The following is a 115343-nucleotide window of genomic DNA, read 5'->3' on the forward strand; positions in this document are numbered from 1 at the left end:
GTCGAGACCCACAGCCCGCGAACGGTGGAGGTCGTCGCCGACAAGGGGATTCGCGGCGACAGGTTCTTCGGCGTGCGAGCCCACACCGAGGCCGCGGTCTCCTTCTTGGCGCTCGAGGCCTGGACGGCTGCGGCCGGTGACGCCGATCCGGTGCTCGCCCGACGCAACATCCTGGTGCGAGGCCTCGAACTGGACCCGCTACGGGGACGGGAGTTCTCGCTCGACACCGGCTCCGGACCCGTCCGGTTCCGCGGCGGTCGGCCCGCGCACCCGTGCGCGTGGATGGACACCGTCGCGGGCGAGGGGGTTCGCAAGGCGCTGATCGGACGCGGCGGCCTGCGTGCGCAACCGCTCACGTCCGGGACGTTGAGCGTCGGACCCGCGACCCTCCTCGCCGACGTCGAGCTGGATCCCGCCCGCGCCGCCGACCCGGTTCGGCGTCCGCAGCCGTTGTAGGACAACCGAACTCCCGTCGCACGCCATCTGACCGGCTTCGTTGCCGCTGATTCGATCCGATGAGCGGAAGGGCAACGGTCCAGGCGGGGTCCAGGCGGTGGTGCCCGCGGCCGACGGATGGCGCATCACCCGGCCAGCGCCCGCAGGAAGAACCCCACGTTGGCCGGTCGTTCGGCCAGCCGCCGCACGAAGTAGCCGTACCACTCGGTGCCGTAGGGGATGTACACCCGCACTCGGGCCCCGGACCGGGCCAGCCGACGCTGTTCGTCGGTGCGGATGCCGTAGAGCATCTGGTGCTCCCAGCCGTCCGGTGCGCGGTCGAATTCGTCGGCCAGCACGGATGCGGCCTCGATCATCGTCGGATCGTGGCTCGCGACCATCGGATATCCGTCGCCCTTCATCAGGATCCGAAGGCACCGTAGGTACGACTCGTCGACGAGGCGCCGATCAGGGTAGGCGACCGACGGCGGTTCGGCGTAGGCGCCCTTGCACAGCCGGATGCGCGCTCCGGAGGCGGCGAACTCCGCGCAATCGTCCTCGGTCCGACGCAGATACGCCTGCAGGACGGTTCCGACGTCAGGGAAGTCGCGACGCAGCGACCGCACGATGGCGAGCCGTTCGTCGACGGTGGTGTGGTCCTCGGCGTCGACGGTGACCAGCGCGCCGACCCGACGGGCGGCCGCGGTGATGGTCCGTGCGTTCTCCTCGGCGATCTTCGACCCGTGCTCGGGCAGGCGCAGCCCGAGCGCGGTCAGCTTGAGCGATACCTCGAGCGAACCGGGCGGGCGATCGCCGAGCGTCGGCATCGCCTCCAGCAGCGTGACGTACGCGGCGACCGCCGCCTCGGCGCGCGCCTCGTCGGTGGTGTCCTCGCCGAGGTGGTCCACCGTGACCGACAGGCCGTCGTCGAGTTCGCGCCGCATCGCGGCGAGCACGTCGTCGAGCGTCTCGCCCGCCACGAACCGCCGGACCACCCTCTCGGTGGCCGCCCACCGCTGCGACATCTGTTTCATCCGGTCGCTGCGGGCGGCAGCGAGAATCCCCGGCCGGAGCAGCGTGTCGAAGGCGCCCACGTCAGATCCCCGTGAGGTCGGTGCCCATGTGCGGATAGCGCCAGCTCGTCGGCGGGGTGAACGTCTCCTTGATCGTGCGCGTCGACGTCCAGCGCAGCAGGTTCTGCTTTGACCCGGCCTTGTCGTTCGTGCCCGACGCGCGGCCGCCGCCGAACGGCTGCTGTCCGACGACGGCGCCCGTGGGCTTGTCGTTGATGTAGAAGTTGCCCGCCGCGTTGCGCAACCGGTCGGAGGCGAGCGCGACCGCGGCGACGTCGGTGGCGAAGACCGCTCCGGTGAGGGCGTAGCCCGCGGTCGAGTCGACCAGTCCGAGAACGGATTCGTAGTCGGAGTCGTCGTAGACGTACACCGACAGGATCGGGCCGAAGTACTCGACGGAGAACGCCTCGTCGGTCGGGTCGTCGGCCAGCAGGACGGTGGGCTGCACGAACCATCCGACCGAGTCGTCGACCTGGCCTCCGACCGCGACGGTGATCCGCGGCGACGACTTGGCCCGCCGCAGCGCCGTGATCTGCTTGTCGAAGGCCTTCTGGCCGATCAGCGCGCCGCCGAAGTTCGACAGGTCGCGCACGTCGCCGTAGGTGATCTGCGTCGTCTCGCTCAGGAGGTCGTCGCCCATCTTCTCCCACATGGACCGGGCGATGTAGGCGCGGGAGGCCGCCGAACATTTCTGACCCTGGTACTCGAACGCGCCGCGGATCAACGCGGTCCGCAACGCGGCGGGATCGGCCGACGGGTGCGCGACGATGAAGTCCTTGCCGCCGGTCTCGCCGACGAGGCGCGGGTAGTTGCGGTAGCGGTCGATGTTGGCGCCGACCTGCCGCCACAGGTATTTGAACGTCGTCGTCGACCCGGTGAAGTGGATGCCGGCCAGGTTCTCGTCCGCGAGAACCACATCCGAGACGGCTTTGCCGTCGCCGTGGACCAGGTTGATCACCCCGGGCGGCAGGCCGGCGGCCTCGAGCAGCGCCATCGTGTACTGCGCCGAATATGCCTGGGCGGGAGACGGTTTCCAGACCACCGTGTTGCCCATCAGCATGGGCGCGGTCGGCAGGTTCGCGGCGATGGCCGTGAAGTTGAAGGGCGTCACGGCGTACACGAAGCCGTCGAGCGGCCGGTACTCGAGGCGATTCCACACGCCCGGGGACGACATCGGCTGCTCGGCGAGGATCTCCCGGGCGAAGTGGACGTTGAACCGCCAGAAGTCGGCGAGCTCGCACGGCGCGTCGATCTCGGCCTGCTGCACCGACTTCGACTGCCCGAGCATGGTCGCCGCGGCGATCCGTTCGCGCCACGGACCGCACAACAGCTCCGCCGCGCGCAGGAGCACGGCGGCGCGGTCGTCGAAACCCGTGTGCGCCCAGTCGTCGGCGGCGGCCATCGCGGCGTCGACCGCGGCCCGCGCGTCGTCGTGCGTGGCGTTGGTGATGAAGCCGAGCACCTCGCGGTGTGCGTGCGGCTGGACGACGTCGATGTGCTCGCCGTGCCCGAGCCGCAGTCGTCCGCCGATGATGTGCGGCAGCTCGCGTTTACCCCTTTCGGACTGGGTGGTGAGCTCGTTGAGAAGCCGGGTGCGCTCCGGCGAACCGGGTGCATAGCTGTGGACCGGCTCGTTGGCCGGCCGCGGGGGAGAGGTGATGGCGTCCATATCGAGAGTTCACCTGAGGTCGCCTTCTGTCGATATGGCCGATCGGCAAAGCCGTACTCCGTAGAATTGTCCATATGGACAAATCGTCGGGGGTGGCGCTCGGACGACTCGTCCTGGCGCTCGACCGGACCGTCGCGACCCTGGTCACCGCACCCCGAGGACTCGACGTCCCGGTGCGGTCGGTGGCGCTGATCGACGCCGACGACGTCCGGTTCGGTCTCGACCACGCCGCGCGCACCGCCGATGTCCACCTCCTGGTCGGGCTCTCCGACGAGGAGAGCGCGGTCCTGCTGGGCGGCCTCGGCAGCCATCGCCCGGTGGCCGTACTCGGCAAGGCTCCGTCGGAACTGCTGACCGAGGTCGCCGCCCGTCTCGGGACCGCCGTCGTCGGGATAGATCGCCACGCCCGTTGGGAACGCGTCTACAATCTCGTCGCCCACGTCCTCGACGCCGCGCGCGCCGACGCGGCCGCCGGCGAGTCCATGGAGTCGGGGGCGACGGGCGACCTGTTCGAACTCGCCGCCGAGCTCGCGCGCCGGACCAACGGCCTGGTCAGCATCGAGGACGAGCGATCCCACGTGCTCGCCTACAGCTCCGCCGGAGACGAGGCCGACGAGCTGCGGCGCCTGTCGATCCTCGGGCGGGAGGGTCCACCCGACATGCTCGCGTGGCTGCGGCAGTGGGGTGTGATGGACGCGCTGCGCACGTCGAGCGGTGTGGTGGCGGTGTCCGAGCGTGCGGACCTCGGCCTGCGTCCACGGCGTGCCGCCGCCATCCGTGCGCCCGGGAGCGGGGAGTTCCTGGGCGTCGTGTGGCTGCAACAGGCCGCCCGACCGTTCGCGCCCGACACCGACGAGGTGCTCGTCGGCGCCGCGGCGGTCGCGGCCCGCGTGATCGCCCGCCGCCGAACGGCGGGAACCGGGCACGACGAACTCGTCCGGCGACTCCTCGGTGCGCGTGGCGAGGTCATCGACGTCGACGACCTCGCAGCGCAGTTGCACCTGAGGACGACGGAACCGGTGACGGTCGTCGGTTTCGCCGGCCGGAGCAACCCGGACGGACCGCCGGCGCCACTGGCCGCCGACCGCAGCCGCCTGTCGGCACTCACGCTGCATGCCAGCGCATTCAGCCCGTCGTCGGTGACGGCGACGATCGGGGACCGCGCCTACGCCGTGCTCCCCGGGGTGGCCGGGGAGGCGGCGACGGATTGGGCACGGGTCTCGGTCGACGCCACGGCCCGCCAGTTCGACGCCCGCATCCGGGCCGTGGTGGCCGGCCCGGACGTGCTCGCGTCGGTGCCGCGCCTACGCGCGCAGATCGACCGCGTCCTCGACGCCGCCACCCTGGAAGGGGAGCTGATCGACGAGGTCACGACCGTCGCCGCCTCCCGCACCGGCGTGCTGCTCGGCGAGATCGTGGCGCTGCTCGCCGACAACCCCGACCTCGTCGATCCGCGCGTGACCGAACTCGCCGATCTCGACGAGCGGACCGGCAGCGGGTTCACCGCCTCGCTGCGCGCCTATCTCGACCGGTTCGGCGACGTCCGGGCGGCGGCCGACGACCTGCACGTCCACCCGAACACGTTGCGCTACCGCATCCGTCGCATCGAGACCCTCACCGGTATGGACCTCGCCGATCCGGCCACCCGGCTCGTCGTGGCGTTGTCGTTGCGGGTGCGGTAGCCGCCGACACAGCACTGTGCCCGCCGGAGTGGATCCGACGGGCACAGTGGTCCCTGTCCGACGCCGCTGGTCAGAGAATCGTGAGCATCTCGTTGTAGGTGGGCAGCGGCCACAGGTCGTCGGCAACGATGCCCTCGAGCGTGTCGGCGACCTCGCGCACCGCCGACATCGCCGGGATCAGCACGTCGCGAGCGTACTTCGATTCCTCGTAGGTGCTCTCGCCGTGCATCTCGGCGATCCCGGCGTCGAGGGTCGCGATCGCCTCCTGGAACTTCCCGATGAGTGCCGTGAGGTCCTCGAGAAGCGGTGTGGGGGCGTCGATCCCGGCCATCTTGAGCGATGCGGCGGTCCCGGCGAGCTCGCCCTGGTAGCGGATCGCGGCGGGCATGATGAGCGTCTTGGCGATCTCCGAGGTCTCCTTGGCCTCGACGAGCAGCGTCAACGCGTAGTACTCGAAGATCACGTCCTCGCGGGCCTCGAGTTCGCGCTTGGACAGGACGCCGTACTTCTCGAAGATCTCCACGACCTCCGGCGAGGTGTACTCGACCACCGCGTCGACGGTGGTGCGCAGGTTCTTCAGTCCGCGGGCGGCGGCCTCGTGCTGCCATTCGTCGGAGTAGCCGTTGCCGTTGAAGATCACCGCACCGTGGTCGATCACGATCTGCTGCAGCACCTTCTGCACGGCGTCGTTGAGGTCGACGCCGGCGTCGAGCAGCTTCTCGAGTTCGCTGGAGATGTGGTCGAGCGAGTCGGCCAGGATGGTGTTGATCGCGACCATCGGATCCGAGATGGACTGGTTGGATCCCGGTGCGCGGTACTCGAATCGGTTGCCGGTGAACGCGAACGGGCTGGTGCGGTTGCGATCACCCGGATCGGCCTTGAGCGGCGGCAGGGTGTCGACCCCGAGCTCGATGACGCCGGCGGCCTTCGACCCGGTCGCGCCGCCCTTCGCGATCTGCTCGAAGACGTCCATCAACTGTTCGCCGAGGAAGATCGAGATGATCGCCGGCGGTGCCTCGTTGGCGCCGAGTCGGTGATCGTTCGACGCCGATGCGACGGCTGCGCGCAACAGCCCGCCGTACCTGTGGACGGCACGGATGATGGCGCCGCAGAAGGTCAGGAACTGCATGTTCTCGTGCGGCGTGTCACCGGGGTTGAGCAGGTTGCCCTGGTTGGCGTTGCCCAGCGAGAAGTTCACGTGCTTGCCCGAGCCGTTGACGCCGGAGAACGGCTTCTCGTGCAGCAGGCACTTCATCCCGTACCGCTCGGCGACGTTCTTCATCGTCGTCATCATCAACTGCTGGTGGTCGTGCGCGAGGACCGAACGCTCGAAGACCGGGGCGATCTCGAACTGACCCGGGGCGACCTCGTTGTGGCGTGTCTTGGCCGGGATGCCCTGTTTGAACAGCTCGCGATCGAGCTCGATCATGAACGACAGCACGCGATCCGGGATGGCGCCGAAGTAGTGGTCGTCGAACTCCTGGCCCTTCGACGGCGGTGCGCCGAAGAGGGTGCGGTTGGAGGTCATCAGGTCGGGTCGGGCGTAGAAGAAGTGCTCGTCGATGAGGAAGTACTCCTGCTCGGCGCCGGCGTAGGAGACGACTGTGTCGACATCGTCGTGGCCGAAGAGCTTGAGCAGCCGCATCGCCTGCTTGCTCATCGCCTGCTGGCTGCGCAGCAGCGGGGTCTTCATGTCGAGCGCCTCACCGGTCCAGGAGATGAAGATGGTGGGGATGCACAGGGTGTTGCCGTTCGGGTTCTCGAGGATGTACGCGGGGCTGGTCACGTCCCAGCCGGTGTAGCCGCGGGCCTCGAAGGTGCCGCGCAGGCCGCCGTTGGGGAAGCTCGACGCGTCCGGCTCACCCTGCAGCAGGGTCTTGCCGGCGAACTCGGCCATCGACGTCCCGCTGGAATCGGGTTCCAGGAACGAGTCGTGCTTCTCGGCGGTGAGGCCGGTGAGCGGATAGAAGACGTGTGCGTAGTGGGTGGCGCCCTTCTCGATCGCCCAGTCCTTCATCGCGACCGCGACGTAGTCGGCGAGAGTGGGGTCGAGCGGGCAGCCGGTGTCGATGGTCGCCGCGACCGCCTTGAAGACGTGCCTCGGAAGGCGCTTCTTCATCTCCGACAGACCGAAGACGTTGCGGCCGAACGTGTCTGCCAGAGGTTCGGTGAAGCCGGGGGCCGATACCTCGTAGGAGGTCACGGCCTCGATGGCCTGACGGCGGGACATGCTGCCACTCATGGTTGCTCCTGGTGTTTCACGCCGACCTCCGGTTCCGGTGGGTGCGACGACGACGCTGGGGTGCCGCGGTTGCGAGCGCCTCGACGCTATGAGCTGGGTGTATGCCCGCCGTTGCCCCTGTGTGACGTGGAGGAAAACTACGGTCTCGCGCGCGATGCGGGGCCGGCTCCCGGCCGCGTCCCGGAGCCCCTGGCCCAGTCCGAGTCCGGTCGGCCGCGCACGATCGCGTCTCGAACCGGTGAGTGGGTGTATGGCAACCACAGCGCTTGCACCGGGGCCAGTGGCGGATCGTCGAACGAGACGACGCGAACCGACCCACCGTGCAGGTCACCCGGAGGGTCGGTGACGAACGCGCAGGCTTCGGGGAATCGCGCAACTGCCGTGGCAGGCGGTGTGCCCTGGACCGGATTCACGATCAGAGTTGGTTCGAAACCGCCACGGCGGCAAAACGATACGAGAAAGTCTGTGTAGAAGGACCGTCGCTCGGGTGCCCACACGACAATGGGCGTATCGATGAGGTCGAGAACCGAGACGGAATTGCGGTGCGCGAGGGGATGGTCGGCGACGACCGCGATTCTCAACTCGTGGTAGGCGAACACGGCCGAGACGAGATTCGCCGACGACTCGACGCCGCGACGGAGCGCGACGTCGATCTCGTTGGCGAACAACAGATCACGGAGCTGACCAGGGAAGACCTGCCGCGCTGTGATCGGCTGATGCGGCATCAGATCGATCGCGGGCGTGATGAGACGGTAGACCTCGTCGCCGGAGATGGCGGGCGAGTGCCCCACGACGAAGGGTTTGCTTTCGCCTTTCGCCGTCTCACGCACCTGGGTGAGTAGCGCGTGATTGCCCGCGAGCAGTGACTTGGCGCCGGAAAAGAGCGCGTTGCCGGCATCGGTCAGGTGGAGTTTGCGGCGGCGCCGGTCGAAGAGCGGAACGCCGACGTCGCGCTCGAGCTGGCGTATCGACGCGGACAAGGCCTGTTGTGTGAGGAACAGTCGAGCCGCGGCCGCGGACAACGTATCAGATTCGACCGCCACCACGAACTGATGGAGACGGCGGGTGTCGAGGAGTTCGGTCTCAGGAAGGGGCATGCATGTCCTTATACAAGTCGTGTTTGTGTTAGCACCATAAAACATCGATTGATCTTTGTGTTTGTTCCGCAAAGACTGGGTGCATGACCACACAGGAGAAATCAGCAGAAATCACCCGACTCGACGGGAAGGGTGCGCTCGTGGCCGGCGGCGCAAAGAACCTGGGGAGGCTGGTTGCGCTCGATCTCGCGCGTCGGGGAGCCGATGTGTTGATTCATTACAACAGTGACGCGACGAAGGCTGCTGCCGACGACACCGTCGCCGAGATCCGGGCCATGGGTGGGCAGGCCGCCGCCCACCAGGCAGATCTCACGACTGCGTCTGCGGTCACCGATCTCTTCGACGCCGCAACCGCTGCGTTCGGTCGTCTCGACATCGCGGTCAACACCGTGGGCAAGGTCCTCCGCAAGCCGATCCTCGAGACGACCGAGGCGGACTACGACGTGATGTTCGACGTCAATGCGAAGGCCGCGTACTTCTTCATCAAGGAGGCAGGCGCGCATCTCGAGCGGGGTGGCAAGGTGATCACCATCGTGACGAGCCTGCTCGCCGCGTACACGGACGGTTACTCCACCTACGCGGGTGGCAAGAGTCCGGTCGAACACTTCAACCGCGCGGCGTCGAAGGAATTCGCCGACCGCGGAATATCGGTCAATGCGATCGGCCCCGGTCCGATGGACACGCCGTTCTTCTATCCACAGGAAACCCCCGAGCGTGTCGAGTTCCACAAGTCGCAGGCCATGGGCGGACAGTTGACCAAGATCGAGGACATCGCACCGATCGTCACGTTCCTGTGCACCGAGGGTTGGTGGATCACAGGTCAGACCCTGTTCGCCAACGGCGGCTACACCACACGCTGATTTCATTGCGACGCAAGGAGATGAAGATGGTCGATGTGCCCACACCTGTGCAGCGACTGCTCGATGCCGTCAACAGCGGTGACACGGACGCCTTTCTGGATGCGTTCGCCGTCAACGGTCGTGTTGACGACTGGGGCCGAGTGTTCAGTGGTCGTGACGAGATCCGGCGCTGGAGCGATGCGGAGCTGATCGGCAAGCGCGCGACGCTTGCGCCGCTCGGTGCGGTCGGTGATTCCGAATCGGTCACCCTGACCGCGACAGTGGGCGGCGACGGTTTCAACGGTCCGTCCACATTCACCTTCGCCATCGAGGGCGATCTGGTGACGGGCATGACCATCCGCGAATGAGTCCGCGTCCTACCGCAACAAGGCCTCCTCGTTGCGGTAGGACGCGCGGATTCACCGATGTCTCAGTCCGCGGACGGTCCTGCGGGCCGTACCGACCGCATCGCGATCCCCACGCCGAGCACGGCGAGCCCGGCGAACCCGAAGCACAGCAACCGGGTCGACGACGCCGGATCGGAGCCGAGACTGACGAGCAGGCCGGCGACCGCCGTGCCCACGGTGTTGGCGACCATCTGCACCGAGTTCACCCCGGCCGACGCGCGGGCGGCCTCGGCCTGATCGGTGGTGATGCCCATGGCGGCCGTCGCGACGTGGGGGAACGCCATGCCTATCCCGGTCCCGGCGAGGACGAGGCATGCATACCAACCGAAGACGGCTGCTGCCCCGGACAGCGGTTGCAGCACGCCGTAGCCGCTCAGGCCGACGGCCAGCAACCCGGGGCCGGCAACCCGCGCCGCCGACGCCGCACGACCGTGCGCCCAGGTGCTGCTGGTGATCTGCGCGATCGTCCACCCCGACGACAGCGCCGCGGGCAACAGACCGGCGGCGAACGGCGACAGCCCGCCGACCTGTTGGCCGAACAGTGGGAGGAACGCCTCGGTGGTGGACCCGATGGCCAGGACCGCGACGGACAGATAGATCCACTTGAGCGGGTTGCCGCGGGTGTAGGCGAGGCGGGGGAGCAGGCCCGTGTCCCCACGACGGTCGACGGCGACGAAACCGGTCATCGCGGCGGCGGCGAGCACGCCCAGCAGCACGATCACCGTCGTCGAAGCCGCCACCGACGCCACCGAGACGGCGGCCGCGACCACCGTCACCGCCGCGAGCGACGCCCACGGCAGCGGATGCCGGTCGCCGGACCCGCGACCCCGGGGCAGGGCCCGCGCGGCCAGGACGGCGATCGCGGCGGTGAGCGCCGCGAGGAACCAGAACGATCCCCGCCACAGTCCGAGTTCGGCGAACATGCCGCCGAGCGCCGGTCCCACCAGGTTGCCGACGCCCCACATCGCCGAGATCAGCGCGACCGCACGGGACCAGATGCGTCGCGGCAGCGCGATCTGCACGACCGCGAAGGCCAACCCGGTCAGCAGGCCGCCGCCGAGGCCCTGGACGAGGCGTCCGGCGAGCAGGATTCCCATGGTCGGGGTGAGCGCGCAGATCACCGAGCCGACGGCGAACGCGCTGAACCCGATCAGGTAGGCGCCGCGCGCGCCGAACTGGGCCAGCGAGCGGGTCACCAGCATCGACGAGACGACCGAGGCGATGAGGAAGACGGTGACGACCCAGGCGTAGAACTCCTCGCCGCCGATGTCGGCGACGGTGCTCGGCAACGACGCGGAGGTCAGGAAGGTGTTGATCGCGAAGACGAGGATGCCGCCGGCAAAGACGGAGACCGCGGCCCGGTGCTTGCGGGCGAGTAGCTCGGACCATCCGCCCGTTGTCGTCGACATCGTCTGAAGGGATATCCGACCCGCAGCCGGACTGGCAAATCGCCGTCGTGTCGGACGGGACCTCGGCCGCGTCGAGGACATAGTCTCTAATCTCTCGGACACCGACCCGGACGAGCCGGGTCACCGACACTGCAGGAACGGGGACCAGCGTGGGAGTGGTAAGCCACCAGGTGAAGGTCGATGCGCCGCGTGAGCGCGTCTTCGAGTACGTCGACGGCTATCAGAACGTCCCGGAGTATCTCTTCGGGGTGAAGCGGTTCACCCCGACCACGGAGCAGACCCAGGGACTGGGCTCGACCTTCGAGGTCGCGATCGACGTCGGCCCCAAGACGCTCAAGAGCGTCGTCAAGTGCACCCAGTACATCCCCAACGAACTGATCGAACTCAGGGCCGTCGAGGGGTTCAGCGCCAACTCCACGTGGAAGTTCGCCGACGCCGAGGACGGCGGCACCGAGATGACCGTGGCATTCGACTTCAAGCTGCCCGGCGGCATCGCGGGCAAGCTGCTCGGCGGTCTCATCGGCCCGTTCGCCGACCAGGCCGTCAAGCACAGCGAGGAGACGATCGCGAAGAAGTTCGCCGATCACGGCTGACGGTCACCACCGACTCAGCACATCGAGCCGGGGTCGTCGTCCGCGACGGCCCCGGCTCGTTCGTCTCAGTGGCGCGGTTCGAGCATCGGGACCAGGAACCGGCGCGCGATGTCGGCCAGTTGCGCGTCGTCGGTGATGTCGACGACGCGGCTCGGGACGGTGAGGAACGACGCCGAGATCCGCACGAACATCTCGGCGACGAGTTCGGCGTCGAGGTCCGCGGAGATGTTGCCCGCCGCCTGTTCCCGGCGGAGCTGGGCCGCGACGAACTGCTGCACCACCGACAGCAGGAGTCCGTCGTCGCCGATCATCGACTCGATCAGCATGCTCGACTCGGTGTGCGCCATGCCGCTGATGAGCGGGTTTCCCGCGAAGGCGCGCAGCGAGCCGACGAATCCGAGCACCACGCGGTCGGCGGCGGTCCTCGCCTTCGGGATGTCGGCCCGGAACTGGTCGAAATAGCGCCGGAACTCGCGTAGCACCACCTCGTCGACCAGGGCGTCCTTGGTCGCGAACTTGCGGTAGAGGGTCACGCGGGTCACGCCTGCGGCCTTGGCGACCTTCTCCATCGCCGTGCGCTGGATGCCGAATCTGCAGAAGAGGTCGTAGGCGGCGTCGAGCAGACGCTCGGCGGTCGGGTCGTTCTCCGCGGCGGTCGGGGTCATCGACCCCAGGAACGCCCGCTGGATCACCGAGCTCGACGACGATCCGTGCGGCGGCTTCACGGTGCCGGTCAGCTCGGCGGCGTTGGATGTCATCAGACGAGTCCCTCCTGCGTCTCCGGCGATCCTCCGCCCGGATCAACAATCCCGAATTATCTCGATTCCGGTGTGCCCTCGGTCACACGATGGTACGTAAGGATACAAGGTTACGCAGATTGTCACATTGATACATCGCCGAGGGATGCGCCTCGACGAGGATGGGGACGGGGACGATGGAAGCACTCAACAGGCGCAAGCTGCTGAAGGCGGGCGGGATGGTCGGTGCGGCCGGAGCCGTTGCCGCGGTCGCCCCGGCGACGCCGTGGACCTGGTCGCCGGCGAACTCGTTGCCGGGGCGTGGAACGGGCGCCGACCCGAGGCAGGTCTGGGACGACGAGGCCGACCCGGTGATCGCGAAGGTCATCGAGAGCGGACAGGCCCCGCATGTGAACAGACTCCTGCGCACCTGGCACAAGAACTCGCAGCCCCTGCCCGCCGGACTGCCGAAGGAACTGCGGGACTTCATGGAACACGCACGGCAGCTGCCGCCGTGGACCGACCGGGCGAAGCTCGCCACCGCAGTGAAGTTCAACCAGAAGCGCGGCACCTACCTCGGCGTCATCTACGGCTTCGCCAGCGGCATGATGAGCACGCTCATCCCCCGCGAGGCGCGGTCGGTCTACTACTCGAAGGGCGGCTGGGACCTCAAGGACCGCATCACCAAGACAGCGAAACTCGGCTACGACATCGGCTCGCTCAACGCGTATCAGCCCGGCGGCGAGATGATCGTGACCTGCCTGAAGACCCGGATGGCGCACGCCGGCGTCCGGTATCTGCTGCCGCAGTCGCCCCACTGGGTGCATTCCGCCGACGAGTCGGTGCCGATCAGTCAGGCCGACATCATGGTCACGTGGCACAGCCTGCCGACGACGGTGATGCGGAACTTCCGCACGTGGAAGGTGCCGATCGCACCCGACGAGTCGGAGGGCTTCCTGCACTCGTGGCAGGTCACCGCCCACATGCTGGGCGTGAAGGACGAGTACATCCCCAACTCCTGGGCCACCGCGGAATCGCAGGCCAAGCAGGTGCTCGACCCGATCCTGCAGCCCACCCCCGAGGGGCGCAAGCTCGCGAACATGCTGCTCGACCTCGGCATGAATCTCGACCTCACGCTGCTGTCCCGCGGCGTGCTGGGCGCGTTGACGCGATTCGTGCTGGGCGATCAGTCGGCCGATTGGCTGCAGATCCCGCGCGAGCCCGTCTGGAGCCCACTGCTCGAGACGGCGTGGACGCCGTACGTGCTCGTGCGCGAGGGCCTGCTCGACCTCGGCATGCCGCGCGAGGCCTACTGGGCGATCGACGAGTTCCTGAGGCAGTTCGTCCTCTGGTATGTGTCCGAGCTGCGGATGCCGATCAACATCGAGATCCCGGTGATGAACAACCCGAAGTACAAGTGACCCGGCTGAGGCGCCCGGCGCCGGCTGTCAGTTCCGGGCGGCCGCCACGGGGGCCTCGGTCGGTGTCTTCTGGTCGTCGGTCTTGCGGCCGTCGTCCTTGGTGCGGCGCCCGAGGCGCAGCGGGATGCGGGGCCGGGCCGTCAGGTACTTGCTGAACGGCAGGCGCAGCAAGAGCTCGACGAGCAGCAGCGACAGGGTCAGGACCACGACGACGAGGATCACCGAACGCAGGGTGGCCGAGTTCGGGAACCACTCGAACAGTCCGCTGAGGAAGCCGACGCGCCCGAGGACGTCGAGGATCAGCGGGTGCACGGCGAACACGCCGAACGCGCGCAGGGTCGCCTTGGCGACCACGTTCGCCGCGGCCGGCCGGCCGGACGCGCGGCGGTCGTCCCAGAGCAGGCCGATCAGCCAGAGCAGGACGAAGCCGGCGACGTACCAGGGCAGGCTGGCCGGGTTCCAGGCCGTGTTGGCCTTCCACGGCACGTTGCCCGGGGAGGTCGCGAGCAGGTAGGCGGCCGAGGTGAACGCCGCAGCGCCCACGGCGACCAGGAAGACCGCCGCCATGTGGTCGCGCAGCCACTTGTCGACGGCCTGCTGATGCTGCGCGGCGAGCACGCCCATCGCGATGAACAGCGCGTACATCGGCAGCGTCTTCCACAGGTGCTGGTAGGTGACGTCCCAGAATTGTCCGGAGGGCCGGGGGAGGTACTGGTACACCACGAACATCGCGACCTGGATGACCGCGCCGATGGAGAGAAGCGTCCACGGGTGGTTGCGGCCGCGCTCGAAGATCCACGAGATGAGCGGGAAGAACAGGTAGATCTGCATCGAGATCAGCAGGAAGTACAGCTGGTACTTGCCCTCGCCGACGAGCAGATCGTGGGCGAGCTGGGGGAACAGCTCGTTCATCGGCGGGAACGGGTTGTCCCGGATGATGACGTGATCGGTGATCGTGTAGATCACGGTCCAAGCCAGGTACGGCCAGATCACCAGGCCGAATCGGCGGCGCCAGAACTGCACCGGGGACATGTCCCGGCCCTGGGTGCTGAGGACAAGTACGTACAGGGTCACCGCGACGAAGCCGTAGCGGGTGAGATGGCACAGCGTGCCGATCAGGTTCGCGGCGCGCACCTCGTCGGGGCCGCCGTTGATGGCGTTGACGCTGTGGGCGACGACGACGAAGGCGAACAGCGCGACACGGACGAAGTCTGCGGTGTGCGCGCGGGAGCGGGCCTTCTTGATCGCCGCAGCGTCGACGGCACCCTGTCGGGCGGAGTCACGGCGTGTGGCCTCGTCGCTCCGGTCTGCGTCGGAAGTCGCGGTGGCGGCGGAGCCCGCGTCCGGTGTGCCGGTTGCGGGGGAGGGGTCGGTCTCGGCGGTGGCGGGCGCGGTTTCGGCGACGGAGGTCGAAGAGACCTCGGACGTCGAGACGTCGTCGCCGGCGGTGCGCGCCGAGCTCGCTGCGTGCACCAAGAAAGAACCCTCCCCGGTTGACCAAACTGTTACCGATACGAAGTGTACGGACCGATTCCGGCAACGGCCTCGTCGCCGAGGGCTGTGCGGCGGTCCCGGAACGCAGCCGTGATCGCCCGGTTCCGTGTCGCCGACCACTGTACCCAGCGTCGTAGGCGGCGGCACCCGGACGGCGTCCGCGCAGGTCAAGGGGTATCTGGACGTACGCCGCGCGTGCGCGCCGCCGACCCGTGGAACCGGTGCGCGAGGCTGTCGCGCGCGATCGCCGGAGCGAGACCCATCTCACGCGCGATCTGCTTGCCGCCACTGTCGGGCGTACGCGCCTCGTCGCTGTGCCGGTACTCGGTGACGCGGCGGTGGGCGTAAACGGAAGTGACGGGTGGGTGCGGTGTGCACCCGGGTTGCTGCCGTAGACTCTCCGGTGCCGCCCGCGCGGGCGCGACGCCTTCGTAGCTCAGGGGATAGAGCAACCCTCTCCTAAAGGGTAGGTCGTAGGTTCGAATCCTACCGAGGGCACCGAACCGGCCTTGACCTGAGACTTTTCCGCTCCACTAGTGGCGTGGCGACCGGGCGAACCGTCTCCGGTACACGAGGGGCGAGACCCCGACGGACGCCGCGAAGTGATGTCGCAGCAGCGTCGCCGACGCGAACCCGACGAGGCGCGCCACCTCCTCGACCGGTGCATCGGTCGATTCGAGCAGCTCCTTGGCGGCGAGCACCCGTTGTTCGGTCAGCCATCGCCGCGGTGACACCCCGACCTCGTCGACGAATCGCCGGGCGAACGTCCTGCTCGACATGTGCATGCGTTCGGCCATGGCGTCGACGGTGACGTCGCGGTCGAGATGTTCGAGCAGCCAGCCGAGCAGCTCGCCGAACCCCTCGTCGGAGCAAGCGGGCATCGGCATGTCGACGAACTGGCGCTGGCCGCCGTCGCGGTGCGGCGACACCACCATCCGCCGGGCGATGCGGTTGGCCACGCTCGCTCCCCACGCCTCGCGGACCAGGTGCAGCGACGCGTCGATGCCGGCGGCGGTGCCCGCGCTGGTGGTCACCGGTCCGTCGTCGACGAACAGGACGTCGGTGTCGACCTGCGCCTTCGGGAACTGCCGGGCGAGTTCCTCGCCGTAGCGCCAGTGGGTGGTGCAGCGGCGGCCGTCGAGGAGTCCGGCCGCACCCGCGACGAACGCCCCGGAGCACACGGTCAGGACACGCCCGCCGTTGTCGACGACCGCACGCACGGTGTCGAGGATCTCCTCGGGGTAGTTGCCGTCGGTCTTGCCGCCCGGGATCGCGACGAGGTCGACGTCGCGGCACTCGTCGAGTGTGTGGGACACCTGCACGGAGATGCCGCGACCCACGGTGAGCGGTTGCGACGGTTCGGGCGCAGCCACGCGGAAGTCGAACACCGGGACGCCGTCGTCGGAGCGGTCGAGGCCGAACACCTCGTAGACGACGCCGAACTCGAAGAGCGCGACGTTGCCGTGGAGGAGGACGCCGACGGATTTCAGCATCCCGCCAGTATGGCAGAAGATTTGCGCATATTGACGTTCATGCCACTGTTGGCGAAATTCCTGCGGGCGGAAAATTGCTGCCATGATCATCGCAGCCCTCGTCCTCGCCGCCGCCGTCCTCGTCGCCGTGATCGGACTCGTCGTCCTGACCCGTCGGACCCCGCCCGGCCGCCGCACGCCTCTCCAGCGCCTCGTCGACTGGTGGACGCGCGATCCCCGGCTGCCCTACGGTCCCGACACCGACCGTGTCGCAGCGGAATTGAGCATTCTCACCCGTCGCCACGACCGACTCGTCTGACGCGGGTCCGGTGTGCCCGCCGAGGGCTGCGCTACGGTAGCGGGCGTGAGCTCACAGACCGTTCTCGTCACCGGCGCGACCAGCGGCATCGGCGCCGAGGTCGCCCGTCAGTTCGTCGCCCGCGGGCACCGCGTCTTCGGCACCACCCGCAACCCCGACACCGTGCGCGACCCGATCCCGGGCGTCACCTATGTCCGCCTCGACAACGCCGACTACGACTCGGCCACCGCGTGTGCCGAGACCGTCGGGGCCGTCGACATCCTCGTCAACAACGCCGGCGAGTCGCAGGCCGGCGCCCTCGAGGACACGTCGATGCAGGCGATCGAGGATCTGTTCCGCGTCAACGTCTTCGGGCCGATCGCCCTCACGAAGGCGGTGCTGCCCGGGATGCGGGAGCGGCGTCGCGGAACCGTCGTCATGGTCGGGTCGATGCTGTCGAGCTTCCCGGTCGCATTCCGCTCCAACTACGCGGCCACCAAGTCGGCGCTGAAGGCCTTCGCCTTCGCGACCCGGCGTGAGGTGGCGCCGTACGGGATCCGCATGATCGCGGTCGAGCCGGGGACCATCGCGACCGGTATCGGCGACCGGCGCAGCATCCACATCGGCGAGAACTCGCCCTACCGTGCCGAGTACGAGACCCTGGCCGCGGCGACGCGTCGCAACGAGGACGCCGGCATCAGTGCCGAGTCGATGGCCCGACAGATCGTCGACGCCGCGCTCGCCGACCACCCGAAACCCTTCTATGCCCGGGGCAACAACGCCCCGCTGGTCTTCCTGCTGCGTCGCCTCGCGCCGCGTCAGCTCGTCCTGGACATGACCGCGCGCAAGCACGGCCTGCCGAAGGTGAAGATCTGACCGTGCGGATCACGTTGCGGGTCATCGGGATCGGCCCCGGAGGCCCGCGCCAGATCACCCTTCAGGCCGTCGACGCGATGGCCGACGTCGACGCCTTCCTCGTGCTGGAGAAGGGGGCGGCCAAGAGCGGTCTGCTGCAGGCCCGTCGTGAGATCCTCGACGCCCATGCGCGGCAGGGATATTCGCTCGTCGAGATCCCCGACCCGCCCCGCGACCGCGATCCCGTCGACTACGACGCCGAGGTCCGGCGCTGGCATGCGGCACGTGCGGATCTGATCGCCCGCGCACTGCGCGACGAGGTCGGCGACGGCGGGGTGGCCGCGTTCCTCGTGTGGGGCGACCCGGCGCTCTACGACAGCACGCTCCGCATCGTCGAGGATCTGTCCGCCCACGACGACCTCGACCTCGACGTCGAGGTGATCCCGGGTGTGACCAGCGCGAGTGCGCTCACCGCGGCGCACGGCATCGTGGCCAACCGCGTCGGCGAGCCGATTCACATCACCACCGGCCGTCGGCTTGCCGAGACCCCGGCGGGTGCGGACGCCAACCAGATCGTCATGCTCGACGGGGATCTCGCCTTTCGGCACACCGCCGACCCCGACGACCACATCTGGTGGGGTGCCTACGTCGGCACCGCCGACGAGATCCTGATCAGCGGCCGGGTCGGTGACGTGACCGACCGGATCGTGGCCGCGCGTGCCGAGGCGCGCGAACGGATCGGTTGGATCATGGACATCTACCTGTTGCGCAAGGGGTAGCGGGGGAGGCCTCGATCTGCCGGGCCGAACAGGTGCGAGCCCCCATCAGGACTCACGCGTGCCCGGTCCGTGGTTCTCACATCAGCTCCCGTGCCACCAACTCCACAGTCACCAGTGCTGCGATCGAGCTCACCGCAAGCAGGCCGATCAGCACGAACAACTGCATGGCGGCCGCGGCCCACACGGACGCGCCGCCGAGGACCATGCCGACGAAGGCGCCGGGGATCGTCACCAGCCCGACCGCGCGGGTCTGGTCGAGCCCGGGGATGAGCGACGTCGCCGCGGCGGTCGCGCAGATCTCCAGTCGCGCGTCGCGAGGGAGCAGCCCCAACGACAACGCGGCCTCGACCTCGCCTGCGCGGGTGGTCAATTCGTCGTGCGCCCGGCGCCCCGTCAGCGACGTGGTGACCATGGCGTTACCGAGCAGGATGCCGGCCGTCGGGATCACGGCGATACCGCGGTCGGGGAGCACGCCCACGAGCACCAGTACCACGACCAGGATCAGCGTCGGCACCGCGACCGGTCCCACACACCAGCCGATCGCACGCACGTCGGGGGCCGCCTGCCGTATACGCCTGGCCGACGTGAACGCGGCAGCCGTCGCCATCACGAGCACGAACAACGCCGACGCCCACAGATACTCGACGACCACCGCCAGGACGCCGGCCAACGCGGCCAGTTGGACGACGGCGCGCACCGACGCCACCACGGTGTCGGTCGCGAGGCCGCTGCGCCGGTTGACCAGTACGGCGACGACGGCGAGCAACACGATCGCGACCGCGAGGGCCGGACCGATGTTGACGACGGCGTCGCCGACTCCGTTCACACGGGCCAGTTCACCAGATCTGCTGCAGGGCCGCGAGCATGTCGTCGCGGATCTCGCTGCGGCAGATCACGAAGTCGGGCATGTAAGGGTGGCGGTTGTTGTAGACGATCTCCGAACCGTCGAGGCGACTGCAATGCAGGCCCGCGGCCAGCGCCACTCCCACCGGCGCGGCGTTGTCCCATTCGTACTGGCCGCCGGCGTGCACGTACGCATCGGCGTCGCCGCGGACGACGGCCATCGCCTTCGCTCCGGCCGAACCCACCGGCACCATCTGCAGACCGAGGCGGTTGGCCACGAAACTCGTCTCGTACGAGCCGCCCCAGCGAGAGGTCACCAGGCGCCGGGTCAGCGGGCCGTCGGTCTCGGCGACGGTGTCGGCCCGGAACAGCTCGCCGGTGGCCGGCAGCGAGACGGCGGCCTCGATGACCCTGCCGTTCTCGGTCAGGGCCACGTGTACGGCCCAGTCGGCGGTGCCGTTGGCGAACTCCCTTGTGCCGTCGAGGGGGTCGATGATCCACACGCGCTCGGCGGTCGCCCGGTCGCCGACGTCAGCGGCCTCCTCCGACAACACGGCGTCGTTCGGGCGGTGCCTGCGCAGCACGGTGGAGATCCACGCCTGTGCCAGCGCGTCACCGACGTCGCCGAGCATTCCCCCGCCGAGGAGGTCGCCGGACCGGATCCCGAGCAGGATCTCCCCGGCGCCCTGCGCGATCCGGGCGGCCAGCTCGGCGTCGGAAAGACGGGAACTCATCCCTTTACTAGAGCACACTGGAGGCATGCCCGAGCTTCCTGAGGTCGCCGCCATCGCCGACTATGTCGACGGCCGGGCGGCCGGACTCCCGATCCGGCGCGTCGATGTCGCATCCCTCTCGGTCCTGAAGACCGCCGACCCGCCGTACACCGCCCTGGCCGGCCGGATCGTCGAATCCGTCGGCCGGATCGGTAAATACCTGGTCATCCGCACCGTCCCGGGTTCGGAGGCCACCGCGTCGGAACCGATGATCGCGATGGTCGTCCACCTCTCGCGGGCCGGCTGGGTGCGCTGGAGCGAGGACCTCTCGCCCAAACCGCTGCGGCCCGGCGGGAAGTCGCCGATCGCGCTTCGGGTGCACTGCGGCCTGCCCGGCGAGGGATTCGACGTCACCGAGGCCGGCACCCAGAAGCGGCTCGCGGTGTGGCTGGTCCGCGACCCCGCCGAGATCGATCGCGTCGCCGGACTCGGCCCGGACGCCCTCGAGCTGACCGAGGAGCGCCTCGCGGAGATCCTGGCCTCGACGACCGGCCGCATCAAGAACGTGCTCACCGACCAGCGCGTGATCGCCGGCATCGGCAACGCCTACTCCGACGAGATCCTGCACACCGCGCGGCTGTCGCCGTTCGCGTCGTCGAAAACCCTGAAGCCGGACCAGGTGAGCGCCCTCTACGACGCGATGCGGACCGTGCTCACCGATGCCAGCAGCCGTCTCGAGGGGCAGGAGGTGGCGCGGCTCAAGTCCGAGAAGCGCATCGGCCTGCGCGTGCACGCGCGCACCGGCCTGCCGTGCCCGGTGTGCGGCGACGCCATCCGGGAGGTCTCGTTCGCCGACCGCTCGTTCCAGTACTGCCCGACCTGTCAGACCGGCGGCAAGGTGCTCGCCGACCGCCGCATGTCGCGGCTCCTCAAGTAGCGGCTTCCGGCGCAACTTACCGCCCGGTAGCCTGGGCGTCGTGACCCCACGGCAGAAGATCCTCATCACCGGTGCGAGTTCGGGACTCGGCGAGGGCATGGCCCGTCGGTTCGCGGCGCGGGGGCGCGCGCTCGGACTCGCGGCGCGTCGCCTGGAGCGACTGGAGACCCTGGCGGCCGAACTCCGGCCGTCTGCGGCGCAGGTGGCGGTGACGCCGCTCGACGTCACCGACCTCGACGCGGTGCCGGTCGCCTTCCGGAAGCTCGCCGACGAGCTCGGCGGCCTCGACCGCGTCATCGTCAACGCCGGCCTCGGCAAGGGTGCCCCGCTGGGCACCGGCAAGGCCGCAGCCAACATCGAGACCGTCCAGACCAACCTCGTCGGCGCCCTCGCGCAGGCCGAGGCAGCCCTGGAGATCTTCCGTGAACAGAACGCCGGGCACCTCGTGCTGATCAGTTCGATCTCCGGCGTCCACGGGCTGCCGAAGGCGCAGGCCGCGTACTCGGCGTCGAAGGCCGGACTCACCGCGCTCGGGCAGGGGCTGCAGGCGGAATTCGCCGGCTCGCCCATCACGGTGTCGGTGATCGCGCCCGGTTACATCGAGACCGACATCAACCGGGGTGTGAAGACCTCGCTCATGGTCGACACCGACAAGGGCGTCGACGCGCTGGTGAAGGCGATCGAGGCCGAGAAGAGCTGGGCTCCGGTGCCGGCGTGGCCGTGGACCCCGATCGCCGCGGCGCTGAAGTATCTTCCGCTGTCGCTGAGCCGCCGCCTGGTCTGACCCGTCTCCGGCCGATCCCGCCGCAGCGGGACTCATTCGGCCGACGGATCTTCCGGTCACCCGGCGGCGGAGGAGGTTAGCGTGGCGGAATGTCTCGGGAGCGGGCGTCCTTCCGCCGGGCGGGCGGCGTCCTGACCTGTGTCGGCGTCGCACTTGTCGTCGGCGGTGGTTGCACGCCGGCCGATCCCGCCGGACCGGACAGGACGACCGCGACCATCGTCGACAAGGGCGCGGGCAAGGTCGCGACCGCCGGCCCCGCGCGTGACCTCGACCCGGTGATGCGCCGATTCCCGCTCCTCGCAGACGGAACGGTCGACGGCTGGGTCGCGGGGACGATCGGCGCCGCGCCCGGTTCGTCGGAGCGGGTCCCCGGGCCCACGACGTACTGGTTCGACGCGGTCGTCGACGTGGGGACCGAGCAGGTCGCCGCGTGGGTCCGGGAGTACGACGCGGCTTCGGTGGCGGCGCCGGATTCGGTGGCCGTCGAGCTGCGGGATCTCGTGCTGTCGGGCGAGTTCGTCGGCGGTCGCCGCCTCGACGATGCGTTCTCCTCGGCGCGGTGGCATGCGAGGGTGTACCTGTTGCCGACGACAGGCCGCGTCGTCGTCCTCGGAATCGGGGACTGACCTGCGTAAGGTGACCTCTCGTGGCGAGCAAGCAGGGGCAGACGGTGGCCTGGGGCGCATTCCAGGTGTTCGGCGGCCGACGACGCGATCAGGTCAGTGAGCTCCTCGGTGACGTCTTCGGGCGTGACGACGTGGAGGCCCTGGCCGCCGACTGGCGCGGGGTCGTCTACTTCACCCTCGCCGAGGACGAGACCGTCGATCCCGAGACCGTGATCGGCTTCGACCCGTCGAGCGGCAGTTCGGGTGAGCTGGCCACCGTCGACGAAGTGCTGGCCGCGGTGCGCAGCGGCGAGGTCGCCGACGCGGTCGACGTGGCGAGCTTCGACGCGTGGCGCACCGCCACCGGCACCCGGTCCCTCGACATGGGTTCGTGCGTGCCGCCCGCCCTGTTCGAGTTCCTCGGCGGCGACCCGGCCGAAAGGGTCACCGAGCCGGAGGATCTCGTGACCTACGTGGCGACCGCCGCCGCGATCATGGGCCGGCTCGAGAAGCTCGGCGTCGAGCCCGGCGACGAGATCCCCGACGAGGTGTTCGACGAGAGCTACTGGCAGTAGACGACACCGCACCGAGACCACGCCGAACGAAGCAGCTTCGAACGAAGCAGTACCAATGAAGCAGTGGCAGTGAGGAAACGGCACAGCATGTGACGAATCCTGGCACCGGTCGAACCGATTTTGCGCCGAAATACCCTTGCGTCCGTCCTGTCCGTGTTTTCATACCTGCGATCAGCCGTTTCGAGTTTTTTCGGAGGTGTCGGGGTGAAACGGATGTGGGCAGCTCTGGCTGCCGTGTTCGCTCTCTGTCTCGTTGTCGCGGGGTGCTCGGGTTCGGGTGACTCGACCCACTCCACGTCGTCGAGCTCGTCGGTCAGCAACGTCGCCAAGACCGGGACCTGGGACAAGGAGGGCAAGCCGGTCAACGGGGGTCCCGCGGGCGCCGACGGCTCCAGCGGCAACAACCTGACCAAGGACTACTGCGCTCACAACATCGATCCCAAGTGCCCCAGGGGGAGCTATCTGGGTGCGCATGTCGCCGCGCACGAGAAGAGCGGTTCCTGGGATGCCAACGGAAACCCGGTGAACGGCGGTCCCACCGGCGCGGACGGCTCCACGGGCAACAACCTGACCCAGGAATATTGCGCTCGCAACGAGGATCCCGCGTGCCCCAAGGGCAGCTACGTCGGTCCGAACGCGATCCGCAATCCCGACGGCAGCCACTCCTTCGTCAAGTGCGAGGGCACCGTCTGCACCAATCCCAATCACGGAGGCGGTGAGGGCACCGGCGCCTGGGATGCCAACGGCAAGCCGGTGAACGGCGGACCGACCGGTGCGGACGGTTCGACGGGCAACAATCTGACCCACGAATACTGTGCGCAGAACGAGGACCCGGCCTGCCCGCACGGAACCTACGTGGGACCCAACGCGATCAAGAGCCCCGACGGCGCGAATCGGTACGTCCCCTGTGAGGGCACCGTCTGCACCAATCCGAACCACGGCGCGGGCGCGGCGTCCGACGACCACTCCGACGGCGACCCGGGCGACGACCCCGACCATGCCGATAAGGCTCCGCGGAGCGCGGAGGCGGGTGGCAACTGAGCCGGCCGGAACACGGTCGTGACGAACCGGCCGCGGCGAGTGCGTACTCGCCGCGGCCGGTTCGTGTGAGAGGTCTCTGACGCCGTTGCTCAGACAGCGCGTCCGCGGTGCCTGCGGTACCAGGCGACCAGCTCGTTGGTCGATGCGTCGTCATCGGCGTTCGGCGCCTCGGCCTGGGTGATGGTGCCGAGCAACGCCTTCGCCTGCTTCTTGCCGAGCTCGACGCCCCACTGGTCGAACGGGTTGATCCCCCAGATCGCACCCTCGACGAACACCTGGTGCTCGTAGAGCGCGATCAGCTGGCCCACCACCGACGGGGTCAGCTTGGGCGCGAGGATCGACGTGGTGGGCCGGTTGCCCGGCATCACCTTGTGCGGGACCACGTGCGGCGGAACGCCTTCGGCGGCGATCTCGTCGGCGGTCTTGCCGAACGCAAGGACCTTGGTCTGCGCGAAGAAGTTGCTCATCAACAGGTCGTGCATCGAACCCGATCCGTCGGGGGAGGCCGGCAGGTCGTCGGTCGGTTCGGCGAACCCGATGAAGTCGGCGGGCACGATCCGCGTGCCCTGGTGCAGGAGTTGATAGAACGCGTGCTGGCCGTTGGTTCCCGGTTCGCCCCAGAAGATCTCGCCGGTGTCGGTGGTGACGTGGTGTCCGCCCGCGGTGACGGACTTGCCGTTGGACTCCATGGTCAGCTGCTGGAGGTAGGCGGCGAAACGCGCGAGGTCGTTGCTGTAGGGGAGCACCGCTCGGGTGCCGATGTCCCAGAAGTTGTTGTACCAGAGGCCGATCAGGCCCAGGATCACCGGCGCGTTGCGCTCGAGCGACTGCGTGCGGAAGTGGTCGTCGACGATACGGAAGCCGTCGAGGAACTCCGCGAAGCGCTCCTTTCCGATCGCGGCCATCACCGAGAGTCCGATCGCGGAGTCGACGGAGTAGCGGCCGCCGACCCAGTCCCAGAAGCCGAACATGTGGTCGGTGTCGATGCCGAACTTCGCGACCTCGTCGGCGTTCGTGCTCACCGCCACGAAATGCTTTGCCACAGCGTCCCTGTCGCCGCCGACTGCGTCGAGGAGCCACTGTCGTGCGGCGGCGGCGTTGGTGAGCGTCTCGAGGGTGGTGAAGGTCTTCGAGGCGATGATGAACAGCGTGGTCTCCGGGTCGAGTCCGGCGAGGGTGCCGACCAGATCGGCCGGGTCGACGTTGGAGACGAAATGACAGGTGATCCCGGCGTCGACGTAGTGGCGCAGCGCCCGATACACCATCACGGGGCCGAGGTCGGAGCCGCCGATGCCGATGTTGACGACGTCGGTGATCCGTTTTCCGGTGTGGCCCTTCCACTCTCCACTGCGGAGACGGTCGGTGAACGCGCCCATGCGGTCGAGGACGTCGTGGACGTCGGCCACCACGTCCTGCCCGTCGACGACGAGTTCGGCATCTCTCGGCAGCCGCAGCGCCGTGTGCAGGACCGCGCGGTCCTCCGAGGTGTTGATGTGGGCGCCGGCGAACATGTCGTCGCGCATCTCCTCGAGCCCGACCTCGCGGGCGAGGCCGATCAGCAACTCGAGCGTCTCGCGGAGCACCCGGTGCTTGGAGTAGTCGATGTGGAGATCGCCGACGTCGACGGTCAGGTCGCGCCCCCGGTCGGGATCGATCGCGAACACCTCGCGCAGATGCATCGCGTAGACGTGCGGCTGGTGCGCCGCGAGAGCCTGCCAGGACTGCGTTGCGGTGATGTCCCCCTGATCGGTGCCGGTGAAGTCACTTCCGGTTGCCTGCGTGCTCATGACATCCAACCCTATGTGGTCGCCGTCTCCCACGCGACGCTCGTCACACTCGTGGGCGCAACCTCACAATTCGGGCGCGGCCGCCCGCAGATCAGCGGCCGAGGGGGCCGCGGCCGAGGCGCAGCAGCAGCATCGCCAGGGTGTGCCCCTCCTGGCCGAGGTCGGCGAAACGCTCGAGGACCTTCACCTCGCGGCTGTGCACCAGTCGCGGACCACCCGACGCCATGCGGGCCGCGCCGATCTTCTTCGACACCGCCGAACGTCGTTTGACCGCGGCGAGGATGACGGCGTCGAGACGGTCGATCTCGCGTCGCAACTGGTCGATGTCGTCGGGAAGATCGGCGACATCGGTGGTGAGGTCGTACTTCTCGAGGTCGATCGTGTTCTCGAACGACGTTCCGGTGGGCTGCGGGGAATCGTCGGATCCGGAACTGGGGCTGCGGTCGGTCACGGCCCGATTTTGCCACGTCGCGGACCGGGTACCCGCATCCGCCCGACGGATCTGGACACTGGAGCGCATGCTCAACACGCGCACGATGTCGATGATCGCGGTCGCGCTGATCACGGGGCAGTTGCTCGTCCGGGGGTGGCTCGCGGCGACCGGCGACTTCTACTGGGACGACCTGGTGCTCATCGCGCGCGCCTCGTCGGCCCCCATCCTCTCCTGGGAGTTCCTCGGCCACGCCCACGACGGGCATTTCATGCCCGCGGCCTTCCTCGTGGCCGGGGTGACGACGTGGCTGGCTCCGTTGAACTGGCTGCTGCCCGCGGCCACGCTCGTCGTGCTGCAGCTGATCGCGTCGGTCTGCGTGTGGCGGATGATCCGCACCGTCGCGCCGCGGGCACGCGCGGGGGCGATCGTCGCGCTCGCCTTCTACCTGTTCAGTCCGATGACCGTGCCCGCCTTCGCCTGGTGGTCGGCGGCGCTCAACACTCTGCCCATGCAGGCCGCGATGGCCTGGATCGTCGCCGACGCGGTGACGCTCGTGCGGGGAGAGGTGGACGACTCCCGGCGGCGGATGCTGTGGATCCGCTCGACGGTCGTCTTCCTGGTGGCGCTGGCCTTCTTCGAGAAGTCGCTGTTCATCCTCCCGACAGTTCTCGTCGTCGCCGTGCTCGCCGCCGGCGCCGACCGCCGGGCCGTGGGCCGGGCGCTGCGGTCCGCGCGCGAGCTGTGGGTGTCGATGACCGCGCTGACGGTGGTGTGGGCGGCGGTCTACTTCGCGACGGTCGGCCTGGGCGACGGCCGGCACTCGGTCGCCCAGACCGCCCGGCTCGTCTGGGGATCGGTGAACCAGGCGATCGTGCCGTCTCTCGTCGGCGGGCCGTGGGAGTGGGACCGGTGGACCCCGAGCCCGCCGACGGGCTTCGCGGCGACCTGGATGATCGTGGCCGGGTGGGCCGTCCTGGTCGCGGTGGTCGGCTGGGCCTGCCTGCGGCGCCGCGGCGGCCTGCCGATCGTGGTGTTCGGGCTGGTCTACGCGGTGGCGGCCCAGATCCCGATCATGTGGAACCGGTCGAGCCCCGAGACCGCGCTCGTCCTGGCCCAGCACATGCGCTACCTGCCAGACACGGCTCTGGTGCTGACCATCGTGATCGCGCTGCTCGCCGCCGCCGAGCCCAGGGGCCGGGCCGGCGACCACCGCGCCACCCATCGGGCGGGTCGGGGCGACCCCGACTCCCCTCGGCCGGACCCGGGCCGCCCCGACGCGGCGAGGGAACTGCTCGCGCCGGCGGCCGCGGCCCTGGTGATCGTGTCGGCGGTGGTGTCGCTGGTCTCGTTCTCGGCGTCGTGGCGGGACAATCCCACCGGCGACTACCTCGACACCGCCGTCGTCGCCCTGCGTGAGAACGCCGACGAGACGATGCTCGACCAGTCGGTGCCGCTGGAGATCCTCCAACCGGTCGTCTATCCCGACAACCAGATCAGCCGGATCTTCGGCCGGGTCGAGCCGCGCCCGCGGTTCGGGGCCGGCACCGAACGGCTGCTCGTCCTCGACACCGCCGGCGACGCGGTGCCCGGCGGCGTGACGCGGCGGCGGCTGATCTTCGAGGGGGCGGGCGACTGCGGTCGTCCCGAGGTCGACGGGCCGACGCGCCTGCGGCTCGACGGTCCGCTGTTCCGGTGGCCCTGGACCGTCGCGATCGGCTACTGCGCCACACGCGACGGCGAGATCGAGATATCGCTCGACGAGGGCGAGGCCGTCCGGGTCCCGGTCCGGGCCGGCCTCGGCGCCGTGTACGTGCGGCTCGACGGCGCGGGCGACGCGGTCACCGTCCGGCCCCTGACCCCCGGCCTGCGGATGCACACCGGGGCCGGGCGGGTCGGCGAGGCCGTCGAGGCGCGTTTCGCCGGCTGACCGGCGTCAGCCGGACGGGCCGACTGTGGGGACGACCGGCGTCAGTCGACCTGCGCCACGGCGATCTTGCCGGTGTGGCCCTCCTGGACGACCAGCAACCGCAGGGCGAGGGCCGTCTCCGATTCCTTGGTGAAGTACACGACCTCGACGTCGTCGGCGGCCTTCACCTGCTCCTTCATCTGGTCCTTGAGCACCTTGGTGCCCTCCCAGGACGGGTCGAAGCCGCTGCCGACGATGTGCTCCTTGTAGCCGGGACCGAAGGTCACGTGCAGGCTTCCGTCGGTGCCGATGCCGTCGAACAGGTAGTCGCCGCGCTTGACCGCGTAGTAGCTGGGCAGGCCGGTCACGCTGGAGTTGTACGCGGCCTGCTCGGGGTTCTTGTTCCCGGTGCGGACGTAGACGACCTCGGTGTTGGTCATCTTCTCGTTGTCGTCGATGAGCTTGTTGAGCGCGGCGTCGGTGGTGTCGACGAAGCCGAGGTAGGTGAACGCGGACTGCGGACGGATCGACGAGTTCGCCGGCAGGTTGGTGGCGGTGCACCGGGTGACGGCGGTCTGGCCGAAGTCCACGCGCACGACGGGCTTGCACTCGCCGCCGAGCGCCCCGGCGGGACGGTCGCCGACGGAGAAGTTCAGGGTCAGCCCGAAGTTGAAGTGTCCGCGGGCGTTGTCGGACCAGGTGTTGCCGTTCACCGTGAAGTCGTAGGCGCAGGCCGCGGTGGTGCACTGGCCGACCAGACGCGGGGAGACCGCCGGCGTCTTGGGCCACAGGCCCGGCGCCGGCACCGACAGCAGGTCGCCGACCAGCGCGCGCTGGTTGGCGAACACCTTCTGCGCCCGATCCGCGGGCTGCAGGTCGATCGAGGTGTCGATGTCGTACGTCGCCGACCCGACGGTCAGCTCTCCCTTGACGTGGGTGACGTTCTTCGAGTCCGGCTCGTAGGTGACCTCCCACGAGCCGATCTTGACCTTGTTGTCGCCGATGAACTCGATGGGCGGGTCGCTGGTCGGCCAGCGACGGGCGTCGGGGGTCCCGCGGTTGGGGCTCGGCAGCTCGGCGCCGAGCTGCTGCTCGGAGTTCTCCTCGACGTTGCCGATCTGCGCGGCGAGGTTGTCCGGGCCGAGGACGGTGCCCAGCCGGGGCAGGCCCACGAATCGGGAGGACGCCCACTTGTTGTCGAGCGGGGCCATGTCGAGGTTGAGCTTCTCGTCGGCGACGAGCAGGTCGTTCCAGAACGCGCCGGGCGCGCTGATGAACGGGTTGTTGCCGATCTGGCGGTACTCGGCCTGGTTGGACCCCAGGGTGATGGTGCCCTCGGCGGTGTTCGACGAGGTGGCGATGAGGTCCTCGAACTCGACCGTGCCCTCGCCGCCGGCGTTGTCGTACTTGTAGCCGACCTTGCCGGTGTACTTCGCCGCCGGGCTCATGGCCATCTTGAACAGGACCTCGTCCAGGCTCTTCTGGGCGCGGAAGGCCGCGGTCGGCTCGGCCGAGCCGGAGGCGGTGAAGGGCACGAACGACACGACGAGGGCGGCGACGAGTGCCAGGACACCCACGCCCAGCGCGACGATGGCGGGGGCAAGGGACGGTCGTTTCATTCGGTCGCCTCTTTCGGTCGTCGAGGCACGCGTCCGTGATCTACGGGCGCCCCCGAGAGCCAGTGATACCAGGTCATCGTAGCCATGGGGACTGGTCCGACGAGGGTCAACTCCCCAGGTGGTCCGCCGATCGCAGGACGACGCCCGCCGGGCCGGGCCGACGGGGGCGGTGTCGGTCGGTGCGGGTAGCCTGAACTACCGATGAACAGCTCTTCTCCCGCCCCCCTGCTCGCCGGCCGCACCTCGTCTTCCTCCTCGGGTGCGCCTGCTGCCGACGACCGGGTCGAGCGCCTGCTCGACGGGCTGAATCCGCAGCAGCGTGCAGCGGTGCTGCACGCGGGAGCGCCGCTGCTGATCGTGGCCGGCGCGGGTTCGGGCAAGACGTCGGTCCTGACCCGGCGCATCGCCTACCTGCTCGCCGCGCGGGACGTGACGCCGGGGCAGATCCTGGCCATCACCTTCACCAACAAGGCCGCCGCGGAGATGCGCGAGCGCGTCATCGACCTGGTCGGCCCGCGTGCGGCATACATGTGGGTGTCGACCTTCCACTCCACGTGCGTCCGCATGCTGCGCGCGCAGTCGGGGCTGCTGGAGGGGATGAACTCCAACTTCTCCATCTACGACGCCGACGACTCCAAGCGGTTGCTGGGCATGATCATCCGCGATCTGGACCTCGACCCCAAGAAGTTCAGCCCGCGCGGAGTCGCGGTGGCGATCTCCAACTTCAAGAACGAGCTGGTCACGCCGGAGGGCGCGGCCGCTGCCGCCGGCGAGGACGACCTCGCGGCCAAGACCATCGCCCGCATCTTCGCCGAGTACCAGCGGCGCCTGCGCGCGGCGAACGCCTTCGATTTCGACGATCTGATCGGCGAGACCGTCGCGCTGCTGCACAACCATCCGCAGGTGGCCGAGTACTACCGGCGCCGGTTCCGTCACGTGCTCGTCGACGAGTACCAGGACACCAACCACGCGCAGTACGTCCTCATCCGCGAGTTGGTGGGGGAGCAGACCACCGCGAGCGGCCTCGAGCCGTCGGAGCTGTGCGTGGTCGGTGACGCCGACCAGTCGATCTACGCGTTCCGCGGTGCGACGATCCGCAACATCGAGGAGTTCGAGCGCGACTTCCCGGACGCCGAAACCGTTCTGCTGGAACAGAACTACCGGTCGACGCAGACGATCCTGTCGGCGGCGAACGCGGTCATCGCCCGCAACCCCAACCGCCGCGAGAAGAAGCTGTGGACCGACTCGGGCGACGGCGATCCGATCGTCGGCTACGTCGCCGACTCCGATCGCGACGAGGCCACCTTCATCGCCAAGGAGATCGAGGAGCTCACCGACTACTCGATCGGCGGGTCGTCGAGCTTCAAGTACTCCGACGTCGCGGTCTTCTATCGCACCAACACGGGTTCGCGCGCGATCGAAGAGGTCTTCGTGCGCCACGGCATCCCGTACAAGGTCGTCGGCGGCACCAAGTTCTACGAGCGCAAGGAGGTGCGCGACATCGTCGCGTACCTGCGCGTGGTCGCCAACCCCGACGACTCGGTGAGCCTGCGCCGCATCCTCAACACCCCGCGCCGCGGCATCGGCGACCGGGCCGAGGCGTGCGTCGCCGTGCACGCGGAGAACACCGGCCGCAGTTTCTACGAGTCCCTGATCGACGCGTCCGAGGGCAAGGTCGCACTGCTGAACACGCGCGCGGTCAAGCAGATCGGCATGTTCGTCGAACTCATCGAGGGCCTGCGCACCGACTTCCTCACGCACTTCGGCGATTCCGACACCGCCGACGCCGACACCGTCGTGCTCGACGCTACGGAGGAGGCGGCCGACATCGGCGAGCTCGTCGACGCCATCGTGGAGCGGACCGGCTACCGCGCCGAGCTCGAGGCGTCGAACGACCCCCAGGATGGCGCGCGGCTGGACAACATCAACGAACTCGTCGCCGTCGCACGGGAATTCAGCGCCGACGCGGCACAACTCGACGAGTCCGACGATCCCGAGGTCGATCGCGAGGGCGAACCCGAACCCGGTTCGCTCGCGGCGTTCCTCGAGCGCGTCTCGCTCGTCGCCGACGCCGATCAGGTGCCCGACGAGGGCGAGGGCGTGGTCACGATGATGACGCTGCACACCGCCAAGGGCCTGGAGTTCCCGGTGGTCTTCGTGACCGGTTGGGAGGACGGGCATTTCCCGCACATGCGCGCGCTGGGCGACCCGAACGAGCTGAGCGAGGAGCGTCGCCTGGCCTACGTCGGCATCACCCGCGCCAAGCAGCGTCTGTACCTGACGCGGGCGGTCACCCGCGCGTCGTGGGGGCAGCCGGTGTCGAATCCGGAATCCCGCTTTCTGCAGGAGATCCCGCAGCATCTGATCGACTGGCGGCGCCTGGAACCCCGCCGCGGCATGCGCGGTTTCGGCGGTTCGACCGGTGGCGTCTTCGGCCGGGACGGCGCGTTCTCCGACTCCGGCTCGTCGTTCGGCCGCGGCCGTTCGTCGTACTCGCCGGACCCGGCGCGCGGGCGGAACAAGAAGGTGCAGTTGGAGATCGGCGACCGCCACAACCATCCGAAGTACGGGCTGGGCAAGGTCGTCGCGAAGGAGGGGAGCGGCGCCACCGAGCGGGTCGTCATCGACTACGGCGGCAGCGCGGGACGCGTCACGCTGCTGACGGCGGGCGGGATTCCGGGCGAGAAGCTCTAGGCCGCACCTGCGCTGTGAGGGAAGCGGAGTCGCGCGCGACCTCGCTTCGGGCCGGCGACCTCGATCGAGGTCGCCGCTGCGGAATGATGACGGCGGCGATATGGGGCGATATGGGTTGTGCCTTGCCGACGTAGAGCGGGAAGAGGCGGCGCTCGCGAGGGGGGCCGTTGCGATCGCCCCCGGCAGGGAGCGCGATACGGATGCTTCTAGCCGGTGTAACCGGTCATGCGGACGCCCTTGGACGCCAGCCACGGCACCGGATCGATCTTGGTGGTGCCGTTTTTCCACACCTCGAAGTGCAGGTGCGGGCCGAAGGAGAAGCCCTCGTTGCCGACCAGGGCGATGACGTCGCCGGCGGTGACCTTCTGGCCCTCGCGGACCAGGACGCCCGAACCTGACATGTGGCCGTACATGGTGACGGTGCCGTCGTCGGCGCGGACCTGGACCCAATGGCCGTAGCCGGAGGCCGGCTCGGCCTTGATGACGACGCCGTCGGTCACGGCGTGGATCGGGGTGCCCAGCGGGGCGGCCATGTCGATGCCGCCGTGCATGGAGCCCCAGCGCATCTCGAATGCGGAGGTGAAAGAGTAGGCGCCGAGCGGGATCGGCGAGACGAACAGCGGGCGGCGGGCGAGGGCCTCGCGGCGGGCCTCGTCGGCGGCCATCTTCGCGCCGACGGCCAGCTGCTGGTCGAACACGTCCATCTGGTCGCCGGCAGGCGCGGCTGCCGCGACACCCGGACCGAGGTCGGCCGGTGCGGTCGCGTCGTTGACGGCTGCGGCGTTCACGGGAGCCGTGGCGGGGGCGTCGTCACCGCTGCTGCTCACCTGCGAGACGGCGGCCACGGCTGCGCCTGCGGCCATCGCGATGAGGGCGGCGCGACCGCCCTTGAGGGCATTCGGCGGAGCCGCGACGCGGTGCTTGCCGCCGCGTCGGGCGCGACGGCCGGCGGGATTGGTGCGGAACGGGAGGGGCTCGGCATCGGCATCGCCGGCCTCGTCCTCGGGAAGCATCTCGAGGACGTCGGCCTCGGAGCCCTCGACGTCGAACGGCTCGTCGTGCCGGTACTGGTCGAACTCGTGCTCGGGGATCAGGATGTCCTGGGTGATCTCCGAATGGGTGGGGCGGTAGTAGCCCTTCCAGGTGGACGGAGTCCAGGTGGTCTGCTCGGCGGAGTCGAAGTCGTAGTCGTAGTCGTCGAGATCGGCGTGGACGACCGGGATGATCGTGGTCATCTCCTCGGACCTGACGTCATCGACCAACCCGCCCGATCGGACGCGGCTCGATCCGCCTGAGACACCCGGTCCCGCCAAATCGTCCACCTCATCTCTTCGTTGCCGCGGATTCGACGTTGTCGTCTGTAATCCTTTTGTGACCAATCCCTGGGAGCCGACGGTAACGAAATGATTGCGGCAAGTCCAACGGTGGAATGCCGCGAATCGGAAGTTTGTGAGGCAGGTCACACACTCCGCGAGGTTTCGCCACGGTGTCGAATTCCCGGTTCGGCAGTCTGGATGCACTGCCGGGTTCGGGTCATCGCCGGAAAGTATTGTCCACCCCGCGCGGGCGGCGCGCTCGGGCGGGGTGCGGGACGAGAGGAACGTCGCAGGTGGGGCGTAGTACGACGTACTCGTGAGTAAGTTCGGACCGAGCGAGTGATCTGTTGCACAAGGGCAGGGTGCGTGCGAGGGCGAGATAGGGCACGGGTTTAAAGTCCGTTATGGCCCGCGTTACACCCTTGGGCGGGCAAATCTACGAGATGGTGAGCTGAATGGATCTCTTCGAATACCAGGCGAAGGAACTGTTCGCCAAGCACGGGGTTCCCACCACACCCGGTCGGGTGACCGATGATGCCGCCGATGCGCGGGCGATCGCCGAGGAAATCGGCAAGCCCGTCATGATCAAGGCTCAGGTCAAGACCGGTGGACGTGGCAAGGCCGGTGGCGTGAAGTACGCCGCCACCCCGGACGACGCGCAGTCCCACGCCTCCAACATCCTTGGTCTCGACATCAAGGGCCACATCGTCAAGAAGTTGCTGGTCGCCGAGGCCAGCGACATCGCGGAGGAGTACTACATCTCCTTCCTCCTCGATCGCGCCAACCGCACCTACCTTGCCATGTGCTCGGTCGAGGGCGGCATGGAGATCGAAGAGGTCGCCGCGACCAAGCCGGATCGCCTGGCCAAGGTCCCGGTGGACGCCGTGGACGGTGTCGACCTGGCCTTCGCGCGTGAGATCGCCCAGAAGGGCCACCTCCCCGAAGAGGTTCTCGACGCCGCAGCGGTGACCATTCAGAAGCTGTGGGAGGTCTTCGTCGCCGAAGACGCCCTCCTGGTCGAGGTCAACCCGCTCGTCCGCACCCCGGACAACCAGATCCTCGCCCTCGACGGCAAGGTCACCCTGGACGGCAATGCCGACTTCCGTCAGCCCGGCCACGCCGAGTTCGAGGATCGTGACGCCACCGATCCCCTGGAGCTCAAGGCCAAGGAGCACGACCTCAACTACGTCAAGCTCGACGGCGAGGTCGGTGTCATCGGCAACGGCGCGGGCCTGGTCATGTCGACCCTCGACGTCGTCGCGTACGCCGGCGAGAAGCACGGCGGTGTGAAGCCGGCCAACTTCCTCGACATCGGCGGTGGCGCCTCGGCCGAGGTCATGGCCGCCGGTCTCGACGTCATCCTCGGCGACGAGCAGGTCAAGAGCGTCTTCGTCAACGTCTTCGGCGGCATCACCGCCTGTGACGCGGTCGCCAACGGCATCGTCGGCGCCCTGGAGAAGCTGGGCTCGGAGGCCAACAAGCCGCTCGTCGTCCGCCTCGACGGCAACAAGGTCGACGAAGGTCGCAAGATCCTGGCCGATGCGAACCACCCGCTGGTCACGCTCGCCGAAACCATGGACTCGGGCGCCGACAAGGCCGCCGAGCTGGCGAGCAAGTAAGGGAGCCACGCCAAATGTCGATCTTTCTGAACAAGGACAACAAGGTCATCGTCCAGGGCATCACCGGCGGTGAGGGCACCAAGCACACCGCCCTGATGCTCAAGGCGGGCACCAACATCGTCGGCGGCGTCAACGCCCGCAAGGCCGGCACCACCGTGTCGCATGTGGACGCCGACGGCAACACCGTCGAGCTGCCGGTGTTCGCATCGGTCGCCGAGGCGATGAAGGAGACCGGGGCCGACACCTCGATCGCCTTCGTGCCGCCGAAGTTCTCGAAGGACGCCATCATCGAGGCGATCGACGCGGAGATCCCGCTGCTGGTCGTCATCACCGAGGGCATCCCGGTGCAGGACACCGCCTACGCGTGGGCCTACAACCTCAAGAAGGGTGGCAAGACCCGCATCATCGGTCCGAACTGCCCCGGCATCATCACCCCGGGCGAGTCGCTGGTCGGCATCACGCCGAACAACATCACCGGCAAGGGCCCGATCGGTCTGGTCTCGAAGTCGGGCACCCTGACCTACCAGATGATGTACGAGCTCCGCGACCTCGGCTTCTCGACCGCCATCGGCATCGGCGGCGACCCGGTCATCGGCACCACTCACATCGACGCCATCGAGGCGTTCGAGAAGGACCCGGAGACCAAGCTGATCGTCATGATCGGTGAGATCGGCGGCGACGCCGAGGAGCGTGCGGCCGACTACATCAAGGCCAACGTGACCAAGCCGGTCGTCGGCTACGTCGCAGGCTTCACCGCGCCGGAGGGCAAGACCATGGGTCACGCCGGCGCGATCGTGTCCGGCAGCTCCGGCACCGCGCAGGCCAAGAAGGAGGCCCTCGAGGCCGCCGGCGTCAAGGTCGGCAAGACCCCCTCGGAGACCGCCGCGCTGGCACGTCAGCTCTACGAGGCCCTGTAGGTCGTACCGACACAGGTCATTCGCACACGAGAAAGCCCGAGCGGGTCCGCCCGCTCGGGCTTTCTCGTGTCCTGGACCCGGTCCCGCCGTGCCGGGTCCTGGCGTGCGGTCATTCGCAGGCGACGCCGTCGCCGTCCCGGTCGAGCTTCGCGCGGTACCCGGGTTGACCCTCGTACAGCGGTGCGGCGCCGGCGGCGCGGGCCGCTGCGCAGTTGGGGTAGTACGCCGACGGCGCCTGGACGCCAGGCGTCCCGGCAGGGGCTTCGGTCGTCGGGGCGTAGAGCCGCGGCGGGGTGTAGGCGGGCTCGGACGTCGGCGTCCGGTGTGCGGGGGCCGCGGTGGACGTTGCGGTGTCACGCTGCTCGGCCGGCGTGGTGGCCGGGGCCCCGGTGTCGTCGCAGGTCGACAGGACGCGGATGATGGCGTCCTTCTCCGCCTGGGTGACCCACAGGCCGTATTCGGCCTTCACGTCGACCTGACGGCTCACGTACGCGCAGCGGTAGGCCTTGTTCGGCGGCAGCCAGGTGGCGGCGTCACCCGCGCCCTTCTTCTGGTTGGTCGGGCCGTCGACCGCCTGCAGGTTGCGGGGGTCGTTCGCGAGGTCGGCACGGCGTTCGGGGGAGAGTTGCTGCGCTCCCTTCTGCCACGCATCCGACAGTGCGACGACGTGGTCGATCTGCACCGCCGACGACGTGCCCTGGCCGCGGACGAACGGGATCGTCTTGCCCGTGTAGGCGTCGTGCAGCGTCCCCGAGAGGACGACGCAGCCCCTGGTGCCGGGTTTGACGGTGATGTCGGTCAGATCTCGGCGAAGGATGTCGTTGCGGGTGTCGCAGCCGTTGTGTCCGCCCTCGACGTTCACGTCGTCGGACCACTGCTGGCCGAACAGGGCCCGGTCGTAGCCGGTCTTCGGTGCGCGTCCCTTGACCGGAAGGGCGTCGAGCTTGGCCAGCGTGGCGGCGACGGACGGCGAGGCGGCGGGTGTCGAGGTGGCGGTGGTGATCGCAGAGGGCGTCGAGGGCTCGCCCCGGGCGGACGTGTGTCCGGCGGCGCTGCCTGTCCCGACCGCCGTGGGCGTCGTGGTGGCGGGATCGGCGAGACCGCAACCGGTGCCTCCGATGACGAGCGCGACGACGGCGGCACCGACCGACAGCCATCGGGCCGCCGACGGCAGACATGCGTGTACAGATCCGAGCATCGTTGACCGAACTCCTCATGAAGCGTCTCGGGTCACATCATGCCCGTGGGTGCCGACAAGGAGCCGTGCGGCCGCGTCGGTCAGGAGTCGGTCGTCACCCGTCGATCGGCTGCGCCCGCCATCTCCCGCAGGCGCGGCGTCCCGTAGATGACGACCGCGGCCAGGGCGATGATGCCGGCGACCGCGACGATGTCGAGGATGTAGTGATTGGCCGTGCCCACGACGACGAACGAGGTCACCAGCGGGTAGATCACCCCGAGCGCCCGGACGAGCGGCTTCTTCGCGATCAGGAAGATCATCAGCCCCGACCAGATCGCCCATCCGCAGTGCAGCGACGGCATCGCGGCGAACTCGTTGGTCATCGACTGCGGGCCCGGCGAGCCCGATTCCTCCCACCATCCCCACGACGAGGTGACGCTCATGACGTCGACGAATCCGTCGTACATCCGCGGCGGTGCGGTCGGGTAGGTGTAGAAGCCGACCAGGGCGAGGAGGGTGGTCGCGGCCAGCAACAGCGACGCCTTCCGGTACTCCGTCTGGTGCCGGACGTAGAGCCAGACGGCCACGCCGATGGTCACCCACCAGTGCAGCGTGTGGTACTCCAGCGCAGACACCGCCGACAGCAGGTCGTCACCGGCGACCCACTGGTTGACCCGCTGCTCGATGTCGATGCGCAGGAACGCCTCGAGGCGCATGATCTCCGAACCGTGTTCGAAGGCCGGCGCGACGTCCTTGCCGCCGGCGTTGCGGACGGCCGAGTAGGCGCTGTAGACGCCGAGGACGATCGCGATCTCCATCAGCAGTCGCATGACCGCAGTGGGCGAGGGCATCCACGGGCGGCGCGACCCCGGGGACGGCTGGTCCGACGCCCCGGCGACGTCGTCGCGGGCCGGCCGGACGGTCGCGGAAACGGCGCGCCGGTCCTCGACGGGCCCTCGCGAGGCAACCTCAGTCATGTGTGTACCGTACATACATGCTCAGGGTCGGGATCTCGACCCTCGGCCGGGGGCGTGCAGGATGGCCCGCGTGGGTCCTGATGCTCCTGCGAGGGCGGAGGGGACAGACACTCGCGTACGCCTGCTTCTTCGTCACCGCGCTGGTCATGCGGAGCGTTTCGGACCTGTCCACCCATCGGTTGTGGGCCGACTGTGCGATCGTCGGGTACGGCGTCGCCCTGGCCGTGAGCCTGGTATCCCTGCCGGTGCTGTCCGGTCGACGACGCGCCCGGGTCGCGTTCGGCGCCGCGACGGCCGGAGCGCTGCTGGTGCCGCTGGCACTGCTGCTCACCGGGCGGTACGGCGTGCAGAACGAGGTGACCATCATCGAGCAGTCCGCCGCTGTCCTGTTGTCCACCGGGACACCCTATGTGCACGATGCGTCGACTCTCGATCAGATCAATCCGTACCTGCCCGGAATGGCACTGTTCGGCGTGCCCGCAGTCGTGGCCGGCATGGTCGGGGACGGACTCGGGCAGGTCTGGGTCGCCGCGCTGACCGATCCGCGGATCTGGTGTCTTCTCGTCGCGCTCGTGAGCGCGGGCGCGGCGCTGCGTCTGCACCGGGTGCGGTCCCGGTGGGCGCGGGCGGCGATGTTCCTGTCCCTCCTGTCGCCGACCGTCGCGCTCGAGATGTCCACCAGCGGTGTCGATCTGCCGCTGGCCGGCCTGCTGGTCCTGGGCATCGCGCTCGCCGGGGCCGGACGGGTGAAGTCGGCGGCACTGGCCCTCGCCGGGGCGCTCGCGCTCAAGTGGGTGGCCGTGATCGCCGTGCCGGTGGTCGCGCTGCTCGTCCTCCGGCAGGAGGGCCGACGCCGCGCGGCGGTGTTCCTCGCAGTCTGCACGGCGGCGTTCGGGGTCCTGCTCGTCCCGGCGCTGGTGTCGGTGGTCGACATGCTCGCCCAGGTCGTGCGGTTCCCGGCCGGTGTGGGGGTGGTGGCGACGCCCGCCCGTAGCCCGATGCCCGGCGTCCTGCTCGCGTCGACCGGCAGCGCGGGACGCGCCTGCGCGCTCGTGCTGCTGGCCGTGGCCGCGACGGCGATCGCGGTGCTGGTGATCCGGCGTCCGCCGCGCACCGCCGGGCGGGCCTATGTGTACGCCGGCATCGGTTTCGTCGCCTTCTTCCTGCTGGCCCCCACCGGGCGGTTCGGATACATGGTCATCCCGGTGATGCTCTTCGGCGCCGCGTACGCGACCTCGCGTCTCGTGAACCGACCGGCGGACAGCGGCGAGCATCCGGCCGTGACCCCGGACGTCGCGCCACCGGATCACGCGACATCCGACGCCATGTCGCGGAACGATCACGGCCCATTTCCGCGCCCGTGCAACGAGATGCCGCGTGGGATAATCCGGCGATGTACTCCACTGCGCAGCCGGGCGCGATGTCCCGATTGGCGGGGGAATCGCTCCGTTTCGCAGGGGTGATGCTCGAGGTCGCCGAGGCCGCTCCGCTTCTCGGACCGGCGATCCGGGCGGTCCGCGTCCGCACCGTCGAGGCGGCCGACGCGGCCCGCCTGTGGGCCGGGGACAAGGTGCGAACCGTTCTCGGAGCGGTCATCAGGGAGGTCGTCGACGTCCTCACCGAGGAGGTCGATCTCACCGATCTCGTCCTGCAGAACGTCGATCTCGAACGGTTGATCGCCGCGGTTCTCGAGGTCATCGACCTCGATGCGGTGATCGAGACGGTCGATCTCGATCGCGCTGTCGCACAGGTGGACCTGATGCGGGCCATCGACCTCGTCGACCTGCACGAGGTGATCGGCAAGGTCGACCTCGACGAGGTCGCCAAACGCATCGACCTCGATGCGATCGCCGCGCGCATCGACATCGACGCGATCCTCGGCCGGGTGGACCTGGTCGGGCTCGCCGAGGAGATCATCGACGGCGTCGACCTGCCCGACATCATCCGGGAGGCGAGCACCTCGGTCACCGCCGACGTGATGACCGACGTGCGCAGCAGCAGTGAGCGGGCCGACGACGCGGTCGCCAACGCGGTCAACCGGTTCCTGCGCCGACGCGGTGCCGGCGCCGACGTGTCCACGCGGGACGGGGTCGACGGATGACCGCCGAGCCGAAGCCGAGACCCGCCGAGCCGCATGCGGTTCACCGCGCGCATGCCGTGCAGGATCGCGACAAGACCGCCGGCATCGTGAGCCGCGGCATCGCGGCCTTTCTCGACCTGCTGATCGTGTGGATGATCCTCGGTGCATGCTACGCGGGTCTGTCACTGCTGAAGTTCGCCCTGACGGTCAGCGAGTTCCATTTCCTTCATGTCGACATCCTGTTCACCACAACGGGTTTCGTGGTCACCTCGGTGCTCTACCTGGCTGCGTGCTGGGGCGTGTCCGGTCGCACGCCGGGCTCGGTGGTCATGGGCCTGCGGGTGGTCGATTCCACGGGCGGTCGAGTCCGTCCGCTGGTCGCGGTGCTGCGGGCGGTGCTCTGCACGGTCTTCGCGATCGGGCTGGTCTGGGTCGTGGTCGACCGCCGACGCCGTTCGGTCGCCGACATCCTCCTGCGCACCCGCGTCGTCTACTCCCGCTGACCGCCCGGCCCGCTTCGGCGACCACCGCGCCGGCGGGCGATACGGTGGGGGAATGGGTCAACGGGAGCGTCTGACGGCGGTGCGGTTGCGGGACATGCTCGTCGACGACGGGACCTGGGAGTCCTGGGACACCGTCATCGCCCGTCCGGCCGAGACCTCCGACGGCGAGGACCGGGCCTATGCCGACGACCTCGCACGGGCCAGGCAGCGGGCCGGCACCGACGAGGCGGTGATCACCGGTGCCGGGATGATCGGCGGGAACCGGGCCGCGATCGTGCTGAGCGAGTTCGGGTTCCTCGGCGGGTCGATCGGCCGGGACGCCGGCAAGCGCATCGTCGACGCCGTCGTGCGCGCGACCGCCGAGCGGCTGCCGCTGGTCGCCCTGCCGGCATCCGGTGGGACCAGGATGCAGGAGGGCACGGCCGCGTTCCTGCAGATGGTCGCGATCACCGGTGCCGTCACCGCGCACAAGGCCGCGGGGCTGCCCTACATCGTCTACCTGCGTCACCCGACCACCGGCGGGGTGTTCGCGTCGTGGGGATCGCTGGGCCACGTGACCTGGGCGCAGCCCGGGGCGCTGGTCGGGTTCCTCGGTCCCCGGGTGTACGAGGGCCTGCACGGCGAGCCCTTCCCGGACGGCATCCAGACCGCCGAGAACCTCGTGCGCACAACGGTTGTCGACGACGTGGTGGAACCCGCGGAACTCCCCGACCGGCTCGCCGCCGTGCTGCGCCTGCTCGCTCGGCGGCACGAGATGTCCGGCGGGGAAGCGGACTGCGGACCCGCGTCGGTACCGGTCACCCGCGACGCCGAGGCCTGGGCGAGCGTTCTCGCCACCCGCGAACCGGGACGTGCAGGGCTGGTCGAGTTCCTCGCCCTGGAGGAGTCCGCCGCGCTGTCCGACGCCGGTCCGCTCCGGTTCTCGCTGAGCAGTTTCGGCGGCCGCGTCGCGCTGGTGGTCGGATACGACCGCGTCTCCCAGGAGCGGGGAGAACTGCTCGGTCCGCGGCACCTCCGCGAGGCGCGCCGGGCGATCATGGCGGCCGGCGACCTCGGTATGCCCGTCGTCACGGTGATCGACACGCCGGGCGCGGAGCTGTCCGTGGTGGCCGAGGAAGGCGGCCTGGCCGCCCAGATCGCCCGCTGCACCGTCGAATTGATCAAGGTGCCGGTCCCGACGGTGTCGATCCTGCTCGGCCAGGGTGCCGGCGGCGCGGCACTGGCGCTCTTCCCGGCGGACCTGCGGGTGGCCCGGGCCGACGCGTGGCTGTCGCCGCTCCCGCCGGAGGGTGCGAGCCTGATCGTGTACCGCGACCTCGACCACGCCGCCGAGATGGCCGCGCGCCAGGGGATTCTCGCGCGGCGCCTCGCCGCGCAGCAGGTGGTGGACGTCGTGGTCGACGCCGAGACCGACCGGCAGGCGCTGGCCGGCCTGCGCGCCGCGGTCGCCCGTTTCCTCGCCACGTCGCCGGAGCCGGACATCCCGGCCCGCGTCCGCGTTCCGGTGGCGGAGGAGCGATGACGCGGCGGATCGTCGCCGTCGGCGCCGTGATCACCGATGAGCATGGACGAATCCTGTTGGTCCAGCGGCGGAATCCGCCGGCGGCGGGAAAGTGGTCGATTCCGGGCGGCAAGGTCGAACCGGGGGAGTCGCTCGAGGCCGCGGTCGAGCGGGAGATCCTCGAGGAGACCGGACTCCACGTCGAGGTCGGTGAATTGCTGTGGAGCGTCGACATTCCCGTGACCGGCGTCGGCGCCGCGAACGACGCTGCGGCCGACGACGCGGTGTTCGAGGTGCACGACTTCGCCGCGCGCGTCCGCTCCGGGACGCTGCGCGCCGGTGACGACGCCGCCGACGCAGGCTGGTTCGGGATCGACGAGATGGCCGGGCTGCCGGTCACCAAAGGGCTGCCGGAGTACCTGCGCGCGCACGGGCAGGCCGAGTGACCGCGCCGCGGCCGGGCGGGTGGTGGTGCGGCGGGCGCGACGTGTGGATGATGGGGACATGACCGATCTGCTGCCGCTGGACCCCGACCAACTCCTCACGACCACACGATCGGTGCGCAAGCGCCTCGACTACGACCGCCCGGTTCCGCTCGAGGTCGTGAAGGAGGCCCTCGAGGTCGCCCTCCAGGCGCCCACCGGCAGCAACAGCCAGACCTGGCATTGGATCGTCGTCACCGAACCCGAACTCAAGCAGAAGATCGCCGACTACTACGCGCAGTCCTTCGCCAAGTACTATGCCGGCCAGAAGTTCCGCGACGAGACCGGACGCCGCGTCGCGTCGAGCGCCCAGTACCTCGCCGACACGATGGGGCAGGTCCCGGTGCTGGTCATCGGGGCCATCTTCACCGGCGGCGAGCTGCCCGCGGGCAATCAGGCCGGAGTGTGGGGGTCGCTGTTGCCCGCGGCGTGGAGTCTCCAGCTCGCCCTGCGCGCCCGCGGGCTCGGGTCCGCGTGGACGACGCTGCACCTGGCCTACGAGAAAGAGGTCGCCGAGCTCCTGGGCATCCCCCGGGACAAGGGCATCCACCAGGGCGTCCTGTTGCCGGTGGCCTACACCAAGGGCACCGACTTCAAGCCGGCGCCGCGCAAGCCCCTCGACTCGGTGCTCCACGTCAACGGCTGGTGAGGTTCGGCGGGCGGGGATGCGCGGGCGGTGAGCCGCCGGTCGCGACCACCGGTCGGTAGAGTGCGGATCACCATGTCCGCGACGAGTGACACCCCCGAGGTGGAGGCGGCCAACGCGCCGCGCCCGCCGACGCGCCGAACCCAGGCGAAGGCCGCGCGCCGCGCCGAGCTGCTGACCGCCGCCGCCCGCCAGATGGCCGAGCGCGGGTTCTCCGGGGTGCGGCTGGAGGACATCGGGCGCGCGGTCGGGATCAGCGGACCCGCGATGTACCGGCACTTCTCGTCGAAGTCCGAACTGCTCGACGAGATGCTCGTCGACATCAGCCAGCGGCTGCACGACGGGGGCGTCGAGGTCGTCGGACGGGGCGCGCCGCCGGCCGAGACCCTGTTGGCGCTCATCGGATTCCACATCGACGTGCTGGTCACCAAACCGGACCTGATCGTCGTGCAGGACCGTGACCTGTCATCGACCTCTCCCGAGGCCAACCACCGGGTGCGCTCGCTGCAGCGACGCTACGTCGAGCGCTGGGTGGACGTGCTGATCGCCGTGTCCGAGCAGGACGGCCGTGCCCTCGACCGCGCCGAGGCGCGGGTGCGGGTGCACGCCATGTTCGGCCTGCTCAACTCCTCGCCGCGCCTGCCGGAGTACGACGAGGCGGAACTGCGTCGTCTGCTGACCGCGATGGCGCTGGCCGCGCTGCGGTGCGAGGCCTGAGCCCGACGCGGTTCAGCGCAGCTTGCGGCGGAGCAGTTTGCCGGTGGCCGTCCGCGGCAGTGCGTTCACGAGCTCGATCTCCCGCGGGTACTTGTAGGCGGCCATGCGTTCGCGGCAGTACTCGATGAGCGCGGTCGGGGTGACGTGGGCGCCGGGGCGCAGGGCGACATAGGCCCGCGTCGACTCGCCGCGATAGTCGTCGGGGATCCCGATCACCGCCGCCTCGACGACGTCCGGATGGGAGTGCAGGACCTGCTCGATCTCGAACGGCCAGATCTTGTACCCGGACGCGTTGATGAGGTCGTTGCTGCGGTCGATCACGTAGAACCAGCCGTCGGAGTCCATGAACCCGACGTCGCCGGTGCGCATCCGGCCGTCGCGCAACGCCGAGTCGGGATCGTCCTCCCTGCCCCAGTACCCGGCGGCGATCTGCGGACCGCTGGTGACGATCTCTCCGAAAACCCGCGGGGGAACCGGGTTTCCGGATTCGTCCACGACCTCGGCCATGGTGTCGGAGACGGGCAGGCCCACCGACAGGGCGCCGGTCTCGGGATCGACCGGGGCCCGGACGCCGGGAGGCACCATGTGGGTGGGCGAGGAGGACTCGGTCTGTCCGTAGACGTTGTGGATCATGCCGCCGAGCTGCGCCTCCAACCTGTCGGCGACATCCGGGAGCACCGGTGCGCCGCCGGAGTACCGCAGTCGCAACGACTCGAGCGCCGCCGGTGTCGCGTCGGGGTGGTCGGCGAGCGCGATGTACGCGGTGATGGCCGCCACCGAGAATGCCGGACGCCAGGTGCGGACGGCGTCGAGGACGAGGCCGGCGTCGAACCGGTGGGTCAGGATGACCGGCGATCGCGCCGAGAACGCGAGCAGCACGGAGCCGACGAGGCCGGTGACGTGGAAGACCGGGGACATGCACAGGATCGGCTCGCCTGGCTGCAGGCCCGTCCAGTCGCGATACCCCTGGGCATTGAACGCCAGGTTGCGGTGCGTCAGCATGGCGCCCTTCGGCGGGCCGGTCGTCCCGGCGGTCGGGGCGAGCACGGCCACGTCGTCGGGGGCGGGATCGTGGCGGACCACCTCGCGCGACCCGCTGCCGATGACCTCGAGCAGGTCGACCGTTCCCGCGGGCCGGGCGCGCCGCACGCCGAACACCCGCTGCGGGTCCTCGTTCCCGGCGAAGTCGAGCGGGGAGCAGGTGACGACCAGCTCGACCGACGGGGTCGCCTCGACCTCGTCGGCGACCTCCGCGTGCACCTCTTCGAGCAGCAGGAGCGCACGCGGCGTGAAATCGTCGAGCGCCCTGCGAAATTCGGTGCGCCGGTAGATCGGGCTGATCAGTGCAGCGATGCACCCGGCCTTCCAGGCCGCGAGCATTCCGAGGACGATGGCCGGCTCGTTCTGGACGGCGATCCCGACGCGGTCCCCGGGGCGTAGCCCGCGTTCCCGCAGCAGCCGGGCGAGCGCATCGGATGCGGCGTCGAGGTCTGCCCGGGAGAGGGTCGCCCCGAAGTAGTGGATCGCCGGCTCGTCCGGCCCGGCGGCGACGGCCGCGGCGAACATAGTCAGCGGCGAGGTGAACTCGGGCTCGAGATGCTCGGACAGCCGGCCGGGGTAGTGTGCCAGCCATGGACGGGAGTCGTAGGCGTTCATGCGTCGATGCTCATCCGGCGACGCCCACGCGCCGGGTGCCCTCGGCGCGATGCTGCGACTGATCGTTGTCCACGCCGAAGAGTCTACGAAAACCGAGCGCTACCCATAAGGTGTTCAGCGTGGCCGAACAGCCGATGACCGACAGTGGAGCCGCCGTCCGCGAACTGCGCAAGCAGTCGGGCGTGACGCTGCGTGGGTTGGCCGCCGGCATCGGGGTGAGCGTCGGGACGATGAGCGCGATCGAGAACGGCAAGGTCGGGCTGACCGTCGACCGGCTCCGGGACATCGCGCGCTGCCTCGACGTCCCGGTCTCGCGGCTGCTCGAGCCGCGTCCGGAGGCCCCGCCGCCGAAGGATCCCGAGCCCACCGACTGGCGGGAGTTCCCGCCGCTCACGCTCGATCCGGTGCTGCAGTCGGCCATCGAGGTCTTCGAGGAGCTGGGCTATCACGGCGCGACGATGCGACTGATCGCCGCCGGCGCCGACATCAGCGTCGCCGGGATCTACCACCACTACCCGAGCAAACAGCATCTGCTGGTCGCGCTGGTCAACCTCGCGCACAGCGATCTGGTCGGACGCCTGGACGCTGCGGCGGCCGGCGCGGAACCGGTGACCGCCTTCGCGAACATGGTCGAGGCGTTGACGCTCTTCCACGTCGAACGCCGGCCGCTCGCGCTGGTGCTCGCGACCGAGTTGCGTCGCCTCGAGGAACCGAACCGGTCGCTCCTCAAGGCGTCGATGGCCCAGATCGAACAGCGCCTGCTCGACACCGCGCGAAAGGCCGCCGAGCAGGGCGCCTTCCGCGACGGCGACCTGTCGACGGCGACGCGCGCCATCGTCACGATGTGCCTGGCGGTGCCCACCTGGCTCGACGACGTCGACCGTGCGGAGGGCCGCCGGCTCGCGCGGGAGTACGCGGGCCTGGCGCTCGACATGGTGGGTGCCGCCGCGCAGCGGTAGCGCTGCATTTCGGTATCTGCGGCGGGTCGTGAGCACGCCGTTCAGTAGTGTTCAGCCATCCTGAACATCGTCGATGGCCTGCGGATTCTTGCGCCTTCCCGACAAACATTGGGACATAGCCGATTTCGGCACTTGACGACTTCGCGTCGGGGTGCGATGCTCGTCACAATGAACACACCGAGCGAGCGCTCGGACAGTTCAGTGAGATGTTCAGTCCATCAGGTCGAGTCCTCGGCCCGGTCGTCCGCCGCCGGTCGTGGGATGAATCAAAGGAGATGAGATGACCGAGAACACCGCACCGTCCATGGCCGAGCTGCTCGGTGCCGACGCCCCGTCGAACTGGGGCAAGTGGGGTCCCGACGACGAGGTGGGCGCCCTGAACTACCTCGACGCGAGCGAGGTGCTGCGCGGCGTGCAGCACATCAAGTCGGGCGAGACCTTCACCCTGCAGATCGAGATGGGTCGCAAGGAGAGCCCCGGCGATCCGCTGTGGCCGGGCCGCGAGGGCATCTCGCGCACCAACATCCTCGACGAGGCCTCGTGGGACGGCGACGGCGCTCCGCAGTTCCCGGGCGGCCTGCACTACGCCGACGACACCGCGAAGATCTTCCTCCAGGGCTCCACGCAGTACGACGCGCTGGGCCACGTCTGGTACGACGGCAAGCTCTGGAACGGCTACGACGCCCGCAGCACCGTCGACGCCCTGGAGAAGGCCTCGGTCCTGCCGATCGCCGAGAAGGGCGTGGTGGGCCGCGGCGTGCTCATCGACATGGCGCGCCACCGCGGCAAGGAGTACCTGGAGAAGGGTGAGACCTTCGACCACAAGGACCTCGAAGAGGCCGCTGCCGCACAGGGTGTCACCATCGAGCCGCACGACGTCCTCATCATCCGGACCGGCTGGCTGAAGTACTGGTACGACCTGAACGATCCCGAGACCTTCTACGACGGCTTCTGTGAGCCGGGTCTGACCTACTCGCGCGAGTTGGTGGAGTGGTTCCAGGACAAGGAGATCCCGAACCTGGTCACCGACACCATCGCCAACGAGGTCACCACCGATCCGGTCTCGGGTGTCGCGCTGCCGCTGCACAACGCCCTCATGCGCAACCTCGGCGTGGTGTTCACCGAGATCGTGTGGCTCGAGGAACTGGCCAAGGCATGTGCGGCCGACAACCGCTGGAGCTTCCTGTACGTCGCGGCCCCGCTGAAGGTCGTCAGCGGCACCGGCGCGCCGGTGAACCCCGTCGTCATTCGCTGAGAAGGGTGAGAAGAGCAGACATGAGCGTCTACGACGACATGGTGTGGCGCAAGCATTACCGGGAGCAGGATCTCGCGCCGCGCACGATCGAATTCGACTCGGCCGTCGACATGTTCGCGGCCACCGTGGCCCGGAATCCCGATGCCGACATCATCCGGTACTTCGACGGCGCGATCTCGGCGCGCGAACTCGACGAGCTCAGCGACGCGTTCGCGGTCGGCATCCTGGATCTCGGCTTCACCCCGGGCGACCGCGCCGTGGTCTACGCCCAGAACATCCCGCAGTTCGTCATCGCCCAGCTCGGCATCTGGAAGGCCGGCGGCATCGCCGTCTCGGCCAACCCCATGTACCGCAGCCGCGAGCTCGCCGAGATCCTCGTCGACTCCGGCGCCACCGTGCTGGTCGCGATGCAGTCGCTGTACCGCGACGTCGCGCAGGAGTCGTTGCGCGACAACGAGACCTCGGTGCGCACGGTCATCACCACGTCGGAGCTGGAGTACCAGACCGCGAACACCGGCACGCTGGCCGGTGTCGAGGTCGTCGAGTGCCCCGACACGGTCGACATGGCGACGATGCTGGCCAAGTACCGCGGCCAGCGGCCGCCGAAGGCCGACCTGAACGGCGACAGCGTCGCGTTCCTCACCTACACCTCGGGGACCACCGGCCCGCCGAAGGGCGCGATGACCACCCATCGCAACGTGGTCTTCAACGCGCAGACCTACCGCGACTGGGTCGGCATCGACTCGAACGACGTGATCCTCGGTGTGGCGCCGCTCTTCCACATCACGGGTCTCATCGCCCACATCGCGCTCGCCGAGCTCACCGGTGCCCCGCTGGTCCTGATGTACCGCATGGATCCCAAGGACACCATCGCGACCATCGAGCGGGAGAAGGCGACGTTCACGGTCGGTTCGATCACGGTGTTCATCGCGCTGATGAACGTGCCGGACGTCGATCCGAAGGCGCTGGCCAGCCTCTCCAAGATCTACTCCGGCGGAGCACCCATCCCGCCGAGCACGATCGCGGAGTTCAAGGACCGGTTCGGCCACTACATCCACAACGTGTACGGCCTGACCGAGACGACCTCGCCGTCGCATGCGGTTCCGTTCGGGGTGTCCGCCCCGGCCGACGAGGAGACCGGTGCCACCTCGGTGGGCGTGCCGATCTACGACACGATCGTCCGCATCGTCGACGAGAAGGGCAACGACCTGCCCGCGGGGGAGATCGGCGAGCTGGTCACGGCCGGTCCGCAGGTGGTCGCCGGCTACTGGAACAAGCCGGAGGCGACCGCCAAGGGCATCCCGAACGGCGTCCTGCACACCGGCGACGTCGGCTACATGGACGCCGACGGGTGGTTCTACATCGTCGACCGCAAGAAGGACCAGATCAACACCAGCGGTTTCAAGGTCTGGCCACGCGAGGTCGAGGACGTGCTCTACGAGCACCCTGCGGTGCGCGAGGCGGCCGTCATCGGCGTGCCCGACTCCTATCGCGGCGAGACCGTGAAGGCGTTCGTGAGCCTGCGTCCCGGCACCACCGCCGAGCCGCAGGAGCTCATCGAGCACTGCAAGCAGCGCATGGCGGCCTACAAGTACCCGCGTGAGGTCGTGGTGATGACCGACATCCCCAAGACCGCGACCGGAAAGCTGCTGCGGCGCGAACTGCGCACGGTAGGACAGTGATTCGACGTCTTCTTGCAGGAGAGAGATCATGAGCTCAACACCCGCGGCCGACGCCGCGATCCATCCGGACCTCACCTTCCGTGCGCCCGCCGAGACCCTCGACCTCCGCCCGTCGCCGAAGGCCCTCGAGCTGCGCGAGAAGCTCATCGCGTTCATGCACGAGGAGGTCTTCCCGGCCGAGGCGCGATACGAACACGAACGCGGCGCGGCCGGCCCCGACGACCACGATGTCCCGCCCGTCGTCGAAGAACTCAAGGCGCAGGCGCGCGCACGCGGACTGTGGAATCTGTTCCTGCCGTCGGAATCCGGGATCAGCCAGCTCGACTACGCCGGTCTCGCCGAGATCTCCGGCTGGAGCCTGCACCTGGCACCGGAAGCGATCAACGGCCAGGCGCCCGACACCGGCAATATGGAGTTGCTGCACCTGTTCGGCACCGACGAGCAGAAGAAGACCTGGCTCGAACCGCTGCTCGACGGCACCATCCGCTCCGCCTTCTCGATGACCGAGAAGGACGTTGCCAGTTCGGACGCCACGAACATCGAGACGAGCATCGTCCGCGACGGCGACGAGTACGTCATCAACGGTCGCAAGTGGTGGACCAGCGGCGCCGCCGACCCGCGCTGCAAGATCCTCATCGTGATGGGCAAGACCGACCCGTCGGCCGACACCCATCGCCAGCAGTCGATGGTCCTCGTGCCGATCGACACCCCCGGCGTCACCGTCGTGCGCGACGTGCCGGTGTTCGGCCGTCACGACCAGCACGGCCACGTCGAGATCGTCTACGAGAACGTGCGTGTCCCGGTCACCAACCTCCTCGGGGAGGAGGGCGCCGGATTCGCGATGGCGCAGGCGCGTCTCGGGCCGGGGCGCATCCATCACTGCATGCGTGCGCTAGGCGCCGCCGAGCGGGCCCTGCACCACATGGTGGGGCGGGCCAAGGCGCGCGTCGCGTTCGGCAAGCCGCTCGCCGAGCAGGGCGTCGTCCAGCAGCAGATCGCCGAGTCGCGCATCGCCATCGACCAGGCCCGCCTCCTGTGCCAGCTTGCCGCCAAGACGATCGACGAGCTCGGCAACAAGGCTGCGGCGCCGTACGTCTCGGCCGCGAAGGTCTCGGTGCCCCGGGTGGCGCTCGAGGTGATCGACCGCGCGATCCAGGTCCACGGCGGCGCCGGCGTCAGCGACGACGTCCCGTTGGCCGCGCTGTACGGCTGGCATCGGGCGATGCGCATCTTCGACGGTCCGGACGAGGTGCACCTGCGCACCATCGCCAAGCGCGAGCTGCGGCGCTGACCGTGACGGCCGGATGCAGTCTCCGCATCCGGCCGCCCGGATGAATCTCCTCTCGCCCGCCTGCGGCGGATTGCCGGTCGGCTTACGCTGGGCCGCAGGTCACGACATCGACTGCGTGGCCGTCCGGGGGAGACATCGTCAGGAGCGCGCCGTGAACCAAGCCGATCCCAGCCAGCAGGGCGGACAGTGGTCGCCGACCCCGCCGGGGGCGCCACCGGGCGGGGTCCCCGGTGGACCCGCAGGTGGACCCGGCCCCCAATGGGGCCCGTCCGGCCCGGGCGGGTACCCGACCGGCGGTTGGGGGCCGACGCCGCCGATGGCGCCGCCGGCGAGGCCCCGTCCCGAGCCCGCGGTCCTCGCCGCGCTCGGCGCCGCGGTCGCCGGGGTCGTCACCTACTTCATGGGTTTCGTCAGCTGGGTCTCGGTGTCGGCCGCGGCCGAGGAGGACATCGACCGGTGGGGGCGTGACTTCGAGGAGGGGAGCGGCGGCATCCCGGGCTTCTTCTCCTACGAGGTCGTGCTCAACCCCGGCAAGTTCTTCATCCTGCTGGGGGCGATCGGCGTCGCGACGACTTTCACGCTCGTCCCGAGATACCGGAAGGCGCTGCCGTTCCTGGCGGTGGCCGCCGTGGCCGGCTGGCTCGCCCTGTTCGCCGCCGCCCTCGTCGTGCCGCCGTTCCTCGATCTCGGCGCCGGGGCCATCGTCGGCCTGATACTCGGGTTCCTGCAGGTGGCACTGCTTCTGACGGCGTCGTTCTTGTACGGTCTCAGGAAGGATGACGTCCCACCTGCCTGACCCGCAGCGGCCGGGAATCGAGCTCCCGGCCGCGGTTCGCGACGACGACCCGCTGGTTGTCGCGCTCCGGCGCGCCGGCTGTGTGTTCGCCGAGGCGGAGGCCTCCCTCCTGCACGAGAACGCCTCGGGGCCGGACGAACTCGACGAGTGGCGTGCACGCCGTGTGGCCGGCGAGCCGCTCGAGCACATCGTGGGCCGGGTGCGGTTCGGAGACCTGTGCTTGAGCGTCGGGTCGGGTGTCTTCGTGCCGCGGCAACGCTCGCTGCTGCTGGCCGAGCATGCGGTGCGGGCGGTGAGGGAGCGCGCGAATCCGATCGTGCTCGAGGCATTCTGCGGCGTCGCGCCGATCGCCGCGACGGTGGCGGCTGCGGTGCGCGGCACGCGACTGCACGTCGCCGACATCGATGACACCGCGCTCGTGCACGCGAGACGGAATCTGCCCGACCACGCGCGGGTCCACCACGGTCCGGGCCTCGAGGGGGTGCCGACCGGGCTCCGCGGACGTCTCGACGTGATCGCGGCGGTGCCGCCCTACGTGCCGGACCCGGCCTTCGACCTCCTCGCACACGAGGCCCGTGATCACGAACCGCGGCGGGCCCTGACCGGCGGCGCCGACGGTCTCGACCATGTCACCGCACTCGTCGACGACGCACGCGAGTGGCTGTCGGGCTCAGGCGTGCTGCTCGTCGAGATGAACGTCGCCCAGTTCGGGGCGATCGCCCGCCGGGAACGAGGACGAGATCTCGACATCGACGCGATAGCGGGCGACGACGGGCAGACCGTCGTCGCGAGGCTGCGTCGACGAACGGCTTCCTCGCAGTCCGGTCGCCACTGAGCGCCCTCGGCGCGGTCCGGTCGCCACTGAGCGCCCGCGGCGCAGCCCAGTCGCCACTGAGCGCCCTCGGCGCGGTCCGGTCGCCACTGTGCGCCCTCGGCGCGTTTCGTATGTGTAAACGATCTGCTCGGATCTCTTGCACGCCCATGGGCGGTGGTGCAGACTAATTGCACACAAAAATGTATTCACTTAGCGGATCGGTGAGGTTCCCGAACCGCGAAGCCTCCTCGCGCCGAAGGCGCACAGCCCCTGGAGACCACATGCCGAGAACCGCCGCCGACTATCCGCACCTGTTCACGCCGGGTCGGATCGGAACCCTCGAGATCGACAACCGGATACTCAAGTCGCCGCAGAGCACAGCGACCTCCAACGCGGACGGTACCGTCACCGCGCGGACGGTCGAGCACTACAAGCGACTCGGGCAGGGCGGTGTCGGCCTGGTCATGATGGAGTACAGCTTCATCGACTCCGACGCGAGCAAGGCGATCCACAACCAGCTCGGCAACGCCCACCGCGAGCACACCCCGGGCCTGGGCTGGGTCGTCGACGAGGTGCACGCCACCGGAGCCCGCGTCGGCCTGCAGATCGCGCACGGCGGCCGGCAGAAGTTCCTCGGCACCGCTCCCATCAAGTCGGCCACCGACTCGTCGTGGTCGGATGTCGAGGGTCAGTACGGCGTGGTGCCGACCCCGATGACCGTCGACGAGATCGATGCGGTGGTCAGCGCGTTCGGCGACGCCGCCGCACGTGCCCATGCAGCACGCTTCGATATCGTCGAGGTGCATGCGGGGCATGGCTACCTGATCACGAATTTCCTGTCGCCGCATACAAACTGGCGCACGGATGAGTACGGCGGCAGCTTCGACAACCGCGCGCGGCTGCTGCTGCGGATCGTCGACGACATCCGGGCGAAGGTCCCCCGCGACTTCCCGCTGAGCATCCGGTTGTCGGTCACCGACTACGAGCCGGACGGCATCCCCATCGAGGAGACCGTCGAGCTGTGCCGTCGTCTCGAGGCACACGGCGTCGACGTGCTGCACTGCTCGGGCGGGCACCACGCCGGCATGGAATGGGAGGTCAGCCCCTGGTACCAGGTGCGGACTCCCCACCGGTGGGGTTGGGAGAAGATCAAGGACGCGGTCTCCATCCCGGTCATCGCGTCGGGGTCGATCGTCTCGCCCGAGACGGCCGAGGAGATCTTGGCCTCCGGCTCGGCCGACTTCGTCTCCCTCGGACGCCCGCTGCTCGCCGACCCGGACTGGGCGCGCAAGGCGAAAGCCGGTCGCGTGCTGGAGATCACGCCGTGCATCCGATGCAACGACGGCTGCCTCCATCGCGGGCTGAACAAGGGGCGGAGCGTCGGCTGCAGCGTCAATCCGAGTGTCGCCGAGGAAGGCCGGTTCCCGGTGACGGCGGCCGAGGAGTCCAGGAGGATCGCCGTGATCGGCGGCGGTCCGGCCGGGCTCCACGCCGCCGCCGTCCTGCACGACCGCGGCCACGACGTCACGCTCTACGAACCCGGTGAACTCGGCGGCCTGCTGAACCACGCGCAGGGATCGACGGTCAAGCAGGACCTCGCGGCACTGGCCCGGCACCTGATCCACGAGGTGTCGCGGCGCGACGTCCGGGTCGTCGCCCGGGCCGCGGACGCGCAGACGATCGCCGAGGGCGGATTCGACGCCGCCGTGGTGGCCACCGGCGCCCCGGACGAGTCGCCGCGGTTCCCGATCGAGGGGAGACTCCCGGTTCGCACGGCCGCGCAGGTTCGGGTGACCGATGCGCCGCGTGGCCGCGTTGTCATCGTGGGCGGTGGATTCCAGGGGTGCGAGGTCGCGCTTCGGGTGTCGGCGGCCGCGGCGACAGGCGAGGCGACCACGGTGACGATCGTCGAGTCCAACGACGGACTGCTCGCCGGCGAGGAGGTCTTCACCGACGCCGAGCGGCTGCCGCTGTTCCTGGACGCGGCCGGTGTCTCGGTCCGGTGCGGTCACACCGTCGTCGGGATCGACGACGAGGGCGTCCGCGTCGAGACGGCCGGGGGAGTGGAGACCGTTCCGGCCGACGCCGTCGTGCTCGCGCTCGGCCGGCGTCGTGCCGACTCCGCGCTCGCCGACGAACTCGAGGCCGCCGGCGTCGACGTCCGGGTCATCGGCTCCGCCCGCGAGCCGGGGCGCGTGTTCGACGCCATCCACACGGCGTTCTTCACCGCGCGGTCACTCTGACCCGATACCCCGAATCTGTACGGGTATCGGTTCGCACACAACAGAATTCCCATACCGGGCGAAACGGTGACGATGGTCATCAGGAGAGGAACAAGATGAAGATCCACGGGATCAGCTGGGTTGGTTCGCGCACGTCGAACTACCAGGCGATGCGCGACTTCGCCGCCGAGACGCTCGGTCTGGAGGTCGAGCGCGAGCAGCAGAACGCAGTCGTGTTCGGATTCCCGGACGGCTCGGCGCTCGAGGTGTTCAAGCCGACCGACGACGACCACTCGTTCTTCGAGCACCCCGTCGCGGGCCTCATCGTGGACGACGTGCGCGAGGCACGCGCCGAGCTCGAGGCCAAGGGCGTCGAGTTCATCGGCGAGGTCCACGACGGGGTCGAGGACTCGTGGGGCACCGCATGGTCGCACCTGCGCGCACCCGACGGCCACGTCTACGTCCTCATCAGCCGTCCCGCGCTCACCGAGCCGAAGAAGCCGGTCGAGACCACTCGGCGTTTCGACGAGCTGCGCATCTGCCTGAAGGTCAAGGACCTCGACGAGGCGGTGAAGGTCTATCGCGAGGGTCTCGGCATGGAGATCGTCGACGAGTGGACGCACCCGGCCGGCCAGCGCGGCGTCCTCTTCGGCGTCGTGCCCGCCGCGGTCGAGCTGTTCGACGAGGCGCAGTGGGAACTCGTCGACGACGCAGAGCTCGGCCGCCAGGTGGCCGGCGACCACGCCCTGCGCGTCGAGGTCCGCGACGTCGACGAGATCGAGGCCCTCGCGAAGGTGCTCGCCGACGTCGGCGTCTCGCGCGACGGCGAGGTCACCACGACCCCGTGGGAGCAGAACTGCCTGCGCATGAGCACCTCGGAGGGCGAGCAGCTGACCCTGTTCACCCTGCCCGCCGAGGAGCGCGTCGTGCGCGAGGAGGCCCGCTCGGTCCTGTCGGTCCGACAGGCATAGACCCCCGTCGTGGTGGGACTCCCGGGTTTCGCCGGATCATCCCCGGCTCGTCAGATCCCCATCGATTCCCGTAGACGAGCGACCTCCGCCCGGTACTTCTCGACGTTGCGCATCTTGACGCTCTCGTAGCCGCGCACCATGTCGGGAAGTCCGGCGAGTTCCACCACGGCGGGCCTTTCGGCCTCGCCGATCCGACCGTCGGCGAGGCCGGCGAGCACGGCGTCGAGAAGCTCGCGGTACTCGGCGATCAGTGCCCGCTCGGTGCGGCGGATCTCGTTGCGCCCGAACGGGTCCAGCGGGGTGCCGCGGAGCTTCTTCAGCTTCGCGAGCGTGCCGAGCGGGCGGTCGGCCCAGGCGCCGAGGGACATCTTCTCCCGCATGCCCAGCCGGCGCAGCGTCGGCGGATGCAGTCGGACGGCGACCTCGGCGTCCTCGCCGAACTGATCGGCGACCTGCGCCGCGAACGCCGGATCCTGCGTCAGCCGGGCCACCTCGTATTCGTCCTTGTACGCCATCAGCTTGTACAGGTTGCGGGCCACGGCGTCGGTGAACGCCGGGTCGCCGACCTCGCGGTGCACCCGCTCGACGACGCCGAGGTACTCGCGCGCGTACCGTTCGTCGGCGTAGGCGATCAACTCGTCGTAGCGGACGGCGACGGCGCGGGTCAGGTCCGCGTCGAGTCCGAGCCCGTCGACCATGCGCGTCGCGTGTGCGCTCGGCTCGACCTCGGTGCGTGCGGCCCCGTGCAGGTCGGCGATGGTCGCCGACACCGCATCCGGCTCCGCCACGGCCTGGCGGCCACGGCGGAACGCCTGGATGTTGGCGTCCACCGCGACGCCGTTGAGGCCGATCGCGCGCTCGATCGACTGCGCCGTCACCGCGAGTGCGCCCGCCTGGTAGGCGGCGCCGACCATGAGCATGTTCGCGTACTGCTCGTCGCCGAACAACGACGTCGACAGGGCGCCCGGGTCGAGGTAGAGCCCGCGGGCCACCTTGGCGTCGATCGCCGAGTGGATGGCGGTCTCGGCGGGGAAGCCCACCGAGGTGTCGATGACCATCAGGCCGGTGGGGACCTTTGTCGTGGAGACCACGGCGACGGTCTTCTCCGGTGCCGCGACCTTGAGGTTCACCGGATCGGTGGCGACCAGCGGATCGCAGGCGAGATACAGGTCGCAGTCGTCGCTCGCGACCTTCGCGGCCTGCTCGACGGCGTGTGGCGCGATCTTGATGTCGCTGACGACCGCGCCGCCCTTCTGCGCGAGGCCGGTCATGTCGACGGTGCGTGCGGCGTGGCCGTCGAGCACCGCGGCGGTGGCCAGCACCTGCGAGACGGTCACCACGCCGGTGCCGCCGATGCCGGTGACGCGCAGCGTGAACGTGTCGCGCACCGCCGGGATCGGCGGTTGCGGCAGGTCGGCGTCGGCGATGTCGGCGGCCCGCTTGCGGGTGCGCGCCGTTCCCGGGGTGACGGTGACGAACGACGGGCAGTCGCCCTTCAGGCACGAGAAGTCGAGGTTGCACGAACTCTGGTCGATCTGGGTCTTGCGGCCGAACTCGGTCTGCACCGGGTGGACCGACAGGCAGTTCGACTTCTCTCCGCAGTCGCCGCAGCCCTCGCAGATGCGCTCGTTGATCATCACGCGCGTGGTCGGGGTCGGCATCAGGCCGCGCTTGCGCTTGCGGCGCTTCTCGGCGGCGCAGTGCTGGTCGTGGACGAGCACCGTGACGCCCGGAACCGCGGCGAGCTCGGTTTGCACGTCGAGCAGGTCGTCGCGGTGGCGGACCTCGACGCGCTTCGGCAGGCCCAGGCCCCTGGTGCGCTTCGGGTCGTCGGAGGTCACCACGACCTTCGCGACCCCCTCGTCGAGGAGGAGCGACGTCAGGCGCGGCAGGTCCATCTCACCGACCGGGTCCTGGCCGCCGGTCATCGCGACCGTGCCGTTGTAGAGCAGCTTGTAGGTGATGTTCTCCCCGGAGGCCACCGCCGCACGCAGGGCGAGCGAGCCCGAGTGGGCGAACGTGCCGTCGCCGATGTTCTGGACGAAGTGGTCGGCGGACACGAACGGCGCCATGCCGATCCACTGCGCGCCCTCGCCGCCCATCTGGGTGACGCCGGCGATGTCGCCGACCTGGCGCGGGTCCATCAGCAACACCATTGCGTGGCAACCGATCCCCGCGCCGACGAGGGTGTTCTCGGAGACCTTGGTCGAGCTGTTGTGCGGGCACCCGGAGCAGAAGTACGGCGTGCGCACCGCGAGGGGGAGTTCGATCCTGGTGCGGCGCTGCGACTTCCGGTCGATCCAGGCCTGCGCCGCTTCGACGTGATGCCGCGCGAGGCGGGCGGCGAGGCCGCGGGTGACCGCGTCGACGTCGAGCTCGCCGAAGCGCGAGAAGAGCGTGGAGCCGTCCTCGTTGACCTTGCCCACGATCCGCGGCGCCCGCGGGTGGCGGAAGAGGATGTCGCGCATCATCGTCTCGATGAAGTCGCGCTTCTCCTCGATGACGATGACCTCGTCGAGATCGCCGCGCGCGGTGTCGAACATGAAGCGGTTCAGGATGTCGCGCTCGAGCGGGTAGACCATGCCCAGCTTCAGGATGCGGATGCCGAGCCGGCGCAGGTCGGCGTCGTCGATTCCCATGAGGCGCAGCGCCTCGCGGAGGTCGAGATAGGTCTTGCCCGCCGCGACGATGCCGATGCGGTCGTCGGGGGTGGACACGACGATCCGGTTGATGCCGTTGAGCCGCGCGTACTCGAGGGCCCGTGGGATCCGGGTGGTCAGCTGGTTCTGTTCGAGCTCCATCAGGTTGGCGCCGAGCAGTCGTCCGCTCGGGACGTGCGGGCTGCGGCCGAGATCGCCGTAGGTGGGGACGGTGCGGTCGGGGTCGACCTGGGCGGTGGACGCGCCGTCGGCCACATGCGCCGAGATCTTCAGCGACGTCCACAGGCCGCTGACGCGGCTCATGACGGCGGCGTGGACGCCGAGGTCGAGGATGTCCTGCGAATCGGCGGGGTAGAGGATCGGGATGTAGAGGTCGGCCAGCGCCATCTCGGAGGCGCAGGGCACGGTCGAGGACTTGGCGCCGGGGTCGTCGCCGACGATCGCCACCGCTCCGCCGTCCGGGTGGGTGCCGACGAGGTTGGCGTGCCGCAGCGCGTCGGTGGCGCGGTCGAGGCCGGGCGCCTTGCCGTACCAGTAGCCGACCACGCCGTCGCGGGGCCTGCCGTCGGGTCCCGGGGCCAGGTCGGCGACCTGCGCGGCGACCTGGGAGCCCATGACCGAGGTCGCGGCGAGCTCTTCGTTCAGGCCGGGGCGGTGGACGATGTCGTAGGGCGTCAGAAGGTCGCGGCGGCGGGCCAGTTCGAGGTCGTAGCCGGCGAGGGGGGAGCCCTCGTACCCGGAGATGAACGATGCGGTCTCGAGGTTCTGGCGGCGGTCGACGCGAGCGCGGTCGCGGACCATGCGCACCAGGGCCTGGATGCCGGTGAGGTAGACGGTGCCCGATTCGCGGGTGTATCGGTCCTCGAGGGAGAACCCTTCGGAGATGGGCTCTGGCCTGCGGCTTTGCGGGGTGGGCACCTGCTGGGGGCGGGCGCGGTCGTCTGCGAGGGTCATGGGGTCACCTGGCCTTCTATGTGCGGTGGTCGTCCCGGTGGTGCCGGGGTGGACGCATCGGTTGTCGCGGCCCGAGGGTGGTGGGCCTCCCACCACACTACGAGATGAAGGTGATCCGCGTCACGTCGACCGCACCGATCGGTGTCGGGAGCGCAACTTCGGCACGACCCGCGTGACACGGGCCACTGGATGCTCTACGATCACCATTCAGTTAATTCCAACTAACTGAAGGGTCGATGGTGACCAGCACGCTCGACGGCTTCCGTGCCGTGCACCAGCAGAATCTCGATCTGCTCCGCCAGCGCCTCGCGAAGGTGGCAGAAGGGGGCGGCGCCAAGGCGCGGGAACGCCACGTCTCACGCGGCAAGCTCCTCCCGCGCGACCGCGTCGACGGTCTCCTCGATGTCGGCTCCCCGTTCATCGAGGTCGCGCCGCTCGCCGCCTTCGGCATGTACGACGACAAGGCGCCGGCCGCGGGCGTGATCGCCGGCGTCGGCCGCGTGGCCGGGCGGGAATGCATGATCGTCGCCAACGACGCCACCGTGTCGGGCGGCACGTACTACCCGATCACCGTCAAGAAGCACCTGCGGGCGCAGGAGATCGCCGCGGCCAACCGGCTGCCCTGCATCTATCTCGTCGACTCCGGCGGCGCGATGCTGCTGCAGCAGGACGAGGTCTTCCCCGACCGCGACCACTTCGGCCGGATCTTCTACAACCAGGCGACCATGAGCGCCGCCGGAATCCCGCAGATCGCGGCCGTGCTCGGCTCCTCGACCGCGGGCGGCGCCTATGTCCCGGCGATGAGCGACGAGACCGTCATCGTCCGCAACCAGGGCACCATCTTCCTGGCCGGCCCGCCCCTGGTGAAGGCGGCCACCGGCGAGGACGTCTCGGCCGAGGACCTCGGCGGCGGCGCGATGCACTCGTCGGTCTCCGGCGTCACCGACCACCTCGTCGACAACGACCAGCAGGCGCTGGCCAAGGTGCGCGAGATCGTCGCGACCCTCGGCCCGCGCGAGGCGCCGCAGTGGGAGACCGTCCCCTCGCGCGACCCGCTGCGCCCGCAGACCGACATCTACGACGTGGTCCCCACCGATCCGCGCACTCCCTACGACGTGCGCGAGGTCATCGAGATCATGTGCGACGCCGGTGAATACACCGAGTTCAAGGCGAACTACGGCACCAGCCTCGTCACCGCCTTCGCCCACATCCACGGGCACCCGGTCGGCATCATCGCCAACAACGGCGTCCTGTTCAGCGAATCCGCCCTCAAGGGCGCGCATTTCATCGAACTGTGCGATCAGCGTCGCATCCCCCTGGTCTTCCTGCAGAACATCACCGGCTTCATGGTCGGCAAGGCCTACGAGCAGGGCGGCATCGCCAAGCACGGCGCCAAGATGGTCAACGCCGTCGCCTGCGCGCGCGTCCCGAAGTTCACCGTGATGATCGGCGGCTCCTTCGGCGCCGGCAACTACTCGATGTGCGGCCGCGCGTACTCGCCCCGCTTCCTGTGGATGTGGCCCAACGCCCGCATCTCGGTGATGGGCGGCTCGCAGGCCGCCGACACCCTGGCCACGGTGCGCCGCAACCAGATCGAGCGGTCGGGCGACACCTGGCCGGCCGAGGACGAGGAGGCCTTCAAGGCCCCGATCCGCGAGCAGTTCGAGCGCCAGTCCGACGCCTACTACTCGACCGCGCGGCTGTGGGACGACGGCATCGTCGACCCGGCCCAGACCCGCACGCTGCTCGGGCTCGCCCTCGAGACGGCGCGCCACGCACCCCTCGCCGACCCGCGCTACGGCGTCTTCCGGATGTGATCGCGATGGTGGAGGTACAGCAGCAGGTCGCCGAATCCCGCGATCACACCGAATCCCCCGATGCCGCAACCGATGCACGAAGGACCCCGACCGTGAGCACCAGACCCATCCGCAGTGTCCTGGTGGCGAACCGTGGTGAGATCGCCTGCCGGGTGATCGACACGCTGCGCCGCATGGGAATCCGCAGCATCGCCGTCTATTCCGACGCCGACGCGCAGGCGCGCCACGTCCGCGAGGCCGACGTCGCGGTGCGCATCGGGCCCGCCGAGGCGGCCCGGAGCTACCTCGACATCGAGGCGGTGGTGGACGCCGCGCGCAAGACCGGAGCGGACGCCGTCCACCCGGGCTACGGATTCCTCTCGGAGAACCAGAGATTCGCCGCGGCGCTCGCCGAGGCGGGCATCGTCTTCATCGGACCGCCCGCCGAGGCCATCGCGACCATGGGCGACAAGATCACCGCACGCGCGGCCGTGACGGCCCGCGACGTCCCGGTCGTCCCCGGTCTGTCGCGTCCCGGCCTGACCGACGAGGACCTGATCGCCGCGGCGCCCGACATCGGATTCCCGGTGCTCATCAAACCGAGCGCGGGCGGTGGCGGCAAGGGCATGCACCGCGTCGCCGAGCCCGCCGAACTGCCGGCGGCGCTGCAGCGCGCACGTCGCGAGGCCGGTGCCGCCTTCGGCGACGACGCGCTGTTCATCGAGCATTTCGTGGACACCCCGCGACACATCGAGGTCCAGGTCCTCGCCGACCGGCACGGCAACGTCGTGCACCTCGGCGAGCGCGAGTGCTCGCTGCAGCGCCGGCACCAGAAGGTCATCGAGGAGGCGCCGTCGGCGCTGCTCGACGCCGACACCCGCGCCCGGATCGGCGCGGCCGCCTGCGACGCGGCGCGCTCGGTCGGCTACACCGGCGCCGGGACGGTCGAGTTCATCGTCTCCGCGCACAGGCCCGACGAGTTCTTCTTCATGGAGATGAACACCCGGCTGCAGGTCGAGCACCCCGTCACCGAACTCGTGACCGGTATCGACCTGGTGGAGCAGCAGATCCGCGTCGCCCGCGGCGAGGAGCTCGGGTTCGCCCAGGACGACATCACGCTGACCGGGCACGCCATCGAGGCCCGCGTCTACGCCGAGGACCCGGCGCGCGGCTTCCTGCCCACCGGCGGCACCATCGAGCACCTGGTGCACCCGGACACCTCGCCGGGCAGCGGCGTCCGCGTCGACTCCGCCATGCTCGAAGGGCTGCGCGTCGGGAGCGACTACGACCCGATGCTCGCCAAGGTCATCGCCCACGGGACCGATCGGGAGGAGGCCCTCGAGCGCCTCGACCAGGCGCTGGCGCACACGCGGGTGCTCGGCGTGGTCACCAACATCGACTTCTGCCGGTTCGTGCTGAGGCAGCCGGCCGTGGTCGACGCAGACCTCGACACCGAACTGCTCGACCGGCTCGTCGCCGACTACGAGGTCGCCGAACCCTCGCCGGAGGCCCAGGTCCTCGTCGGCCTGGCCCGGATCGGGGTCCGGGACAGCGGGGACGTGTGGTCGTCGGCCGTCGGGTGGCGCATCGGCGACACCGCACCGGTGATCACCCGACTCGTCAGCGGCGGGCACCACTCCACCGTCTCGATCCGGGTCGACCACGCCGACGCGCAGGCCGTCTCCGGCCGGGCGACGGTCGCCGTCGAGGGCGTCGACGACGCCGAGCCGTGGGAGGCGGATGTCGTCTACCTGCCCGCGGGCGACGGGCAGGGGTCGGCCCGGCTCATCGTCGACGGCGTCAGCCAGTCGTGGTCGTCGGTTCTCGTCGGCGAATCCTGGTGGGTCTCCGGGCCTTCGGGCACCTGGATCCTCGACCTCGCCCGCCCCGTCCTCGACGAGGCCGCCGACGAGCGCGCCGGCGAGATCACCAGCCCGATGCCCGGGACCGTCGTCGCCGTGGCCGCCGGTTCCGGCGACGAGGTCGCCTCCGGCGCGGCGGTGGTGGTCGTCGAGGCCATGAAGATGGAACACACGCTCTCCGCGCCGATCGACGGGACCGCAGAGGTGTCGGTGAAGATCGGGGACAAGGTCGACGCCGGGCAGGTCCTCGCGGTCATCACACCCGCAGAGGCCGCCGAACCCGCGCCCGCGCGGTGATGCGCGGGCACCCCGAACCCACCGACGAGACGTAAAGGACTGCAGGACATGGAACTCACCCAGGAATACACCGACCTCATCGAGACGGTGCGCGACTTCGCGCAGTCGGTCGTGGCCCCCGTGGCCGCAAAGCACGACGAGGAGCACAGCTTCCCGTACGAGGTCGTCGACCAGATGGGCAAGATGGGACTGTTCGGCCTGCCCTTCCCCGAGGAGTACGGCGGCATGGGCGGCGACTACTTCGCCCTCGCGCTCGCGCTCGAGGAGCTCGGCAAGGTCGACCAGTCGGTCGCCATCACCCTCGAGGCCGGTGTGAGTCTCGGCGCGATGCCGATCTACAAGTTCGGCACCGAGGAGCAGAAGCAGAGGTACCTGCCCGACCTCACCGCCGGCAAGGCGCTCGCAGGGTTCGGCCTCACCGAACCGGGTGCGGGATCGGACGCCGGGGCCACCGCGACCACCGCCCGCGACGACGGCGACTCGTGGATCATCAACGGCAACAAGCAGTTCATCACCAACTCCGGCACCGACATCACCTCGCTGGTCACCGTCACCGCGGTCAGCGGGGTGAAGGAGAACGGCAAGAAGGAGATCTCGACGATCATCGTGCCCTCGGGCACACCGGGATTCACCGCCGAACCCGCCTACAACAAGGTCGGCTGGAACGCCTCGGACACCCACCCGCTCACCTTCAGCGACGTGCGGGTGCCAAAGGAGAACCTGCTCGGCGAGCGCGGCCGGGGCTACGCCAACTTCCTGTCCATCCTCGACGAGGGGCGCATCGCGATCGCGGCGCTCGCCACCGGTGCCGCGCAGGGCTGTGTCGACGAGAGCGTGAAGTACGCCAAGGAACGCCAGTCCTTCGGCAAGCCGATCGGCGAGTACCAGTCGGTGTCGTTCGCCATCGCGCGGATGGAGGCCCGCGCGCACGTGGCGCGCACCGCCTACTACGACGCGGCGGCGAAGATGCTGGCCGGCAAGCCGTTCAAGAAGGAGGCCTCGATCGCGAAGATGATCGCCAGCGAGGCCGCCATGGACAACGCGCGGACGGCGACCCAGATCCACGGCGGCTACGGCTTCATGAACGAATATCCCGTCGCGCGCCACTACCGGGACTCCAAGATCCTCGAGATCGGCGAGGGCACCACCGAGGTCCAGCTCATGCTCATCGCGCGAGAGCTGGGGTTCGCATGAGCACCGCGAGCGGCGCCGGGAACACCGCCGACAGCCCGCGCCGGGTGATCCAGCGCGGCCTGTGGTTCGAGGAGTTCGAGGAGGGCACGATCTACGAGCATCGCCCCGGACGCACCGTGACCGAGGCCGACAACGTGCTCTTCACGACGCTGACGATGAACACGCAGGCGCTGCACCTCGACGCCGCGTGGTCGGCGCAGCAGCCCGGGTTCGGCGGTCAGCGTCTCGTCAACTCGATGTTCACGCTCTCGACCATCGTCGGGTTGTCGGTGAGCCAGCTGACTCAGGGCACCCTGGTGGCCAATCTCGGCTTCTCCGAGGTCGCCTTCCCGTCACCGTTGTTCGCCGGCGACACGCTCTACGCCGAGACCGTGTGCACGGGTAAGCGCGAATCGAGGTCGCGTCCGGGGGAGGGCGTGGTGAACTTGACCCACATCGGACGCAACCAGCACGGCGAGGTCGTCGCGCGAGCCGCGCGGGCCACGTTGGTGCGCAGACAACCTACGGAGTGAGACGACGATGGTCTTCGATGCAAGCGCGGACAATTCGCTGGTGGGCGGGACGGATCGCAAGGACCCCCAACTGCTGAACGCCTGGCTCCCGTCGGGCCCGGCGCTGCTGTTCTGTCCCGCGGACCGGCCCGAGCGCTACCAGAAGGCACTCGACCGCGCCGACGTGGTGATCCTCGACCTCGAGGACGCGGTGTCGCCGGACAACCGGGCCGCGGCCCGGGAGGCGTTGGTCGCCAACCCGATCGACCCCGACCGCACCATCGTCCGCATCAACCCGGCGGGCACCGGCGACTATCGCCGCGACCTGGCCGCGGTCGCGGAGACCAACTACCGCGTCGTCATGCAGGCGAAGTCCGAGGACGTGGCGTCGATCCTCGACACCGCGCTGCAGACCATCGCGCTCATCGAGACCCCGCTCGGGGCGACCCGCGCCAACGAGATCGCCGCGACCTCCAACTGCATCGGCCTGATGTGGGGCGCCGAGGATCTCGTCGCCGGTCTCGGCGGGTCGTCGAGCCGGTTCGGCCCCGACGAGCCGCGTTCCGGCGAGTACCGCGACGTGGCCTCCTGGGTGCGCTCCATGGTGCGCATCGCAGCCGCCGCGCACGGCAAGTTCGCCATCGACTCGGTGCATCTCGACATCGACGACGTCGACGGGCTGATCGCCGAGGTCCGCGACGCCGTGGCCCTGGGGTACACCGCGACCGCCTGCATCCACCCGTCGCAGGTCGAGCACATCCGCGCCGGCTACCGACCCTCGGACGAGGCGGTCGAGTGGGCGCGCCGGGTGCTCGAGGGCGCCGCCGAACACAACGGCGGGGTCTTCAGCCTCGACGGCCAGATGATCGACGGCCCGGTGTTGCGGCAGGCGGAGGTCGTCCTCTCCCGCGTGGCCTCCGGCGAATCCACCGAGGACTCCTGAGTCCTCCGTTCCCCCAACGTATCCAGACTTCCCCGACTTCTCAGAATCCCCCACCCTCAGAATCCCCGACAGACCGGAGCACGAGATGAGCACAGACGCTCCCGCCCAGAACCTCGCACACACCCGCGGCCCCGACACCCCGCCCCTCCTCGAGGAGACGATCGGGGCGACTCTCGCGCGCACCGTCGAGCAGTACGGTGACCGGATCGCCCTCATCGACGCCGCGGCCGGCCGGCAGTGGACCTACACCGAGTTCCTCCGTGACGTCCGCGCACTGGCGGCCGGGCTCCTGCGCCTCGGCGTCGCACCGGGTGACCGGGTCGGCCTGTGGGCTCCGAACCGGTTCGAGTGGGTTCTCGCCCAGTACGCGACCGCGGAGATCGGCGCGATCCTGGTCAACGTCAACCCCGCCTACCGCCAGAACGAACTCGAGTACGCGCTGACCCAGTCGGGGACCGGCCTCGTCCTCGCGGCCGAGCGGTTCAAGGACTCCGGGTACGCGACGATGCTGGAGGAGGCCCGGCCCAAGTGCCCGGACCTGCGAGACGTGGTGCTGTTCGAGTCCCCGGAGTGGGCCGAACTCACCGCAAGGCCGTCGGAGGAGGAACTCGCCCGCGTCGCCGAGGTCGCCGCCTCGCTGTCGCCGGACGACGCGGTCAACATCCAGTACACCTCGGGCACAACGGGTTTCCCGAAGGGGGCGACGCTGTCGCACCGCAACATCGGGAACAACGGCTACCTGGTGGGCGAGCTCCTCGGCTACACCGCCGACGACCGCATCTGCATCCCGGTGCCCTTCTACCACTGCTTCGGCATGGTCATGGGCAACCTCGCCGCCACGAGCCACGGTGCGGCCATGGTGATCCCGGGCCCGGCCTTCGATCCGCGGGCCGCGCTCGACGCGGTCGAGAAGTACCGGTGCACCAGTCTCTACGGGGTGCCGACGATGTTCATCGCCGAACTGGCCCTGCTGGATTCGGCCCCGGACGGCTACCGCCCCGACCTGTCGTCGCTGCGCACCGGCATCATGGCCGGTTCGCCGTGTCCCGAGCACGTGATGCGGCAGGTGGTCGATCGCATGCACATGAGCGAGGTGTCGATCTGCTACGGCATGACCGAGACCTCGCCGGTGTCCACGCAGACCCGGGTCGACGACCCGCTGGAGCTGCGCGTGGGCACGGTCGGACGCGTGGGACCGCACCTGGAGATCAAGATCATCGATCCCACCACGGGGGAGACGCTGGGGCGCAACGAGACCGGAGAGCTGTGCACCCGCGGCTACTCGGTGATGAAGGGCTACTGGAACGACCCGGAGAAGACCGCCGAGGCGATCGACGCCGACGGCTGGATGCACACCGGGGACCTCGCCGAGATGGACGACGCTGGCTATGTGCGCATCACCGGCCGGATCAAGGACATGGTGATCCGCGGCGGCGAGAACATCTACCCGCGTGAGATCGAGGAATTCCTCTACACCCATCCCGACATCCTCGACGCGCAGGTGATCGGCGTGCCCGACGAGAAGTACGGCGAGGAGCTCATGGCATGGGTGCGCCTGCGCGACCACGCCGACGACCTCACCGCCGAGGACGTCCGCGCCTTCGCCGAGGGCAAGATCGCGCGCCACAAGATCCCGAGGTACGTCCACGTGGTCAAGGAGTTCCCGATGACCGTGACCGGCAAGGTGCGCAAGGTCGCGATGCGCGAAGAGGCCATCCATCTCATCGAGGAGCTGGGATGACCGGTGTGGTCCCGCCGGGTGACCCGGCGCCGACCCCCGACGCCGCGATCGAGCGGTTCCGCCGCCACGTCGAGGAGCGATTCGGCGTCACCGCAACCGATTACGACGCGCTCTGGTCGTGGTCGGTGCGGGAGCCCGCCCGCTTCTGGCGCGCCGTCTGGGAGTTCTTCGACCTCGACGAACTGGCCGCCGAACCCCTCGGCGAGGGCGACGAGGCCGTCCTGGCCGATGCCCGGATGCCCGGTGCCCGCTGGTTCCCCGGCGTGAAGCTCAACTACGTCGCGCAGGTCCTGCGGCACGCCGGTCTCCCGGGCGCCGCGATCGTCGGCCTCGACGAGACCGGCGCGCGCACGGAGATCGCGTGGTCGGAGCTGCCCGGGATGGTGGCCTCGCTCGCGGCGACGCTGCGCAACCTCGGCGTCGGGCCGGGGGACGTGGTGGCCGCCTACCTGCCGGACATCCCCGAGGCCGTCGTCGCCTTCCTGGCGACCGCGAGCCTCGGCGCCATCTGGTCGGGGTGCGGCCAGGACTACGCGCCGCAGGGCGCCGCCGGCCGCCTCGGGCAGCTGCGGCCGAAGGTCCTGTTCAGCGCGGCCGGTTACCGATGGGGCGGCAAGGACATCGACAAGCGGGCCGACTCCGCCGAGCTCGCCGGACTGCTCGACGGGCTGGTCGCCCACATCACGATCGGCGACGCACCCGCCGGTGCGCCGGGTGCGATCGACTTCGGCGAGGCGCTGTCGACCCCCACCGCCGAGTTCTCCCCGCTGGCGGTCGATGTCGACCACCCGCTGTGGGTCCTGTTCAGCTCCGGCACCACCGGCCGGCCCAAGGGCATCGTCCACGGTCACGGCGGGGTGGTCGTCGAACACCTGAAAGCCACTGCGCTCCATGGTGATCTGTCGTCCGACGACGTGTTCTTCTGGCAGACCGCGCTCAGCTGGATGATGTGGAACTATCAGGTCGCCGGTCTGCTGTGCGGCGCGCGGATCGTCTGCTACAGCGGATCGCCGCTGTATCCGGACGCCGATCGGCTGTGGCAGATCGTCGCCGACGAGAAGGTCACCTACTTCGGCACCTCGCCCGGTCAGCTGCAGGCGTCGCGCAAGGCCGGCCTGGAACCGGGGGATCAGCACGACCTGTCCGCGCTGCGCACCCTCGGCAGCACCGGTTCCGCCCTCGCGCCGGACCTGTTCGTCTGGGTCGACGAACACGTGAAGAAGGGGCTGCCGATCTCGTCGATCAGCGGCGGCACCGACATCGTGTCCGCGTTCGCCGGCGGGTCGACGGGCGTGCCGGTCGTGCCGGGCGAGTTGTCGGTGCGTTACCTGGGCGTCGCGCTGGAGAGCTGGTCACCCGATGGACGACCGCAGGTGGGCGAGGTCGGCGAACTCGTCGTCACCGAACCGATGCCGTCGATGCCGGTCTCCTTCTGGGACGACCCCGACGGAGCGCGCTACCGCGCAGCGTATTTCGAGCACGAGTGGCAGGGGCCGACCTCTCATCCCGACGGGCCGGTGTGGCGCCACGGCGACTGGGTGACGGTCACCGATCGCGGGTCGCTCGTCATCCACGGCCGCAGCGACGCCACGCTGAACCGGCACGGGATACGCATGGGCTCGGCGGACATCTACGAGGTCGTGGAATCGCTCGACGAGGTCGCCGAGGCATTCGTCCTCGGCGTCGACGGCCCCGACGGAAAGTACTGGATGCCGCTGTTCGTCACGCTGGTCCCCGGTGCCGTGCTCGACGACGCCCTCGAGAAGCGCATCGCGTCGGCCGTCGCCGAGCGGTTGTCCAGACGCCACGTGCCCGACGAGGTCATCGAGGCGCCCGGCATCCCGCACACGCGTACCGGCAAGAAGCTCGAGGTTCCGGTCACGGCGATCCTGGCCGGGCGCTCGGAGGTCAACGTCGACCCGAGGTCGGTCGACGACTACTCGCTGATCGAGTGGTACGCCGAGCAGGGCCGCTCTCATCGCTGGTAGGCCGCTGTCACCACCGGATCCGCGCGGACGCGTCGCGCGGCGCGTTGTGAACGGAGTTCACGCGCACCCCGTGTCGGATATGTACGGTGGGCACCGCTGAGGATTCAGCGGTGACGAATCGTGCAGATGACACGTCGGTCAGATGTACTACCGTGGGCCGGGAGTCACGCATCGGGGAGGTGCGGGCGGCCGCATGCCGGTTGCCGTGGGCGTGACCGCGTCACCGACCCGAGCCAGTTGACATGAACACGACGACCTGACCAGGAGATCGCGATGAGCTACCCATCGGGGGGCTACGGGCAGCAGCCCGAGTCCGGCCAGTCCTACGGCCAGTACGGCCAGCAGGGCTACGGCCAGCAGTACCAGCAGGGCTACGGCCAGAGCCCCCAGCAGAACTACGGCCAGCAGGGCTACGGTCAGCAGGATTACGGCCAGCAGAACTACGGCCAGCAGCAGGGTTACGGTCAGCAGGGCTACGGGCAGTACGGCTACGGCCAGCCGGCGAAGCCGCCGAGCCAGGGTCTCCCGGCGATCACCCCCACGGCGATCGCGGGCGCCATCGGCCTCCTCGGCGTCGTGATGCTGTTCTGCGGCTACCTGCCCGCCGCGAAGGCCTACGACGACTCGGTGAAGATCTTCGGCACCGAGTACGTCGCCCCGTACGCGCTCGTGGCGGTCGCCGGCTTCCTGGCGCTGTTCTCGTTGGTGCCCAACGTCAAGTCGCCGTCGGCGGTCGTCGCGGCGCTGAGCGTCCCGTCGTTCTTCATCTCGCTGTTCCTGCTCATCGAGATCGACTACGATACCGGCTCCGGTGCGATCGTGCTGCTCATCTTCTCGCTGCTGCAGGCGCTCCTCGCGATCGCGTGGCTGCTCGTCGACGCGAACATCCTCAAGGTCGCCCCCGCCGCCGGCGCGGCATCGGCCGTCACGCCGACCGCGGGCGCCGACGCGACCGCCGGCCAGCACTCGACCGGTCAGGGCACCGCACCGGCCGGTTCGTACGGCACCGGTACCGGCACCACCGGTGGCCAGGCGCAGTACGGACAGCAGTCCTCGGCGGGCTACGACCCGTCGGCCTACACCCAGAGCACGAGCGGCCAGGCCGGCTACGGCCAGCACGGCACGGGTTCTGCCCAGTCGGGTTCTGCTCAGTCGGGTTCCGCCCAGTCGGGCCAGGCGCAGGCCGGCCAGGCGACGTCGTACGGCTACGGCAGCTACACCCCGGGCCAGTACTCGGCCGGGTCCGAGAGCTCGGCGTCTGGCGGCGCCTCGGCTTCCGAGTCGGGTGCTTCCGGTGCGGGCGATGCCGGTTCGGACGCCGACAAGACGACCACCATGTTCCAGAAGCCCGAGCCGCCGCAGTCCAGCGGGAGCTGAGAGTCGACGCAGTCCAGCGGGAGCTGAGAGTCGCCGCAGTCCAGCGGAAGCTGAGAGTCGACACAGTCCAGCGGCAGCTGATCTGCACCGTGCCCCGCCGACCCCTCCGGTAGGCGGGGCACCGTCGTATCTGCCGGTCGTCGCCCGCCGGCGGGCGTTGCCGCCGGAGCCCCGGCCCGGGATGACCGGGCAGACGCCCGGTGACCTGAACCGCTTTCCGGACCGGGCCCGGCGCGTCTACGACGACCCGGGCGCCGATCGTGTCAGTCTCAAGTCGATGCCCACTTTCAGGCCCGAGTCGACCGCGGAGAACCTGGCGTCGCAGCTGCGAGCACTGCGGCGATCCCGTCGTGCCCAGCGCACCGCGGTCGAGGGCTCGGCACGGCAACTGGCCGTCGTGGCGTTCACCGTGCCCGCGCTCGCGCTGGTCACCCTCATCGTCGTCATGCTCACGGTGCTGCTGATGGCCGGCAGCGGTCTCACCGGTCTGCCGAGCGCCATCGCGTCGAGCTGGCTGGCGATCCACCAGGTGCCGGTGACCATCAGCGGCGTCACCATCGGTGTGCTGCCGCTGCTGCCGACCCTGGTCGTCGCGGTGGGCACCGCACGCCTGACGGCGCGTGCGATCGGCGGGACCACCGCACCGGCCGCGCGCTCGGCGCACGACGTCTTCGACGTCGGGGCGGTGGTGGCCTCTGCGGTCGCCGGTCCGGTGCTCATCACCGCGATGTCGCTGGCGATCGTGATGGACGGCGGGTCGGTCCTGCCGGTGCACACGCCGAACGCATTGGTGGCCTTCGCCTACACGATCGGCATCCACGCCGGCGCCGCGCTGGCGGGCGTCGTCTGGACCCGGCGGCACGATTTCGCCGCGCGGTGGGGGATGTCCTACGCCGACCGCCGCGGATTCAAGTACGGCGTCGTCGCCGTGCTCTCCCTCATGGTGGCCGGGGGGATCCTCGTGTGCCTGCGCATGATCATGGCGCACACCGAGATCGGCGAACTCATCGAGACCGGCTACGACTTCGACGGCTACCTGGGCCTCAGCGTGCTGTCGGTGCTGTACCTGCCGAACCTCATGGTCGGGGCGACCGCGGTGCTCGTCGGCTCCGACGTCCAGATCGGCGCGATGACCGTCGACCTGTTCACGGTCCGCGGCGGGGCGGTGCCGCCGGTGCCCGCGCTCGCCGTGCTGCCGGACGGAGCGGGTGCGGGGCAGTGGGGGCTGATCGGGCTCCTCGTCCCCGCGGCCATCGCGGTGTTCGTCGGATGGCGCTGCCGCGACCTCAATCCGATCGCCCACGTCCGCTCGGTCGGGGTCGCCGCAGCCGTGGCGGCGTCGGCGATGGTGGTCCTGTCGACCACCGCCGGCGGCGAGCTCGGCGAGTTCGGCGACGCCGCGATCACGGTGTCCGCGGCCGGCGTCTACACGCTCGGCTGGTTCGCCGTGACCGGCATCGTGGTGGCTCTCGTGTACGCCTTCCTCCCGTCGACCCGCGCCGCACGCGACGCGGTCGGGGACGACTACTTCGACGACCCGGACGATCTGGGATTCGAGGACGAGTACGTGATCGTCGCCGATCTCGACGAGGAGGACGAGTACCTCGAGTTCGTCGACGAGGACGCGCCGGGCCCGGAACACGACCTCTCCGATGACGCCGAGTACGAGTACGAGGACTCCGAGGACGCGGAGGCCTTCGAGGCAGATCCCTATGACTTGGCCGAGCCCGACGCGGCAGACGACGCCGACGAGGCCCTCGACTCCGAACCCGTCGTGCGTGCGGAGGCACCGGCGGACGCCGACCTCTCCGACGACGCCGACTACGACCTGTATCCGGGGACGCCGGGTGCGCGTCGGCGCTGAGCCCCACGGCGCGGGAAACCCGAGCACCGGGTCTCTCGGCACCGGTGCCCACGGCGCCGTCCCGCGGGGACGCAACCGTGCACAGACCCGCCGATCGCGGCTCGACGTGCTGCTATTAGGCTCGAAGCCGTGACATCGGAGACCGCGTCAGAACGCACGCCCCTCGTGGTGATGGCGTCCGGTACCGGTTCTCTGCTCGAGTCGCTGATCGCCCGCGCCGACGCCGCCGACGCCCCGTTCCGGATCGCCGCGATCGTCGTCGACCGCACGTGCCGCGCCCAGGACATCGCGCAGCGCAACGACATCCCGCTGATCACCTGCCGGCTCGGCGACCATCCGGATCGCGCCGCCTGGGATCGCGCGCTCACCGACGCGGTCGCCGCTGTCGACCCCGGCTGGATCGTCACCGCGGGGTTCATGAAGATCCTCGGTCCCGCGTTCCTCGGCCGGTTCGGCGGGCGCATCGTCAACTCGCATCCGGCCCTGCTGCCGGCCTTCCCCGGCGCACACGGCGTGCCCGACGCGCTCGAGTACGGCGTCAAGGTGACCGGCGCGACCGTGCACCTCGTCGACGAGGGCGTGGACACCGGCCCCATCCTGGCGCAACAGGTGGTCACGGTCGCCGACGACGACACCGTCGAAACCCTGCACGAACGGATCAAGACTGTCGAGCGAGTGTTGCTCGCCGACGTGGTGACCGCCCTGGTCACCCGAGGAGTAGTCATCGATGGACGAAAGGCCCGCATCCCGTGAACGCACAGCCCGCTGACAGCGCCCGCCGACCCATCCGGCGCGCACTGGTGAGTGTCTACGACAAGAGCGGCCTGGCCGAACTCGCGACCGCGCTGAAGGACGCAGGCGTGGAGATCGTCTCGACGGGATCGACCGCCAAGACCATCGCCGACGCGGGTGCCCCGGTGATCGAGGTCTCGACGCTGACCGGGTTCCCCGAGTGCCTCGACGGCCGCGTCAAGACCCTTCACCCGAAGGTGCATGCCGGCATCCTCGCCGACACCCGCAAGGACGACCACGTCGCGCAGCTCGCCGAACTCGGCGTCGCCGCCTTCGACCTCGTCGTCGTGAACCTCTACCCGTTCAGCGAGACGGTCGCCTCGGGGGCCACCCCCGACGAATGCATCGAGCAGATCGACATCGGCGGCCCGTCGATGGTGCGCGGCGCCGCCAAGAACCACCCGTCGGTCGCGGTCGTGACCAGCCCGGCCGACTACGGCCAGGTGACCGAGGCCCTGCAGTCCGGCGGCTTCACCCTCGCCGAGCGCAAGAAGCTGGCCGCCAAGGCCTTCCGCCACACCGCCGATTACGACGTCGCGGTCGCCTCGTGGATGTCGAGCGTCGTGGCGCCCGAGGACGATTCGCTGTTCCCGGCCTGGACCGGCGCCACCTGGACCCGGTCGGCGGTGCTGCGTTACGGCGAGAACCCGCACCAGGCCGCCGCTCTCTACGTCGGCGACGCGAGCGTCGGCGGTGTCGCCACCGCCGAGCAGCTGCACGGCAAGGAGATGAGCTACAACAACTACACCGACGCCGACGCCGCCTGGCGCGCAGCCCACGACTTCGACGCCCCGGCGGTCGCGATCATCAAGCACGCGAACCCGTGCGGCATCGCCGTCGGCGCCGACATCGCCGAGGCCCACCGCAAGGCGCACGCCTGCGACCCGGTGTCGGCCTACGGCGGCGTGATCGCCGCGAATCGCGAGATCACCGTGGAAATGGCCGAGCAGGTCGCCGAGATCTTCACCGAGGTCATCATCGCCCCCGGCTTCGCCGACGGCGCGCTCTCGGTGCTGACCCGCAAGAAGAACATCCGCGTCCTGGTGGCCACGCCGCCGTCGAGCAGCATCGAGACCAAGCCGGTCTCGGGCGGTCTGCTGATGCAGGAGCGCGACGTCCTCGACGCCGAGGGCGACAACCCGGAGAACTGGACCCTGGTCGCCGGCCCGCCGGCCGACAAGCAGACCCTGGCCGACCTCGAGTTCGCCTGGCGCGCTTGCCGTTCGGTCAAGTCGAACGCGATCCTGCTGGCCTCCGACGGCGCGTCGGTCGGTGTGGGCATGGGGCAGGTCAACCGCGTCGACTCCGCGCACCTGGCCGTGCAGCGCGCCGGTGACCGGGCCGCGGGCAGCGTCGGGGCGTCGGACGCCTTCTTCCCGTTCCCGGACGGCCTGCAGGTCCTGCTGAACGCCGGTGTGAAGGCCGTCGTGCAGCCGGGCGGATCGATCCGCGACAACGAGGTCATCGAGGCTGCCGAGGAGGCGGGCGTGACGCTCTACCTCACCGGGGCACGCCATTTCGCTCACTGATCTCGCACTACTCCTCCTCGCGGGGTTCGGCGCGGGTCTGATCGGCTACATCACCGGACTGGCGTCGGTGGTGAGCTATCCCGCGCTCCTCGCGGTCGGACTTCCCCCGATCGCGGCGAACGTGACCAACACGGTCGCGCTCGTCGCGGTCGGGGTCGGAAGCACCGCGCAGTCCGGGAGAGTCCTCCTCGACGGTGACCGGCGACGGCTCATCGTCGGGGTGATCGCGGCGCTCGTCGGCGGAACCGTGGGCGCCGCACTGCTTCTCGTCACGCCCGCGGAGGCGTTCGAGGCGATCGTCCCGTTCCTCGTCGCCATCGCCGCGATCGCGCTGCTCATACAACCGGTTCTACGGCGGTGGGCCACCGGCCGCGTCGAGCATCCGGCGGTGTTCCTCCTCGGGCTGTTCCTGATCTGCATCTACGGCGGATACTTCGGCGCCGGTGCGGGCATCATGATCCTCGCGCTGATGCTCGTGGTCACCAGCGAGCCGCTGTGGCGTGCGGCGCTGAGCAAGTCGCTGTTCCTCGGCATCGCCAACGCCATCGCCGCCGTCGGGTTCATGATCTTCGGTCCCGTGCACTGGTGGGCCGCGCTCGCCATGGCCATCGGTTGTCTGGCCGGCGGCTGGTGCGGTCCGCCCGTCGTCAAGCGGCTACCCGCCGAGCCGCTGCGGATCGTGGTGGGACTGTGCGGCCTCGGTCTGGCGGTGTGGCTGGCGGTGGGCTGAGACGCGAAGGGTCCCGACCATGGGGGAACAGGACTTCACGCGAACACCGATGACGAGCAGGTCCATCCGTCGCGCGAGGACCCACGCTTCCGGGCCGGCACCTGGACGCGAGTTGTTCACCCGTGTTCACCGTGAACTCGACGGCGTTGCGGAGGTGACGGCGGACCTCGACGTCGATCGTCTGGACCGAACGGGGGTTTTTCCCAGACTGAATCCAACCCGTGCGCGTGACGCGTCGGAGGAATAGACAGGACTTGTGTCCGCCTCGATGACGCTCCATTCGATGAACTTCTCCGACGGTTCCCATCACGGGTCCCCGCCGGCGGCGGCTGTTGACCACCCCATCCGCCGTTCGTCGAGAAGGACTCATCATGACCACCGCACATCCCGCCCCTGACCTCCGCACCGCTGCTTCTGCCGCCCTCTCGTCGGGCATCGTCGCCTCGGGCGTCGAACTCGACATCGACGAGTTCGGCCCGCACTTCGGCGCCGAGATCCGCGGCATCGACGTCGCGCAGGCCACCGACGACCAGGTGCGCGCCATCCGTCAGGCACTCATCGAGTACAAGGTCATCGTCCTACGCGACCAGAACCTCGACGATGCCTCGCACATCGAGTTCGGAAACCGGCTGGGGGAGCTGACCACCGGTCATCCGGTCTGGGACAGCGGCGATGTGCCCGACGAGGTGTACGAGCTCGACAGCGCCGACAACGGATTCGCCGACGTGTGGCACACCGACGTGACGTTCATGCCGCGCCCGCCGATGGGTTCGATCCTGCGCCCGGTGGTGTTGCCGCGCAACGGCGGCGACACCAACTGGGCCGACGCCGAGCTCGCGTACTCGTCGTTGTCGGAGCCGGTCCGCCGCCTCGTCGACGGGTTGACCGCCGTCCACGACGGCAATCGCGAGTTCGGGTACTACCTGCGGCACAAGCGCAAGGGCCAGGGGAACACCTGGGACGGCAGGGAGGTCACCGAACTGGTGCCGGTGAGCCACCCCGTCGTCCGTGTCCACCCGGAGACCGGCCGCAAGGCCCTGTTCGTCAATCCCGGTTTCACCTCGCACATCGAGGGCGTCTCCGAGTTCGAGAGCCGCGCCATCCTCGACATGCTCTACGCGCACATCACCAAGCCCGAGCACATCGTCCGCCATCGCTGGCGTGCCGGCGACCTGGTGCTGTGGGACAACCGCAACACCCTGCACTACGCGAACCGCGACTACGGCGACAACCGGCGGATCATGCACCGCATCACGCTCAGGGGAGACGTGCCCGTCGGGCCCTGAGCCGACGGCAGGGTCCGCACGACATCCGTATGACGTTGTGCCCGGAAGCCGGGCGCAACGTCATACGGATTTTTCTGCTCCAGTATTCAACCAAGGGGTTGACAAAGGTCCCGGATCGGCGCACGCTCATATTCAACCGAACGGTTGAGGAGGACATCGGATGGCAGACGAGCTCTCGAAGGTCTTCGCCGCACTGGCGGACCCCACCCGGCGCGACATCGTCGCCCGTCTGGCGGTCTCCGATGCGACGGTGAGCGAGCTCGCCGCGCCCTACGACGTCAGCATCCAGGCGGTGTCCAAGCACCTGAAGGTGCTCGAGGACGCCGGCCTGGTGAGCCGAACCCGGGAGGCCCAGAAACGTCCGGTCCATCTGGAAACAGAGGTGTTCGACCTCATGACCAAGTGGATCGAGCGGTACCGCAAGCGGGCGGAAGAGCGCTACCAGCGCCTCGACGCACTGCTCGCCGAGATGAACGACGGACCCGCGGCATCCGAGCCCGGGGACGACATCGAGACACCCCAGGAAGGAAAGGCGTCATGAGCACCACCGCAACCCGCTACCCCGAAGCCGCGATCGAGGCCGACAAGGAGGTCCCGATCATCCGGATCACCCGCGACTTCCGCGCCACGCCGGCCCAGCTGATGAAGGCGCACACCGACCCGGAACTGTTCGTCCGCTGGAACGGGCCCGAGACGGTCTCCAGCCGCATCGTCGAATGGGACGTCCGCGACGGCGGCAGCTGGCGCTACATCTCGACCCACGAGGGGCAGGACCACGAGTTCCGCGGCTGCTTCCACACAGTCGGCGAGGACAAGATCGTGCAGACCTTCACGTGGATGGGCATGCCTGACCAGGTCTCGTTGGAGACGATGTGGTTCGAGGACCTCGGCGACGGCACCACCCGGCTCCACGCGCAGTCGCTGTGCGACAGCTTCGCCGATCGCGACGCCTGGCTGTCGTCGGGTATGGAGGTCGGCGTCAACGAGGGCTACAAGGCGCTCGACCGCCTGCTCGAGGCCGGCGAGCTGTAGAGCGATGTCGCTGTCGGAACTCGACGCCGCCGCCCGGCACCGCGAGGTCGCGACGGGCTTCTCCGGCATCGTCGCAGTCGTCGCCGATTGGGAGGCCCCGACGCCGGTCGACGGATGGGTGGCGCGTGACGTCGTCGCCCACCTCGTCGACTGGTCCACCGGCTTCCTCGAGGCCGTCGGGATCTCCCTGCCCGGCGGGCCGTCCGTCGCCGACGACCCGGCGGGTGCGTGGTCGGCTCACGCCGCATCGATCCAGGGCCTGCTGGACGGGTCGAGGGCCGACGAGACGATCACCCACCCGATGACCGGCGAACACCGGCTCGCCGACGCGATCGACCGGTTCTACACCGCCGACGTGTTCATGCACACCTGGGACCTGGCCCGATCGCAGGGCATCACACCCGAACTCGACGCCGCCCACGCGCAGCTGATGCTCGACGGGATGGTTCCGATCGAGGACATGATGCGACGGTCCGGCCAGTACGGACCCGCGGTCGAGGTGCCCGCCGGCGCCGACGCCGTCACCCGGCTCATGGGATTCATCGGACGCGATCCGGCGTGGGCGCCGCGGGTCTGAGCGTCGGGACCCGCGCCGGTCGATGGGCCCCGGCAGAACCCGGCACCGCGGCGAGGTCCTTCCTGGGTCGTCTCGGGCGGTGGGCATGAGCCCCACGCCACGCACGCAGGTCACGTTTCGGAGTAGCGTGGATCACGTGCCAGAGGACAACTTCACCACGCATGGTTCTCAGACGACCGAAACCCGCCATCCCTCGCCCCGCACCCTGGGTGAGCTGCGTGCCAGCGGCCATGTCTTCCGCAGTGTGCGAGACGAGATCCGCAACAACCTGCTGACCGCGCTCCGGGAGGGTCGCGACCCCTGGCCGGGGATCGTCGGTTTCGAGTCCACCGTCATCCCCCAACTCGAACGCGCACTCATCGCCGGCCACGACGTCGTGATGCTCGGTGAGCGCGGCCAGGGCAAGACCCGCATCCTGCGCACCCTCGTGAACCTGCTCGACGAGTGGACCCCGGTCATCGCCGGGTCCGAACTCGGCGAGCACCCGTACGAGCCGATCACCCCGGCGTCGATCCGCAAGGCCGCCAACCTGCTCGACGACCTGCCCATCGAGTGGCGTCACCGCTCGCAGCGCTACAGCGAGAAACTCGCCACCCCCGACACCTCGGTGGCCGACCTCGTCGGCGACATCGACCCGATGAAGGTGGCCGAGGGCCGCAGCCTCGGCGACCCGGAGACCATCCACTTCGGTCTCATCCCGCGGGCGCACCGCGGCATCGTCGCGATCAACGAGCTGCCCGACCTCGCCGAGCGCATCCAGGTCGCGATGCTCAACGTGATGGAGGAGCGTGACATCCAGGTCCGCGGCTACACGCTGCGCCTGCCGCTCGACGTCCTGGTGATGGCCAGCGCCAACCCCGAGGACTACACCAACCGCGGCCGCATCATCACCCCGCTCAAGGACCGGTTCGGCGCCGAGATCCGCACGCACTACCCGCTCGAACTCGACGACGAGGTCGCCGTCATCGAGCAGGAGGCCGACCTCACCGCGACGGTTCCGTCTTTCATCCTCGAGATCCTGGCCCGCTTCACCCGCTACACCCGCGACCACCCGTCGATCGACCAGCGCTCCGGCGTGTCCGCCCGGTTCTCGATCGCCGCCGCCGAGACCGTCGCCGCCGCCGCGCTGCACCGTTCCGCGGTGACGGGGGAGGAGCAACCGGTGGCCCGCGTCGTCGACCTCGAATCGGTGGTCGAGGTGTTGCGGGGCAAGGTCGAGTTCGAGTCCGGAGAAGAAGGGCGCGAACTGGAGATCCTCGAACACCTCATGCGCAAGTCGATCGCCGACACCGTGCGCGCCCATCTGGGCGGCATCGACATGGCGCCGCTCGTCCACGCGCTGGAGAACGGCGAACCGGTCGTGACCGGCGACCGCGTCACCGCCGCGGAGTTCCTCTCGTCGATCCCGTCGCCGGAGACCACCTCGGCGGTCCTCGACGAGATCGCCGAGCGACTCGAGGCCGACTCCGACGGGGAGCGGGCCAGCGCCGTCGAACTGGCGCTCGAGGGTCTGTACCTCGCCCGCCGGATCGGCAAGGAGGCCGACGAGTCCGGCCAGACGATCTACGGCTGAGCCGGCACCGATCAGGGGAGAACACATGGCGCGCAAGACCTTCCATCGCTCGCGCTATCAGCGGTACACCGGCGGGCCGGACCCGCTGGCGCCACCGGTGGACCTGCGCGAGGCGCTGGAGCGAATCGGCGACGACGTCATGGCCGGTGCGTCGCCGCAGCGTGCCCTGCGGGAGCTGCTCCGGCGCGGCACGCCGACCATGCGCGGGCTCGACAAGCTGCGCGAGCAGGTCAACCGCCGGCGGCAGGAGCTGCTGAAGAATCGCAATCTCGACGGCACCTTCGCCGAGATCCGCGAGCTGCTCGACCGGGCTGTGCTCGAGGAGCGCAAGCAACTCGCCCGCGACCTCGACGACGACGCGCGGTTCGCGGAGATGCAGATCGGCAACCTCCCGCCGTCGACCGCGCAGGCCGTCGAGGAGCTGGCGAACTACGACTGGCGCAGCCCGCAGGCCCGCGCCGACTACGAGAAGATCAAGGATCTCCTCGGCCGCGAACTGCTCGACCAGCGGTTCGCCGGGATGAAGCAGGCCCTCGAGGGCGCGACCGAGGCCGACCGGCAACGGATCTCGGACATGCTCACAGACCTCAACGAGCTTCTCGAGGCCCACAACCGCGGCGAGGACACCTCGGAGAAGTTCGAGGAGTTCATGGACAAGCACGGGGAGTTCTTCCCGGAGAATCCCCGCAACACCGACGAACTCGTCGACTCGCTGGCGCAGCGGGCCGCGGCCGCCCAGCAGTTCTACAACTCGCTCACCCCCGAACAGCGAGCCGAACTCGACCAGCTCGCGCAGCAGGCGTTCGGCTCCCCCGAGCTGATGAACCAACTGGCACAGATGGATTCGCAGCTGCGGATGGCGCGGCCCGGCCTGGACTGGGACAACGCGCAGTCCTTCTCCGGGGATCAGCCGATGGGGCTCGGCGAGGGCGCTGCGGCGCTGCGCGACATCGCCGAACTCGAGGCGCTGAGCGAGCAGCTGTCGCAGCAGTACGCCGGCGCGCAGATGGAGGACATCGACCTCGACGCGCTCGCCCGGCAGCTGGGGGAGGAGGCCGCCGTCGACGCGCGGATGCTCGCCGAGCTCGAGAAGGCGCTCTCCGAACAGGGGTTCTTCGATCGCACCGCCGACGGGCAGCTCCGGTTGAGCCCGAAGGCGATGCGTCAGCTCGGGCAGTCCATCTTCCGCGACATCGCCCAGCAGCTGTCGGGGCGTCGCGGCGACCGGCAGACGCGACAGAGCGGGCTGCTCGGCGAACCCACCGGCGCGAGCCGCGAATGGCAGTTCGGCGACACCGATCCCTGGGACGTGACGCGTACGGTGTCGAACGCGGTGCTGCGCACCGTCTCCGAGACCACCGAGCCGGCGCTCGCGACGTCGGAGATGGCGCGGTCGGGCGTGCGGATCGACGTGCGCGACGTCGAGGTCGCCGAGACCGAGAGCCGCACGCAGGCGGCGGTCGTGCTCCTCGTCGACACGTCGTTCTCCATGGAGATGGAGGGTCGCTGGACGCCGATGAAGCGCACCGCGATCGCGCTGAACCACCTGATCTCGACGAGGTTTCGCACCGACGAGCTGCACCTGATCGCCTTCGGCCGGTACGCCCGGTCGATCGACATCGCCGAGCTGACCGGGCTGCAGCCGCGCATGGAGCAGGGCACCAACCTGCACCACGCACTCCTGCTGGCGCAGCGGCATCTTCGCCGGTTCCCGAACGCGCAACCGGTCGTGCTCATCGTCACCGACGGCGAGCCGACCGCGCATCTGGACCCGAGCGGCGAGCCGTTCTTCTTCTATCCGCCGCACCCGCAGACCATCGCCCTGACCGTGCGCGAACTCGACCACATCTCGCGGATCGGCGCGCAGGTCACGTTCTTCCGGCTCGGCGACGACCCGGGCCTGGCCCACTTCATGGACCAGATCGCGCGGCGGATCGGCGGTCGGGTGGTCGCGCCCGACCTCGACGGCCTCGGCGCCGCGGTGGTCGGGGACTACCTGCGATCGCGGGGTCGGCGCCGACGCGGGTGACCGGCGCCGGGCGCCGCGCCGACCCTCAGGCGGTGCGCGGCTTGCGGCCGGCGATGATCCACAGCACGACGCCGATCAGGAAGAGCAGCCCACCGAGGCCGCCGCCGAGGAAGGCGAGCGCGATTCCGCCGCCGAGACTCAGGATCCCGCCGACGTCGACCGAGGCGACGACGACGCGGTCGGTGCATTCGAACGTGTACGTGCCGCCCTGGACCACCTCGAAGGACGCGAACGACTCCACGTGGTTGCCGTCATGGTCGAATTCGGCGGTCAGGCTGCCGTTTCGGACGGGCTCGGCCGGGCCGTCGATGTTGCACGACGGGGCGCGGCCGTCTTCGGTGAAGAGCGTGAAGGTGTCGCCGGCGTCGTAGGCGTGCCGGGCGGTCGGTTCGACGACGAACGAGTCGTTCACGATGTTCCCGGCCCCGGTCGCGGCCAGGATGCCGCCGACGACGACCGAGACCACCAGGATCGCGAGGCCGACGAAGGTGAGGCCCTTGCCCCAGCGCCGCATCCCGGAGCGGTCCTTCGGCTGGGTCGGGGGAGGTGGGTGGCCGCCCGGTGGGTAGCCGCCCTGGGGATACCCGCCCTGGGGGTAAGCGCCTTGCGGGTAGGCGCCCTGCGGGTACCGGCCGGGGGACGGGGGTCCGGGCTGGTACGGCTGTCCGGGATCAAACGGTTGGCCCACGATCGCCTCCGGTTCTCCGTGCGTGGTCGTCGTTCCCCGACAGGTCGGATTATGCCTCCGCGGCGGGCATCTCGGGGTGCGACCGGGGGATTCCTCAGGGTCGGCGCGGCGATTCGGCAGCCGAGATCAGGGTGGTCCCGCCGCGCATACGCCACTAGGGTCGGTGTACGTGGACACCTCCGGCGATCTCCCCGCTCCCGACGATCGTCGAGCACGGTTGCGTGCGGCCGACGTCGATCGGGAACTGGTACACGAAATCCTCTCCGCGGCCATGGCCCACGGCAGCCTGACGCCGGCCGAGTACGAAGAGCGGGCCGGAAAGGCCGTCGTGGCAAAGACGTTCGCCGATCTCGACGCCCTCACCGACGACCTGCCCATCGCGCAACTGGGTGTCGCCATCCCGGCGCCGTCGCTTGCGCCCGGGCCACGGGTCACCGGTGCCGTCGGGGCGGATGCCGTGCGCCACCGGCTGGCGATCATGTCCGAGAGCGATCTGACGGGGACGGCGGTGGTCGCCGACGAGTTGACCGCGACCGCGATCATGGGCGGGGTGAAGCTCGACCTGCGCGAGGTCGAGTTCGCCAGCCCGGTGCTCACCATCCGCGCTGTCGCGATCATGGGCGGCGTCGAGATCCTCGCGCCCGAGGACGTGACCGTGGAGATCGGGGGCCTCGGGATCATGGGCGGTTTCGGCGGCAGGTCGCAGCGCTCCACCCGGCCGGGGGCGCCGGTGATCCGGGTGACGGGCCTCGCGCTCATGGGCGGCGTCGAGCTGAAGATCCCCAAGCGCAAGGCAATCGACGACCACGACTGAGGGTTGCGACGGCCGAGACCTCGCCGCCACGAGCGCCGGACGGGGCCGAGAGCCGGCGGCCTCAGGCCAGCAACAGGGCGATGGCCGCGATCACCGGGATGGACGCGATCGTGGTGATCAGCCCGGTGTCGCGGGCCAGGATCTGACCCCGCCGGTAGCGGGTGGCGTAGACGAACACGTTCTGGGCGGTCGGCAGGGCCGCGATCACCACCTGTGCGAACAGATCGTGGCCGGTCTGGCCGAATCCCCAGCGCGCGATCGCGTACACGGCCAGCGGCATCGCGACCATCTTCAGCACCGAGGCGAGGAGGATGTCGCGGCGCGGGCTCTCGCCCTTCTTGAAGATCTGCACACCGGTCAGCGACATGCCGAACGCGAGCAGCGCGGTCGGCACCGATGCGTCGCCGAGCATCTTCAGCGGTGACATCACGGCAGCCGGCGGCATCAGGCCGAGCAGCGATACGACGAGTCCGGCGATGCCCCCGACGACGATCGGATTGGTGAGCGGCGCAATCAGCGAGTCCTTGACGACCGAGCGGCCGGACTCCCGTTCGAGGGCGGTGAGGTCGAGCGCCAGCAGCGCCATCGGCGACAGGATCAGGATCTGGAACAGCAGCAGCGGCGCCACGAACGACGCGTCGTCGAGCACGAAGATGGCGATCGGCAGCCCCAGGTTGACGCTGTTGACATACGACGACGACAACGCGCCGATGACCAGCTCGGGAATCCCGCGTCGGAGCGTCAGTTTCGCGATGACGAGATAGGCGGTCGCGATGATCAGGGCGCCGCCGCCGGCGATGACCAGCGTCGAGGAGAAGACGACCGAGAGATCGGACGTCACCAGGGAGTGGAACAACAGCGCCGGGGTGAAGACGAAGAACACCAGACGCGAGAGGACCTCGTGGGCGCGGTCTCCGATGACCCGTGTCCGGCCGAGGACGTAACCCACCCCGACTACTATGAAGATCACCGTGAAGCCGGAGATGACGCCAGACACCGCTCGAGTCTATTCATCAGGGTGAACCACGGAATTGTCGGACCTAAGAAGGGGTAACGGGTGTCACAACCACCGGAGCAGGGATCGGGCAACGACCAGGACGATTGGGGCACGGTTCCGAGCTCGGGGTCTTCGAGCGGCGATCACGGTGTGAATCTGAGCAAGGGCGGCCAGACCCCGCCGGACCCCACGTCCCCGGAGTACGCCCCGACCCAGTTCGGCCAGGCGTACCAGCCGCCCGCCGATCCGCAGGGCCAGGACCCGTACGGCCAGAGTCCATACGGACAGAACGCCTACGAGCAGAATCCGTATGGGCAGCCGTCGCCGGATCCCTACGCGCAGAATCCGTACGGTCAGAGCCCGTACGGGGCGGCGCCGGGCTCGGCCTACGGCGATCCCTACCAGCCGGGACCCGCCTACGGATCGGCGGCGTACGGCGGCGCGAATCCCTACCAGGCAGGCGCCTACCCCGGTTATGCCGCGCCGCCCTCCACGAACGGAAAGGCGATCGCGTCGTTGGTCTGCGGGATCGCCGGCCTGGTGTGCTGTGGGTTGATCACCGGGATCGTCGCCGTGGTCCTCGGTGTGATGGCCCGTCGTGAGGTGAGGGATTCGTCCGGTCGGGAGACCGGGGACGGCCTCGCGCTCGGCGGGATCATCACGGGAACGATCGCGATCGTCTGGTCGCTGGTGTTCATCGTCCTCTACGCGGTGGGTATCGGCGCGGCGATCCTCGACGACAGCAGCACTTCCACCTTCTGAACGATTTCACGCCGATCCTGCCCCTGACCGGGAGATTCTCCGCCCGGTCGGGGGCAGTTCTCATTAGTCTGTGACGAGCGCCGCCGATGACGCCGCGCCCACAGTCGTCGCGCCGCGACGACGCCAGCACGTGAAAGGCCCGAAGATGTCGAACCCGCCCGGAGATGGGGAGTCGCACGAGCCGACCTCCGCACCTCAGTCACCGCCGGAATCCGCCTCCGGCCAGTCGTCTCCCGCCGAAGCCGGTGACGCGGCCCGTCCGGCCCCGATGACGTCGACGCCCGGCGCCGGGCCCGAGGGCACCGAGGTCGCCGAATCTCACAGTCCGGCCGACGCGACCACCCGGATCATCAAGACCGGTCCCACCGTCGGTGGGTCGGGCGAGGCTTCGCCCGAGCCGTTCGGTGCCGCCGGAGAGCCTCCTGCCCCGGGTGGGCCTGCCCCCTCCGGGTACGACTCGACGCGAGTGATCTCCACGCGACCGCCCGCGGGGCCGGGTGGGGCGCCGCAGTCTCAGGGGCAGCCGCCGCAGGGGGCACCCGGGTACGGGGCACCTCAGGGATACGGCGCGCCGGGCGCCGGCCCGCAGGGGTACGGCGCCGCCGGCCACGGCCACGCGGGGGCGCCCGGTCCGGACGCCTCGGGCCAGGCGGGCTCTCCGCAAGGACCAGGACAGTTCGGTCAGGGCGGACCCGGGTCTGCCCAGCATGGGTACGGACAGCCCTACCCTGCGGGGGTGCAGCCCGCGCCGCCCGTCGACCCGGCGGGCTTCGGCGACCCCTACGCCGGGGCGTCGGCGCCGAAGACCAACTCGCTCGCCATCTTCGCGCTGGTGGCGTCGTTGCTGGGGCTCTTCTGCGGTGTCGGCGGCCTGGCCGGTCTGATCATGGGCATCTTCGCGCGCCGGCAGATCGACGCCTCGAACGGTCGGGAGACCGGCGGCGGGCTCGCGCTGGCCGCGATCATCATCGGCGCGATCGTCGTCGTCTGGGCGCTGTTCTGGCTGGTGATGATCGGCACCGGCGCCGTGGACGTCGATTTCTCCAGTTCGTAGGCTCTCGACGGCCACCCCGGGGCGGCCCGCAGGCCTCCATTTTGGAGTTGGGCGCCGCCAACAGGTAGTCTGATCGGGTTGTGTGCCGCGCCCGCGTGGCTGTCAGGCGCACTGACTCGGGTCGACCCGGTGACGCGCGAACGTGCCGACGACCACGCAGACCACAGTAGGAGAAGGGCTCAACCATGGCTGTACCGAAGCGCCGGATGTCGCGGGCGAACACCCGTAGCCGTCGTTCGCAGTGGAAGGCGGACAACCCCGCACTGCAGGAAGAGAAGATCAACGGCGTCCCCGTGCGGATCCCGCGTCGTCTCGTGAAGGCTGCTCGCGCAGGCATCATCGACCTGGATCGCCGCTAGTCTTCTCTCGCTGCCGGAAACGGCACAGCGATCGTTCTACGACGGCCGCCCTCGGATGACCCGGGGGCGGCCGTTCGTGTGCCCTGCATGTGCTTGTCTGTCGTATTGCTGTGGTCGGGTCGTCGTGAGGAGGCTGTGACGTGCTGCTCGACGTCCTGAACTTCGCGGGCATCGCGGTGTTCGCCGCGTCCGGTGCGATGGTGGGTGTCCGCAAGGACTTCGACATGTGGGGCATCATCACCGTCGGCGTGCTGACCGGCGTCGGCGGCGGTGTGCTGCGCGACGTCCTGCTCGGGATCACGCCGCCCACCTCGGTGCAGGGCTACGGCAACGCCCTGACCGCGGCGATCGCGAGCCTGCTCGTCTTCGGGTTCCATCCGGCGTTCACCAAACTGCGCCGTTCGATCCTCGTTCTCGACGCCTTCGGCATGGGCCTGTTCGCGGCGTCGAGTGCGAGTCTGGCCGTCGAGGTGGGCGTCAGTTCCTTCGCCGCCGCGACCGTCGGGCTCCTCACCGCGATCGGTGGCGGCGTCCTGCGCGACGTGATCTCCAACGAGGTCCCGCTGCTGCTGCAACCCGCCGACCTCTACGCCGTTCCCGCCCTTCTCGGCGCCACCGTCGTCGCGCTGGGGTTGCACCACACCTCGCTGCCGCAGTGGGTCTGGCTCGTCGTCGGGTCGATCCTCGCGACGGGTCTGCGACTGCTCGGCCTCAAGTTCAAGTGGCGGTTGCCGACCGCGCGTCGCTGAGACCTCCCGCAAACCCACCCCTTTCGGACACAATCTCACCCTGCGCTGGTGGTGGATCTGTCCATAAGTGGTGGATTTGCGAAAAGGTGGGTCCGAAGCCGCATCTCGTGCGTCTGAATCTCATGGAGATTCCCGCCGATGAGCACGGCCTGATCCGGCGCGCCGACACAGTCGGAACGCACACGACCGAGAAGACGCTCCAGCGGGGCGTCGCCAGGAAAGACCTGTACCGCCTGTGGCCAGGGGCCATGGCCGACTACGCGAAGGTCTCCGACCTCGACGCGGTCGAGAAGCATCGGCTCACCGTCATCGCGGCAGCCGGGGCCGGCCGACCGGGCCGACTCTTCAGTCATGTCTCGGCGGCAGCCGTGCACCGGCTTTCGATGCTCCGCCCTGATCTCGGCAAAGTACACGTCACGTCCCCGAAGGTCGGCAAACAGACAGCGCGGGTTCGGCGTCACCAGGCCGTCGTCGACGAGAAGGACATCATGGTCGTCGATGGCGTGAAGGTCACCTCCCTGGAGCGCACCGCGTGCGATGTGGCCAGGCTCGGCAACAGTCGTCAGGCCCTCGTGGTGCTCGACGCCGCGCTGAGGCGAGGCGCCGACATCCAGCGCATGAACGAGATCCTCGAGGCGTGCAGGCGGTTCAAGGGGGTGGAGATGCTGCGGCGAATGCTGCCCCACGCCGGCGCCTCCTCCGAGTCGGTCGGTGAATCCCTGAGTCGTGCAGTCATGCTCGAGTTCCCCGACCTGCCGGTGCCGCGCCAACAGGTGGAGATCAGGAACGACGCGGGCGAGATCGTGGCGCGCGTGGACTTCCTGCTGGCCGACCGGGTCGTCGGCGAGTTCGACGGCATGATCAAGTACAACGGCGCCGTCGGGGACGCCCCGGCATGGCGGGTCGTGGTCGACGAGAAGCTCCGCGAGGACAGGCTGCGTGCGCTCGGCTATACCGTGGTGCGCTGGACGTGGGATGACCTGCGGGACAAGGCCGCCTTCTACCTGATGCTGAAGCGCGCCCTTCGATCCGCTGGGGTCGACCGATGACAAACCCACCCTGGTTGGACAAACTCACCACCGGTCGCAGGTGAGGTTCTGTCCGAAGAGGGTGGGTTTGCCGGGCGACTACTGGGCGATGAACTTGTTGACGGTCCGGTTGAGGAAGTTCGGGATGAACTTCGCGGCGTTGCCGAGCACCAGGGTCTGCGTGCCGACCGAGTAGCTGGTGCGGTGCAGCAGCTTGTCCTGGAGCGTGGGGTGCACCGACTCCCAGACCTTGTCGGCGACCTGCTCGGGTGTGATCCGGATGCCGAGGGTCTTCGTCGACTTCGCACCCTCGGCCGCCAGGGCGGTCTTGGCCCACAGCGGCCAGATGCTGACGACGCGGATGTCGTCATGCTCCCACTCGAGTTCGAGGGCCTCGGTGAGCCCGGCGACGAAGAACTTGGTGGCCGAGTAGACGGCGATGCCGGGTTGGCCGTAGATCGCCGACGCCGACGCGATGTTCACCAGGTGCGCGCCGGGCGTCTTCTTCAGGTACGGGTGCGCGGCGCGCGCGCCGAGCGCGACGCCGAGTGCGTCGATGTCGATCTGGCGGCGGATCTGATCCGGCGTGATCTCGTCGAGGCGCCCCTCGTGCAGGATGCCGGCGTTGTTGTCGAGGACGTCGAGGGTGCCGCCGGTGTGGGACGTGAACTCCTCGAGTGCGGCGTCCCACTGGTCGGCGTCGCGCACGTCGAGGGTGCCGGTGATCCAGTCGGGGTGGTCGGCCTTGACCTTGGCGAGAGCGTCGGTGTCGACGTCGTACACGCCTACGGTCCACCCCTCGCGGCCGAACCTCTCGGCGGTCGCCAGGCCGATCCCGGCTGCTCCGCCGGTGATGAAGATGGAAGACATGCGAACCCCCAGGTGCTGATCTCGGTGGTTTCGGCGGCGCTGAGCTGCGGAAATCGGCCGCGCCCCGAACTTACTCGCCAGTATATTCGGCGATTCGTTTACTGCGTCACGCCGCGGTGCTATCTTGACAACACACATTGTCATTACATCAATCATTGTCATGGTCGAAAGCGACCGGGAGGCGAGATCGCATGACTGCTGCGATGGAACGAACCGACAACGTGATCAGCATGCGCGACGAGGGCACCGAGGAGGTCTCGGCGAGGCTGCTCGCCTCGGCCGCCCGCCTTTCCCGCAACGCGATGACCGAGATCGACTGGTCCGAGCCGATGGACCCCACCAAGTACGGGTGCAGCCCGGAATGGTCCTCGCTCTACGGCACCGACTACTGGGACGAGCTCACCGAGGAGCAGCGCATCTCGGTGACCCGCCACGAGTTCGCGTCGATCATGAACATCGGGATCTGGTTCGAGATGATCCTGCAGGAGATGGTCATCCGCGATCAGTACCTCGGGGACTACCACGGCTCGGAGTTCCAGTTCGCCCTCACCGAGATCGCCGACGAGTGCCGGCACTCGCTGATGTTCGCCAAGGCCTCGGAGAAGATGGTCGGCACGTCCTACCGGCCGTCGAAGAAGGTCGCGCGTCTCGGCAAGATCTTCATGCAGACCGCCAAGAACGAGGTCGCATACGCGGGAATCCTGGTCGCCGAGGAGGTTCTCGACGTCTTCCAACGCGGATGCATGCGCGACGACCGTGTGCTCGACTTCATCCGCACCGTCAACGAGATCCACGTCCTCGAGGAGTCGCGACACATGCGCTTCGCTCGCGAGGAGGTGCGTGAGTCGTTGCGGGGCGTCAGTTGGGCACGACGCCAGTTCAGCGCGCTGAGCGTGGCGATCGGCGCCTACTTCATCGTGACGAGCCTGGTGCAGCCCAAGGCATTCGCCGACGCCGGGCTCGACGTCGACCGTGCGGTCCGCGAGATGCGACACAACTCCCACTTCCACTCGATGATCCGCAGCAGCTGCGTCCATCTCATGGAGTTCCTCGACGAGGTCGGTCTGCTCACCAAGCCCGCGATGCGGTACTACCGGAAAGCCCACATGCTCTGATGTTCGTCATCACCCAGTCGTGTTGCAGCGACGCCGCGTGCGTCTCGGTCTGTCCGGTCAACTGCATCCATCCGACACCAGAGGAACGCGGCTTCGGCAGCTCCGACATCCTGCACATCGATCCCGAGGCCTGCATCGACTGCGGCGCCTGCGCGGATGCGTGTCCCGTCGACGCGATCTATCCGGCCGACAAGCTCGGTGCGCGCGACAAGGTGTTCATCGACATCAACGCCGACTACTACAAGAACAACCCCGACATCCGGTCGGGGTGGTCGCCGGTCACCTACCCCGAGATCCCGAAACTTCCTGCGGGACTGCGGGTTGCGCTGGTTGGCACCGGCCCGTCGGGCGGGTACGCACTGCGCACGCTCCTCGACCGCACCGAAGCGCACATCACCGTCATCGACAGGCTGCCCACGCCCGGCGGTCTCGTGCGTGCCGGTGTCGCGCCGGATCATCCCGGGACCAAGAACGTCCTGCGCGGCTTCGACCTGCTCTACCGCGACCCGCGCGTGACGATGATGACGAACGTGACCATCGGCGACGGGCCCGGCGAGATCACCCCGGCCGAACTCGCCGACCACTTCGACGCCGTGTTCTACGCGGTCGGCGCGAGCGAGTCCCGGCGCCTGGGCATCCCGGGCGAGGACCTGCCGGGTTCGACCTCGGCAACCGAACTCGTGGCCTGGTACAACGCCGTCCCCGGCGTCGACGAGGGGTCGCCGTTGCGGCGGGGGACGCCCGATGATCCGGCGACCGGTCGCGCGGTCGTCGTCGGCACCGGCAACGTGGCGCTCGACGTCGCCCGCATCCTGGTCTCGCCGCCGGAGTTGCTGGCCACCACTGACATCGCCGACCGCGCGCTCGCGATCCTCCGCGAGCAGAACGTGCACGAGGTGATCCTCCTCGGGCGCCGCGACCAGGCGTCCGCCGCCTACACCGCCGCGGAATTCCGTGCGCTGTCGGAGATCCCGGGCGTCGACGTCGAGGTGTACGACGGTCTCGACGCCGAGCTCCCGTCGTTCACCGGACCGGCGGACCCCGACCGGCGCCGCATCGTGTTCCTCTTCCACAGCGCGCCGGAGGAGATCGTCGGCGGACCGAAGGTCGAGGCCGTCACGGTCCGGACCGGCGAGGGGCGCCGGCACATCGCCACCGATCTCGTGGTGCGCTCCATCGGGTACCGGTCCACCCCGATCCCGGGTCTGGCCTTCGACGACGAGCGCGGCGTCTTCCCCAACGACAACGGCCGCCTGCTCGACGAGCGGGGCGAGATCGTGCCGGGCACATACGTTCTGGGCTGGGCCAAGAGGGGCCCCAGCGGCGGGATCGGCGCCAACAAGCAGTGTGCGATCCAGACCGTCGAGGACTTCATCGACGACGCCGCGACCGGCCGGTTGCGGCGCACCGCACGTGAGGCGTCGGAGTTCCCGGCCCTCGTGCGCAAGCGTGTCCGCACGGTCATCGGCTACCGGGGTGTGCGTGCCATCGACCGCAAGGAACGCCGGCGGGGCCAGGAGCAGGGGCGTCCGCGGGTGAAGTTCACCCGGGTCGCCGAGATGGTCGGCGCCGCCGGGTGGCGAAAGGCCTGATCCGCCGACCCTCCTCGTGTCACGATCGGTGTTCGCGCAACGATGGTCGAGGAGGGCCGATGACAGAACCGGATCGGAAGTGGCGTGAGCGTTCGCTGTTCGCCGTGTTCCTGACCGCACTGGTGTCGCAGAACGCGATCGCGATCCCGTACGTCCGGCGCAACGGGCCGGCGTCGGTGAAGGACTTCTTCGTCGGGGACATCATGAAGTCGACGCCCGGACGCTTCGCGATGGTCGACCTGCTGTTCGTGGTCATCGGGTTCCACCTGTGGGCGTTCGGTGAGGCGAGGCGGCTGCGCATCGTAGGCTGGTGGATCGCCTCGGTGGTGCTCACCTTCGGCGTGGGCATCGGCACCGCCATCCCGTTCTTCTTCTACGCACGGGAGCGGGCGGTCGGCAGATGATCCGTCGTCCGGGGTGTGTGCCGTCCGTTCGATCGGCCGACATCGATGTGTGGCCGGGCGCACAGCACCCGGTTGGGTTCCCAGGGTGAACCGTATACCCGTGCTCCCGCTGCTGATGGCCGACCGCGCGCTCGGTCCGGCCGTGCGCGGGCGGCACACCGACGCCGGTCGGAGGCGAGCGTCGGGTCAGTACACGTCCCGCACATATCGCTTGTCCGCCGCGAGGGCCTTCACATAGGCCTCGGCGCTCGACGGTGATCGGCGGCCATACTGCGCGACAATGCCCTTCAGCGTTGCGTCGACGTCCTTCGCCATCCGGGTCGCGTCGCCGCAGACGTAGACGTGAGCGCCGTCGTGGAGCCATTCGTACAGTTCCTCGCCATGCTCGAGCATGCGGTCCTGCACGTAGATCTTGCGGTCCTGGTCACGCGAGAACGCGACGTCGAGGCGGGTCAGCACGCCGTCGCTGAGCATCGCGGTCAGCTCGTCGCGGTAGTAGAAATCCGTGGCCGAGTGCTGCTCGCCGAAGAACAGCCAGTTCTTCCCGTTGTGGCCCAGTGCTTCCCGTTCGCGCAGGAAGGCGCGGAACGGCGCGATGCCGGTGCCGGGGCCGATCATGATCATCGGGGTGTCGGGATCGGCCGGCGGACGGAAGTGCGCGGTGGAGGTGACGAACACCCCGACCCCGGCGTCCTCGGCACGGTCGGCGAGGAATGTCGAGCACACGCCGCCTCGCTGGATTCCGTTGCGGTTGTAGCGCACCGCCGCGACCGTCAACTGCACCTCGTCGGGGCGTTCCAGCGGGCTCGACGAGATCGAGTACGAGCGCGGCGCAAGCGGTTTGAGGACGGTCATCCACTCCTCGAGGTCGGCGCGGATCGGATGATCGGCCAGCACGTCCACCGATTGCCGTCCCCAGGACCATTCGTCGAAGACTCCCTTGTTGCCGGGCGCGACGAGCCCCTCGAGTTCGTCGGCTCCCGATCGTTCGGCGACGAACCGCACCAGATCGGGTGTGACACGGGCGAATTCGAGCCGCTCGCGCAGCGCCCGGTACAGCGGCATCGGGTTGCCGCCGATGGTGACGGTCTCGCCTCCGTCGAGTCCGGTGCGGTCGAGGAACTCCCCGATCAGCGCCGGGTCGTTCAGCGGCCACACGCCCAGCGCATCGCCGGTCTTGTAGCCCAGAGTGCCCGCCGGGAGCCGGAAACCGAGGTTGCGCACGTCCTTCTGCGATCCCGGCGCGTTCAGCTTCACGTTCCGCACCAGCTCGGTGACCAGTGGGTTCTTCCGCGAGTAGGCCGATGCGGTGCGCACAGACGGGGCGGCCGCCGAATCCGCGGGTTCGCTCACGACGGTGACCCGGTCCCCGGTCACCCCGGTCGTGGGCGCAGCGTTCTTCATGCTGATCGTGCGGATGACCTCGTCGAGCCAGCCGCCGGCCTTCTCCTCGAAGTCGGGTTCGCATTCGACACGGTCCAGGAGCCGACGACCCCCGAGCTCGCCGATACGCTCGTCGAGCTTGCGGCCGTGGCCGCAGAAGTCGTCGTAGTTCGAGTCGCCGAGGGCGAGCACCGCGAAGTCGACGCCGGACAGGTCCGGGGCGTCGGCCGCGTTGAGGGCGTCCCAGAACGCGGAGCCGTTGTCCGGAGGATCACCGTCACCGGTGGTCGACGTGACGAACAGCGCGGTGCCCCGCAGCCGGCTCACGTCGACCTCGTCCATCGCCTTCGCGGCGACCCGAAGGCCGATGGCCCTCATCCGCTCGGCGGTCTCGGTGGCCAGATCCTCGGCGTTGCCCATCTGCGACGCCCACAGCACGGTGATCGTGTCGGCGGGCGCCTCGGCGTCCCCGGGATCGGCGGGTGCGTCACCTGAGCCGGTCGCAGGCGCCGCAACGGTCTCCGACCGTGACGCCGCGGCGGTCTCCGACCGGGAGAACATCCCGGCCAGCAACCCCGACACCCACAGCCGGACGTCGGGCCGAAGCGGCGCATCGCCCGGGACCGACGGCACACCGGCCGTTCCCGCAGCCGCCGATGCGCCCGTAGCGAGTCCGGCCAGGTACAACCGCTCGGACGAGGTGAGCTCCGGCGCGGCGACATCGGAAACACCGAGCGCGGCGGCCAAACCCGCCGCCGCGGCGTCGGGCGTCGGCGGCGCGGCGCGATCGCTGCCCGCCACCTTGGTGAGGGTCACGGCACACACCTTGAACTCGGGTTGCTGGGACAGCGGGTCGATCGCGTCGGAGGTGACCGCGTTGATCGCGAGATGCTCCCCGAAGACGTCGTTCCAGTGGAACGGCACGAAGCAGTTGCCCGGGCGCACGCGATCGGACACCCTGGCAGGCAGCACCGCCCGGCCCCGTCGCGACGCCACCTCGACCTTGTCCTTCGAGGAGATGCCGAGATCCTGTGCGTCGAGGGGATGGATCTCCACGAACGGCCCCGGATCGAGCTTGTTCAGCTTGGCGACCCGACCGGTCTTGGTCATCGTGTGCCACTGATGGGGGAGACGGCCGGTGTTCAGCAGGAACGGGTAGTCGGCGTCGGGCATCTCCGCGGCGTCGATGTGCGGCCGCGCGAAGAACTGGGCACGGCGGTTGGCCGTCGCGAACGCCAGCCTGGGAACCGAACCGTCGTCGAGACGATGCAGCGTCTGGCTCCGGCCGTCGTTGAGGTAGCGGATCGGGTTGCGCGCGACGGATTCCGCGAGATCGGTGGCGTCGCCGACCGGCGGGCACGGCCACTGCATCGGCGTTCGGCGCAGCCGCTCGTAGGTGACGCCGCGCAGGTCGTAACCCGTTGCGGGATTGGCGAACTGCTTGATCTCGGCGAAGATCTCCTCCGCGCTGGAATAGTCGAACGCGTCGGCGTAACCCATCTCCGCCGCGATGCGCGCGATGATCTGCCAGTCCGGGATCGCCTGCCCCGGCGCGTCGAGGGCGGGTTCGAACAGGGTCAGGGTGCGTTCGGAGTTCACCATGACCCCGGAGGACTCCGACCACAGCGCCGCGGGCAGCACCACGTCGGCGTACTGGTTGGTCTCGGTGTCGGCGAACGCGTCCTGGGTGACGACCAGTTCGGCGCGTTCGAGCCCCTGGATGACGGTCTTCCGATTCGCCACCGATGCAACGGGATTGGTGCAGATGATCCACGCCGCCTTGATCTCGCCGTCGGCCATCCTGCGGAACATGTCGACGGTGCCGCCGCCGACCTCGGTGCGCAGCGTTCCGGCCGGCAGGCCCCACACCTTCTCGACGAACGCCCGATCGGTCTCCGACAGCACCGACCGCTGTCCCGGCAACCCGGGACCCATGTAGCCCATCTCGCGGCCGCCCATCGCATTCGGCTGGCCGGTCAGCGAGAACGGGCCACTGCCGAGCCGGCAGATCGCGCCGGTCGCGAGATGAAGATTGATGAGCGCGTTGGTATTCCACGTTCCGTGCGTCGACTGGTTGAGCCCCATCGTCCAGCAGCTCATCCAGTTGCCGGCCTCACCAATCATGCGCGCAGCCGCCCGCAGGTCCTCGGCGGGAATGCCGGTGATGGTCTCGACGACCTCCGGCGGATACTGCGCCGCGAACTCCGGCATCTGCTCGAAACCATCGGTGTACGAGTCGATGAACTCGTCGTCGGTGTAACCGCCGATGATCAGCAGGTGCAGCAGCCCGTTGAGGAGGGCGAGGTCGGTGCCGGCCTTGATCTGCAGGAACAGGTCGGCCTTGTCCGCGGTCGCGGTGCGCCGCGGATCGACGACGATCAGCGTGGCGCCGGCCTTGACCCGGTCCATCATCCGCAGGAACAGGATCGGGTGGCAGTCGGCCATGTTCGAGCCGATGACCAGGAAGACGTCGGCGTGGTCGAAGTCCTGATAGGAACCGGGCGGGCCGTCGGAGCCCAGCGACAGCTTGTATCCGGTTCCGGCGCTCGCCATGCACAGGCGCGAGTTCGACTCGATCTGGTTGGTCCCGATGAACCCCTTGGCCAGCTTGTTCGACAGGTACTGCGCCTCGAGCGACATCTGTCCGGACACGTACAGGGCGACCGCATCGGGCCCGTGCTCGTCGATGATCGACCGCAGCCGGCGGGCGGTGCCGGTGATGACGGCGTCGAGATCGCCGCGGCGCAGCTCGCCGCCGCGGTCGTCACGGACGAGTGGCGCGTCGAGGCGGCCGCCGGCGGCCAACATGTCGGCGGTCGTCGATCCCTTGGTGCACAGCCTGCCGAAGTTGGTCGGGTGGTCGGCCCGGCCGACGGTCTTGGTGATGCCGGAGTCGTCGACCTTCAGCTCCATGCCGCAACCCACACCGCAGTAGGCACACAGGGACATGACCGACCGGGAGACCGGTCGGGGCACGACGGGGCGCATCGGGGGAGAGACTGTCACGTCCTCCAGCGTCGAAGCGGGATGTTTCCCGACCCGTAGGTGGGGGTTACGCAGCGGTCAACTTGATCTCACAGGGGCCGATCACCGGTGTGAAGGGCGGAAAATCGCAGCTTGCGGCGAATTCCGGGACGGGATGAGCCGGATCTGCGGCGTTGCTCAGGCGGATCTCAGCCGAGGTGGATAAGACTGTATGCCATGCGCATCCTCGTGGTTGATGACGACCGGGCGGTCCGGGAGTCGTTGCGACGGTCGCTGACGTTCAACGGCTACACGGTCGAGACCGCGAACGACGGCATCGAGGCATTGGAGAAGATCCTCGCCGACCGGCCCGACGTCGTCATCCTGGACGTGATGATGCCCCGCCTCGACGGCCTCGAGGTGTGCCGGCGCCTGCGCTCGGCCGGAGACGACCTGCCGATCCTGGTGCTGACCGCCCGGGATTCGGTGTCCGAGCGGGTCAGCGGCCTCGACGCCGGGGCCGATGACTACCTGCCGAAACCGTTTGCGCTCGAGGAGTTGCTGGCCCGCTTGCGTGCGCTGTTGCGCCGCGCCGCGCCCGACGACGACGCGGATTCGGAGACGCTGACCTTCGCCGACCTCTCGCTCGACCCGGTGACCCGTGACGTCAGTCGCGGCGACCGGCCGATCAGTCTCACCCGGACCGAGTTCGCGCTTCTCGAGATGCTGATGTCGAACCCGCGCCGGGTGCTCTCGCGCAGCCGCATCCTCGAGGAGGTCTGGGGCTACGACTTCCCGACGTCGGGCAACGCCTTGGAGGTCTACGTCGGCTATCTGCGTCGCAAGACCGAGGCCGACGGCGAACCGCGCCTCATCCACACCGTCCGCGGCGTCGGATACGTGCTCCGGGAGACCCCGCCCTAGTGTCGACGGGCACGGACTCGAACTCCTCGACGACTCCGCAGTCGGCCACGACGCGGGGCTCGTGGTTCTCGCGGATGCGGGAGAACCTCACCCGGACCCTGGTCGGGGAGTCCGCCGCGGCGGGGGAGGAGGAGATGCGCGCACCGATGCCGCTGACGCGGGCGGTCTCGTTGCGGGCCCGCGTCACGCTCCTGTCGGCGACCGTCGTCCTCGTGTCGGTGAGCCTGATGGCGGCCGCGGCGTACTTCGTGGTCTATCGCGCGATGTACAACGAGGTCGACCAGCAGCTCGAGAGCCGTGCCGACGGCATGGCGGCGCTGGCCCGGGCCGGGGTCCTGCGCAGCCAGCCCGAGCAACTCGTCGCCGGAACGGTGTTCTCCACCAACATCTCCGTGGCGCTGGTGACGCCGAGCGGTCAGACCTATCTCATCGGGCAGGTGCCGTTCGAGGACCCCGAACGCGACATCGTCCGGGCGCCGTCGGTGCCGGGGTCGAATCTGCAGAGTCTGCGCACCACCCGCAACCAGCGCGTCCTCACGCGCAAACTCGACGACGGCAACACCCTCGTGCTCGCGCAGAGTCTCGTGCAGACCGACCGGGTGCTCAAACGCCTGGCCTGGGTGCTGCTCGTGGTGGGTTGCGGCGGAGTCGCTTTGGCGGCGCTCGCCGGAACCACCGTGGCGCGGGCGGGCCTGCGTCCGGTGGCGAGACTGAATCGGGCGGTCGAACGGGTCGCGCGCACCAACGATCTGACGCCGATCCCGGTCACCGGCAACGACGAACTCGCCAACCTCACCGCGAGTTTCAACGCGATGTTGCGGGCGCTGGCCGAATCCCGCGATCGGCAGGCGCGACTCGTCGCCGACGCCGGACACGAACTGCGAACCCCGTTGACCTCCCTGCGCACCAACCTCGAGCTCCTCATCGCGGCCAGTCGCCCCGGGGCGCCGGCCGTGCCGGAGGAGGACATGGCCGACCTGCGCGCCGACGTCATGGCGCAGATCGAGGAATTGTCCACGCTGGTGGGGGATCTCGTCGACCTCGCCCGCGAGGACGCGCCCGAGGTGGTGTACGAGGAGGTCGAGCTCACCGAGATCATCGAGCAGGCGCTGGAGCGGGTTCGGCGCCGGCGCAACGACGTGGAGTTCGAGGTCGACCTGACGCCCTGGTACGTCTTCGGCGAGCAGCACGGCCTGTCGCGGGCGGTGCTCAACATCCTGGACAACGCCGCCAAGTGGAGTCCGCCGGGCAAGACGGTGAAGGTCGCGCTGACGCAGGTCGGCATGTCGACCGCGGAATTCACCGTCGCCGACTCGGGTCCCGGAATCCCCGAGGAGGACCGCGGTCTGGTGTTCGAGCGCTTCTACCGGTCCACCCAGTCGAGGTCGATGCCGGGGTCCGGGCTCGGGCTCGCGATCGTGCGTCAGGTGGTGGAGCGCCACGATGGCCACGTCGAGGCCGACGAGTCGCCGACCGGAGGCGCGCTCATCCGAATGACACTGCCGGGCCGGGCAACTCCCGCGGAACCATCTCCACAGGTGATTCGTCAGTAATGGTGAGGCGCCTGCACCGGCAGGTCACCGTCGGCGGGCGGCGGCCCCGGGGGGCTGTGTGATCAACCGGTGTGACCTGGTGGGCGATCACATAGGGTTGATCAGAGGCGCTGATCGGGTAAGCCGACTGCCCGGCCGCGGCCGGGCGGTGTGACGAGCGCCGGCGGTGGCCGGCGAGGACGAACGAGGAAGAGACTCAGATGACGACTGGCGGTTCGCAGGGTGGCGGTCCGTACGGGGGCAATCAGTACGAGGGCAACCAGTACGGGGGTAACCAGCACGGTGCCGATCAGCCCGCAGCCCAACACCATGGACCGACGCATCAGCCCGGACCGGCCTCCGGATCGTTTCCCACGCAGAGCGGTGGGCCCGGGTTCTCCGGCAGTGGTGCCCCGACCGCGGCCTACGGCGCGCACGGCACCAGTCAGTTCCCCCAGGCACCCTATGGGCAGCACGGTGGCACCTATGGTCAACCCGGTCCGGCGGCGTTCGGTTCGCAGCCCGGTGGTCAGCAGGGATTCGGCGGCCCCGGCGACGACCTGACGTCCCAGCCGCCGAAGAAGAGCGGTAACGGCGGCAAGCTCGCCGCCGTCGGTGTGGGAGCGCTCGTCCTCGCCCTCGTGGCCGGCGGTGTCGGCGGCGCGGTCGGCTACAACCTCGCCGACGGCTCGGGAGGATCGTCGAGCAGCATCACCGCCGGTCCTCTCGGCGGCGACCCGAAGGCCAACGGCGACCCCGAACCCGTCCAGGCGCCGGCCGGCTCGGTGCAGGAGGTCGCGGCTAAGGTGCTGCCGTCCGTCGTGTCGATCGAGGTGGCCTCGGGTGGTGCGCTCGGTTCCGGCTCGGGCGTCGTGCTCACCAAGGACGGCGTCATCATGACCAACAACCACGTGGTCAGCGCCGGCGGCAATGCCCCGGCGTCGAAGGTGCTGGTGAGCTTCTCCGACGGTTCGTTCGCGCAGGCCCGCGTGCTCGGCGCCGACCCCATCTCCGACATCGCGGTCCTCAAGGTCGAGCGCGACGACCTGACGCCGATCATCGTCGGCAACTCCAACAACCTCGCCGTGGGCCAGGACGTCATCGCCGTCGGTTCGCCGCTGGGTCTCGCCGGCACCGTCACGACCGGCATCATCTCGGCGCTCAACCGGCCGGTCCTCACCTCGCGCGATCCCGGCACCAACACCACCTCGGTGATCGACGCGATCCAGACCGACGCGGCGATCAACCCCGGCAACTCGGGCGGCGCACTGGTGAACGCCAAGGGCGCCCTGATCGGCATCAACACCGCCATCGCCACCCTCGGCGGCGGCCAGGACCAGTCCGGCGGCAGCATCGGGCTGGGCTTCGCCATCCCGATCGACCAGGCGATCCGCGTCGCCAAGCAGCTCGAGACCACCGGAAAGGCCAGCCACGCCAACATCGGGGTCTCGGTGCGGCCCAGCAGCGATGCCGCGACCCCGGGCGCTCTCGTCACCGACGTGACGCAGGGCGGACCCGCGGCCACGGCCGGCATCCCCAAGAACGCGGTCATCACCAAGGTCGACGACCGGCCGATCCAGTCCGGCGACGCACTCGTGGCGGCGGTCCGCTCGCATGCGCCGGGCGACACCGTGTCGGTCACCTACGTCGACGGCGGACAGACCAAGACCGTGCAGGTGAAGCTGGGCACCCTCGAGGTGAGGTGACGCACGACCGACAGGCCGCCCGTCTTCGCAGAACAACTGAACACGCGACATGATCGCCCGTCGCTCGGGCGGCACACCGACACAGAAAGGTCCTGTCATGTCTGACACCGGATCCCCGGTCACCGGAAACACCGGCCTCCCCGGCGATGAAGCGGAGACCGAAGCGTCCCTCGACGTGCGACTGGCCGGCGATCCGGGCCAGGTGGACCCGGCCGACGTGGTCGCCGCCGACGCCGCCGCACGGGAGTTCGTGGCCCGCCACGAGAAGGCGTCCCGGAGTCCGGAGGGCGAGGAGATCGGACGGGCCCTGGTCGTGTTGGTCGACGACGAGGCGGCTCACGGTGACGACCAGCGCCATCTGGGCCCGCTCGTGGGCGAGTTGCTCGCCGAAGCCGGATTCCACGTCGACGCGGCGGTCGTCGTCTCCAGCGACGAGGTGGAGATCCGCAACGCGCTCAACACCGCGGTGATCGGGGGAGTGGACCTGGTGATCTCCGTCGGCGGCGTGGGAGTCGGTGCCCGCGACGTGACCCCAGAGGCCACCGAGCCGCTCCTGGACCGCAGGCTCCGCGGCATCGAGGAGGCCGTGCGGAGCTCGGGACTGGCCGCAGGCGCGACCGACGGTGGCCTTTCACGCGGCCTGGCGGGAATATCCGGGCAGACCCTGGTGGTGAATCTCGCGGATTCGCGTGCGGCCGTGCGAGACGGAATGGCCACCGTCGCACCGCTCGCACGGTATGTGATCGAGTCGATCAGCGAATTCTGATGGTGGAGTGGGCGTCACGGCCCGGTCCGATTTACCGGACCGGATTGGACCCCCAGAATGGGACGATCGTCCGACAGAAGGGCGGGGAGGGCAGGAATGTCCGCCGATTCTGACGACAACGCCGAAACCGCGATGAACAGCGGAGACGACGCCGCTGCGCGCCGGGCCGCCCGTCGTCGGAAGCTCGATGCGATCTTCGGAGACGACCTTCCCGAGGTCACCCAGGATGAGTGTGGGCAAGATCACAAAGGGGTTTCTCAGGATTGGTTGGAGACCCAGCGGCCCCCTCATTACGAGTGAGCGGTGCCGCCCGCACCCATGAACATCAGGGTGTTTATCTGCCGTTAACTTTCCGGCGGCGATAGATAGCGAACTGCTGATTTGTCATCCCGCGTTTTTGCATTGTGACACGGCTGAGTCCAGCTGTTGCCCGTCCTGAGATCACTCCGATAACGTTCGCCTCGACAACGCTCGGCGCCCCAGTGGCGGGGAGTCGAGGGGCGTCCTGCGAACTGTCGCGAGTGGCAACGCAGCAGCGACCAGGAATTCGATGGATTCTGAACGTCCGCTGAGACGAGCGTGAGTGCTTGCTGAGCGGGTACTCTCTGGAAACCCATCGACGTCGAGGGTCACGACTGCGGGTGTGAACGCACACCGCGGGGTATTAGCCGAATCCTGTGAGAGGGAACGAATGAGCAAGTTCAGCAAGCGTGGGCTGCGTCGCGCCGCCGGCGCGGTCGCGATCGCCTCGGCCGCGGTCATGGGCGTGGCCGGTATGGGTGCGGGTGACGCCGCGGCGGGGAAGCTCGCCAACGGCTACAAGAAGGTCACCGGCATCGACGGTGAGTCGATCCAGACGTGGCGCACCAACGAGTCCGCGTACCCTATCCCCACTGTGGCCAACAACGCTGCATCGCGGGGGTTCGTCCTCTCGGGCACCTACACCGCGAAGGCGACCAAGGGTGTCGGCGGTAAGCTCGCAGTGAAGTACCTCGTCGGTTGCCAGGTGGATGTGGGCGGCATCGATCTCAGCGCCGGTGGGTCGATCGGCTTGAGTGCCACGCCCTCGCTCGGTCTCGACGGCGGTATCAGCCTCGGGCTGGCCCCGGGGCAGGTCGCTCTCGTCGACATCACGGACAAGGACTTCTCGGACTCGGGTGTCGCCGCAATCCAGCTGTCGCAGGTTTCCTTCAACCTGAACAACTGCGGTGGCTTCGCGTCGGCACGTTCTGTCGCGAAGGTCATTGGTGCCAAGGGATACAACACCGATGACGGAACTCTGAGCGGTGAAGGAACCCTCCTCCAGTCGACCCTGTACGGCCAGCCCTTCAGCATCAACTGACCGGGCGCAGATAACCAAGCACTTCCTGACTTATCTGCCCTGAGCAGATCGATACTCCACAAAGGGGAACCATGAAGAAGAACATCACGCGTCGCGTGGTTGCGGCGGCCGGTCTCGCCGGAGCTGTTGCGATGGGCCTCACCAGCCTGGGTGCTGGCGGAGCCACCGCGGGTCCGTTGCCGGGTGGCAAGATCACTCGGACCCTGGTTGACGGCACGCCGGTCACCGTTCAGCTGTTCGACGAGTACGTCAACGTCCAGCGCCCGATCAGCAACGTCCCGACCACCCGCGAGGTCTGGCTGTCCGGCAAGGTCCGCGTCACGGTCGGCGGCAAGGCCGAGGGCGGCACGGTCAAGGTCGGATACGACGTCGGTTGCCAGGTGCACTTCGGCGGCGGCGATATCGGGGCTGGTGTCGAAGGTGAAGTCGCTGTCGATGGTTCGGATCCGTCTGGCAAGGCGAGTAACTCCGGAAGCATCTCGCTCGGGCCCGGCGAGGTGAAGCGCCAGTGGCTCATCAACGAAACCTCGGGCACCAACACCGCGTACACCGACTATGAGCTCAACGGTTACACCTTCACTGGAAACAAGGGCGGCGTCGCCTACAGCCAGGAGCAGTTCAAGGTCGAGAGCTGCGCCGGCTACGCCGCTGCTCGTGCCTTCGTTCAGGTGACGGTCAGCACCGACGCCGTCAAGGGTGTCGTCGTGCTCAACGGCAAGCCGTTCAGCCTCGGCTGACCGTCTAGCCGGCACTCAGCATCACCACCGCGGGGTGGGAATCCGACCAGGATTCCCACCCCGCGGTGTTCGTTTCGGTGGGGGACAGCTGTCCGGCGCCTGCCGATCTTCTGTGAGGCTCCTGTGATCGGCTGTCGGGCAAGGGTTTCCCCAGGTTCGCGCGCTAGCCTCGGCGTCGGCGGTGCGGATGCCGTCGCTGGGAGGGTGGCAGATGATGCACGAAGTGGACGAAACGACCGCGGACGGGCAGGTCCCCGGGCATCCCACCGCATTGTCTCTCCGGATGGCCATTCGTCGTTTCCGCCCGCTGCTCACCGGCTTGAGGTGGCGACTCGTCGCCGCGATCCTCTGCTATCTGGTCCACGTCGCGACCACGGTCGTCACCGTCGCCGTGTTCGCCCACATCGTCGACGACGTCCTCATCACCGGCGATCTGTCGGCCCTGCTCGATCCGCTGCTGGTGTGGATCGCCGCGTCCCTCATCGGTGCGGCGGCCTCGTACGCGGGAGCGGTGCTGACCGGCGGGGTCACCGAGAAACTCCTTCTCCGGCTGCGCGACCGGTTGTACGTGCACACGCAACGGCTCGCACCGCATGCGCGACATCGATTCGGCACGGGAGATCTCGTGTCCCGCAACACCTCCGACGTGGAAGCGGTCGACAGTCTGCTGTCCTCCGGGGTCGTCACCGCCGCCGTCGCCGTCGTGAGCCTGATCGTCTATGCCGTCGCGGCTTTCGTGACCCAGTGGCAGCTCGCCCTGGCTGCCGCGATCCTCGCACCGCTGCTGTGGCTGATCGCCCGCCGTTTCGGCGTCATCGTCAAGCGTGCGTCGCGCCGGGAACGATCGTCGGCCGGCCGGATCAGTTCCCTGGTCGCCGAGGGCGTCGCCAATGCGTTCGCCATCCAGGCCGCCGGTCAGCTCGATTGGGACCGGCGCAGGGTGGGGCGGCAGAGTCGACGATGGCGCGATGCCCGGATGTCGGAGATCCGTGCCGACGCCGCCTTCTCCGAGGCCGTCACCGTCGTCGAGGTGCTGTGCATGATCGCGGTGATCGTCCTCGGAGCCTGGCAGATATCATCCGGCACAGCGGAACTGGGCACCCTCATCGCGCTGACCGGCTATCTCGGCTACCTGTACCCGCAGATCCAGACGCTGGGCGGACTCGTCGTCGACGTCACTGCGGCGACCGCGAGCGCCGAACGCGTCGCGCAGGTGCTGGATGCGCCGGTCGGCGTGGCCGAGACGCTCGACGGAGATGACGTGCCGCCGGGCCCGGTGGCGTCGGCGGTGAGCCTGACCCTGGACGGCGTCTCGTTCGCCTACCCGCAGACGGATTCGACGGTGCTCGACGACGTGCAGCTGGACATCGACGCCGGCGATCTCGTCGCCATCACCGGACCCAGCGGCGCCGGCAAGAGCACGTTGACGTACCTGCTGCTGCGGTTCTACGACCCCGACGCGGGCGCGATACTCCTGAACGGCAACGACATCCGGACGATGGACACCCCGACCCTGCGCGCACACATGTCCGTGCTCCATCAGCGGCCGGCACTGATGAGCGGCACGATCGCCGAGAACATCGCGTTCGGAAGCACCGACGTCACCCGCGAGCAGATCGTCGCCGCCGCGGACCTGGCCGGCGCGACACCGTTCATCCGACGCCTCCCCGGAGGCTTCGACGCCGCGGTCGTCGAACGCGGAGACAATCTCTCCGGTGGACAACAGCAGCGAGTGGCATTGGCCCGAGCGTTCTTGCGGGACGCGCCCCTGCTGATCCTCGACGAGCCGACCACCGGGCTGGACGCCGAGACCGTCGACGAGGTGCTGGAACCGCTCGCGAAGCTGGCGTCCTCCCGCACGACGGTGATGATCACCCACGATCCGCGTGTCCTGGCGATCGCGGACCGGCGGATCGAGTTGCGCGACGGACGATTTCACACCATGGCCCCATCGGCCTGAGCCGGCTTCGCCGACAGGTCGGCCTGAGCACACGGGTCCGCCTGAGCAACGACACGAGCCCCTGCCGCGTGAGGCGGCAGGGGCTCGTCGTCGATGTGTCAGCTACCGAAGAACCAGGGGAACTTCCGGGGACGGGCCTGGGGGCGCTGCGGCTGCTTGCGTGGCTGCGGACCAGGCCCACCGTTGCGCTGCTGCGGCTTGCGGTTCTGGGGCTTGTTCGGCATTCGTCCATCCTTGTGTCGAGTTCCGCACCGGGTGTCATCCCGGGCGGGCCGCAACCTCTCTGTGCGACGAATCCCAAAGTAGGAGCGCAAACTTGGGATACGGATGGTGCGCGCTGTGAGCCTCCTGGGAGTCGACGGACCCGACAGAATGGTTTCGGCCCCCGCCGATGTGGCGGGGGCCGAAACCGTGGTCGAGATGCTCAGCGAGAGTGGCGTCCGGGAGCGTCCGGACCGTCACCCGGGAACTGTTCACCGGGGTACTGCTCATCCGGGTACTGGGAACCGGGGGGAGGGTAGTTGCCCGGAGGCGGGTAGTTGCCAGGCGGCGGGTAGTTCCCCGGAGCCGGCTGCGGTGTCGGGTACGGCTGGCCTCCCGGACCGCCGGGCTGACCCTGCGGCGAGCCGAACAGGGGCGACGACTGCGGTCCCGACTGGGAGGGACCCTGCTGGGACGGCTGACCCGGCTGCGGGGGAGCCGAGATGCGCTGCGTCGTACCGGCACCCGACGGCGACTCGTACGGCGCGAGCGGACCCGACTGGGGTGCGTACGCCTCGCCGGCCGGCGCGCCCTTTCACACCGTGGCGCGGATCGCTTGAGCGAAGCCGAGCCGTCGCTTTCCCGGCACGACTCGGCATCCGGTGAAATGCAACGAGCCCCTGCCGCGCGAGGCGGCAGGGGCTCGTTGTCCACGTGACGTCGTCCCTGGCCGGACACCGGCGTCGACCTGGGCGCGGTGGACCCACAGCCGAAGCGTCTCAACGTTCATCCCCAACAGCCCCCCGACGTGCCGCAACGCGGCGGTCTCGTGCCGGTGCTCGGGGCGGACCTCGGCGACCATCCGGACCGCTCGTTCACGCATCTCGTTCGTATACCTGGCCATCGTTCCCATCCTGACTGATCAAGCGGAACGAAACCCAGCGCGATTCAGAGGCGACGAAGCCATGGGCGCGGCTGCGGGACTCCTGCAGGGCGAGACGGGGTCGCCGGACAAATGACAAATCGTCTTGGCGCCATGTCTCGGCCGCGGTGGCTCCGTGGGAACGTCGACGACGGTGTCCGCTCACACGAGTTGCATTGCGGCATCGGAGCGAATGTCGTGAACGCCTGCCCGCTCCTACGAGTCGGTGAGGTAGCGGCTGGGCAGCAGATTCGATGGATCGTCGTGCGTACGACCGCCTCTACGACGGCACGTGTGCCTTCGAACACAAGCCGTCCAGAGCCCAACCCGCACACAACAATTCGGCCCCTGCCGCGATGGCAGGGGCCGAATGTCGTTCGTATGTCAGCGGGAATGGCGTCCCGGGGAGTCCGGGTTCTCGCCGGGGAAGTCGCCCGGGTACTGCTCGCCGGGGTACTGCGACCCGGGCGGCGGGTAGTTGCCCGGCTGCGGGTAGTTGCCGGGCGGCGGGTAGTTGCCGGGCGCCGGCTGCGGCGTCGGATAGGGCTGGCCGCCCTGTCCGGGACCGGGGTGCGGAGACTGGTACAGCGGGGACGCCTGCGGCTGCGACGGCGGGCCCTGGGGGGCCTGCTGCTGCGGCGGTGCCGAGATGCGCTGCGTCGTACCGGCTCCGCCCGGTGCCTCATACGGCGCTTGGCCGCCCGACGGCGAACCGTAGTTCTCGACGACGGGAGCGGAGGGCTCGCTGAGGTGGTCGGGCAGGTCGCTCTCGGCTTCGGCCTTGGCCTTCGACGTGCTCTCGGGATCGAGCAGGTCGCGGATCTCGGCGAGCAGTGCGACCTCGGTGACCTCTGCCTTCTTGCCGAAACCGCCCAGCTCGGAAAGCTTGTTGTACGGCAGGATGATGATGAAGTAGACGACCGCGGCGATGATGAGGAAGTTGATGCACGCGGTGATGACGCTGCCGATGTTGACGAAGGTCGAGGCGTTGTCGGTGATCTGGAAGCCGAGTCCCTCTGCCGCGTCGCTACCGACCGGGATGGCGTTGATGATCGGCTGGACGATGCCGTCGGTGAAAGCGGTGACGATCGCGGTGAACGCCGCGCCGACGATGACCGCTGTCGCCAGCTCGACGACGTTGCCCTTCAGTATGAAGTCCTTGAATCCCTTGAGCACGGTGTGCGGCCTCTCCTTAGGTGTTCCCGCTCTAGTTCGGCGATTCCATGTGGTCGGTGCGAAACCCGACATTTGTTGTGCGAACGCGTACCACCCTATCCACGATCGCGAACGGGGCGATCCATTTGGTTCACATCCCCACATGTGTCGTGGACGAAACATGCTTCTGTGCCTCTGCTTTCCGCAGGGTCTCCGGTGACGATTTCGGGCGAACCGGGCAGATGAGGCGCAGCTCTCGGCTGCGTCGAGCGCGCTCCTGAGGGCCGGAATGGTTGTCGTCTCAGTGCAAGACAACCGCCAGTGCGGAGTCGAGACCCGCTGCCGCGACCCGGTGCGCTGACGCCGCATCCATGGCCAGGAGCACCGGAGACACGGTCGACCGTCCGCCGAGCGTGCCGTCGGGCGACCCGCCGTCGGCGTGGAGGGCGACAACCGCGCGTCGGGCGAGGACGTCGGCCGAATCGGTCAGGACGTCGACGACGTCGCCGGGACGAAGCAGCGCGGTCACCGCCTGGTCCGAGAGCCGAACCGGCACAAGACGGGCGTCGGCGTCACCGGTGAGGTCGGCGGGCAGCCGCGACGACAGCAGACGCGTGTCGGTGAGGATCTCCCCGGCCCGCACCCGACCGGTGACCGTGCGGCCGGCGGCGAGACCGGTGTCGGTGATCGCACCGGACGGGACCGTCGCACGGGCCACGCCCAGGGGTCGGAGGTCGCCGGACCCGACCACCTGCCCGGGAACGAGGTCGTGAGCGGCGACGAGCACGACGGCTTCGCCGTCGTCCCCGGCCCCGGTGACCGCCACGACGCAGGCGGCGCCGACCAGAGTCACCGCCAGCCCGCGCCGGAGCGCGAGGCTGCGCGTCCAGCCCGGGCGGAGCGCGTGGCGAACTCGGTCACGGATTCGCGGGGCGAGCGGGTCAGGGGTGTGGAACGCGCGGAAATCGGGCATACGCGCACGGTAGGGCCGAGGCCCGGCCGGGCTTCGGCGTTGCCTCCGTGTCCACAGCGGGAGACCCGAGCGATGAACTTGTCCACAGGTACGGGGCGAGCCATCGGGCGGGACCTCCGTTACTGTTGCCACGGAACAGAAAGCAAGGGTGTGCCGGGAAGACTGGTCGGCCGCCGTCTCGAACGCGGGCGGTGTCACGTGGACGCGGGAGGCGTCCCCCGGAACCGAGGAGTTCGATGACCGAACAACCGCCGATGACGACCAGCGCCGAATCGGCCACCGACGACGAGTCCATGCTCTCGCGGCGCGAGCGGTTCAGAAAGCTCGCCGCCCTCGACACCACCAGTGGTGCGTTGCTCCTCGTGGCAGCGCTCGTCGCCGTCGTCTGGGCGAATTCGCCGTGGCGGGAGACGTACTCGTCGTTCCTCCACACCGAGATCGGACCCGAGTCGCTCCACCTGCACATGTCGCTGGCGCACTGGGCGGCCGATGGACTGCTCGTGATCTTCTTCTTCGTGGTCGGGGTCGAGCTCAAGCACGAGTTCGTCGCCGGTGGTTTGCGCGACCTCAAGCTCGCCGGCGTGCCCATCGCCGCCGCGATCGGCGGCATGATCACCCCGGCGTTGTTCTATGTGCTCGTGGTCGCGATCGGGGATCCGGAGGGACTCCGCGGGTGGGCGATCCCCACCGCAACCGACATCGCGTTCGCGCTGGCGGTTCTCGCGATCTTCGGTCGCGGACTCCCGGTGCCTCTGCGGACGTTCCTGCTGACCCTCGCCGTCGTCGACGACCTGCTGGGCATCATCGTGATCGCGACCTTCTACACCGACGAGATCGACTTCGCGATGCTCGGCGCCGCACTCGCGGTCATCGTGGTCTTCGGCGTGCTCGTCCGTCAACAGCGCAAGCTGTGGCCCCTGCTCATCCCGCTGGGCGTGGTGGCCTGGGCGCTGATGCACGCGTCGGGCGTGCACGCCACCGTGGCCGGCGTGCTGCTCGGCTTCACCGTGCCGGCGATCGCCATCCGGGGCGAGAGCCGACCCCGGACCGAGTGGTTCGACGACGCGGTCCGTCCGTACTCGGCGGCCGTCGCGCTGCCGATCTTCGCCTTCGCCTCCGCAGGCGTGACGGTCATCGGGGGAGAGGGCTCGATCGTCCAGCCGGTCTCCATCGGCATCGCGCTCGGCCTGGTCGTCGGGAAACTGATCGGCGTGCTGGGCTCTACGTGGCTCATGACGAGGCTGACCCCGCTCCGGCTGCCCGACGCGATCGGCATCCGAGACCTGCTGCCCATCGGCATGCTCACCGGCGTCGGCTTCACCGTCGCGCTCCTGATCGCCGAACTCAGCTTCGAGGGCGGCTCCGACGACCACGCCGCGGCCGCCAAGGCGGCGATCCTGTTCGGTTCGCTCGTGTCCGCGACGCTCGCCGCGGTCCTGCTGCGCTGGGATGCGCGCCAGGCCCGCGACAACGACATGAACCGCGACAACATCCCGGACATGAACCGCGACTACATCGGCGGCTGAGAGATCCACGACGAGAGGCCCCGGGACCGTCGGGTCCCGGGGCCTCTCGTCGCCTGGGCTACTGCCCGCCGATGTAGTCGCTCACTTCTCGAGCACTTCCTCCGTCGGCCGTCGGCTCTCGTCCGGGTCGTAGGTCTCCCAGAACGTGGCCCCGACGATCCCGAGCGCGACCGGGTCGAAGACCGGGTCCTTGCCCTGCTTCTTCTGGCGCTCGTAGTCCCGGAGCGCCTTGAACGCCGGTTGCTGCAGGACCAGGATGCCCAGGATGTTGAGCCAGGCCATCAGGCCCACGCCGATGTCGCCGAGCGTCCAGGCCTCCTCGGCGGTGGACACGGCGCCATAGGCAACCGAGACCAGGATCGCCGCCTGCAGGATCAGCGTGAGGTTCGCGCCGAGGGTGCTGCGCAGCGGGCGGACGTAGATGGTCGAGGCCTTGCCCATGAGGAACCGCAGGTTGGTCTCGGCCATGTAGTAGTACGCGATGATCGTCGTCAGGCAGAAGAAGGCCAGCGACACCGCCACGAACGTCGAGCCCGCGCCGCTCCACATGCTGTCGAAACCGATCTGCACGAACGACGGGCCGACCGGGATGTCGGCCTCGGTGAGCAGACCGCCCTCGCCGAGGACCGGGTTGGAGGCGCTCTCGCCCTCGAAGACCCGGTACGCCCCCGTCGTGATGATCAGGAATCCGGTGGCCGAGCAGACGAACAGCGTGTCGATGTAGACGGCGAACGCCTGCACGAAACCCTGCTTGGCGGGATGGGAGACCTCGGCGGCGGCCGCGGCGTGCGGGCCGGTTCCCTGGCCCGCCTCGTTGGAGTAGATGCCGCGCTTGACGCCCCACATGATCGCGGAGCCGATGATCGAGCCGAACACCGCGTCGGCGCCGAACGCGCTGGCGAAGATCAGGCGGAACACCTCGGGGACCTGCGAGACGTTGGTGAAGACGACGATCAGCGCGAACACGATGTAGAGCACGGCCATGAACGGCACGACGATCGAGGCGAAGGCGGCGATGCGCTTGACGCCGCCGATGATGACGAACGCCAGGATGATGACGATGCCGATCGCCACGGCCCAGTCGGCGACACCCCACGCCTGGCTCATCGCGACGGTCATGGAGTTCGACTGGATGCCGGGCAGGAGGACGCCGCAGGCCAGCACCGTCACCGCGGCGAACACGAATCCGTAGATCTTGAAGAACGGTGCCGCCTTGGTGTGCGCGAACGCCTGGCTGAAGTAGTACGCCGGGCCGCCGCGGTACTCGTTGGTCAGCCGGTCACGCGTCTTGTAGATCTGGCCGAGCGTGCACTCGACGAACGAGGTCGACGCGCCGAGGAACGCCACCAACCACATCCAGAACATCGCGCCGGGGCCGCCGAACGCGATGGCGGTGGCCACGCCGGCGATGTTGCCGGTGCCGACGCGCCCGGCGATCGAGATCATCAGCGCCTGGAACGAGGAGACCCCGTCCGGGGAACTGTGGCCGCGGAGCATCACGCGGATCATCTCCGGGATGTGGCGAAGCTGGAGTAGGCGGGACCTCACGGAGAAGAACACGCCCGCGCCGAGGCACAGGTACACCAGTGGATCGCTCCAGATGATGTCGTTGAGTTTGGCGAGGAAATCGGTCATCTCACTCCCGGCGGGTGGCTCTGACGATTGAGCGGGCCACTGGCTGGACCCCGACGCGCAGAACACTCTGCCCGACGACGGGCGGATGCACACCCCGATGTCCGAAAAATCCGTTTTGGAAATGATCGTTGTGCCCGGCGTTCCCGCGGGCCCGCTTAGCACTCGGAATGCCTGAGTGCCAAGATCGGTTACACTTGTCAGCGTTTACCGACTTTCGGAGGTTCAGGTGCCCACCTACTCGTATGCCTGCACGGAGTGCGACAACAAGTTCGACATCGTCCAGTCGTTCTCCGACGACTCCCTGACCGAGTGCCCGCAGTGCGCCGGTCGTCTGCGCAAGCTGTTCAACTCGGTCGGCATCGTGTTCAAGGGGAGCGGTTTCTACCGCACCGACTCGCGTTCGGGCTCGTCCTCGGCCGACACCGCGTCGTCCTCGTCGTCGGACAGCTCCTCGAGCAGCTCGTCGTCGAGCAGCAGCTCGGACTCCTCGAGCTCGGGCAAGGCCGACTCGAAGGCCGCGACCCCGGCCTGATCGCCGGGACGCACGACTTCACCAGCACGAAGACCTGGGACGCCGCGCGCGGACCAGGTCTTCGTGCTGTCGTCAGTCGGTGCTGTCGTCGGTTCGGGGAGCGGCCAGCTCGCGGAATCCGCCGCCCGGGGTGAGGACCCAGCCCACCGGGACGTCGTGCGCGTCGGACGGCAGCGAGTCGACGAGCTCGTCGTCGTAGACCACCGCGACGAGCTCCGCAGAGAGCCCGGCGATGCTCCGGTCGTAGTACCCCGCACCGCGGCCGAGTCGTATCCCGGTCCGGTCGACGGCCAGCGCCGGGATGAAGATGACCGACGCCGCGCGGATCGCGGCGGTGCCCAGTCGCGTCCCGGTCGGCTCGAGCAGTCCCCAGCGGCGGGTCTCGAGCGAGCGCGGACCCGTGTACCGGGCCCAGTCGAGCGGGGCGGGATCGCCCTCGGGCACCACCGGGAGCAGCACCGTGACGCCGCGGTCGAGCAGGGCGTCGAGCATCGCGGTCGGGGCCACCCCGGAACCGGCGGGCACCGACCCCGGTTCGGTCCCCACCGGCACGTACGCGGCGACCGTCACGTCGTATTCGAGCCGGAACGGGCAGGTGTGGATCCACTCGGCGAGGTCGAGGGCCGCACGTTCTCGATCGGACGCGGGCATCGCGGCCCGTCGGCTCGCGGCCTCCTGCCGACGCTGGTCCTTGTGAGTGGGCACGACACGGCCGTCCTTCCCGGGTGAGTGGCTCGCCACCGGCGCGGTCAGTTCGCCCGAACAATATCGAACGGCGCGTCGCGGCGGGGCTCGGGACGCGGCCCGTCGCCCGTCCGGCCACCGCGCCCGGCCTGTCCTAGGGTGGATACATGAGTGTGACGAACAGAGATGACTTCAGCGAGTACGAAGGCGTGCCCAACACTCCGCCGATCCCGCGTACCGCGGTGGTTCCGGCGGCGGGGCTCGGGACGCGGTTCCTCCCCGTCACCAAGACGGTGCCCAAGGAGTTGCTGCCCGTCGTCGACACCCCGGGCATCGAGCTGGTCGCCGAGGAGGCGAAGTCAGCCGGAGCCGAACGCCTGCTGATCGTCACCTCCCCGGGCAAGGACGGCGTCGTCGCACACTTCGTCAACGATCTGGTCCTGGAGAACACCCTCGCCAAGCGCGGCAAGGAGGCGATGCTGGCCAAGGTCCGCAAGGCGCCGAACCTGCTCGACGTGAAGTCGGTCGTGCAGGAGAAGCCGCTCGGGCTCGGCCACGCCGTCGGCTGCGTCGAGGAGTACCTCGACGACGACGAGGACGCGGTCGCCGTCCTGCTGCCCGACGACCTGGTCCTGCCCGGCGGGGTCCTCGAGGTGATGGCCCGCACCCGGCAGCGTCGCGGCGGGTCGGTGCTGTGCGCGATCGAGGTCCCCGAGGACAGCATCAGCGCATACGGCGTCTTCGACGTCGAGCCGCTACCCGACGCGAACAACCCCAACGTCATGCGCCTCAAGGGCATGGTCGAGAAGCCGGCGCCGGAGGACGCGCCGTCGAATCTCGCCGCGGCCGGCCGCTACATCCTCGACCGCAAGATCTTCGACGCGCTGCGCCGGATCAAGCCCGGTGCGGGCGGCGAGCTCCAGCTGACCGACGCCATCGCGCTCCTCATCGAGGAGGGCGAGCCGGTCCACGTCGTCGTGCATCGCGGCACCCGCCACGATCTCGGCAACCCCGGCGGCTACCTCAAGGCGTGCGTCGACTTCGCGCTCGACCGCGACGACTACGGTCCCGACCTGCGCGAGTGGCTGGAAAAGCGGCTCGCCGAGGGCTGATCACACTCATCGGCCCCGCGCGCCTCGACCGATCGGGCGCGCGGGGCCGATACCGTTTGTCTGTTGTACCGAGCATCGTTTCGGAAGATGTGTGCAGATGAGACGGGAAGAGCGGTGAGATG

The 115343-nt window shown here is 69.2% G+C and carries 99 protein-coding genes, 1 tRNA gene and 1 pseudogene (2 of these 101 cut by a window edge); 73 read left to right on the top strand and 28 right to left on the bottom strand.

Annotated features, from left to right (window positions below):
• Nucleotides 1-456, top strand: the 3' portion of a protein-coding gene (locus tag GP2_RS02125; protein ID WP_006898810.1) for a hypothetical protein. Its footprint begins 93 nt before the window's first position; 456 of the gene's 549 nt are visible here — the last part of the coding sequence; its start codon lies beyond the left edge, outside the window; the stop codon is at nt 454-456.
• Nucleotides 457-581: 125 nt separating this feature from the next.
• On the opposite strand, the gene GP2_RS02130 is transcribed toward GP2_RS02125, so the two are convergent.
• Both GP2_RS02130 and pruA read right to left on the bottom strand, forming a co-directional pair.
• Nucleotides 582-1469 carry a proline dehydrogenase family protein gene (locus GP2_RS02130; RefSeq protein WP_083900175.1) on the bottom strand — a complete coding sequence of 296 codons (888 nt, stop codon included), beginning with the start codon at nt 1467-1469 and terminating at the stop codon, nt 582-584.
• A gap of 61 nt (nt 1470-1530) precedes the next feature.
• The gene (pruA, locus tag GP2_RS02135) at nt 1531-3177 is read right to left on the bottom strand and encodes an L-glutamate gamma-semialdehyde dehydrogenase (protein WP_006898812.1); all 1647 of its coding nucleotides are present in this window, start codon (nt 3175-3177) and stop codon (nt 1531-1533) included.
• Nucleotides 3178-3251: 74 nt separating this feature from the next.
• Between pruA and GP2_RS02140 the strand changes: the two genes are divergently transcribed.
• Nucleotides 3252-4859, top strand: a complete 1608-nt coding sequence (locus tag GP2_RS02140) for a PucR family transcriptional regulator (RefSeq protein ID WP_006898813.1) — start codon at nt 3252-3254, stop codon at nt 4857-4859.
• 70 nt (nt 4860-4929) lie between these two features.
• On the opposite strand, the gene GP2_RS02145 is transcribed toward GP2_RS02140, so the two are convergent.
• The gene (locus GP2_RS02145) at nt 4930-7101 is read right to left on the bottom strand and encodes a glutamine synthetase III family protein (RefSeq protein ID WP_040526238.1); all 2172 of its coding nucleotides are present in this window, start codon (nt 7099-7101) and stop codon (nt 4930-4932) included.
• 137 nt (nt 7102-7238) lie between these two features.
• Nucleotides 7239-8147, bottom strand: coding sequence for a LysR family transcriptional regulator (locus GP2_RS02150; protein ID WP_373278918.1), 909 nt, complete (start codon nt 8145-8147; stop codon nt 7239-7241).
• 134 nt (nt 8148-8281) lie between these two features.
• On the opposite strand from GP2_RS02150, the gene GP2_RS02155 reads away from it, so the two are divergent.
• Both GP2_RS02155 and GP2_RS02160 read left to right on the top strand, forming a co-directional pair.
• The gene (locus tag GP2_RS02155) at nt 8282-9058 is read left to right on the top strand and encodes an SDR family oxidoreductase (RefSeq protein ID WP_006898816.1); all 777 of its coding nucleotides are present in this window, start codon (nt 8282-8284) and stop codon (nt 9056-9058) included.
• Nucleotides 9059-9084: 26 nt separating this feature from the next.
• The gene (locus tag GP2_RS02160) at nt 9085-9405 is read left to right on the top strand and encodes a nuclear transport factor 2 family protein (protein ID WP_006898817.1); all 321 of its coding nucleotides are present in this window, start codon (nt 9085-9087) and stop codon (nt 9403-9405) included.
• A gap of 62 nt (nt 9406-9467) precedes the next feature.
• Here the strand turns inward: GP2_RS02160 and GP2_RS02165 are convergent, their stop codons facing one another.
• Nucleotides 9468-10853, bottom strand: coding sequence for an MFS transporter (locus GP2_RS02165; RefSeq protein ID WP_006898818.1), 1386 nt, complete (start codon nt 10851-10853; stop codon nt 9468-9470).
• Nucleotides 10854-11002: 149 nt separating this feature from the next.
• Between GP2_RS02165 and GP2_RS02170 the strand changes: the two genes are divergently transcribed.
• The gene (locus GP2_RS02170) at nt 11003-11446 is read left to right on the top strand and encodes an SRPBCC family protein (protein WP_006898819.1); all 444 of its coding nucleotides are present in this window, start codon (nt 11003-11005) and stop codon (nt 11444-11446) included.
• A 65-nt stretch (nt 11447-11511) separates the two neighbouring features.
• On the opposite strand, the gene GP2_RS02175 is transcribed toward GP2_RS02170, so the two are convergent.
• A complete protein-coding gene (locus GP2_RS02175) occupies nt 11512-12204 on the bottom strand; it encodes a TetR/AcrR family transcriptional regulator (protein ID WP_006898820.1) in 693 nt (230 codons plus the stop codon).
• Nucleotides 12205-12380: 176 nt separating this feature from the next.
• Here GP2_RS02175 and GP2_RS02180 point away from each other — a divergent pair, with 176 nt between their 5' ends.
• Nucleotides 12381-13604 carry an oxygenase MpaB family protein gene (locus GP2_RS02180; RefSeq protein WP_006898821.1) on the top strand — a complete coding sequence of 408 codons (1224 nt, stop codon included), beginning with the start codon at nt 12381-12383 and terminating at the stop codon, nt 13602-13604.
• A gap of 27 nt (nt 13605-13631) precedes the next feature.
• On the opposite strand, the gene GP2_RS02185 is transcribed toward GP2_RS02180, so the two are convergent.
• On the bottom strand, nt 13632-14849 hold the full coding sequence (locus GP2_RS02185; protein WP_083900176.1) for an acyltransferase: 1218 nt from the start codon (nt 14847-14849) through the stop codon (nt 13632-13634).
• Nucleotides 14850-15523: 674 nt separating this feature from the next.
• On the opposite strand from GP2_RS02185, the gene GP2_RS02190 reads away from it, so the two are divergent.
• Nucleotides 15524-15596 (top strand) — tRNA-Arg (locus GP2_RS02190).
• 35 nt (nt 15597-15631) lie between these two features.
• Here GP2_RS02190 and GP2_RS02195 read toward each other — a convergent pair.
• Entirely contained in the window at nt 15632-16591 is a 960-nt protein-coding gene (locus GP2_RS02195; RefSeq protein ID WP_006898824.1) for a GlxA family transcriptional regulator, read from the bottom strand.
• 82 nt (nt 16592-16673) lie between these two features.
• Here GP2_RS02195 and GP2_RS02200 point away from each other — a divergent pair, with 82 nt between their 5' ends.
• From GP2_RS02200 to cobF, 3 genes are read left to right on the top strand one after another with little or no spacing between them, the layout of a single operon-like run.
• On the top strand, nt 16674-16889 hold the full coding sequence (locus GP2_RS02200) for a hypothetical protein (RefSeq protein WP_006898825.1): 216 nt from the start codon (nt 16674-16676) through the stop codon (nt 16887-16889).
• Between the two features lie 45 nt (nt 16890-16934).
• Complete coding sequence (locus tag GP2_RS02205) at nt 16935-17744, top strand: SDR family oxidoreductase (protein ID WP_040526241.1); 810 nt, start codon at nt 16935-16937, stop codon at nt 17742-17744.
• A gap of 2 nt (nt 17745-17746) precedes the next feature.
• On the top strand, nt 17747-18502 hold the full coding sequence (gene cobF / locus GP2_RS02210; RefSeq protein WP_006898827.1) for a precorrin-6A synthase (deacetylating): 756 nt from the start codon (nt 17747-17749) through the stop codon (nt 18500-18502).
• Between the two features lie 76 nt (nt 18503-18578).
• Here cobF and GP2_RS02215 read toward each other — a convergent pair whose 3' ends face one another.
• Nucleotides 18579-19328 (bottom strand): ABC transporter permease, encoded by a 750-nt coding sequence (locus GP2_RS02215; protein ID WP_006898828.1) that lies wholly within the window; start codon nt 19326-19328, stop codon nt 18579-18581.
• Nucleotides 19329-19338: 10 nt separating this feature from the next.
• Entirely contained in the window at nt 19339-20079 is a 741-nt protein-coding gene (locus GP2_RS02220; RefSeq protein WP_006898829.1) for a 3'(2'),5'-bisphosphate nucleotidase CysQ, read from the bottom strand.
• A 25-nt stretch (nt 20080-20104) separates the two neighbouring features.
• On the opposite strand from GP2_RS02220, the gene GP2_RS02225 reads away from it, so the two are divergent.
• The 5 genes from GP2_RS02225 (at nt 20105) to GP2_RS02245 (ending at nt 24000) form a co-directional block, all read left to right on the top strand.
• Nucleotides 20105-20995, top strand: coding sequence for a DNA-formamidopyrimidine glycosylase family protein (locus GP2_RS02225; RefSeq protein ID WP_006898830.1), 891 nt, complete (start codon nt 20105-20107; stop codon nt 20993-20995).
• A 40-nt stretch (nt 20996-21035) separates the two neighbouring features.
• Nucleotides 21036-21779 carry an SDR family oxidoreductase gene (locus GP2_RS02230; RefSeq protein WP_006898831.1) on the top strand — a complete coding sequence of 248 codons (744 nt, stop codon included), beginning with the start codon at nt 21036-21038 and terminating at the stop codon, nt 21777-21779.
• Nucleotides 21780-21868: 89 nt separating this feature from the next.
• Nucleotides 21869-22405, top strand: a complete 537-nt coding sequence (locus GP2_RS02235) for a hypothetical protein (RefSeq protein ID WP_006898832.1) — start codon at nt 21869-21871, stop codon at nt 22403-22405.
• A 20-nt stretch (nt 22406-22425) separates the two neighbouring features.
• Complete coding sequence (locus GP2_RS02240; protein WP_006898833.1) at nt 22426-22959, top strand: hypothetical protein; 534 nt, start codon at nt 22426-22428, stop codon at nt 22957-22959.
• Between the two features lie 213 nt (nt 22960-23172).
• Nucleotides 23173-24000, top strand: coding sequence for a Mesocentin (locus GP2_RS02245; protein WP_083900172.1), 828 nt, complete (start codon nt 23173-23175; stop codon nt 23998-24000).
• Between the two features lie 89 nt (nt 24001-24089).
• Here GP2_RS02245 and pgi read toward each other — a convergent pair whose 3' ends face one another.
• Together pgi and GP2_RS02255 are read right to left on the bottom strand one after the other, a co-directional pair.
• The gene (gene pgi, locus GP2_RS02250) at nt 24090-25787 is read right to left on the bottom strand and encodes a glucose-6-phosphate isomerase (protein ID WP_006898835.1); all 1698 of its coding nucleotides are present in this window, start codon (nt 25785-25787) and stop codon (nt 24090-24092) included.
• A 91-nt stretch (nt 25788-25878) separates the two neighbouring features.
• Complete coding sequence (locus GP2_RS02255) at nt 25879-26238, bottom strand: chorismate mutase (protein WP_006898836.1); 360 nt, start codon at nt 26236-26238, stop codon at nt 25879-25881.
• 67 nt (nt 26239-26305) lie between these two features.
• Between GP2_RS02255 and GP2_RS02260 the strand changes: the two genes are divergently transcribed.
• Nucleotides 26306-28147, top strand: a complete 1842-nt coding sequence (locus GP2_RS02260) for a hypothetical protein (protein ID WP_006898837.1) — start codon at nt 26306-26308, stop codon at nt 28145-28147.
• 41 nt (nt 28148-28188) lie between these two features.
• On the opposite strand, the gene GP2_RS02265 is transcribed toward GP2_RS02260, so the two are convergent.
• Nucleotides 28189-29745, bottom strand: coding sequence for a hypothetical protein (locus GP2_RS02265; protein WP_006898838.1), 1557 nt, complete (start codon nt 29743-29745; stop codon nt 28189-28191).
• Nucleotides 29746-29946: 201 nt separating this feature from the next.
• Between GP2_RS02265 and GP2_RS02270 the strand changes: the two genes are divergently transcribed.
• Nucleotides 29947-32439, top strand: a complete 2493-nt coding sequence (locus GP2_RS02270; protein WP_006898839.1) for a UvrD-helicase domain-containing protein — start codon at nt 29947-29949, stop codon at nt 32437-32439.
• Nucleotides 32440-32645: 206 nt separating this feature from the next.
• On the opposite strand, the gene GP2_RS02275 is transcribed toward GP2_RS02270, so the two are convergent.
• Entirely contained in the window at nt 32646-33761 is a 1116-nt protein-coding gene (locus tag GP2_RS02275) for a M23 family metallopeptidase (RefSeq protein ID WP_040526243.1), read from the bottom strand.
• Between the two features lie 449 nt (nt 33762-34210).
• On the opposite strand from GP2_RS02275, the gene sucC reads away from it, so the two are divergent.
• Together sucC and sucD are read left to right on the top strand one after the other, a co-directional pair.
• The gene (sucC, locus tag GP2_RS02280) at nt 34211-35374 is read left to right on the top strand and encodes an ADP-forming succinate--CoA ligase subunit beta (protein ID WP_006898841.1); all 1164 of its coding nucleotides are present in this window, start codon (nt 34211-34213) and stop codon (nt 35372-35374) included.
• 14 nt (nt 35375-35388) lie between these two features.
• Nucleotides 35389-36291 carry a succinate--CoA ligase subunit alpha gene (gene sucD / locus GP2_RS02285; RefSeq protein ID WP_006898842.1) on the top strand — a complete coding sequence of 301 codons (903 nt, stop codon included), beginning with the start codon at nt 35389-35391 and terminating at the stop codon, nt 36289-36291.
• A gap of 109 nt (nt 36292-36400) precedes the next feature.
• Here the strand turns inward: sucD and GP2_RS02290 are convergent, their stop codons facing one another.
• Nucleotides 36401-37489, bottom strand: coding sequence for a GmrSD restriction endonuclease domain-containing protein (locus tag GP2_RS02290; RefSeq protein WP_006898843.1), 1089 nt, complete (start codon nt 37487-37489; stop codon nt 36401-36403).
• Between the two features lie 80 nt (nt 37490-37569).
• Nucleotides 37570-38445 (bottom strand): phosphatase PAP2 family protein, encoded by an 876-nt coding sequence (locus tag GP2_RS02295; protein WP_244941220.1) that lies wholly within the window; start codon nt 38443-38445, stop codon nt 37570-37572.
• A 17-nt stretch (nt 38446-38462) separates the two neighbouring features.
• Here GP2_RS02295 and GP2_RS02300 point away from each other — a divergent pair, with 17 nt between their 5' ends.
• The 7 genes from GP2_RS02300 (at nt 38463) to GP2_RS02330 (ending at nt 44374) form a co-directional block, all read left to right on the top strand.
• A complete protein-coding gene (locus tag GP2_RS02300; RefSeq protein ID WP_157211630.1) occupies nt 38463-39908 on the top strand; it encodes a hypothetical protein in 1446 nt (481 codons plus the stop codon).
• Nucleotides 39839-40546: a hypothetical protein gene (locus GP2_RS02305; protein ID WP_157211631.1), complete on the top strand. Its 708-nt coding sequence runs from the start codon at nt 39839-39841 to the stop codon at nt 40544-40546. The genes GP2_RS02300 and GP2_RS02305 overlap by 70 nt, the downstream gene beginning before the upstream one ends.
• A complete protein-coding gene (locus GP2_RS02310) occupies nt 40543-41028 on the top strand; it encodes an RDD family protein (protein WP_006898847.1) in 486 nt (161 codons plus the stop codon). Before GP2_RS02305 ends, GP2_RS02310 begins: the two co-directional genes overlap by 4 nt.
• A gap of 52 nt (nt 41029-41080) precedes the next feature.
• Entirely contained in the window at nt 41081-42550 is a 1470-nt protein-coding gene (locus GP2_RS02315; RefSeq protein WP_006898848.1) for a carboxyl transferase domain-containing protein, read from the top strand.
• Entirely contained in the window at nt 42547-42975 is a 429-nt protein-coding gene (locus tag GP2_RS02320) for an NUDIX hydrolase (RefSeq protein WP_006898849.1), read from the top strand. The genes GP2_RS02315 and GP2_RS02320 overlap by 4 nt, the downstream gene beginning before the upstream one ends.
• Nucleotides 42976-43033: 58 nt before the next feature.
• Complete coding sequence (locus tag GP2_RS02325; RefSeq protein WP_006898850.1) at nt 43034-43660, top strand: nitroreductase family protein; 627 nt, start codon at nt 43034-43036, stop codon at nt 43658-43660.
• A gap of 72 nt (nt 43661-43732) precedes the next feature.
• On the top strand, nt 43733-44374 hold the full coding sequence (locus GP2_RS02330; protein ID WP_006898851.1) for a TetR/AcrR family transcriptional regulator: 642 nt from the start codon (nt 43733-43735) through the stop codon (nt 44372-44374).
• A gap of 12 nt (nt 44375-44386) precedes the next feature.
• Here GP2_RS02330 and GP2_RS02335 read toward each other — a convergent pair whose 3' ends face one another.
• Complete coding sequence (locus GP2_RS02335; protein ID WP_006898852.1) at nt 44387-46030, bottom strand: class I adenylate-forming enzyme family protein; 1644 nt, start codon at nt 46028-46030, stop codon at nt 44387-44389.
• Between the two features lie 134 nt (nt 46031-46164).
• On the opposite strand from GP2_RS02335, the gene GP2_RS02340 reads away from it, so the two are divergent.
• The 8 genes from GP2_RS02340 (at nt 46165) to GP2_RS02375 (ending at nt 56020) form a co-directional block, all read left to right on the top strand.
• Nucleotides 46165-46989 carry a TetR-type transcription factor C-terminal domain-containing protein gene (locus GP2_RS02340; RefSeq protein ID WP_006898853.1) on the top strand — a complete coding sequence of 275 codons (825 nt, stop codon included), beginning with the start codon at nt 46165-46167 and terminating at the stop codon, nt 46987-46989.
• Nucleotides 46990-47269: 280 nt separating this feature from the next.
• Entirely contained in the window at nt 47270-48244 is a 975-nt protein-coding gene (locus GP2_RS02345) for a cyclase family protein (RefSeq protein WP_006898854.1), read from the top strand.
• Between the two features lie 20 nt (nt 48245-48264).
• The gene (locus GP2_RS02350; protein WP_006898855.1) at nt 48265-49926 is read left to right on the top strand and encodes a class I adenylate-forming enzyme family protein; all 1662 of its coding nucleotides are present in this window, start codon (nt 48265-48267) and stop codon (nt 49924-49926) included.
• 28 nt (nt 49927-49954) lie between these two features.
• The gene (locus GP2_RS02355; RefSeq protein WP_006898856.1) at nt 49955-51217 is read left to right on the top strand and encodes an acyl-CoA dehydrogenase family protein; all 1263 of its coding nucleotides are present in this window, start codon (nt 49955-49957) and stop codon (nt 51215-51217) included.
• Between the two features lie 151 nt (nt 51218-51368).
• On the top strand, nt 51369-52013 hold the full coding sequence (locus GP2_RS21800) for a DUF5336 domain-containing protein (protein ID WP_040526245.1): 645 nt from the start codon (nt 51369-51371) through the stop codon (nt 52011-52013).
• Nucleotides 51994-52848, top strand: coding sequence for a class I SAM-dependent methyltransferase (locus GP2_RS02365; protein ID WP_006898858.1), 855 nt, complete (start codon nt 51994-51996; stop codon nt 52846-52848). Before GP2_RS21800 ends, GP2_RS02365 begins: the two co-directional genes overlap by 20 nt.
• A gap of 260 nt (nt 52849-53108) precedes the next feature.
• Nucleotides 53109-55070, top strand: a complete 1962-nt coding sequence (locus GP2_RS02370; protein WP_006898859.1) for an oxidoreductase — start codon at nt 53109-53111, stop codon at nt 55068-55070.
• Nucleotides 55071-55165: 95 nt separating this feature from the next.
• Nucleotides 55166-56020: a VOC family protein gene (locus GP2_RS02375; protein WP_006898860.1), complete on the top strand. Its 855-nt coding sequence runs from the start codon at nt 55166-55168 to the stop codon at nt 56018-56020.
• Nucleotides 56021-56070: 50 nt separating this feature from the next.
• Here the strand turns inward: GP2_RS02375 and GP2_RS02380 are convergent, their stop codons facing one another.
• On the bottom strand, nt 56071-59634 hold the full coding sequence (locus tag GP2_RS02380) for an indolepyruvate ferredoxin oxidoreductase family protein (RefSeq protein ID WP_006898861.1): 3564 nt from the start codon (nt 59632-59634) through the stop codon (nt 56071-56073).
• Nucleotides 59635-59870: 236 nt separating this feature from the next.
• On the opposite strand from GP2_RS02380, the gene GP2_RS02385 reads away from it, so the two are divergent.
• From GP2_RS02385 to GP2_RS02470, 18 genes are all read left to right on the top strand, one after another.
• A complete protein-coding gene (locus tag GP2_RS02385; RefSeq protein ID WP_006898863.1) occupies nt 59871-61451 on the top strand; it encodes a carboxyl transferase domain-containing protein in 1581 nt (526 codons plus the stop codon).
• A gap of 92 nt (nt 61452-61543) precedes the next feature.
• Nucleotides 61544-63589: an acetyl/propionyl/methylcrotonyl-CoA carboxylase subunit alpha gene (locus GP2_RS02390; RefSeq protein WP_006898864.1), complete on the top strand. Its 2046-nt coding sequence runs from the start codon at nt 61544-61546 to the stop codon at nt 63587-63589.
• A 48-nt stretch (nt 63590-63637) separates the two neighbouring features.
• Nucleotides 63638-64783 carry an acyl-CoA dehydrogenase family protein gene (locus tag GP2_RS02395; RefSeq protein ID WP_006898865.1) on the top strand — a complete coding sequence of 382 codons (1146 nt, stop codon included), beginning with the start codon at nt 63638-63640 and terminating at the stop codon, nt 64781-64783.
• On the top strand, nt 64780-65295 hold the full coding sequence (locus tag GP2_RS02400) for a MaoC family dehydratase (protein WP_006898866.1): 516 nt from the start codon (nt 64780-64782) through the stop codon (nt 65293-65295). Before GP2_RS02395 ends, GP2_RS02400 begins: the two co-directional genes overlap by 4 nt.
• 7 nt (nt 65296-65302) lie before the next feature.
• Complete coding sequence (locus GP2_RS02405; protein WP_006898867.1) at nt 65303-66217, top strand: HpcH/HpaI aldolase/citrate lyase family protein; 915 nt, start codon at nt 65303-65305, stop codon at nt 66215-66217.
• Nucleotides 66218-66302: 85 nt separating this feature from the next.
• On the top strand, nt 66303-67958 hold the full coding sequence (locus tag GP2_RS02410) for an AMP-binding protein (protein WP_006898868.1): 1656 nt from the start codon (nt 66303-66305) through the stop codon (nt 67956-67958).
• Nucleotides 67955-69946 (top strand): acetoacetate--CoA ligase, encoded by a 1992-nt coding sequence (locus tag GP2_RS02415; RefSeq protein ID WP_006898869.1) that lies wholly within the window; start codon nt 67955-67957, stop codon nt 69944-69946. Before GP2_RS02410 ends, GP2_RS02415 begins: the two co-directional genes overlap by 4 nt.
• A gap of 273 nt (nt 69947-70219) precedes the next feature.
• A complete protein-coding gene (locus GP2_RS02420; protein ID WP_006898870.1) occupies nt 70220-71323 on the top strand; it encodes a DUF5336 domain-containing protein in 1104 nt (367 codons plus the stop codon).
• Between the two features lie 277 nt (nt 71324-71600).
• Nucleotides 71601-73187 (top strand): cell division protein PerM, encoded by a 1587-nt coding sequence (locus tag GP2_RS02425; RefSeq protein WP_040526274.1) that lies wholly within the window; start codon nt 71601-71603, stop codon nt 73185-73187.
• Between the two features lie 129 nt (nt 73188-73316).
• Nucleotides 73317-73940: a phosphoribosylglycinamide formyltransferase gene (purN, locus tag GP2_RS02430; protein ID WP_006898872.1), complete on the top strand. Its 624-nt coding sequence runs from the start codon at nt 73317-73319 to the stop codon at nt 73938-73940.
• Nucleotides 73937-75508: a bifunctional phosphoribosylaminoimidazolecarboxamide formyltransferase/IMP cyclohydrolase gene (gene purH, locus GP2_RS02435; protein ID WP_006898873.1), complete on the top strand. Its 1572-nt coding sequence runs from the start codon at nt 73937-73939 to the stop codon at nt 75506-75508. Before purN ends, purH begins: the two co-directional genes overlap by 4 nt.
• Nucleotides 75495-76238 carry a sulfite exporter TauE/SafE family protein gene (locus GP2_RS02440; protein WP_083900173.1) on the top strand — a complete coding sequence of 248 codons (744 nt, stop codon included), beginning with the start codon at nt 75495-75497 and terminating at the stop codon, nt 76236-76238. The genes purH and GP2_RS02440 overlap by 14 nt, the downstream gene beginning before the upstream one ends.
• Before the next feature lie 371 nt (nt 76239-76609).
• A complete protein-coding gene (locus tag GP2_RS02445) occupies nt 76610-77524 on the top strand; it encodes a TauD/TfdA dioxygenase family protein (RefSeq protein ID WP_006898875.1) in 915 nt (304 codons plus the stop codon).
• Between the two features lie 160 nt (nt 77525-77684).
• Entirely contained in the window at nt 77685-78065 is a 381-nt protein-coding gene (locus tag GP2_RS02450; RefSeq protein ID WP_006898876.1) for an ArsR/SmtB family transcription factor, read from the top strand.
• A complete protein-coding gene (locus tag GP2_RS02455; RefSeq protein WP_006898877.1) occupies nt 78062-78556 on the top strand; it encodes an SRPBCC domain-containing protein in 495 nt (164 codons plus the stop codon). The genes GP2_RS02450 and GP2_RS02455 overlap by 4 nt, the downstream gene beginning before the upstream one ends.
• Nucleotides 78557-78560: 4 nt before the next feature.
• Nucleotides 78561-79133 carry a DinB family protein gene (locus GP2_RS02460; protein ID WP_006898878.1) on the top strand — a complete coding sequence of 191 codons (573 nt, stop codon included), beginning with the start codon at nt 78561-78563 and terminating at the stop codon, nt 79131-79133.
• A 127-nt stretch (nt 79134-79260) separates the two neighbouring features.
• Nucleotides 79261-80706 (top strand): sigma 54-interacting transcriptional regulator, encoded by a 1446-nt coding sequence (locus GP2_RS02465; protein WP_006898879.1) that lies wholly within the window; start codon nt 79261-79263, stop codon nt 80704-80706.
• Nucleotides 80707-80731: 25 nt separating this feature from the next.
• Nucleotides 80732-82735: a vWA domain-containing protein gene (locus GP2_RS02470; protein WP_006898880.1), complete on the top strand. Its 2004-nt coding sequence runs from the start codon at nt 80732-80734 to the stop codon at nt 82733-82735.
• A 25-nt stretch (nt 82736-82760) separates the two neighbouring features.
• On the opposite strand, the gene GP2_RS02475 is transcribed toward GP2_RS02470, so the two are convergent.
• On the bottom strand, nt 82761-83423 hold the full coding sequence (locus tag GP2_RS02475; RefSeq protein ID WP_006898881.1) for a hypothetical protein: 663 nt from the start codon (nt 83421-83423) through the stop codon (nt 82761-82763).
• 169 nt (nt 83424-83592) lie between these two features.
• Between GP2_RS02475 and GP2_RS02480 the strand changes: the two genes are divergently transcribed.
• On the top strand, nt 83593-84237 hold the full coding sequence (locus GP2_RS02480) for a DUF1707 SHOCT-like domain-containing protein (RefSeq protein WP_040526248.1): 645 nt from the start codon (nt 83593-83595) through the stop codon (nt 84235-84237).
• A gap of 61 nt (nt 84238-84298) precedes the next feature.
• On the opposite strand, the gene GP2_RS02485 is transcribed toward GP2_RS02480, so the two are convergent.
• Nucleotides 84299-85234, bottom strand: a complete 936-nt coding sequence (locus GP2_RS02485; RefSeq protein WP_006898883.1) for an AEC family transporter — start codon at nt 85232-85234, stop codon at nt 84299-84301.
• Nucleotides 85235-85294: 60 nt separating this feature from the next.
• On the opposite strand from GP2_RS02485, the gene GP2_RS02490 reads away from it, so the two are divergent.
• The 5 genes from GP2_RS02490 to GP2_RS02510 all read left to right on the top strand — a co-directional run bounded on the left by GP2_RS02490 (nt 85295) and on the right by GP2_RS02510 (nt 89207).
• Nucleotides 85295-85996 carry a DUF4190 domain-containing protein gene (locus GP2_RS02490; protein WP_051997147.1) on the top strand — a complete coding sequence of 234 codons (702 nt, stop codon included), beginning with the start codon at nt 85295-85297 and terminating at the stop codon, nt 85994-85996.
• Between the two features lie 736 nt (nt 85997-86732).
• Nucleotides 86733-87050, top strand: a complete 318-nt coding sequence (locus GP2_RS22025) for a DUF4190 domain-containing protein (RefSeq protein WP_230824640.1) — start codon at nt 86733-86735, stop codon at nt 87048-87050.
• Between the two features lie 185 nt (nt 87051-87235).
• Nucleotides 87236-87409, top strand: coding sequence for a 50S ribosomal protein L32 (gene rpmF / locus GP2_RS02500; RefSeq protein ID WP_006898886.1), 174 nt, complete (start codon nt 87236-87238; stop codon nt 87407-87409).
• 140 nt (nt 87410-87549) lie between these two features.
• Nucleotides 87550-88158, top strand: a complete 609-nt coding sequence (locus GP2_RS02505; RefSeq protein WP_006898887.1) for a trimeric intracellular cation channel family protein — start codon at nt 87550-87552, stop codon at nt 88156-88158.
• A gap of 122 nt (nt 88159-88280) precedes the next feature.
• Nucleotides 88281-89207, top strand: a complete 927-nt coding sequence (locus GP2_RS02510; protein WP_006898888.1) for a type IV toxin-antitoxin system AbiEi family antitoxin domain-containing protein — start codon at nt 88281-88283, stop codon at nt 89205-89207.
• Between the two features lie 78 nt (nt 89208-89285).
• Here GP2_RS02510 and GP2_RS02515 read toward each other — a convergent pair whose 3' ends face one another.
• Nucleotides 89286-90056: an SDR family oxidoreductase gene (locus GP2_RS02515; RefSeq protein WP_006898889.1), complete on the bottom strand. Its 771-nt coding sequence runs from the start codon at nt 90054-90056 to the stop codon at nt 89286-89288.
• Nucleotides 90057-90247: 191 nt separating this feature from the next.
• Here GP2_RS02515 and GP2_RS02520 point away from each other — a divergent pair, with 191 nt between their 5' ends.
• From GP2_RS02520 to GP2_RS02530, 3 genes are read left to right on the top strand one after another with little or no spacing between them, the layout of a single operon-like run.
• Nucleotides 90248-91171, top strand: coding sequence for an AurF N-oxygenase family protein (locus GP2_RS02520; protein WP_006898890.1), 924 nt, complete (start codon nt 90248-90250; stop codon nt 91169-91171).
• Nucleotides 91171-92763 carry an FAD-dependent oxidoreductase gene (locus tag GP2_RS02525; RefSeq protein ID WP_006898891.1) on the top strand — a complete coding sequence of 531 codons (1593 nt, stop codon included), beginning with the start codon at nt 91171-91173 and terminating at the stop codon, nt 92761-92763. Before GP2_RS02520 ends, GP2_RS02525 begins: the two co-directional genes overlap by 1 nt.
• Nucleotides 92764-92822: 59 nt before the next feature.
• Complete coding sequence (locus tag GP2_RS02530) at nt 92823-93167, top strand: DUF2834 domain-containing protein (protein WP_006898892.1); 345 nt, start codon at nt 92823-92825, stop codon at nt 93165-93167.
• A 186-nt stretch (nt 93168-93353) separates the two neighbouring features.
• On the opposite strand, the gene GP2_RS02535 is transcribed toward GP2_RS02530, so the two are convergent.
• Nucleotides 93354-97499 (bottom strand): bifunctional nitrate reductase/sulfite reductase flavoprotein subunit alpha, encoded by a 4146-nt coding sequence (locus GP2_RS02535; protein WP_040526279.1) that lies wholly within the window; start codon nt 97497-97499, stop codon nt 93354-93356.
• 252 nt (nt 97500-97751) lie between these two features.
• Here GP2_RS02535 and GP2_RS02540 point away from each other — a divergent pair, with 252 nt between their 5' ends.
• The 8 genes from GP2_RS02540 to GP2_RS02575 all read left to right on the top strand — a co-directional run bounded on the left by GP2_RS02540 (nt 97752) and on the right by GP2_RS02575 (nt 106481).
• A complete protein-coding gene (locus GP2_RS02540; RefSeq protein WP_006898894.1) occupies nt 97752-98438 on the top strand; it encodes a response regulator transcription factor in 687 nt (228 codons plus the stop codon).
• A gap of 74 nt (nt 98439-98512) precedes the next feature.
• A complete protein-coding gene (locus GP2_RS02545; RefSeq protein WP_085950493.1) occupies nt 98513-99991 on the top strand; it encodes a sensor histidine kinase in 1479 nt (492 codons plus the stop codon).
• 200 nt (nt 99992-100191) lie between these two features.
• Nucleotides 100192-101676 (top strand): S1C family serine protease, encoded by a 1485-nt coding sequence (locus GP2_RS02550; protein ID WP_006898897.1) that lies wholly within the window; start codon nt 100192-100194, stop codon nt 101674-101676.
• Between the two features lie 97 nt (nt 101677-101773).
• The gene (locus GP2_RS02555) at nt 101774-102442 is read left to right on the top strand and encodes a MogA/MoaB family molybdenum cofactor biosynthesis protein (protein WP_006898898.1); all 669 of its coding nucleotides are present in this window, start codon (nt 101774-101776) and stop codon (nt 102440-102442) included.
• 96 nt (nt 102443-102538) lie between these two features.
• Nucleotides 102539-102742 carry a hypothetical protein gene (locus tag GP2_RS02560; protein WP_006898899.1) on the top strand — a complete coding sequence of 68 codons (204 nt, stop codon included), beginning with the start codon at nt 102539-102541 and terminating at the stop codon, nt 102740-102742.
• 391 nt (nt 102743-103133) lie between these two features.
• Entirely contained in the window at nt 103134-103784 is a 651-nt protein-coding gene (locus GP2_RS02565; RefSeq protein ID WP_006898900.1) for an MspA family porin, read from the top strand.
• 71 nt (nt 103785-103855) lie between these two features.
• Nucleotides 103856-104521, top strand: a complete 666-nt coding sequence (locus tag GP2_RS02570; protein ID WP_006898901.1) for an MspA family porin — start codon at nt 103856-103858, stop codon at nt 104519-104521.
• Between the two features lie 187 nt (nt 104522-104708).
• Entirely contained in the window at nt 104709-106481 is a 1773-nt protein-coding gene (locus GP2_RS02575) for an ABC transporter ATP-binding protein (protein ID WP_006898902.1), read from the top strand.
• A 98-nt stretch (nt 106482-106579) separates the two neighbouring features.
• Here GP2_RS02575 and GP2_RS22030 read toward each other — a convergent pair whose 3' ends face one another.
• The 4 genes and pseudogenes from GP2_RS22030 to GP2_RS02590 form a co-directional block, all read right to left on the bottom strand.
• Entirely contained in the window at nt 106580-106705 is a 126-nt protein-coding gene (locus tag GP2_RS22030; RefSeq protein WP_255218582.1) for a hypothetical protein, read from the bottom strand.
• A gap of 200 nt (nt 106706-106905) precedes the next feature.
• Nucleotides 106906-107338 (bottom strand): annotated as a pseudogene (locus tag GP2_RS22035) (large conductance mechanosensitive channel protein MscL); the annotation flags it as partial.
• Between the two features lie 650 nt (nt 107339-107988).
• Complete coding sequence (mscL, locus tag GP2_RS02585) at nt 107989-108780, bottom strand: large conductance mechanosensitive channel protein MscL (RefSeq protein ID WP_006898904.1); 792 nt, start codon at nt 108778-108780, stop codon at nt 107989-107991.
• A 280-nt stretch (nt 108781-109060) separates the two neighbouring features.
• Nucleotides 109061-109732 carry an SAF domain-containing protein gene (locus GP2_RS02590; protein WP_006898905.1) on the bottom strand — a complete coding sequence of 224 codons (672 nt, stop codon included), beginning with the start codon at nt 109730-109732 and terminating at the stop codon, nt 109061-109063.
• Nucleotides 109733-109968: 236 nt separating this feature from the next.
• On the opposite strand from GP2_RS02590, the gene nhaA reads away from it, so the two are divergent.
• Nucleotides 109969-111258, top strand: coding sequence for a Na+/H+ antiporter NhaA (gene nhaA, locus GP2_RS02595; RefSeq protein ID WP_006898906.1), 1290 nt, complete (start codon nt 109969-109971; stop codon nt 111256-111258).
• Between the two features lie 81 nt (nt 111259-111339).
• On the opposite strand, the gene GP2_RS02600 is transcribed toward nhaA, so the two are convergent.
• Nucleotides 111340-112893 (bottom strand): alanine/glycine:cation symporter family protein, encoded by a 1554-nt coding sequence (locus GP2_RS02600; RefSeq protein WP_006898907.1) that lies wholly within the window; start codon nt 112891-112893, stop codon nt 111340-111342.
• A gap of 226 nt (nt 112894-113119) precedes the next feature.
• Between GP2_RS02600 and GP2_RS02605 the strand changes: the two genes are divergently transcribed.
• A complete protein-coding gene (locus GP2_RS02605; RefSeq protein ID WP_006898908.1) occupies nt 113120-113425 on the top strand; it encodes an FmdB family zinc ribbon protein in 306 nt (101 codons plus the stop codon).
• Between the two features lie 72 nt (nt 113426-113497).
• On the opposite strand, the gene GP2_RS02610 is transcribed toward GP2_RS02605, so the two are convergent.
• On the bottom strand, nt 113498-114130 hold the full coding sequence (locus GP2_RS02610; protein WP_006898909.1) for a 5-formyltetrahydrofolate cyclo-ligase: 633 nt from the start codon (nt 114128-114130) through the stop codon (nt 113498-113500).
• A 146-nt stretch (nt 114131-114276) separates the two neighbouring features.
• Between GP2_RS02610 and GP2_RS02615 the strand changes: the two genes are divergently transcribed.
• Nucleotides 114277-115221, top strand: coding sequence for a UTP--glucose-1-phosphate uridylyltransferase (locus GP2_RS02615; protein WP_006898910.1), 945 nt, complete (start codon nt 114277-114279; stop codon nt 115219-115221).
• Nucleotides 115222-115340: 119 nt separating this feature from the next.
• Nucleotides 115341-115343: the start of a molybdotransferase-like divisome protein Glp gene (glp, locus tag GP2_RS02620; protein WP_006898911.1), read on the top strand. It continues 1302 nt past the right edge of the window; the window shows 3 of its 1305 coding nt (coding positions 1-3); its start codon is at nt 115341-115343; its stop codon lies beyond the right edge, outside the window.

Origin of the sequence: Gordonia paraffinivorans NBRC 108238, from assembly GCF_000344155.1 — a bacterium.
GTDB classification, from domain to species: Bacteria; Actinomycetota; Actinomycetes; order Mycobacteriales; family Mycobacteriaceae; genus Gordonia; species Gordonia paraffinivorans.

Coding starts and splice junctions, on each gene's coding strand:
- GP2_RS02130 (WP_083900175.1), bottom strand. CDS start 1,469: ATGAAACAGATGTCGCAGCGGTGGGCGGCCACCGAGAGGGTGGTCCGG.
- pruA (WP_006898812.1), bottom strand. CDS start 3,177: ATGGACGCCATCACCTCTCCCCCGCGGCCGGCCAACGAGCCGGTCCAC.
- GP2_RS02140 (WP_006898813.1), top strand. CDS start 3,252: ATGGACAAATCGTCGGGGGTGGCGCTCGGACGACTCGTCCTGGCGCTC.
- GP2_RS02145 (WP_040526238.1), bottom strand. CDS start 7,101: ATGAGTGGCAGCATGTCCCGCCGTCAGGCCATCGAGGCCGTGACCTCC.
- GP2_RS02155 (WP_006898816.1), top strand. CDS start 8,282: ATGACCACACAGGAGAAATCAGCAGAAATCACCCGACTCGACGGGAAG.
- GP2_RS02160 (WP_006898817.1), top strand. CDS start 9,085: ATGGTCGATGTGCCCACACCTGTGCAGCGACTGCTCGATGCCGTCAAC.
- GP2_RS02165 (WP_006898818.1), bottom strand. CDS start 10,853: ATGTCGACGACAACGGGCGGATGGTCCGAGCTACTCGCCCGCAAGCAC.
- GP2_RS02175 (WP_006898820.1), bottom strand. CDS start 12,204: ATGACATCCAACGCCGCCGAGCTGACCGGCACCGTGAAGCCGCCGCAC.
- GP2_RS02180 (WP_006898821.1), top strand. CDS start 12,381: ATGGAAGCACTCAACAGGCGCAAGCTGCTGAAGGCGGGCGGGATGGTC.
- GP2_RS02195 (WP_006898824.1), bottom strand. CDS start 16,591: ATGCTGAAATCCGTCGGCGTCCTCCTCCACGGCAACGTCGCGCTCTTC.
- GP2_RS02200 (WP_006898825.1), top strand. CDS start 16,674: ATGATCATCGCAGCCCTCGTCCTCGCCGCCGCCGTCCTCGTCGCCGTG.
- GP2_RS02220 (WP_006898829.1), bottom strand. CDS start 20,079: ATGAGTTCCCGTCTTTCCGACGCCGAGCTGGCCGCCCGGATCGCGCAG.
- GP2_RS02225 (WP_006898830.1), top strand. CDS start 20,105: ATGCCCGAGCTTCCTGAGGTCGCCGCCATCGCCGACTATGTCGACGGC.
- GP2_RS02235 (WP_006898832.1), top strand. CDS start 21,869: ATGTCTCGGGAGCGGGCGTCCTTCCGCCGGGCGGGCGGCGTCCTGACC.
- GP2_RS02245 (WP_083900172.1), top strand. CDS start 23,173: ATGTGGGCAGCTCTGGCTGCCGTGTTCGCTCTCTGTCTCGTTGTCGCG.
- pgi (WP_006898835.1), bottom strand. CDS start 25,787: ATGAGCACGCAGGCAACCGGAAGTGACTTCACCGGCACCGATCAGGGG.
- GP2_RS02260 (WP_006898837.1), top strand. CDS start 26,306: ATGCTCAACACGCGCACGATGTCGATGATCGCGGTCGCGCTGATCACG.
- GP2_RS02265 (WP_006898838.1), bottom strand. CDS start 29,745: ATGAAACGACCGTCCCTTGCCCCCGCCATCGTCGCGCTGGGCGTGGGT.
- GP2_RS02270 (WP_006898839.1), top strand. CDS start 29,947: ATGAACAGCTCTTCTCCCGCCCCCCTGCTCGCCGGCCGCACCTCGTCT.
- sucC (WP_006898841.1), top strand. CDS start 34,211: ATGGATCTCTTCGAATACCAGGCGAAGGAACTGTTCGCCAAGCACGGG.
- sucD (WP_006898842.1), top strand. CDS start 35,389: ATGTCGATCTTTCTGAACAAGGACAACAAGGTCATCGTCCAGGGCATC.
- GP2_RS02290 (WP_006898843.1), bottom strand. CDS start 37,489: ATGCTCGGATCTGTACACGCATGTCTGCCGTCGGCGGCCCGATGGCTG.
- GP2_RS02295 (WP_244941220.1), bottom strand. CDS start 38,445: ATGACTGAGGTTGCCTCGCGAGGGCCCGTCGAGGACCGGCGCGCCGTT.
- GP2_RS02300 (WP_157211630.1), top strand. CDS start 38,463: ATGCTCAGGGTCGGGATCTCGACCCTCGGCCGGGGGCGTGCAGGATGG.
- GP2_RS02305 (WP_157211631.1), top strand. CDS start 39,839: ATGTACTCCACTGCGCAGCCGGGCGCGATGTCCCGATTGGCGGGGGAA.
- GP2_RS02310 (WP_006898847.1), top strand. CDS start 40,543: ATGACCGCCGAGCCGAAGCCGAGACCCGCCGAGCCGCATGCGGTTCAC.
- GP2_RS02315 (WP_006898848.1), top strand. CDS start 41,081: ATGGGTCAACGGGAGCGTCTGACGGCGGTGCGGTTGCGGGACATGCTC.
- GP2_RS02320 (WP_006898849.1), top strand. CDS start 42,547: ATGACGCGGCGGATCGTCGCCGTCGGCGCCGTGATCACCGATGAGCAT.
- GP2_RS02325 (WP_006898850.1), top strand. CDS start 43,034: ATGACCGATCTGCTGCCGCTGGACCCCGACCAACTCCTCACGACCACA.
- GP2_RS02330 (WP_006898851.1), top strand. CDS start 43,733: ATGTCCGCGACGAGTGACACCCCCGAGGTGGAGGCGGCCAACGCGCCG.
- GP2_RS02335 (WP_006898852.1), bottom strand. CDS start 46,030: ATGAACGCCTACGACTCCCGTCCATGGCTGGCACACTACCCCGGCCGG.
- GP2_RS02340 (WP_006898853.1), top strand. CDS start 46,165: ATGACCGACAGTGGAGCCGCCGTCCGCGAACTGCGCAAGCAGTCGGGC.
- GP2_RS02345 (WP_006898854.1), top strand. CDS start 47,270: ATGACCGAGAACACCGCACCGTCCATGGCCGAGCTGCTCGGTGCCGAC.
- GP2_RS02350 (WP_006898855.1), top strand. CDS start 48,265: ATGAGCGTCTACGACGACATGGTGTGGCGCAAGCATTACCGGGAGCAG.
- GP2_RS02355 (WP_006898856.1), top strand. CDS start 49,955: ATGAGCTCAACACCCGCGGCCGACGCCGCGATCCATCCGGACCTCACC.
- GP2_RS02365 (WP_006898858.1), top strand. CDS start 51,994: ATGACGTCCCACCTGCCTGACCCGCAGCGGCCGGGAATCGAGCTCCCG.
- GP2_RS02370 (WP_006898859.1), top strand. CDS start 53,109: ATGCCGAGAACCGCCGCCGACTATCCGCACCTGTTCACGCCGGGTCGG.
- GP2_RS02375 (WP_006898860.1), top strand. CDS start 55,166: ATGAAGATCCACGGGATCAGCTGGGTTGGTTCGCGCACGTCGAACTAC.
- GP2_RS02380 (WP_006898861.1), bottom strand. CDS start 59,634: ATGACCCTCGCAGACGACCGCGCCCGCCCCCAGCAGGTGCCCACCCCG.
- GP2_RS02385 (WP_006898863.1), top strand. CDS start 59,871: ATGGTGACCAGCACGCTCGACGGCTTCCGTGCCGTGCACCAGCAGAAT.
- GP2_RS02395 (WP_006898865.1), top strand. CDS start 63,638: ATGGAACTCACCCAGGAATACACCGACCTCATCGAGACGGTGCGCGAC.
- GP2_RS02400 (WP_006898866.1), top strand. CDS start 64,780: ATGAGCACCGCGAGCGGCGCCGGGAACACCGCCGACAGCCCGCGCCGG.
- GP2_RS02405 (WP_006898867.1), top strand. CDS start 65,303: ATGGTCTTCGATGCAAGCGCGGACAATTCGCTGGTGGGCGGGACGGAT.
- GP2_RS02410 (WP_006898868.1), top strand. CDS start 66,303: ATGAGCACAGACGCTCCCGCCCAGAACCTCGCACACACCCGCGGCCCC.
- GP2_RS02415 (WP_006898869.1), top strand. CDS start 67,955: ATGACCGGTGTGGTCCCGCCGGGTGACCCGGCGCCGACCCCCGACGCC.
- GP2_RS02420 (WP_006898870.1), top strand. CDS start 70,220: ATGAGCTACCCATCGGGGGGCTACGGGCAGCAGCCCGAGTCCGGCCAG.
- GP2_RS02425 (WP_040526274.1), top strand. CDS start 71,601: ATGCCCACTTTCAGGCCCGAGTCGACCGCGGAGAACCTGGCGTCGCAG.
- GP2_RS02445 (WP_006898875.1), top strand. CDS start 76,610: ATGACCACCGCACATCCCGCCCCTGACCTCCGCACCGCTGCTTCTGCC.
- GP2_RS02450 (WP_006898876.1), top strand. CDS start 77,685: ATGGCAGACGAGCTCTCGAAGGTCTTCGCCGCACTGGCGGACCCCACC.
- GP2_RS02455 (WP_006898877.1), top strand. CDS start 78,062: ATGAGCACCACCGCAACCCGCTACCCCGAAGCCGCGATCGAGGCCGAC.
- GP2_RS02460 (WP_006898878.1), top strand. CDS start 78,561: ATGTCGCTGTCGGAACTCGACGCCGCCGCCCGGCACCGCGAGGTCGCG.
- GP2_RS02470 (WP_006898880.1), top strand. CDS start 80,732: ATGGCGCGCAAGACCTTCCATCGCTCGCGCTATCAGCGGTACACCGGC.
- rpmF (WP_006898886.1), top strand. CDS start 87,236: ATGGCTGTACCGAAGCGCCGGATGTCGCGGGCGAACACCCGTAGCCGT.
- GP2_RS02510 (WP_006898888.1), top strand. CDS start 88,281: ATGGAGATTCCCGCCGATGAGCACGGCCTGATCCGGCGCGCCGACACA.
- GP2_RS02515 (WP_006898889.1), bottom strand. CDS start 90,056: ATGTCTTCCATCTTCATCACCGGCGGAGCAGCCGGGATCGGCCTGGCG.
- GP2_RS02520 (WP_006898890.1), top strand. CDS start 90,248: ATGACTGCTGCGATGGAACGAACCGACAACGTGATCAGCATGCGCGAC.
- GP2_RS02525 (WP_006898891.1), top strand. CDS start 91,171: ATGTTCGTCATCACCCAGTCGTGTTGCAGCGACGCCGCGTGCGTCTCG.
- GP2_RS02530 (WP_006898892.1), top strand. CDS start 92,823: ATGACAGAACCGGATCGGAAGTGGCGTGAGCGTTCGCTGTTCGCCGTG.
- GP2_RS02535 (WP_040526279.1), bottom strand. CDS start 97,499: ATGTCCCTGTGTGCCTACTGCGGTGTGGGTTGCGGCATGGAGCTGAAG.
- GP2_RS02540 (WP_006898894.1), top strand. CDS start 97,752: ATGCGCATCCTCGTGGTTGATGACGACCGGGCGGTCCGGGAGTCGTTG.
- GP2_RS02545 (WP_085950493.1), top strand. CDS start 98,513: ATGCGGGAGAACCTCACCCGGACCCTGGTCGGGGAGTCCGCCGCGGCG.
- GP2_RS02550 (WP_006898897.1), top strand. CDS start 100,192: ATGACGACTGGCGGTTCGCAGGGTGGCGGTCCGTACGGGGGCAATCAG.
- GP2_RS02555 (WP_006898898.1), top strand. CDS start 101,774: ATGTCTGACACCGGATCCCCGGTCACCGGAAACACCGGCCTCCCCGGC.
- GP2_RS02560 (WP_006898899.1), top strand. CDS start 102,539: ATGTCCGCCGATTCTGACGACAACGCCGAAACCGCGATGAACAGCGGA.
- GP2_RS02565 (WP_006898900.1), top strand. CDS start 103,134: ATGAGCAAGTTCAGCAAGCGTGGGCTGCGTCGCGCCGCCGGCGCGGTC.
- GP2_RS02570 (WP_006898901.1), top strand. CDS start 103,856: ATGAAGAAGAACATCACGCGTCGCGTGGTTGCGGCGGCCGGTCTCGCC.
- GP2_RS02575 (WP_006898902.1), top strand. CDS start 104,709: ATGCCGTCGCTGGGAGGGTGGCAGATGATGCACGAAGTGGACGAAACG.
- GP2_RS22030 (WP_255218582.1), bottom strand. CDS start 106,705: ATGCCGAACAAGCCCCAGAACCGCAAGCCGCAGCAGCGCAACGGTGGG.
- GP2_RS02590 (WP_006898905.1), bottom strand. CDS start 109,732: ATGCCCGATTTCCGCGCGTTCCACACCCCTGACCCGCTCGCCCCGCGA.
- nhaA (WP_006898906.1), top strand. CDS start 109,969: ATGACCGAACAACCGCCGATGACGACCAGCGCCGAATCGGCCACCGAC.
- GP2_RS02600 (WP_006898907.1), bottom strand. CDS start 112,893: ATGACCGATTTCCTCGCCAAACTCAACGACATCATCTGGAGCGATCCA.
- GP2_RS02615 (WP_006898910.1), top strand. CDS start 114,277: ATGAGTGTGACGAACAGAGATGACTTCAGCGAGTACGAAGGCGTGCCC.